The 109,985-nt window shown below is 72.9% G+C and carries 110 protein-coding genes (1 of these 110 running past the window's edge); 69 read left to right on the plus strand and 41 right to left on the minus strand.

What is annotated here, in order from left to right; all coding sequences use genetic code 11:
- The 8 genes from BMX97_RS25495 to BMX97_RS25530 form a co-directional block, all read left to right on the plus strand.
- On the plus strand, positions 1-328 hold a 328-nt coding region (locus BMX97_RS25495), incomplete at its 5' end, for an ISAs1 family transposase (protein WP_143074566.1).
- 169 nt (positions 329-497) lie between these two features.
- Positions 498-1,466, plus strand: a complete 969-nt coding sequence (locus BMX97_RS25500) for a DUF3108 domain-containing protein (protein ID WP_091754012.1) — start codon at positions 498-500, stop codon at positions 1,464-1,466.
- A 6-nt stretch (positions 1,467-1,472) separates the two neighbouring features.
- Positions 1,473-1,793: a hypothetical protein gene (locus BMX97_RS25505; RefSeq protein ID WP_091754013.1), complete on the plus strand. Its 321-nt coding sequence runs from the start codon at positions 1,473-1,475 to the stop codon at positions 1,791-1,793.
- A 150-nt stretch (positions 1,794-1,943) separates the two neighbouring features.
- Positions 1,944-5,456: a helicase-related protein gene (locus BMX97_RS25510; protein ID WP_091754014.1), complete on the plus strand. Its 3,513-nt coding sequence runs from the start codon at positions 1,944-1,946 to the stop codon at positions 5,454-5,456.
- 20 nt (positions 5,457-5,476) lie between these two features.
- Complete coding sequence (locus BMX97_RS25515; protein ID WP_091754015.1) at positions 5,477-5,779, plus strand: RNA-binding S4 domain-containing protein; 303 nt, start codon at positions 5,477-5,479, stop codon at positions 5,777-5,779.
- 158 nt (positions 5,780-5,937) lie between these two features.
- Positions 5,938-6,276, plus strand: coding sequence for a ferredoxin FdxA (gene fdxA / locus BMX97_RS25520; RefSeq protein WP_091754016.1), 339 nt, complete (start codon positions 5,938-5,940; stop codon positions 6,274-6,276).
- Between the two features lie 432 nt (positions 6,277-6,708).
- Complete coding sequence (locus BMX97_RS25525) at positions 6,709-7,296, plus strand: CarD family transcriptional regulator (protein ID WP_060848844.1); 588 nt, start codon at positions 6,709-6,711, stop codon at positions 7,294-7,296.
- A 338-nt stretch (positions 7,297-7,634) separates the two neighbouring features.
- Positions 7,635-8,513, plus strand: coding sequence for an RNA polymerase factor sigma-32 (locus BMX97_RS25530; protein ID WP_060848845.1), 879 nt, complete (start codon positions 7,635-7,637; stop codon positions 8,511-8,513).
- Between the two features lie 126 nt (positions 8,514-8,639).
- Here the strand turns inward: BMX97_RS25530 and BMX97_RS25535 are convergent, their stop codons facing one another.
- Both BMX97_RS25535 and BMX97_RS25540 read right to left on the minus strand, forming a co-directional pair.
- Positions 8,640-9,326: a 4'-phosphopantetheinyl transferase family protein gene (locus tag BMX97_RS25535; RefSeq protein ID WP_244538645.1), complete on the minus strand. Its 687-nt coding sequence runs from the start codon at positions 9,324-9,326 to the stop codon at positions 8,640-8,642.
- 61 nt (positions 9,327-9,387) lie between these two features.
- Positions 9,388-10,350, minus strand: coding sequence for a LysR family transcriptional regulator (locus BMX97_RS25540; RefSeq protein ID WP_091754018.1), 963 nt, complete (start codon positions 10,348-10,350; stop codon positions 9,388-9,390).
- Between the two features lie 324 nt (positions 10,351-10,674).
- On the opposite strand from BMX97_RS25540, the gene argJ reads away from it, so the two are divergent.
- Genes argJ through BMX97_RS25555 form a run of 3 tightly spaced genes read left to right on the plus strand, consistent with a single transcriptional unit; the run spans position 10,675 to position 13,084 of the window.
- Entirely contained in the window at positions 10,675-11,916 is a 1,242-nt protein-coding gene (argJ, locus tag BMX97_RS25545) for a bifunctional glutamate N-acetyltransferase/amino-acid acetyltransferase ArgJ (RefSeq protein WP_091754019.1), read from the plus strand.
- Entirely contained in the window at positions 11,913-12,623 is a 711-nt protein-coding gene (locus BMX97_RS25550) for an SIMPL domain-containing protein (protein WP_244538646.1), read from the plus strand. The genes argJ and BMX97_RS25550 overlap by 4 nt, the downstream gene beginning before the upstream one ends.
- 44 nt (positions 12,624-12,667) lie before the next feature.
- The gene (locus tag BMX97_RS25555; RefSeq protein WP_091754020.1) at positions 12,668-13,084 is read left to right on the plus strand and encodes a (deoxy)nucleoside triphosphate pyrophosphohydrolase; all 417 of its coding nucleotides are present in this window, start codon (positions 12,668-12,670) and stop codon (positions 13,082-13,084) included.
- A 33-nt stretch (positions 13,085-13,117) separates the two neighbouring features.
- Here the strand turns inward: BMX97_RS25555 and BMX97_RS25560 are convergent, their stop codons facing one another.
- Positions 13,118-13,798, minus strand: a complete 681-nt coding sequence (locus tag BMX97_RS25560) for a DUF2155 domain-containing protein (RefSeq protein ID WP_091754021.1) — start codon at positions 13,796-13,798, stop codon at positions 13,118-13,120.
- A 166-nt stretch (positions 13,799-13,964) separates the two neighbouring features.
- The gene (locus tag BMX97_RS25565) at positions 13,965-14,381 is read right to left on the minus strand and encodes an NADH:ubiquinone oxidoreductase subunit NDUFA12 (RefSeq protein ID WP_082742672.1); all 417 of its coding nucleotides are present in this window, start codon (positions 14,379-14,381) and stop codon (positions 13,965-13,967) included.
- Positions 14,382-14,901: 520 nt separating this feature from the next.
- On the opposite strand from BMX97_RS25565, the gene BMX97_RS25570 reads away from it, so the two are divergent.
- The 8 genes from BMX97_RS25570 to BMX97_RS25605 all read left to right on the plus strand — a co-directional run bounded on the left by BMX97_RS25570 (position 14,902) and on the right by BMX97_RS25605 (position 27,737).
- On the plus strand, positions 14,902-18,636 hold the full coding sequence (locus BMX97_RS25570; protein WP_091754022.1) for a vitamin B12-dependent ribonucleotide reductase: 3,735 nt from the start codon (positions 14,902-14,904) through the stop codon (positions 18,634-18,636).
- 123 nt (positions 18,637-18,759) lie between these two features.
- Positions 18,760-20,337: a sensor histidine kinase gene (locus tag BMX97_RS25575; RefSeq protein WP_244538651.1), complete on the plus strand. Its 1,578-nt coding sequence runs from the start codon at positions 18,760-18,762 to the stop codon at positions 20,335-20,337.
- Positions 20,334-21,731, plus strand: coding sequence for a sigma-54-dependent transcriptional regulator (locus BMX97_RS25580; RefSeq protein ID WP_091754023.1), 1,398 nt, complete (start codon positions 20,334-20,336; stop codon positions 21,729-21,731). Before BMX97_RS25575 ends, BMX97_RS25580 begins: the two co-directional genes overlap by 4 nt.
- 111 nt (positions 21,732-21,842) lie before the next feature.
- Positions 21,843-22,658, plus strand: a complete 816-nt coding sequence (locus BMX97_RS25585) for a hypothetical protein (RefSeq protein WP_177202354.1) — start codon at positions 21,843-21,845, stop codon at positions 22,656-22,658.
- Between the two features lie 151 nt (positions 22,659-22,809).
- Positions 22,810-24,138, plus strand: a complete 1,329-nt coding sequence (locus BMX97_RS25590) for an MFS transporter (RefSeq protein WP_091754024.1) — start codon at positions 22,810-22,812, stop codon at positions 24,136-24,138.
- A gap of 8 nt (positions 24,139-24,146) precedes the next feature.
- Entirely contained in the window at positions 24,147-25,238 is a 1,092-nt protein-coding gene (locus tag BMX97_RS25595) for a metallophosphoesterase family protein (protein WP_091754025.1), read from the plus strand.
- A 256-nt stretch (positions 25,239-25,494) separates the two neighbouring features.
- Entirely contained in the window at positions 25,495-26,766 is a 1,272-nt protein-coding gene (locus BMX97_RS25600) for an arsenic transporter (protein WP_091754026.1), read from the plus strand.
- Positions 26,767-26,810: 44 nt separating this feature from the next.
- Positions 26,811-27,737, plus strand: coding sequence for a DMT family transporter (locus BMX97_RS25605; protein WP_244538647.1), 927 nt, complete (start codon positions 26,811-26,813; stop codon positions 27,735-27,737).
- A gap of 44 nt (positions 27,738-27,781) precedes the next feature.
- On the opposite strand, the gene glcF is transcribed toward BMX97_RS25605, so the two are convergent.
- Together glcF and mbfA are read right to left on the minus strand one after the other, a co-directional pair.
- Positions 27,782-29,125 carry a glycolate oxidase subunit GlcF gene (gene glcF / locus BMX97_RS25610; protein ID WP_091754027.1) on the minus strand — a complete coding sequence of 448 codons (1,344 nt, stop codon included), beginning with the start codon at positions 29,123-29,125 and terminating at the stop codon, positions 27,782-27,784.
- A gap of 173 nt (positions 29,126-29,298) precedes the next feature.
- A complete protein-coding gene (mbfA, locus tag BMX97_RS25615) occupies positions 29,299-30,267 on the minus strand; it encodes an iron exporter MbfA (protein WP_058618699.1) in 969 nt (322 codons plus the stop codon).
- Positions 30,268-30,527: 260 nt separating this feature from the next.
- Between mbfA and BMX97_RS25620 the strand changes: the two genes are divergently transcribed.
- From BMX97_RS25620 to lpxK, 3 genes are read left to right on the plus strand one after another with little or no spacing between them, the layout of a single operon-like run.
- A complete protein-coding gene (locus tag BMX97_RS25620; protein WP_091754028.1) occupies positions 30,528-31,274 on the plus strand; it encodes a lysophospholipid acyltransferase family protein in 747 nt (248 codons plus the stop codon).
- On the plus strand, positions 31,271-32,605 hold the full coding sequence (locus BMX97_RS25625; RefSeq protein WP_091754029.1) for a 3-deoxy-D-manno-octulosonic acid transferase: 1,335 nt from the start codon (positions 31,271-31,273) through the stop codon (positions 32,603-32,605). Before BMX97_RS25620 ends, BMX97_RS25625 begins: the two co-directional genes overlap by 4 nt.
- Positions 32,602-33,594: a tetraacyldisaccharide 4'-kinase gene (gene lpxK / locus BMX97_RS25630; RefSeq protein ID WP_091754030.1), complete on the plus strand. Its 993-nt coding sequence runs from the start codon at positions 32,602-32,604 to the stop codon at positions 33,592-33,594. Before BMX97_RS25625 ends, lpxK begins: the two co-directional genes overlap by 4 nt.
- Here lpxK and BMX97_RS25635 read toward each other — a convergent pair.
- The gene (locus tag BMX97_RS25635) at positions 33,580-33,801 is read right to left on the minus strand and encodes a DUF2093 domain-containing protein (protein WP_060848861.1); all 222 of its coding nucleotides are present in this window, start codon (positions 33,799-33,801) and stop codon (positions 33,580-33,582) included. The genes lpxK and BMX97_RS25635 overlap by 15 nt on opposite strands.
- A 128-nt stretch (positions 33,802-33,929) precedes the next feature.
- On the opposite strand from BMX97_RS25635, the gene cdd reads away from it, so the two are divergent.
- The 3 genes from cdd to deoA are packed head-to-tail and all read left to right on the plus strand — an operon-like array spanning position 33,930 to position 36,491.
- Positions 33,930-34,328 carry a cytidine deaminase gene (cdd, locus tag BMX97_RS25640; RefSeq protein ID WP_091754031.1) on the plus strand — a complete coding sequence of 133 codons (399 nt, stop codon included), beginning with the start codon at positions 33,930-33,932 and terminating at the stop codon, positions 34,326-34,328.
- Positions 34,329-34,345: 17 nt separating this feature from the next.
- Complete coding sequence (locus BMX97_RS25645) at positions 34,346-35,155, plus strand: purine-nucleoside phosphorylase (RefSeq protein ID WP_244538652.1); 810 nt, start codon at positions 34,346-34,348, stop codon at positions 35,153-35,155.
- A 22-nt stretch (positions 35,156-35,177) separates the two neighbouring features.
- Positions 35,178-36,491 carry a thymidine phosphorylase gene (gene deoA, locus BMX97_RS25650; protein WP_091754105.1) on the plus strand — a complete coding sequence of 438 codons (1,314 nt, stop codon included), beginning with the start codon at positions 35,178-35,180 and terminating at the stop codon, positions 36,489-36,491.
- Between the two features lie 155 nt (positions 36,492-36,646).
- On the opposite strand, the gene fliJ is transcribed toward deoA, so the two are convergent.
- Together fliJ and fliI are read right to left on the minus strand one after the other, a co-directional pair.
- Positions 36,647-37,054: a flagellar export protein FliJ gene (gene fliJ, locus BMX97_RS25655; RefSeq protein WP_060848864.1), complete on the minus strand. Its 408-nt coding sequence runs from the start codon at positions 37,052-37,054 to the stop codon at positions 36,647-36,649.
- 89 nt (positions 37,055-37,143) lie between these two features.
- Entirely contained in the window at positions 37,144-38,484 is a 1,341-nt protein-coding gene (gene fliI, locus BMX97_RS25660; RefSeq protein ID WP_091754033.1) for a flagellar protein export ATPase FliI, read from the minus strand.
- 432 nt (positions 38,485-38,916) lie between these two features.
- On the opposite strand from fliI, the gene BMX97_RS25665 reads away from it, so the two are divergent.
- On the plus strand, positions 38,917-39,618 hold the full coding sequence (locus BMX97_RS25665) for a response regulator transcription factor CtrA (RefSeq protein ID WP_060848866.1): 702 nt from the start codon (positions 38,917-38,919) through the stop codon (positions 39,616-39,618).
- A gap of 512 nt (positions 39,619-40,130) precedes the next feature.
- Here the strand turns inward: BMX97_RS25665 and BMX97_RS25670 are convergent.
- From BMX97_RS25670 to BMX97_RS25695, 6 genes are all read right to left on the minus strand, one after another.
- Complete coding sequence (locus tag BMX97_RS25670; protein WP_091754034.1) at positions 40,131-41,138, minus strand: CheR family methyltransferase; 1,008 nt, start codon at positions 41,136-41,138, stop codon at positions 40,131-40,133.
- A gap of 40 nt (positions 41,139-41,178) precedes the next feature.
- On the minus strand, positions 41,179-42,375 hold the full coding sequence (locus BMX97_RS25675; protein ID WP_091754035.1) for a protein-glutamate methylesterase/protein-glutamine glutaminase: 1,197 nt from the start codon (positions 42,373-42,375) through the stop codon (positions 41,179-41,181).
- A 139-nt stretch (positions 42,376-42,514) separates the two neighbouring features.
- Complete coding sequence (locus tag BMX97_RS25680) at positions 42,515-42,880, minus strand: response regulator (protein WP_060848868.1); 366 nt, start codon at positions 42,878-42,880, stop codon at positions 42,515-42,517.
- A gap of 15 nt (positions 42,881-42,895) precedes the next feature.
- Positions 42,896-43,396 carry a chemotaxis protein CheW gene (locus BMX97_RS25685; protein ID WP_091754036.1) on the minus strand — a complete coding sequence of 167 codons (501 nt, stop codon included), beginning with the start codon at positions 43,394-43,396 and terminating at the stop codon, positions 42,896-42,898.
- 78 nt (positions 43,397-43,474) lie between these two features.
- Positions 43,475-46,222, minus strand: a complete 2,748-nt coding sequence (locus BMX97_RS25690) for a hybrid sensor histidine kinase/response regulator (RefSeq protein WP_091754106.1) — start codon at positions 46,220-46,222, stop codon at positions 43,475-43,477.
- A 191-nt stretch (positions 46,223-46,413) separates the two neighbouring features.
- A complete protein-coding gene (locus BMX97_RS25695) occupies positions 46,414-47,124 on the minus strand; it encodes a histidine phosphotransferase ChpT (RefSeq protein ID WP_091754037.1) in 711 nt (236 codons plus the stop codon).
- Between the two features lie 175 nt (positions 47,125-47,299).
- Between BMX97_RS25695 and BMX97_RS25700 the strand changes: the two genes are divergently transcribed.
- Positions 47,300-48,169 (plus strand): 3'(2'),5'-bisphosphate nucleotidase CysQ family protein, encoded by an 870-nt coding sequence (locus BMX97_RS25700; protein ID WP_244538648.1) that lies wholly within the window; start codon positions 47,300-47,302, stop codon positions 48,167-48,169.
- 17 nt (positions 48,170-48,186) lie between these two features.
- Here BMX97_RS25700 and BMX97_RS25705 read toward each other — a convergent pair whose 3' ends face one another.
- Positions 48,187-48,672 carry a YHS domain-containing (seleno)protein gene (locus tag BMX97_RS25705; protein WP_091754038.1) on the minus strand — a complete coding sequence of 162 codons (486 nt, stop codon included), beginning with the start codon at positions 48,670-48,672 and terminating at the stop codon, positions 48,187-48,189.
- A gap of 101 nt (positions 48,673-48,773) precedes the next feature.
- Between BMX97_RS25705 and BMX97_RS25710 the strand changes: the two genes are divergently transcribed.
- The 3 genes from BMX97_RS25710 (at position 48,774) to BMX97_RS25720 (ending at position 50,998) form a co-directional block, all read left to right on the plus strand.
- Positions 48,774-49,406 carry a DUF1134 domain-containing protein gene (locus BMX97_RS25710; protein ID WP_091754039.1) on the plus strand — a complete coding sequence of 211 codons (633 nt, stop codon included), beginning with the start codon at positions 48,774-48,776 and terminating at the stop codon, positions 49,404-49,406.
- Positions 49,407-49,581: 175 nt separating this feature from the next.
- Positions 49,582-50,493 (plus strand): coiled-coil domain-containing protein, encoded by a 912-nt coding sequence (locus tag BMX97_RS25715; RefSeq protein WP_091754040.1) that lies wholly within the window; start codon positions 49,582-49,584, stop codon positions 50,491-50,493.
- A gap of 271 nt (positions 50,494-50,764) precedes the next feature.
- On the plus strand, positions 50,765-50,998 hold the full coding sequence (locus tag BMX97_RS25720) for a 3',5'-cyclic-nucleotide phosphodiesterase (RefSeq protein WP_244533380.1): 234 nt from the start codon (positions 50,765-50,767) through the stop codon (positions 50,996-50,998).
- 148 nt (positions 50,999-51,146) lie between these two features.
- On the opposite strand, the gene BMX97_RS25725 is transcribed toward BMX97_RS25720, so the two are convergent.
- Positions 51,147-53,255 carry an ATP-binding protein gene (locus BMX97_RS25725; RefSeq protein WP_091754041.1) on the minus strand — a complete coding sequence of 703 codons (2,109 nt, stop codon included), beginning with the start codon at positions 53,253-53,255 and terminating at the stop codon, positions 51,147-51,149.
- Between the two features lie 347 nt (positions 53,256-53,602).
- On the opposite strand from BMX97_RS25725, the gene BMX97_RS25730 reads away from it, so the two are divergent.
- The 4 genes from BMX97_RS25730 (at position 53,603) to BMX97_RS25745 (ending at position 58,359) form a co-directional block, all read left to right on the plus strand.
- Positions 53,603-53,953, plus strand: a complete 351-nt coding sequence (locus tag BMX97_RS25730) for an LPS translocon maturation chaperone LptM (protein WP_091754042.1) — start codon at positions 53,603-53,605, stop codon at positions 53,951-53,953.
- A 112-nt stretch (positions 53,954-54,065) separates the two neighbouring features.
- The gene (gene lysA / locus BMX97_RS25735) at positions 54,066-55,337 is read left to right on the plus strand and encodes a diaminopimelate decarboxylase (protein WP_091754043.1); all 1,272 of its coding nucleotides are present in this window, start codon (positions 54,066-54,068) and stop codon (positions 55,335-55,337) included.
- 86 nt (positions 55,338-55,423) lie between these two features.
- Positions 55,424-55,639 carry a hypothetical protein gene (locus tag BMX97_RS25740; RefSeq protein WP_091754044.1) on the plus strand — a complete coding sequence of 72 codons (216 nt, stop codon included), beginning with the start codon at positions 55,424-55,426 and terminating at the stop codon, positions 55,637-55,639.
- A gap of 98 nt (positions 55,640-55,737) precedes the next feature.
- Positions 55,738-58,359 carry a TIGR02302 family protein gene (locus BMX97_RS25745; protein WP_091754045.1) on the plus strand — a complete coding sequence of 874 codons (2,622 nt, stop codon included), beginning with the start codon at positions 55,738-55,740 and terminating at the stop codon, positions 58,357-58,359.
- 107 nt (positions 58,360-58,466) lie between these two features.
- On the opposite strand, the gene BMX97_RS25750 is transcribed toward BMX97_RS25745, so the two are convergent.
- Positions 58,467-59,222: an outer membrane protein gene (locus BMX97_RS25750; RefSeq protein WP_177202356.1), complete on the minus strand. Its 756-nt coding sequence runs from the start codon at positions 59,220-59,222 to the stop codon at positions 58,467-58,469.
- A gap of 405 nt (positions 59,223-59,627) precedes the next feature.
- On the opposite strand from BMX97_RS25750, the gene BMX97_RS25755 reads away from it, so the two are divergent.
- The 6 genes from BMX97_RS25755 (at position 59,628) to BMX97_RS25780 (ending at position 64,278) form a co-directional block, all read left to right on the plus strand.
- Positions 59,628-59,813, plus strand: coding sequence for a twin transmembrane helix small protein (locus tag BMX97_RS25755; protein ID WP_091754047.1), 186 nt, complete (start codon positions 59,628-59,630; stop codon positions 59,811-59,813).
- Between the two features lie 135 nt (positions 59,814-59,948).
- Complete coding sequence (locus BMX97_RS25760; RefSeq protein WP_058620076.1) at positions 59,949-60,539, plus strand: acyloxyacyl hydrolase; 591 nt, start codon at positions 59,949-59,951, stop codon at positions 60,537-60,539.
- A 130-nt stretch (positions 60,540-60,669) separates the two neighbouring features.
- Positions 60,670-61,245 carry a cob(I)yrinic acid a,c-diamide adenosyltransferase gene (locus BMX97_RS25765; RefSeq protein ID WP_091754048.1) on the plus strand — a complete coding sequence of 192 codons (576 nt, stop codon included), beginning with the start codon at positions 60,670-60,672 and terminating at the stop codon, positions 61,243-61,245.
- A gap of 232 nt (positions 61,246-61,477) precedes the next feature.
- The gene (locus tag BMX97_RS25770; protein ID WP_091754049.1) at positions 61,478-62,227 is read left to right on the plus strand and encodes an electron transfer flavoprotein subunit beta/FixA family protein; all 750 of its coding nucleotides are present in this window, start codon (positions 61,478-61,480) and stop codon (positions 62,225-62,227) included.
- A gap of 40 nt (positions 62,228-62,267) precedes the next feature.
- Positions 62,268-63,218 carry an electron transfer flavoprotein subunit alpha/FixB family protein gene (locus BMX97_RS25775; protein ID WP_091754050.1) on the plus strand — a complete coding sequence of 317 codons (951 nt, stop codon included), beginning with the start codon at positions 62,268-62,270 and terminating at the stop codon, positions 63,216-63,218.
- 178 nt (positions 63,219-63,396) lie between these two features.
- Positions 63,397-64,278 carry a 3-hydroxybutyryl-CoA dehydrogenase gene (locus BMX97_RS25780; protein ID WP_091754051.1) on the plus strand — a complete coding sequence of 294 codons (882 nt, stop codon included), beginning with the start codon at positions 63,397-63,399 and terminating at the stop codon, positions 64,276-64,278.
- 34 nt (positions 64,279-64,312) lie between these two features.
- Here BMX97_RS25780 and BMX97_RS25785 read toward each other — a convergent pair whose 3' ends face one another.
- On the minus strand, positions 64,313-65,053 hold the full coding sequence (locus BMX97_RS25785; protein ID WP_091754052.1) for a trna delta -isopentenylpyrophosphate transferase: 741 nt from the start codon (positions 65,051-65,053) through the stop codon (positions 64,313-64,315).
- Positions 65,054-65,396: 343 nt separating this feature from the next.
- Here BMX97_RS25785 and BMX97_RS25790 point away from each other — a divergent pair, with 343 nt between their 5' ends.
- On the plus strand, positions 65,397-66,077 hold the full coding sequence (locus BMX97_RS25790) for a hypothetical protein (protein ID WP_091754053.1): 681 nt from the start codon (positions 65,397-65,399) through the stop codon (positions 66,075-66,077).
- 58 nt (positions 66,078-66,135) lie between these two features.
- On the opposite strand, the gene BMX97_RS25795 is transcribed toward BMX97_RS25790, so the two are convergent.
- The 3 genes from BMX97_RS25795 to BMX97_RS25805 are packed head-to-tail and all read right to left on the minus strand — an operon-like array spanning position 66,136 to position 69,430.
- Positions 66,136-67,137 (minus strand): hypothetical protein, encoded by a 1,002-nt coding sequence (locus BMX97_RS25795; RefSeq protein ID WP_091754054.1) that lies wholly within the window; start codon positions 67,135-67,137, stop codon positions 66,136-66,138.
- Complete coding sequence (locus BMX97_RS25800; RefSeq protein ID WP_091754055.1) at positions 67,134-69,089, minus strand: AAA family ATPase; 1,956 nt, start codon at positions 69,087-69,089, stop codon at positions 67,134-67,136. The genes BMX97_RS25795 and BMX97_RS25800 overlap by 4 nt, the downstream gene beginning before the upstream one ends.
- Positions 69,086-69,430 (minus strand): hypothetical protein, encoded by a 345-nt coding sequence (locus BMX97_RS25805; RefSeq protein WP_244538649.1) that lies wholly within the window; start codon positions 69,428-69,430, stop codon positions 69,086-69,088. Before BMX97_RS25805 ends, BMX97_RS25800 begins: the two co-directional genes overlap by 4 nt.
- A gap of 203 nt (positions 69,431-69,633) precedes the next feature.
- Between BMX97_RS25805 and BMX97_RS25810 the strand changes: the two genes are divergently transcribed.
- The 4 genes from BMX97_RS25810 to BMX97_RS25825 all read left to right on the plus strand — a co-directional run bounded on the left by BMX97_RS25810 (position 69,634) and on the right by BMX97_RS25825 (position 71,395).
- Positions 69,634-70,041, plus strand: coding sequence for a hypothetical protein (locus BMX97_RS25810; protein ID WP_091754057.1), 408 nt, complete (start codon positions 69,634-69,636; stop codon positions 70,039-70,041).
- Between the two features lie 94 nt (positions 70,042-70,135).
- A complete protein-coding gene (locus BMX97_RS25815; RefSeq protein WP_091754058.1) occupies positions 70,136-70,423 on the plus strand; it encodes an acylphosphatase in 288 nt (95 codons plus the stop codon).
- 11 nt (positions 70,424-70,434) lie between these two features.
- Positions 70,435-71,142 carry a DUF599 domain-containing protein gene (locus tag BMX97_RS25820; RefSeq protein WP_060848901.1) on the plus strand — a complete coding sequence of 236 codons (708 nt, stop codon included), beginning with the start codon at positions 70,435-70,437 and terminating at the stop codon, positions 71,140-71,142.
- A complete protein-coding gene (locus BMX97_RS25825; protein WP_091754059.1) occupies positions 71,132-71,395 on the plus strand; it encodes a DUF3253 domain-containing protein in 264 nt (87 codons plus the stop codon). Before BMX97_RS25820 ends, BMX97_RS25825 begins: the two co-directional genes overlap by 11 nt.
- A gap of 7 nt (positions 71,396-71,402) precedes the next feature.
- Here the strand turns inward: BMX97_RS25825 and BMX97_RS25830 are convergent, their stop codons facing one another.
- The 5 genes from BMX97_RS25830 to epmA form a co-directional block, all read right to left on the minus strand.
- Positions 71,403-72,191, minus strand: a complete 789-nt coding sequence (locus BMX97_RS25830) for a YdcF family protein (RefSeq protein ID WP_091754060.1) — start codon at positions 72,189-72,191, stop codon at positions 71,403-71,405.
- 42 nt (positions 72,192-72,233) lie between these two features.
- Complete coding sequence (locus BMX97_RS25835; protein ID WP_060849595.1) at positions 72,234-72,938, minus strand: ribonuclease activity regulator RraA; 705 nt, start codon at positions 72,936-72,938, stop codon at positions 72,234-72,236.
- A gap of 118 nt (positions 72,939-73,056) precedes the next feature.
- The gene (locus BMX97_RS25840; protein ID WP_091754061.1) at positions 73,057-73,674 is read right to left on the minus strand and encodes a glutathione S-transferase family protein; all 618 of its coding nucleotides are present in this window, start codon (positions 73,672-73,674) and stop codon (positions 73,057-73,059) included.
- A complete protein-coding gene (locus tag BMX97_RS25845) occupies positions 73,650-74,786 on the minus strand; it encodes a lysine-2,3-aminomutase-like protein (RefSeq protein ID WP_091754062.1) in 1,137 nt (378 codons plus the stop codon). Before BMX97_RS25845 ends, BMX97_RS25840 begins: the two co-directional genes overlap by 25 nt.
- Positions 74,783-75,850, minus strand: coding sequence for an EF-P lysine aminoacylase EpmA (epmA, locus tag BMX97_RS25850; RefSeq protein ID WP_091754063.1), 1,068 nt, complete (start codon positions 75,848-75,850; stop codon positions 74,783-74,785). Before epmA ends, BMX97_RS25845 begins: the two co-directional genes overlap by 4 nt.
- 167 nt (positions 75,851-76,017) lie before the next feature.
- On the opposite strand from epmA, the gene efp reads away from it, so the two are divergent.
- Entirely contained in the window at positions 76,018-76,587 is a 570-nt protein-coding gene (efp, locus tag BMX97_RS25855) for an elongation factor P (protein ID WP_091754064.1), read from the plus strand.
- A gap of 34 nt (positions 76,588-76,621) precedes the next feature.
- On the opposite strand, the gene BMX97_RS25860 is transcribed toward efp, so the two are convergent.
- The gene (locus BMX97_RS25860; RefSeq protein ID WP_280142816.1) at positions 76,622-77,605 is read right to left on the minus strand and encodes an acetyltransferase domain-containing protein; all 984 of its coding nucleotides are present in this window, start codon (positions 77,603-77,605) and stop codon (positions 76,622-76,624) included.
- Positions 77,606-77,910: 305 nt separating this feature from the next.
- Here BMX97_RS25860 and BMX97_RS25865 point away from each other — a divergent pair, with 305 nt between their 5' ends.
- Positions 77,911-78,540 carry a cold-shock protein gene (locus BMX97_RS25865; RefSeq protein ID WP_060848906.1) on the plus strand — a complete coding sequence of 210 codons (630 nt, stop codon included), beginning with the start codon at positions 77,911-77,913 and terminating at the stop codon, positions 78,538-78,540.
- 110 nt (positions 78,541-78,650) lie between these two features.
- Positions 78,651-79,136 (plus strand): DUF192 domain-containing protein, encoded by a 486-nt coding sequence (locus tag BMX97_RS25870; RefSeq protein WP_091754066.1) that lies wholly within the window; start codon positions 78,651-78,653, stop codon positions 79,134-79,136.
- A gap of 57 nt (positions 79,137-79,193) precedes the next feature.
- Here BMX97_RS25870 and BMX97_RS25875 read toward each other — a convergent pair whose 3' ends face one another.
- On the minus strand, positions 79,194-79,409 hold the full coding sequence (locus tag BMX97_RS25875; protein ID WP_091754067.1) for a hypothetical protein: 216 nt from the start codon (positions 79,407-79,409) through the stop codon (positions 79,194-79,196).
- 187 nt (positions 79,410-79,596) lie between these two features.
- Between BMX97_RS25875 and BMX97_RS25880 the strand changes: the two genes are divergently transcribed.
- Positions 79,597-79,845: a hypothetical protein gene (locus tag BMX97_RS25880; RefSeq protein WP_048427839.1), complete on the plus strand. Its 249-nt coding sequence runs from the start codon at positions 79,597-79,599 to the stop codon at positions 79,843-79,845.
- A 575-nt stretch (positions 79,846-80,420) separates the two neighbouring features.
- On the opposite strand, the gene BMX97_RS25885 is transcribed toward BMX97_RS25880, so the two are convergent.
- The 3 genes from BMX97_RS25885 to BMX97_RS25895 all read right to left on the minus strand — a co-directional run bounded on the left by BMX97_RS25885 (position 80,421) and on the right by BMX97_RS25895 (position 83,537).
- Entirely contained in the window at positions 80,421-81,041 is a 621-nt protein-coding gene (locus BMX97_RS25885; RefSeq protein WP_091754109.1) for a PAQR family membrane homeostasis protein TrhA, read from the minus strand.
- Positions 81,042-81,240: 199 nt separating this feature from the next.
- On the minus strand, positions 81,241-82,335 hold the full coding sequence (locus tag BMX97_RS25890) for a COX15/CtaA family protein (RefSeq protein ID WP_091754068.1): 1,095 nt from the start codon (positions 82,333-82,335) through the stop codon (positions 81,241-81,243).
- A gap of 62 nt (positions 82,336-82,397) precedes the next feature.
- A complete protein-coding gene (locus tag BMX97_RS25895; RefSeq protein ID WP_177202357.1) occupies positions 82,398-83,537 on the minus strand; it encodes an anhydro-N-acetylmuramic acid kinase in 1,140 nt (379 codons plus the stop codon).
- Positions 83,538-83,677: 140 nt separating this feature from the next.
- On the opposite strand from BMX97_RS25895, the gene tyrS reads away from it, so the two are divergent.
- Positions 83,678-84,952 carry a tyrosine--tRNA ligase gene (gene tyrS / locus BMX97_RS25900; RefSeq protein ID WP_091754069.1) on the plus strand — a complete coding sequence of 425 codons (1,275 nt, stop codon included), beginning with the start codon at positions 83,678-83,680 and terminating at the stop codon, positions 84,950-84,952.
- 125 nt (positions 84,953-85,077) lie between these two features.
- Here tyrS and BMX97_RS25905 read toward each other — a convergent pair whose 3' ends face one another.
- Entirely contained in the window at positions 85,078-85,374 is a 297-nt protein-coding gene (locus BMX97_RS25905) for a hypothetical protein (protein ID WP_091754070.1), read from the minus strand.
- 305 nt (positions 85,375-85,679) lie between these two features.
- On the opposite strand from BMX97_RS25905, the gene BMX97_RS25910 reads away from it, so the two are divergent.
- A complete protein-coding gene (locus BMX97_RS25910) occupies positions 85,680-86,261 on the plus strand; it encodes a YqaA family protein (protein WP_091754071.1) in 582 nt (193 codons plus the stop codon).
- A gap of 10 nt (positions 86,262-86,271) precedes the next feature.
- Positions 86,272-86,796 carry a disulfide bond formation protein B gene (locus BMX97_RS25915; protein WP_091754072.1) on the plus strand — a complete coding sequence of 175 codons (525 nt, stop codon included), beginning with the start codon at positions 86,272-86,274 and terminating at the stop codon, positions 86,794-86,796.
- Between the two features lie 9 nt (positions 86,797-86,805).
- Here the strand turns inward: BMX97_RS25915 and BMX97_RS25920 are convergent, their stop codons facing one another.
- On the minus strand, positions 86,806-87,156 hold the full coding sequence (locus tag BMX97_RS25920; protein ID WP_091754073.1) for a hypothetical protein: 351 nt from the start codon (positions 87,154-87,156) through the stop codon (positions 86,806-86,808).
- Between the two features lie 181 nt (positions 87,157-87,337).
- Between BMX97_RS25920 and BMX97_RS25925 the strand changes: the two genes are divergently transcribed.
- Both BMX97_RS25925 and BMX97_RS25930 read left to right on the plus strand, forming a co-directional pair.
- Entirely contained in the window at positions 87,338-87,634 is a 297-nt protein-coding gene (locus BMX97_RS25925; RefSeq protein ID WP_091754074.1) for a hypothetical protein, read from the plus strand.
- A gap of 110 nt (positions 87,635-87,744) precedes the next feature.
- Positions 87,745-89,928 (plus strand): cation:proton antiporter domain-containing protein, encoded by a 2,184-nt coding sequence (locus BMX97_RS25930; RefSeq protein WP_091754111.1) that lies wholly within the window; start codon positions 87,745-87,747, stop codon positions 89,926-89,928.
- A 4-nt stretch (positions 89,929-89,932) separates the two neighbouring features.
- On the opposite strand, the gene BMX97_RS25935 is transcribed toward BMX97_RS25930, so the two are convergent.
- The 4 genes from BMX97_RS25935 to BMX97_RS25950 all read right to left on the minus strand — a co-directional run bounded on the left by BMX97_RS25935 (position 89,933) and on the right by BMX97_RS25950 (position 92,198).
- Positions 89,933-90,418: a DUF1178 family protein gene (locus BMX97_RS25935; RefSeq protein ID WP_091754075.1), complete on the minus strand. Its 486-nt coding sequence runs from the start codon at positions 90,416-90,418 to the stop codon at positions 89,933-89,935.
- 154 nt (positions 90,419-90,572) lie between these two features.
- Complete coding sequence (locus tag BMX97_RS25940) at positions 90,573-91,415, minus strand: carbon-nitrogen hydrolase family protein (RefSeq protein ID WP_091754076.1); 843 nt, start codon at positions 91,413-91,415, stop codon at positions 90,573-90,575.
- Positions 91,416-91,489: 74 nt separating this feature from the next.
- Positions 91,490-91,747, minus strand: a complete 258-nt coding sequence (gene grxC, locus BMX97_RS25945; protein ID WP_091754077.1) for a glutaredoxin 3 — start codon at positions 91,745-91,747, stop codon at positions 91,490-91,492.
- 94 nt (positions 91,748-91,841) lie between these two features.
- The gene (locus BMX97_RS25950) at positions 91,842-92,198 is read right to left on the minus strand and encodes a cell cycle two-component system response regulator CpdR (protein WP_048427828.1); all 357 of its coding nucleotides are present in this window, start codon (positions 92,196-92,198) and stop codon (positions 91,842-91,844) included.
- A gap of 215 nt (positions 92,199-92,413) precedes the next feature.
- Between BMX97_RS25950 and BMX97_RS25955 the strand changes: the two genes are divergently transcribed.
- From BMX97_RS25955 to BMX97_RS25965, 3 genes are all read left to right on the plus strand, one after another.
- Positions 92,414-93,304 carry an N-formylglutamate amidohydrolase gene (locus tag BMX97_RS25955; protein WP_091754078.1) on the plus strand — a complete coding sequence of 297 codons (891 nt, stop codon included), beginning with the start codon at positions 92,414-92,416 and terminating at the stop codon, positions 93,302-93,304.
- Between the two features lie 153 nt (positions 93,305-93,457).
- The gene (locus BMX97_RS25960) at positions 93,458-94,342 is read left to right on the plus strand and encodes an HpcH/HpaI aldolase/citrate lyase family protein (protein ID WP_060848920.1); all 885 of its coding nucleotides are present in this window, start codon (positions 93,458-93,460) and stop codon (positions 94,340-94,342) included.
- A 245-nt stretch (positions 94,343-94,587) separates the two neighbouring features.
- The gene (locus tag BMX97_RS25965) at positions 94,588-94,938 is read left to right on the plus strand and encodes a hypothetical protein (RefSeq protein ID WP_091754079.1); all 351 of its coding nucleotides are present in this window, start codon (positions 94,588-94,590) and stop codon (positions 94,936-94,938) included.
- A 58-nt stretch (positions 94,939-94,996) separates the two neighbouring features.
- On the opposite strand, the gene BMX97_RS25970 is transcribed toward BMX97_RS25965, so the two are convergent.
- Positions 94,997-95,410: a hypothetical protein gene (locus BMX97_RS25970; protein WP_091754080.1), complete on the minus strand. Its 414-nt coding sequence runs from the start codon at positions 95,408-95,410 to the stop codon at positions 94,997-94,999.
- Between the two features lie 256 nt (positions 95,411-95,666).
- Between BMX97_RS25970 and BMX97_RS25975 the strand changes: the two genes are divergently transcribed.
- From BMX97_RS25975 to ppx, 8 genes are all read left to right on the plus strand, one after another.
- Positions 95,667-96,938, plus strand: a complete 1,272-nt coding sequence (locus BMX97_RS25975) for a TadE/TadG family type IV pilus assembly protein (RefSeq protein ID WP_177202358.1) — start codon at positions 95,667-95,669, stop codon at positions 96,936-96,938.
- A gap of 135 nt (positions 96,939-97,073) precedes the next feature.
- Positions 97,074-97,460: a phasin gene (locus BMX97_RS25980; RefSeq protein WP_244533385.1), complete on the plus strand. Its 387-nt coding sequence runs from the start codon at positions 97,074-97,076 to the stop codon at positions 97,458-97,460.
- Between the two features lie 303 nt (positions 97,461-97,763).
- Entirely contained in the window at positions 97,764-98,639 is an 876-nt protein-coding gene (locus BMX97_RS25985) for a hypothetical protein (RefSeq protein WP_091754082.1), read from the plus strand.
- A gap of 91 nt (positions 98,640-98,730) precedes the next feature.
- Positions 98,731-99,003, plus strand: coding sequence for a hypothetical protein (locus BMX97_RS25990; RefSeq protein WP_091754083.1), 273 nt, complete (start codon positions 98,731-98,733; stop codon positions 99,001-99,003).
- A gap of 185 nt (positions 99,004-99,188) precedes the next feature.
- Positions 99,189-100,322, plus strand: a complete 1,134-nt coding sequence (locus BMX97_RS25995; protein WP_091754112.1) for an AI-2E family transporter — start codon at positions 99,189-99,191, stop codon at positions 100,320-100,322.
- Between the two features lie 23 nt (positions 100,323-100,345).
- Positions 100,346-101,059 carry a P-loop NTPase family protein gene (locus BMX97_RS26000; protein ID WP_091754084.1) on the plus strand — a complete coding sequence of 238 codons (714 nt, stop codon included), beginning with the start codon at positions 100,346-100,348 and terminating at the stop codon, positions 101,057-101,059.
- A gap of 226 nt (positions 101,060-101,285) precedes the next feature.
- Positions 101,286-103,490, plus strand: a complete 2,205-nt coding sequence (locus BMX97_RS26005; RefSeq protein ID WP_244538653.1) for an RNA degradosome polyphosphate kinase — start codon at positions 101,286-101,288, stop codon at positions 103,488-103,490.
- 64 nt (positions 103,491-103,554) lie between these two features.
- Positions 103,555-105,090, plus strand: a complete 1,536-nt coding sequence (ppx, locus tag BMX97_RS26010; RefSeq protein ID WP_091754085.1) for an exopolyphosphatase — start codon at positions 103,555-103,557, stop codon at positions 105,088-105,090.
- Positions 105,091-105,126: 36 nt separating this feature from the next.
- On the opposite strand, the gene BMX97_RS26015 is transcribed toward ppx, so the two are convergent.
- Positions 105,127-105,744 (minus strand): GNAT family N-acetyltransferase, encoded by a 618-nt coding sequence (locus BMX97_RS26015; RefSeq protein ID WP_244538650.1) that lies wholly within the window; start codon positions 105,742-105,744, stop codon positions 105,127-105,129.
- Between the two features lie 202 nt (positions 105,745-105,946).
- Between BMX97_RS26015 and BMX97_RS26020 the strand changes: the two genes are divergently transcribed.
- From BMX97_RS26020 to BMX97_RS26035, 4 genes are all read left to right on the plus strand, one after another.
- On the plus strand, positions 105,947-106,834 hold the full coding sequence (locus tag BMX97_RS26020) for an alpha/beta hydrolase (RefSeq protein WP_091754086.1): 888 nt from the start codon (positions 105,947-105,949) through the stop codon (positions 106,832-106,834).
- A 197-nt stretch (positions 106,835-107,031) separates the two neighbouring features.
- Positions 107,032-108,096: a lysylphosphatidylglycerol synthase domain-containing protein gene (locus tag BMX97_RS26025; RefSeq protein ID WP_091754087.1), complete on the plus strand. Its 1,065-nt coding sequence runs from the start codon at positions 107,032-107,034 to the stop codon at positions 108,094-108,096.
- Positions 108,093-108,938 carry a class I SAM-dependent methyltransferase gene (locus BMX97_RS26030; protein WP_091754088.1) on the plus strand — a complete coding sequence of 282 codons (846 nt, stop codon included), beginning with the start codon at positions 108,093-108,095 and terminating at the stop codon, positions 108,936-108,938. Before BMX97_RS26025 ends, BMX97_RS26030 begins: the two co-directional genes overlap by 4 nt.
- A 151-nt stretch (positions 108,939-109,089) precedes the next feature.
- Complete coding sequence (locus BMX97_RS26035) at positions 109,090-109,416, plus strand: hypothetical protein (protein ID WP_091754089.1); 327 nt, start codon at positions 109,090-109,092, stop codon at positions 109,414-109,416.
- Here the strand turns inward: BMX97_RS26035 and BMX97_RS26040 are convergent.
- Positions 109,409-109,985 carry the 3' portion of a CDP-alcohol phosphatidyltransferase family protein gene (locus BMX97_RS26040; RefSeq protein WP_091754090.1) on the minus strand. 5 nt of this gene lie beyond the right edge of the window, so the window shows 577 of its 582 coding nt (coding positions 6-582); the start codon falls outside the window, past its right edge; the stop codon is at positions 109,409-109,411. The genes BMX97_RS26035 and BMX97_RS26040 overlap by 8 nt on opposite strands.

Consider the following 109,985-nt stretch of genomic DNA (forward strand, 5'->3'; position numbering starts at 1 on the left):
CGCCGGTCGGATCGAACACGAGCGCCGCTACTATCTCTCTTCAGCGAGGCTCGACGCCAAAACCTTCGCGGCCGCAGTGCGGGCGCACTGGCAGATCGAAAACCGCCTGCACTGGGTGCTCGACGTCGTCTTCCACGACGACCTCGTGCGGCTGCGGACTGGATCAGGCCCGCAGAACATGGCGATCGTGCGCCACATGGCCATCAACCTCGTGCACGCACCCCACGACCGCCACAGCCTCAAGGCCCGCAGAAAGCTCGCCAATCTCAATCCCGACTACCTCGAAGCCCTTCTCCGACACTCCCCCGCAGACCAGACAAAAAGCTGAAGCGATTCCCCTGGCGGCGCCGATCGCTGCCGCCCCGCCGGTCGGGCTCGGTCGACGGCGCGGGGCTTCCCCGGCGAGACGATCCGTTAACCCTAACCGCGCCACGATAGGGACAGATTCTCCCCGCCTCCTCGGCGGCCAGGCGACGGCGATCGAGATCGGTTCCCGCATGCGTTCCAAGCCCTTCCACCCGATAAGGGCCTTCCACCCGATAAGGGCCTTCCTCCCGACAAGGGCCTTCCCCTCGGCTCGGGCCCTCCTCCCGCTCGCGCTGGCGGCGGCACTCTCCCTTCCGGCCGGCGAGGCGACCCCGGCGAAAGCCGCGCGCAGCCGCGCGCCGAAGGCCGGCGAGACCGCCGTCACGGTCGATTACGGCATCATGCTGGCCGGCGTGCCGATCGGAACCGCGCAGGTGACGGGGGCGATCGAAGGCCCGCGCTACACGATGGACGTCAGCGCCCGTCTCACCGGGCTCGTCGGGGCGATCACCGGCGGCTACGGCTCGGGCCGGGCCAGCGGCACGGTCACGGCCAAGCCGGTGCCGGCGGCCTTCGCGCTCTCCTCCCACAGCGCCAGCGCCTCGATTACCGTGCGGATGGCGCTCGCCCGCGGCAACGTCGTGGCCTCCGACATCGCCCCCCCGCTGGTGCCGGACCCCGAGCGCGTGACCGTCAGCGAGGTGCACAAGCGCGGCGTCATCGACCCGGTGAGCGCCCTGATGATGCCGGCCCAGGGGCGCGGCGAACTCATCGACCCGCAGAACTGCAACCGCACCATCCCGGTCTTCGATGGCGCGAGCCGGTTCAACGTCGTGCTGAGCTACGGCGAGACCCGCAGCGTCCAGAAGCCCGGCTATGCCGGCCCGATCCTGGTCTGCAATGCCCGCTACCAGCCGATCGCCGGCCACCGGCCCGACCGGCCGGGGGTGAAGTTCATGGAGGACAACACCGAGATGTCGGTGTGGCTCGCCCCCGTCGAGGGGACGCGGGTGCTGCTGCCGCTCCGCATCGCGGTACGGACCCAGCTCGGCCTCAACATCATCGAGGCGACGCGCTGGTCGCGCAGCGGGCAAGGGCCGGCCGAGGCGGTCGCGCAGGCCGCCGCCCAGCCGGTCGAGACCCCGACGGACGGGCGCTGAGCACCGATGCGCGCGCTCGCCCTCCTGCTCCTCCTGGTGCCGGCCCCGGCGCTGGCGAACGGGCCCGATTGCGGCGGCGACGCCTATTCCTCGGCCGTGGTCGGCCCCAACCCGCCGGGGCCCCTCACCGCGGTACCGGACACGCTCTGCGCCGACCTCGAGCCCGGGCCGGCGGCCGGCACGCGGATCGAGGTCATCGCCCCGAGCCTCGCGCCGCCCTACGGCGATCGGCCGCCGCCATATGGCGATCGGTACGCCCCCGCCCCATATGGGGGGAGGCCGCCGCTGGGGCCGCGTCCGCCCTACGGTCGCGGTCCGGAGCGCTGACGGGGCCGCGGCGCGATCCTCGGCGCCGTGAAGCCCGACACGACGTGGCGGCCGCGCCGGAGCCCTTCGCCAGGGCCGCCGGAGGGCCTCTCGCCAGGTCCCCGGAGAACCCGGTTCCGCCCCCGGCCCCGAGGACTTCAGCCCCGCCCGATGACGCGCCGCTCCCTCTCTCCGCAGGCCCGCTTGCGCGGCGCCACGGCGGTGCTCGGTCCGACCAATACCGGCAAGACCCACCTCGCCATCGAGCGGATGCTCGGCCACCCGACCGGCATGATCGGCCTGCCGCTGCGGCTGCTCGCCCGCGAGGTCTATCACCGCGTCGTCGAGCGGGTCGGCCCCGAGCGGGTCGCCCTCGTCACCGGCGAGGAGAAGATCAAGCCGAACCGGCCGAGCTACTGGATCTGCACCGCCGAGGCGATGCCGCGGGACAACGAGGTCGACTTCGTCGGCATCGACGAGATCCAGCTCGGGGCCGACCGCGACCGCGGCCACACCTTCACCGACCGCCTGCTGCACCAGCGCGGCCGCGAGGAGACGCTGCTGATCGGCTCGGCCACGATGGAGCCGCTGGTCAAGTCGCTGATCCCGGGCATCCACGTCACGACGCGCCCGCGCCTGTCGCAGCTGAGCTTCGCCGGCAGCCGTAAGCTCTCGCGCCTGCCCCACCGCAGCGCCATCGTCGCCTTCTCGGCCGAGGAGGTCTACGCCATCGCCGAGTTGCTGCGGCGCCAGCGCGGCGGCGCCGCGGTGGTGCTCGGCGCGCTCTCGCCGCGCACCCGCAACGCCCAGGTCGAGCTCTACCAGTCCGGCGAGGTCGATTATCTCGTGGCGACCGACGCGGTCGGGATGGGGCTCAACCTCGACGTCGACCACGTCGCCTTCGCGTCGAACCGAAAATACGACGGCACGCGCTTTCGCGACCTTTCCCCGTCCGAGATGGCGCAGATCGCCGGCCGGGCCGGGCGCCACCTGCGCGACGGCACCTTCGGCACCACCGGACGCTGCCCGCCCCTCGACGCCGAGATGGTCGAGGCGCTCGAGAGCCACACCTTCGAGCCGTTGCGGATGCTGCAATGGCGCAACCCCGACCTCGATTTCCGCTCGGTCGACGCGCTGCGCCGCAGCCTCGGCGAGCATCCGAGCGAGCGCGGGCTCACCCGCGCGCCGACCGGCGACGACGAGGCCGCCCTCGACCTCCTCGCCAAGGAGGACGACATCCGCGACTACGCCACGTCGCGCAGCGCGGTCGAGCGGCTGTGGCAGGTCTGCGGGGTGCCGGACTACCGCAAGTCGGCGATCCAGACCCACGCCGACCTCATCGCCCAGCTCTTCCGGTTCCTGATGCGGGGCATGGCCGGACGCATCCCTGTCGACTGGTTTTCGCAGCACGTCGCCATGGTCGACCGCACCGACGGGGACATCGACGCCCTGTCGCAGCGCATCGCCCACGTGCGCACCTGGACCTTCGTGGCGAACCGACCCGACTGGCTCGCCGACCCGGAGCATTGGCAGGGCGAGACGCGTCGGGTAGAGGACAGGCTGTCCGACGCCCTGCACGAGCGGCTGGCGAGTCGATTCGTCGATCGGCGCACCAGCGTGCTGATGCGGCGCCTGAGAGAGAATACCATGTTGGAAGCTGAGATCACCGCGGGCGGCGACGTGACGGTCGAGGGACAGCACGTCGGCCACCTGCACGGATTCCAGTTCGTGCCGGATCCCGGTGCCGAAGGCCAGGAAGCCAAGACCCTGCGCAGCGCGGCCGAGAAGGCGCTGGCGAGCGAGATCGAGGCGCGGGCCGACCGGTTCGCCGCCGCGGCGGACGCGGCGCTGGTGCTCTCGAACGACGGCACGATCCGCTGGACCGGAAACCCGGTCGCCAAGCTGGTCCCGGGCGAGAAGCTCTACGCCCCCGGCCTGCGCCTGCTCGCCGACGAGCAGCTCACGGGCGCGGCCCGCGAGAAGGTCGAGGGCCGCCTCGATGCCTGGCTGAAGGCCCATATCGTGCGCCTGCTCGGCCCGGCCCTCGAGCTCGAGACCGCCGCCGACGTGACCGGGCTCGCCCGCGGCATCGGCTTCCAGGTCGCGGAGGCGCTCGGCGTGCTGGAGCGCGCCAAGGTTCTCAACGAGATGCGCAGCCTCGACCAGGACGGTCGCGGCGCCCTGCGCAAGCACGGCGTGCGCTTCGGCGCCTACCACATCACCATGCCGGCGCTGCTCAAGCCGGCGCCGCGCACCCTCGCGGCGCAGCTCTGGGCGCTGCAGAACGGCGGCCTCGACCAGCGCGGCCTCGACGAGATCGCGCATCTCGCCGGCTCCGGCCGCACCTCGATGCCGGTCGATCCCGAGATCGCCAAGGGCCTCTACCGCGCCGCCGGCTTCCGGGTCTGCGGCGGCCGGGCGGTGCGCGTCGACATCCTGGAGCGCCTGGCCGACCTGATCCGTCCGGCGATCGCCTACGTGCCCGGCACCACCCCGGGTGAACCGCCTCCGGGCGCGGCCGACAAGGACGGTTTCGTGCCGACCGTCGGCATGACCTCGCTGGTCGGCTGCTCGGGCGAGGACTTCGCCTCGATCCTGAAGTCGCTCGGCTACGTCGTCGACCGCCGGCCCGGCCCGGCCATCACGGTCGCCCTGCGCCCGTCCGCCCCGACGGTGCCGGTGCAGCCCAGGACCGCCGAGGAGACCGCCGCAACCGACGGCGAAGCCGGCGACACGGCCACGGACGCCGCCGCGCAGGAGGATGCCCCGCAGGAGACCGGGGCTCAGGAGACTTCCGCCCAGGAAGCCTCCGCCCAGGAAACCTCCGCTCAGGATGCCGCCCCCCAGGACGGTTCCGACCACGGCAACCCGGCCCCCGAGGCCGTGACCGCCGATGCGCCGGTCGACGAGGCACCGGCCGCCGACGCGCCTGTCGAGGCTTCCGCGCAGGACGCCCCGGTCGAGGCGGCCGCCGCCGAGGAGCCCGCTCCGACGGCGGAAGCGGTCAGCGAGGAGGCTGCGGTCGCGACGGGCGAGCCCGAGACGGCCGAGGCCACCGAGGGCGCCTCCGACGAGGGCCGGTCCGAGCCGGTCGCGGCTGCCGGGGCCGAGGCGGGTGCCGAGGGCGCCGCGGCTGCGGATGCCCCCGCCGAGCCGGCCGAGCCGATCGTCATCGAGGTGTGGCGGATGCACCGCCACCAGCGCAACCACGCGCCGCGTCACCAGGGCCGCGGCCGTCCCCAGGACGGCCAGGGCCCGCGCGAGGGCCAGCAGCGCGACCGCTCCCGCGGCTTCCCGCGCCCGGACCAGCGTCCGGAAGGCGGCGAGGGCGCGCCGGCCGAGCAGCGGGCCAACCGCTCCGGCCCGCGCGAGGGGCAGCGCTGGGGCGACCGGCGCCCAGCGGAGAACCGCCCCGCCGGTGAGGGTCGGCCCGAGGGCCGCTTCGAGGGCCGCGGCGGCGAGAACCGCGGTAATCGCGACGGGCGTCCCCCGCGCGGGCCGCATCCGGGCGGCCGCGAGGGCGGTCGTCCCCCGCAGGACCGCCGCGACGGCGCCCCCCGCGGCGGCGGCATGCACGAGGCCCGGCCGCCGCGGCGCGACCGCGCCCCGGACCCGGATTCGCCCTTCGCCAAGCTCCTGGCCCTAAAGGCCCAGATGGAGTCGCGGGACGGCGACAAGCGATGACCGGAGCGCGGTGACCGGCGATGCGTGAGGACCGTCAGCGGCTCGACAAGTGGCTGTGGTTCGCACGCTTCGCCAAGACCCGCTCCCTCGCCGCACGCCTGGTCGAGGACGGCTACGTGAGGGTGAACGGCCAACGGGCCGACGCCCCCGCGAAGGCGCTGGCGGTCGGCGACGTGGTCACCGTCGCGGCCCAGCACGTCACGGCGGCGGTGCGGGTGCGCGATCTCGGGATGCGCCGGGGTCCGGCTCCCGAGGCCCGGCTGCTCTACATCGATCTCGCCGCGGGTCCCTCGGCCGATCCGGCGGACGGTGCTCCCGGCTGAAGCCGCGAAAGCGTGACGCGAAGGCGACGCCGGGTGGCAACGCGACGTCCACCGCCACGGTTCGGCTTGCAAGCCCGCCCGCCCGGGTCTAAGGCCCGCCCCATACGTCCGGGCGCCGCGCGCGAGCGCCCTCACCTGCGCCGAGGTTTCAGCAGCCCATGACCTACGTCGTCACCGACAACTGCATCAAGTGCAAGTACATGGACTGCGTGGAGGTGTGTCCGGTCGACTGCTTCTACGAGGGCGAGAACATGCTCGTCATCCACCCGGACGAGTGCATCGATTGCGGCGTGTGCGAGCCCGAATGCCCGGCCGAGGCGATCAAGCCCGACACCGAGCCGGGCCTGGAGAGCTGGTTGAAGCTGAACGCCGACATGGCCAAGGGCTGGCCGAACATCACCCAGAAGAAGCCCGCCCCGGCCGACGCCAAGGAGTGGGACGGCAAGTCCGGCAAGCTCGAGGCGCATTTCTCGGCCAATCCGGGCTCGGGCGACTGAGGGCCCGAGGCGGGGCCGCCGGCTGGGGAAGACGACCTCTTCCCTGCTCGCATGGCGGCCCTGCGATCGCCCCGCCAAGCTGGTGAAAGATGGTGCAAGGTGCCCGCGTCTCCACGCCGGGCGCCTGAATTTTTTTGATTTTAGGGCCTCTTCGTGCTAGCTTCCTGCTTGCCGTCGCTTGCGTCCGACGTGCTGCCCTCGACCACCGAGCGGGATTTCATCGATGGGGCGACGGGGCATGCGACCAGCCGTGGTGGATCCTATCCTGCCTGCGGCGCGTTCGGACGTTCCTTAGCTATGGTTTGACAGGGACTGGCGGGCATCTCTTCGGGGACGTCCGGCAGGCGCGTATTTGTCGCCGGGCGCCCTGACCCGGATGAACGATCCGGTCGCGGACATTGCCGCGAACGGTGACCTGGAGGCCACCCCCGCATGACGACCGCCAAGAAGACGACAGCTGCCCGGCAGGGTTTCAAGACCGGCGAAGCGGTCGTGTATCCGGCTCACGGCGTCGGCCGCATCACGGCCATCGAGGAGCAGGAGATCGCCGGCTACAAGCTCGAGCTGTTCGTGGTGTCGTTCGAGAAGGACAAGATGGTCCTGCGGGTCCCGACCGCCAAGGCGAACTCGGTCGGCATGCGCAAGCTCGCCGAGCCCGAGCTGGTCAAGAAGGCGCTCGACGTCCTCACCGGCCGTGCCCGGGTGAAGCGCACCATGTGGTCGCGCCGGGCCCAGGAATACGAGGCGAAGATCAATTCCGGCGACCTGATCGCCGTCACCGAGGTGGTGCGCGACCTGTTCCGCTCCGACGCCCAGCCCGAGCAGTCCTACTCCGAGCGTCAGCTCTACGAGGCGGCCCTCGACCGGGTGGTGCGCGAGATCGCGGCGGTGAACCGCATCACCGACACCGAGTCGCTCAAGCTCATCGAGCAGAGCCTCGCCAAGTCCCCGCGCCGCGCCAAGGGCGCCGAGGCCGAGGCCGATGGTGAGGATGTGCAGGACGAGGCCGAGGCCGCCTGAGGCTTCTCCTCCATAACGGATGAACGAAAGCCCGGCCTAGTGCCGGGCTTTCGCGTTTTCGGGGATTCGGTACGCTTGCCGACCGTTCCCATGCGGACATCCGCACCTCGAAACCCGCAGACCGCCAGCTTCCACCCCCTCGACCGCTCCGTCCCCACAACCCTGCCCCATCCCCACGCCCACGACGGAATCGCGCCCTCGCGAGATTTTTTCGCAATGCGGGAACCGATGACCAGTTCGTGCCGTTGTCGCAGGCCTTGCGGTGCAACGGGCGCGCTCCATGCTGCGCCTCGACGTCATCGCGACACACAGCGCTCACCAACGTGGCGGAGGCGGGGATGGCGGAAATCGCAGGCATACGTCGGCAGTTCGTGCGGGTCGCGATGGACGCCCCCTTCCTGGAACGGGAAGAGGAGCGCGGCCTCGCCGTCCGGTGGAAGGACGATCGCGACGAGCAGGCGTTGCACCGGCTGATCTCCGCTCACATGCGTCTCGTCATCGCCCTGGCGGGCCGGTTCCGCCATTACGGCCTGCCGATGGCCGACCTCGTCCAGGAAGGCCATGTCGGCCTGATGGAGGCCGCCGCCCGGTTCGAGCCGGAGCGGGAGGTCCGCTTCTCGACCTACGCGACCTGGTGGATCCGCGCTTCGATCCAGGACTACATCCTGCGCAACTGGTCGATCGTCCGCGGCGGCACGTCCTCGGCCCAGAAGGCCCTGTTCTTCAACCTCCGGCGCCTGCGGGCCCGGCTGATGCAGTCGACCGACGAGCGCGTCGGCGACGAGATCCATCGCCGCATCGCCACCGCCATCGGCGTCTCCCGCGAGGACGTGGCGCTGATGGATGCTCGCCTGTCGGGCCCCGACATGTCCCTCAACGCCCCGATCGGCGACGATGGCGACGCCTCGGCCGAGCGGGTCGACTTCCTGGTCGACAACGCCCCCCTCCCCGACGAGACCGTCTCCGACGCCGTTGACGGCGAGCGCCGCCTGACCTGGCTGCGCCAGGCCCTGACCGTCCTGTCGGAGCGCGAGCTGCGCATCCTGCACGAGCGGCGCCTCGCCGAGGACCAGGCGACCCTGGAGGCCCTCGGGCACCGCCTCGGCATCTCCAAGGAGCGCGTCCGCCAGATCGAGAACCGCGCCCTGGAAAAGCTGCGCCGCGCCCTGGCCGAGCGGTTCCCGCAATCGAATGCCGGGATGAGCGCCTACGTCTGAGCGTCGATCGGTCCGACCGATCGCACCGACATCCTCCCTCGTCCTGTCGCGCCGCTGGCCCGGCAGGACGGGGGAGGATGTTTTCGTTATCCGTGCGCGCGATTGCGGGTTCGGTTGGCGGCCCCGCTAACCCGCCACGACGACCGCGACCTCCCGTTCCGCCTCCACCGCCCAGGCGAGCCGTGCCCCGTCGGGCAGGAGCCGCGAGCCGGCCCGTAGCGACAGGCCGGCCCGGGCGAGGCGCCAGACCGACCCGTCGGCGATAGGCCGGACCGAGCGCGGTTCTGCGATCAGGCCTTCGCCTGTCGCCTTCAGGAACGCCTCCTTCACCGACCAGAGCTCAAGCGCGTGGCGCGCCCGCGCGCCGGCCGGCAGGCCGCGATAGGCGTCGAGTTCCCCCGGGTGCAGGAAGACCGGTGCCACCCCGTCCCAGTCCACCGGCCTGGCCGATCCCTCGACGTCGACGCCGATCCGGCCCGCGGCGGACAGGCCGACCGCGACCCAGCCGCCGCCGTGGCTGAGATTCAGGTCGAGGGCGGGATGGTCGGGCAGGAAGGGCCGGCCGTTGCCGTCCCGCGCCAGGACGATCGTGTGGGGATCACGGCCGAGATGCCCGCCGAGCAGATGGCGCAGGAGCCCGTGGGCCGCCTCGCGCTCGTGCCGGTCCTGGGGGCGCAGGAAGCGGGCGATGCGGACGGCCTCGTCCGGCGGCAGGGCGCGGCGATCCGGCGGCAGGTCGGCCGCCACGCGTCCGGCGGGCGCCGCCGCCACCAGCGTGCCACCGACATACGCGAGGGTCGAAAGGTCCTGCACGCCTGCTACCCCGCCGCGGGACGTCCGCACGGCGTGCTAAAGCACGGACGGACGGCGTGCGTCACGCCTCCTGCAGGTCGTAGAGGGCGGCGAGCTCGGCCTCGTCCAGGATAATGCCGCGGGGCGCCAGCTGCTCGGCGAAGTGGCGCGACGCGAAGGCGATGAAGCTGCGTGTCTTGGCCGGCAGGAGCCGGGAGGTGGTGACGATGCAGACCGGGCTCGGCGTGCCGCGCCAGTCCGGCAGCACCCGCTCGAGGCGGTCCTCCGCCACGTCCTGCTCGACGTCGATCACCCGCAGGAGGGCGATGCCGCGTCCCGAGGCGGCGAAGCGCCGGGCCATCGCCTGGCTGTTGCTGGACACGGCGGCCCCGACGGAGACCGACGCCGTCCGGTCGCCGGACTGGAGCGGCCACGCGTTCGAGGCCGCCGGTGCCCCGACAACCACCGCCTGGTGGCGCGCGAGGTCGGAGGGATCGTCCGGCCGCCCGGCCCGGTCGAGGTAGGCCGGGGCGGCGAACAGGCCGTTCTCGAGTTCCGCCACCTTGCGGGTGATCAGCGAGGTCTCCCGCGGCACCCCGACGGCGAGCGCCAGGTCGTAGCCCTCCTGGGCGAGGTCGACGAGGTGGGGCCAGAGGTCGAGATGCACCCGCACCTGGGCGAAGCGCTGCGAGTACTCCGCCGCGACGGTCGAGAGGTGGTGCATCACCCAGGGATCGGGCGGCGCGGCGATCTTGAGCAGGCCGCTCGGGCCCTTGGCCTGCGCGATCAGCTCGTCGAAGGTGCGCTGCGCCTCCTCCACCAGGCGGATCGCCTGCTCGTAATAGGCCTCGCCGTGCGGCGTCAGGACGAGCTTGCGGGTGGTCCGGTCGAGCAGGCGAAGGCCGATCGCGGTTTCGAACTGGGTGATGCGCCGCGAGAGGGAGGAGATCGGCACGTCGAGCGCGACGGCGGCCTGGCTGAAGCTCTTCCGTTTCGCGACCTCGACGAAGAGCGCCATGTCGCGAAGGACTTGCGGGTGGGCCAAACGGAAACCTCCGGGCATCGGGTGGCGACGCGCCTCGGCGCATCCCGGACCCATCCTCTAGATGATATGCTGCAACTCTAGATAAGGAAACTCCGGGCGGACGTAAGGTTCGTTTTTCACCCGTCGGCGGCGTTTCGCCTTGACGCGCGAGGGGGAGCCGGCGGAACCGCGAGGATGAGCCGGCAACGCAACTCCGGCCTGCACAACCTTGCCTACAACCGTATTTCCGCATGAGGGCCGGGCCCGGTTGACGCAGGGCACCTCGGCGGGGCAACACCGCCGCGCCGACGCGGACGACGCGGCGTCGGCGGACCGGAGCCTCGCATGTCCCATCCCGTCTCGCCGCTCGCGCCCAAGCATCAGCCCGAGCTGCCGCCGATCGCCGGCGTGCGCCTGGCCACCGCGCAGGCCGGCATCCGCTATCGCGGCCGCACCGACGTGCTGCTGGTGCTGCTCGATCCGGGCACCCGTGCCGCCGGCGTCTTCACCCGCTCGAAATGCCCCTCGGCCGCGGTCGACTGGTGCCGCGAGACCCTGGGCGGCGGCCAGTCGGCCCGGGCGCTGGTGGTCAATTCCGGCAACGCCAACGCCTTCACGGGCCTCAAGGGCCGCGACTCGGTGCGGCTCACCGCCGAGATCGCCGGCAAGGCCGCGGGCTGCGCCCCCGGCGAGGTGTTCATCGCCTCGACCGGCGTGATCGGCGAACCCCTCGACGCCACCAAGTTCGACGGCGTACTGGCCGAGTGCGCCGGCCGCACCGGGCCGGGCGCCGAGCGCTGGACCGAGGCGGCCAGCGCGATCATGACCACCGACACCTTCCCGAAGCTCGCGACCCGCACGGTGTCGATCGGCGGGACCGCGGTCACGATCAACGGCATCGCCAAGGGCGCCGGCATGATCGCCCCCGACATGGCGACGATGCTGTCCTTCGTGTTCACCGACGCCGACCTGCCGGCCCCGGTGCTGCAGGCGCTCCTGGCGAAGGGCGTCGCCACGAGCTTCAACTGCTGCACGGTCGACGGCGATACCTCGACCTCCGACACCCTGATGCTGTTCGCGACCGCCAAGGCCGGCAACGCCCCGGTCGCCTCGGCCGAGGACCCGGCGCTGGGCGAGTTCGCCGCGGCGCTCGACGACCTCCTCGCCGAACTCGCCCAGCTGGTGGCCCGCGACGGCGAGGGCGCGCGCAAGTTCGTCACCGTCGAGGTGGGGGGCGCCACCGACGATGCCTCCGCCCACCGGATCGCGATGTCGATCGCCAACTCGCCGCTGGTGAAGACCGCGGTGGCGGGCGAGGACGCCAACTGGGGCCGGGTGGTGATGGCGGTCGGCAAGGCCGGCGAGCCCGCCGACCGCGACCGCCTGGCGATCTGGTTCGGCGACGTGCGCGTGGCCGTCGAGGGGGCCCGCGATCCCGGCTACGACGAGGAGGCGGCCTCCGCGGCGATGCAGGGCGACGCGGTGACGATCCGGGTCGATCTCGGCCTCGGTGCCGGCAAGGCCCGGGTCTGGACCTGCGATCTCACCAAGGCCTACGTCGAGATCAACGGGGATTACCGCTCGTGAGGGCGGCGGCCGCCGGGCTCCTCGCGCTCCTCCTCGCCGGGCCCGCCCTCGCCGACGAGCCGCCGGCCCGGATCGGCGTCATCGGGCGGGCGAGTCGCGAGGTGGCGCCGGACTTCGCCACCGTCGAGGTCGCGGTCGAGAGCCGGGGGGCGACGCCCGCCGCCGCCCTCGACCAGAACTCCGCGGCCGCCCGCAAGGTGGTGGAACTCGCCGGCGAGTTCGGCATCACCGGGCCGGACCTCGCCACCGCGGCGGTCTCCCTGCGCCCCGCCACCAAGACGGTGCGCGACCCCGGCGGCCAGATGCGGGACGCCCCCGACGGCTTCCAGGCCACCAACGCGGTCAGCGTCCGGGTGCGCGACCTCAAGCGCCTGGGCGCCCTGATGCGGCGCCTCATCGACGGCGGCGCCGACCGGATCGGCGGCGTGGCGTTCGGCCTGTCGGATCCCGGCCAGGCCGAGAATGCCGTCCGGGCCGACGCGGTGCGCGACGCCAGGCGCCAGGCCGAGACCCTGGCCGAGGCCGCGGGCCTGCGCCTCGGCCGCCTCGAGAGCCTGGTCTCGCCGCCCCGCCAGGGTGGGGCGATGCCGATGCAGGCCCGCGCCTTCGCGGCCAAGGGCATGCCGGGCGGCCTCGCGGTGCCGGTCGAGCCCGGAACCCTGACGGTCGAGGCGAGCGTCGAGGCCACCTACGCGGTCGCGCCCTGACGGGGCGCGATTTTTACCGACGTCCCTTCTCGCGCGAGCCCACCATGGCCGATCCGTTGAAGCTCCTCCTCGTCGTGGCGGTCGCCCTCGTCGATCCCGACGGGCGCGTGCTGCTGGCGCAGCGCCCGCCGGGCAAGACCCTGGCGGGCCTGTGGGAGTTTCCCGGCGGCAAGATCGAGCCCGGCGAGCGGCCGGAGGAGACGCTGATCCGGGAACTGGCGGAAGAGCTCGGCATCACCGTGAAGGAGGCGTGCCTTGCCCCCCTCACCTTCGCCAGCCACGCCTACGAGAGCTTCCACCTGCTGATGCCGCTCTACGTCTGCCGGCGCTGGGAGGGGTTTGCCCAGCCGCGGGAGGGGCAGGCGCTCAAATGGGTGCGGCCGCGCGACCTCGCGAGCTACCCGATGCCCCCGGCCGACCTGCCGCTGCTGCCGGCGATCGTGGATCTGCTCGGGCCGTAGGGTCCGTCTCCGGGGGCGTCGCCCCCGCAGCCCTCAGCGCGGATTCGGATCCATCGGGTCGCCGCCGCCCGGCCGTGGGCCGTCGTTGGTCGGGAAGAAGCGCCGCGACGGCGTCTGGCGCGGCTGGACCGGCGTGCCGCGCAGCGGCTCGACGTCGACCTGGCCCTGACGGTTGACCTGGCGGGCGCGGGGTACCTCGTCGCCGCCGCGGGCCTGCTCGCGGCGCTTGCGGCCCTCGGGCTTGGCGGCGGCCACCGGCGCGTCCTCCTGCTCCTTCGGCTCGGCGATGAGGTCGGTGCCGCCTTTGCAGTCGACCAGCCACACGTCGTAGATCGGGTGCTCGATCGCGTGCAGGCCCGGGCTCGAGGCGAACATCCAGCCGGTGAAGATGCGGCGGTACTTGTTCTCGAGCGTGACCTCGTCGACCTCCAGGAAGGCGGTGGTCTTGGCGCTCTCGGTTGGGGGCCGGGTGTAACAGACCCGCGGGGTAAGCTGCAGCGCACCGAACTGCACCGTCTCGTCCACCGCCACCTCGAAGGAGACGGTGCGGCCGGTGATCTTGTCGAGGCCGGCGAACACCGCGGTCGGGTTGCGGATCTTGTCGGCCCGGGCCGGCCCGGAGGACAGCGCGCCGCCCAGGACGGCAGCACCCAGAACGACACCGCGGAGGAGCGGGAAGGCGCCCGCGGCGCGGCGTGCGGTCATGCGGCTCAAAACCCAATCGCTCCCGGCTGGAAGTTCGGCGGCCCCGGAAGTTCGGCGGCCCTTGGCGCGGCCTCCGGCACCCGGCCGGCCGGCCGGGCACCCGGTATGACCGGGCGCGCGGGCTCGGTCGGCCCGCCCGCGATAGACACAAGGAGGATGGTGGAAAAAGGGCGGTCTACTCGCCCGGGACCCACGGCACGTAGTCGCCGGTCGCCGCCGGCCGCTGGCCGTAGGAGAGCTGCGAGCCCCGCGGGCGGTAGGCCGCGACCGTGCCGGTGAGGTTCTCCTCGTGCGGCTTCTGCCACTCGCGCGGGACGTAGGTCTCCTCGGAGGGCGGCACGTCGGTGGCGTGGCAGAGCCAGCCGCGCCAGCCGGGCGGCACCTTCGAGGCGTCGGCGTAGCCGTTGTAGATCACCCAGCGGCGCTCGGAGCCGACCGAGGCGTCGATCAGGGGCCCCTGCGCCCGGTAGTAGCGGTTGCCGAGCTCGTCCTCGCCCACGAAGCTGCCGCGGCGCTTGGTGTAGAACTCCAGGCTGACGGTCGAGCCGCTCCACCAGGTGAAGATCCGAAGCAGGGTGTCTTTCAGCGCCATCGCGACCGTCTCTCTCGCGGGGAGCCCCCGGGAATGGGAGGTCCGGCCCCCCGTCGTCGCGCGGGACTATGGTGAGATGCCCCCCGGATGTCCAGCGCGTCCCGCGCCGCAACACGATTCCCCGCGCAGCGTCGGCGGCGGACCCGGTGGTGTCGCCGAAAGTGACCGAAAATCCCCACCCGCCTGTGAACAAGTCGGGCTCCGGACGCGGCGCGGCCTGTGGGCGGCGGGGGATGGAGCGCGATTCTCCCAAGCCGGAAGCGCGCTTAGCCGGGGGCATGGCGCTATCCACAGGAATCCGCCCGTCGACACAACATATAGCGAGGAACGGAGTCGGCTGACACAAGTTATTGACGGGAAGCCACCGAGATCGGTAGTTTCCAGACGACAGGACGGGCGGCTCCCCGAAAGGCGCCGAGGCTCGTCCGCCGAATCTTTCGCGCCCCGCCCTTCCCTTGTAACCGGCGGACCCCGCACGCGTGCGGGCGGTCCCCGGCTGTTCGTGACCGGAGAGTATCCCATGCGGTTCGAGCGTCGCATCACCACCGCGGGGCAGTCGCCCTACGCCAGCATCCCGTTCCGCAAGGCGGTGAGCGAGATCCGCAACCCGGACGGCTCGGTGGTCTTCCGCCTCGACGGAATCGACGTGCCGGAGGCCTGGAGCCAGGTCGCCTGCGACGTGCTGGCCCAGAAGTATTTCCGCAAGGCCGGGGTGCCTGCGGCCCTGAAGAAGGTCGAGGAGAACGGCGTTCCCTCGTTCCTGTGGCGTTCGGTGCCCGACGAGGCGGCGCTCGCCGCCCTGCCCGAGGGCGAGCGGACCGGCTCCGAGACCTCCGCGACCCAGGTCTTCGATCGCCTCGCCGGCTGCTGGACCTACTGGGGCTGGAAGGGCGGCTACTTCACCAGCGAGGAGGACGCGGGCGCGTTCCACGACGAGCTGCGCGCGATGCTCGCCCGCCAGATGGTGGCGCCGAACTCGCCGCAATGGTTCAACACCGGCCTGCACTGGGCCTACGGCATCGACGGCCCGGCGCAGGGGCACTTCTACGTCGACTACAAGACCGGTGAGCTGACCCAGTCGGCCTCGGCCTACGAGCACCCGCAGCCCCACGCCTGCTTCATCCAGTCCGTCGCCGACGACCTCGTCAACGACGGCGGCATCATGGACCTGTGGGTGCGCGAGGCCCGCCTGTTCAAGTACGGCTCGGGCACCGGCTCGAACTTCTCGCGCCTGCGCGGCGAGAACGAGAAGCTCGGCGGCGGCGGCAAGTCGTCGGGCCTGATGAGCTTCCTCAAGATCGGCGACCGGGCGGCGGGCGCGATCAAGTCCGGCGGCACCACGCGGCGCGCCGCGAAGATGGTGATCGTCGACATCGACCACCCGGACGTCGAGGCCTTCATCGACTGGAAGGTCAAGGAGGAGCAGAAGGTCGCCGCGCTCGTCACCGGCTCCAAGGTGGTGTCCAAGCACCTCAAGGCGGTGATGAAGGCCTGCGTCAACTGCGAGGCCGCGGGCGACGCCTGCTTCGATCCCGACCGCAACCCGGCGCTCAAGCGCGAGGTCAAGGCCGCCCGCAAGGTGATGGTGCCGGATGCCGCGATCAAGCGGGTGATCCAGTACGCCCGCCAGGGCTACACCGACATCTCGTTCCCGATCTACGACACCGACTGGGATTCCGAGGCCTACCTGACGGTCGCCGGCCAGAACTCGAACAACTCGGTCTCGCTGACCGACGACTTCCTGCGCGCGGTCGACGCGGATGCGGAGTGGTCGCTGACCCACCGCACCACCGGCAAGGTGGCGAAGACCGTGAAGGCCGCCGAGCTGTGGGACAAGATCGCGGAGGCCGCCTGGGCTTCGGCCGATCCGGGCCTGCACTTCAACACCACGATGAACGACTGGCACACCTGCCCGTCGGGCGGGCGGATCCGGGCCTCGAACCCGTGCTCCGAGTACATGTTCCTCGACGACACCGCCTGCAACCTCGCCTCGGCGAACCTGCTGGCGCTCTACGACCGCGGCGCCAAGAGCTTCGACGTCGAGGGTTACGAGCACCTGTGCCGGCTCTGGACCGTGGTCCTCGAGATCTCGGTGCTGATGGCGCAGTTCCCGAGCCGCGAGATCGCCGACCTCTCCTACAAGTACCGGACGCTGGGCCTCGGCTACGCCAATATCGGCGGGCTCCTGATGACCATGGGCCTGTCCTACGATTCCCGTGAGGGCCGGGCGATCGCCGGCGCGCTCACCGCCATCATGACCGGCGTGTCCTACGCCACCTCGGCCGAGATGGCGCGCGAGCTCGGGCCGTTCCCGGCCTACGAGGAGAATGCCGACGCGATGCTGCGGGTGATCCGCAACCATCGCCGGGCCGCCCACGGCGAGACTGAGGGCTACGAGTTCCTCAACACCAACCCGGTCCCGCTCGATCACGCCGGCTGCCCGCAGGGCGAGCTGGTGGAGCGCGCGAAGGCGGCCTGGGACCGGGCGCTGCAGCTCGGCGAGGAGCACGGCTACCGCAACGCCCAGTCCACGGTGATCGCGCCGACCGGCACGATCGGCCTCGTGATGGATTGCGACACGACCGGCATCGAGCCCGACTTCGCGCTGGTGAAGTTCAAGAAGCTGGCCGGCGGCGGCTACTTCAAGATCATCAACCGGGCGGTGCCGGATGCGCTGCGCACGCTCGGCTACCGCGAGGCCGAGATCGCCGAGATCGAGGCCTATGCCGTCGGCCACGGCTCGCTCGGCCAGGCCCCGGCGATCAACCCGGGGAGCTTGCGCGCCAAGGGCTTCACCGACGAGAAGATCGCGGCGGTGGAATCGGGCCTGAAGTCGGCCTTCGACATCAAGTTCGTGTTCAACCGCTGGACCCTGGGCGAGGACTTCCTGACCCAGACCCTCGGCGTGCCGGCCGACAAGCTCGCCGACCCGTCCTTCGACCTGCTCGCGTTCCTCGGGTTCAGCCGCAAGGACATCGAGGCCGCCAACGTCCATGTCTGCGGGGCGATGACGCTCGAGGGCGCACCGCACCTCAAGGTGGAGCATTACGCGGTCTTCGATTGCGCCAATCCGTGCGGCCGGATCGGCAAGCGCTACCTCTCGGTCGAGAGCCACATCCGCATGATGGCGGCGGCGCAGCCCTTCATCTCGGGGGCGATCTCCAAGACCATCAACATGCCGAACGACGCCACGGTCGAGGATTGCAAGAACGCCTACCGGCTGTCCTGGACCCTGGCGCTGAAGGCCAACGCCCTCTACCGCGACGGCTCGAAGCTGTCGCAGCCCCTCAACTCCGCCCTCGTCAGCGACGAGTCGGACGACGAGGAGGATGCGGTCGAGGCCCTGCTGGCGCAGCCGGCGGTCGCCAAGACCGTGGCGGTGACCGAGAAGATCGTCGAGCGCATCGTCGAGCGCGTCGAGCGCCTGCGCTCCCAGGAGAAGCTGCCGAGCCGCCGCAAGGGCTACACCCAGAAGGCCAAGATCGGCGGCCACACCATCTTCCTGCGCACCGGCGAGTACGACGACGGGCGCCTGGGCGAGATCTTCCTCGACATGAACAAGGAGGGCTCGGCGCTCCGGGCCTTCATCAACAACTTCGCCATCTCGGTCTCGCTCGGCCTGCAATACGGCGTGCCGCTGGAGGAGTACGTCGACGCCTTCACCTTCACCCGCTTCGAGCCGGCCGGCTTCGTGCAGGGCAACGACGCGATCAAGAACGCCACCTCGGTGCTCGACTACGTCTTCCGCGAGCTGGCGATCTCGTATCTCGGTCGCAACGACCTCGCCCATGTCGACCTCTCGGAGCTCGGCAACACGGCGACGGGCGTCGCCCCGTCGAAGCCCAGCGCGTCCGACGCGCCGGTGGCCACCAACGTCTCCCGCGGCCTGCTGCGGGGGTCGGGCGACCGGCTGACCCTGATCCACGGCGGTCCCGCCGGTGCCACCCCGGGCGTCGCCGCGCCGGTCACCGGCCAGTCGGCCCCGGCCGGCGGCACCGTGCACGCGGTGCGGGGTGCGGTGGCGCTCAAGACCGAGCCGAGCCTCGCCGGCAAGGTCGAGGCGCTGGCGGAGGCCCTGCCCTTCGCCAAGCCCGAGGCGGCGCCGGCCGGCCGCAGCGTCTCCGACCGCCGCGCCGAGGCGAAGATGAAGGGCTATGTCGGCGAGGCCTGCCCGGAATGCGCCAACTTCACGCTGGTGCGGAACGGGACCTGCCTGAAGTGCGACACCTGCGGCTCGACGACCGGCTGCAGCTAAGACCGGCTCGCGCCGGAGGATCGGGTCCCGGCGCAGGCCGGGGCCCGTCCCCCGGTGGCGGACGACCCGATATGAGGGCATGAACGGGCCGCATCCTCCGGGATGCGGCCCGTCGTGCGTACGATGGGTCCGGATTCGATCCTCGCCATGCCCGCCCGCCTCCACTCCCTCCGCACCCACCTCCTCACCCTCTGGGCCCTGCTCCTCGCCTCGGCAGGCGCCACCGGCTACCTGCTGACCGAGTTCTACGCCCAGTCGGCCGCCGTGCAGGTGGCGCAGGCCGAGGTCGAGGTGGCGCGCTCCTGCCGCGAGATCGGCGACCGGTTCGCCTTCTTCACCGCCGGCTGGAGCGGCGGGGCCACCGAGATCGACGACACCCTGAAGGGACAGCTCACCGACGTGGTGGTGACGGCGCTCGCCGGCCATCCGGGGGTGGAGGGCGGGATCTGGACCGCCGGGGCCGGCTCGGCCGCCTACGCCTTCCCGACCTACGAGGGGACCGGGCCGAAGACCGACCTGCCCTCGGCCGAGATCGACACGATCCGGCGCATCAACGCCGAGACCCTGAGCGGCGAGCGACCGGTGGCGAAGCGGCGGATCTCCCGGACCCAGACCCTGGTGGTGCAGGGCTGCCCCCTGCGTGGCCCGATCCACGGGGCGACGGCCTGGACGATGACGCGAGTCCATACCGACGAGGGCCGGGCCTACGGCCAGCTCCTCGCCGGGTTCGGCTTCCTCGCCGCGACGGTGCTGGGCTCGGCGCTGATCCTCGGGCGGCTGCTCTGGGTGCTGGGGCGGCGGATCGCCCGGCTCGAGGGCCAGCTCGGCCGCGAGACCCCGGAGGGCGACCTGCCCCGCCTGGCGCCGACCGGCCTGCGCGAGCTCGACCGGCTGGTCGAGGCGCTGAACGCCGCCGGCCTGCGCCTCGGCACGGCCCGCCAGCGCGCCGCGGAGGCCGAGCGGCTCGCCGCGCTGGGCCAGCTCACCGCCGGCATCGCCCACGAGATCCGCAATCCCCTGGCGGCGATCCGGCTCAAGGCCGAGAACGCGCTGGCGAGCCCGGACCCGGCCCGGCCGCGGGCCGCCCTCGACCTCGTGCTGGCGCAGGTCGCCCGCCTCGACCGGCTGACCCGCGACCTCCTCAGCCTGACCCAGCCGCGCACCCCGGTCCTCGCGCCCGTCGACCTCGCGGCGGTGCTGGAGGAGAGCGCGCATCTCCACGACGACCTCGCCCGCGAGCGGGGCGTGCGGATCGTGGTCGCGGAGGTGCCGGGGCGACGCGTCCGCCTCGACGAGGCGCAAGTTCGGCGCGCCCTCGACAACCTCGTCCTCAACGCCCTCCAGCACAGCCCGGCGGACGGCACGGTGCGGCTGTCGGCCCATCTCGGGAACGGGCGGGTGCAGATCCGCGTCGCCGACCGGGGACCGGGCGTCGCGGCGGCCCTGCGCGAGCGGCTGTTCGATCCCTTCGTCACCGGCCGGCCGGACGGGACCGGCCTCGGCCTGGCGATCGTGCGCGAGATCGCCCGCGCCCATGGTGGACGGGTGCACCTCGCCGCCCCACCTCCGGGAAGCCCGTCCCCCGACGCACCGGGTCCCGGCGCGACCTTCGAGATCGACCTGCCCCTCGTCGATCAGCCCGCCATCGATCCGCCCGAGCCGGACATCTCCAAGTCCGATACGCCCGAGACCGCCCCGTGACGGACAGCCGCCCCGCCCGCATCCTGATCGTCGACGACGAGCCGGCCCTGCGCGAAGGGCTGGCCGAGACGGTGAGCGATCTCGGCCATGTCCCGATCCTCGCCGCCTCGGGGGCCGAGGCGCTGGCGTGCGTCGCGGCCGATCCGGCCATCGCCGCGGTGCTCCTCGACCTGCGGATGCCGGGCGCGCTCGACGGGATGACGGTGCTCCAGCGCCTGCGGGCGCAGGCCGCCGCGCCCCCGGTCGCGGTGCTGACCGCCTATGCCAGCGCCGAGAACACCATCGAGGCGATGCGGCTCGGCGCCTACGACCACCTGACGAAACCGGTCGGCCGGGCCGAGCTGGCCGACCTCCTCGGCGGCATGCTGGCCCGCCCGGCGCCCCCGATCGAACCGCCCGCCCCGGCCGCGGCGGCGGGCCTGATCGGCACCAGCGAGGCGATGCGGCGGGTGCAGAAGGCGGTGGGCCTCGCCGCCGACAGCGACACCACCGTGCTGCTGCAGGGCGAGACCGGCACCGGCAAGGAGGTCGCGGCGCGGGCGCTTCACGCCCATGGCCGCCGGAGCATCGGCCCGTTCGTGCCGGTCAACTGCGCGGCGATTCCCGCCGACCTTCTGGAGAGCGAGCTGTTCGGGCACCTGCGCGGCGCCTTCACGGGGGCGACCCAGGACCGGGCGGGCGCCTTCCGGGAGGCGTCGGGCGGCACGCTCTTTCTCGACGAGATCGGCGACATGCCGCCGCCGATGCAGGCCAAGATCCTGCGAGTGCTCCAGGAGCGGGTGGTGACGCCGGTCGGCGGCCGGCCCGTCCCGGTGGCCGTGCGGGTGGTGGCGGCGACCCACCGCGACCTGCCGCGCCTCGTCGCCGAGGGTGGCTTCCGCCAGGACCTGTTCTACCGCCTCAACGTCGTGCCGATCGTCCTGCCGCCCCTGCGCGAGCGCCTGGCCGACATCCTGCCGCTGGCCGAGCACTTCCTCGCCCTCGCCGGCGCCGGGACGACGCGCCTGTCGCCCGAGGCCGCCGCCCTGCTCATGCGCCACCCCTGGCCCGGCAACGTGCGCGAGCTGCGCAACGTGATCGAGCGCGCGGCCGTGCTGGCGCGGGGCCCGTCGATCGGCGCGGGCGATCTCGGCCTCTCGGGGCCGGGGCCGGGGGAGGCCGGGTCGGCCCTGCCGGCCTGGCTCGGCGACGATCTGCCGGGCGCCGTGGCGCGGCTGGAGGAGGCGATGATCCGCCGGGCCCTGCGGGCGAGCGGCGGCAACCGCGCGCAAGCCGCGAAGGCGCTCGGGATCCAGCGCCAGCTCCTCTACGCCAAGATCGAGCGCCATGGCCTCGGACGGGACGACGCGGCGTCGGGAAACACGACGCCGGGTGTCGGGAATCCCGACGCCTAGGCCGGCGCCGTCATCGCCCTTCCCGATATCTTTCAACGACTTGGCATCTGGCACGGAAGTTGGGATGTCGCGGTCGAGCCGGCCGTCCGCCGGTGTGAACGAGCGACAGCCATGACGACAGGCGCACCCGTGCTCCGCCTCCGGGCGGCCGGCCTCGCGGCCCTGCTCCTCGCCGCCGGTCCGGCCGCGGCGCAGGACGCGTCCGTCTGGGATCCCGGCACCCTGCCGGAGACGAAGGGGACGGTGAAGCAGTACACGCTCACCCCCCGCGGCGAGGTCGACGGGCTGATTCTCGCCGACGGCACCGAGGTGAAGCTGCCGCCGCGCCTGTCGGGCGCCGTGGTGTTCACGGTCCGGCCGGGCGACGCGGTGTCGGTGCGCGGCATGCGCGCCCGGGCGCTGCCCCTGGTCGACGGCGCCCAGATCCGCAACGAGGCGACCGGCGCGACCCTGGTCACCCTCGGGGGTCCGGAGCCGGCCGCCGCCGAGACGGTCGTGAGCGGGCGCATCGCGACCCTGCTGCACGGGCGCCGGGGCGAGGTGAACGGCGCGATCCTCGACGACGGCACCACCCTGCGGCTGCCGCCGCACGAGGCGGCGCGCCTCTCGAGCGTCCTGCAGGCCGGCCAGCCGGTCAGCCTGCGCGGCGCGGTGGCGAAGAGCCCGCTCGGAGCGGTGGTCGAGGTGCGCGCGCTCGGCGCGAGCCCGGACAGCCTCTCCGAGGTCGGCGGCCCCCCGCCCCGCCCGCCGGGCCCCCGCGGCGAGCCCCGCCCGCCCGGCGGCCCCGATGCGCCGCCCCCGCCTCCTCCGCCGCCCGGTGGGCCCGGCGCGGCCCCACCGCCGCCTCCCGGGGGTCCCGGTGCGGCTCCGCCTCCCCCGCCGCCCGGCGGCCCGGGCGCTCCGCCCCCGGCACCGCGCCGGTTCTGATCCCGCCCGGCCGGAGACGGTCCGCTTGAAGACGACCTGCGCGGCGCGAACGTCCCGCGCAGGTGCTTAATCCCGATGGCATCGCAACTTTTCGCGATCCCGCCGGTTCTCGGCTCCGGATAGGCGCGTCCTTCCTCAGGGAGACATCACGGTGAGCACGGCACAATCCCTCCCTGCCTCTGGGTCCGGCGCGCCCGACCGACAGCCGTCGCGGCGGGCGTTGCGGGGGCTCGACGCGCTCAACTTCACCCTGGCGGACGTGCGCGACGGCCTCGGTCCCTACCTCGCCATCTACCTCATCGCCGTGCGTGGCCCGGACCAGGGCTGGAACGAGGCGACCACCGGCATGATCATGACGATCGCCGGCATCGCCGGCCTCATCGCCCAGACGCCGGCCGGCGCGCTCATCGACCGTTCGCGGCACAAGCGCACCATCGTCATCGCGGCAGCGCTCGCCGTGACCCTGAGCTGCCTGGCGCTGCCCTTCATCTCCAACTTCTACGCGGTGGCCGCCACCCAGTCGCTCGCCGGCATCGCCGGGGCGATCTTCCCGCCGGCGCTCGCCGCCATCACCCTCGGGGTGGTGGGCCCGAAGCTCTTCGCCAAGCGCATCGGCCGCAACGAGGGATTCAACCACGCCGGCAACGCCGTCTCGGCGGCGCTCGCCGGGGGACTGGCCTACCTGTTCGGCCCCATCGTGGTGTTCTGGCTGATGGGCGTGCTCGCCGCGCTCTCGATCGGCGCGATGCTGATGGTGCCGGAGGACGCGATCGACAACGACCTCGCCCGCGGCCTCGACAGCGCCGAGGACCAGTCGGGCGGCGAGCAGCCCTCCGGCCTGACCGCGCTCCTCCAGAACAAGTACCTGATGCTGTTCGCGCTTCTGGCCGCGATCTTCCACCTCTCGAACGCCGCGATGCTGACCTCGGTCGGCCAGCTCCTCACCCACCTGTCGGGCAAGGACAACGCCACCTCGCTGATTGCGATCTGCATCGTGGCGGCGCAGTGCGTGATGGTGCCGGTGGCGATGTTCGTCGGGCACAAGGCCGACGCGATCGGCCGGAAGCCCATCTTCCTCGCCGCCTTCGGGGTGCTGGCGCTGCGCGGCGTGCTCTACACCTTCTCGAACAACCCGTTCTACCTCGTGGCGGTGCAGCTCCTCGACGGCATCGGCGCCGGCGTCTACGGCGCGCTCTTTCCGATCGTCGTGGCGGACCTGACCCGCGGCACCGGGCGGTTCAACGTCAGCCAGGGCGCAGTCGCGACGGCCCAGGGGCTCGGCGCGAGCCTGAGCGCCACGCTGGCCGGGCTCATCATCGTCTCGGCCGGCTACTCGACGGCCTTCCTGACGCTGGCCGGCATCGCGGGCCTGGGCTTCGCCCTCTACCTGCTGGTGATGCCCGAGACCCGGGGCTTCGAGCCGGCCCAGGCCGGCACGCCCTCCGACCCGACCGGTCGGCCCGCCCTTCTGGGGGTCTGAGTCCGGCCATGACCATCCCCCTCGCCTTCGCCCATATCGGCGACCTCCACCTCGCCGGGGCGGAGGCCGACAACGCCCGCGACTTCGCCGCCATCGTGGCGCAGCTGAACGAGGTGGAGGGGCTCGACTTCGTCTTCGTGCCCGGGGACAACGCCGATAACGGCCGCCCCGAGCAATACGCCCTGGTGCGGGCCGGCCTCGACCGGCTCCGCCTGCCGGCCCACGTCATCACCGGCGACCACGACATGGAGGGCGGCAGCCTCGACGCCTTCCATGACGGGCTCGGGGTGCCCCGCCTGCCCTACGCGGTCGACCTGCGCGGCGTGCGCTGCCTCTTCCTCGACATGTGCGGGCCGGGTTCCGGCGGGCCGGATTTCCGCCTCGGCCCCGACCAGGTCGCCTGGCTCGCCGGCGAGCTGGAGCGGGCCGGCGACACGCCCTGCGCCCTGTTCATGCACAGCTACCCGGCCGACTTGAAGGGCGAGGGCGAAGCCGAGCGCGTCGCCGACCTCGTCCATCGCGGGCCGGTGCGCCTCGTCGAGATGGGGCACACCCACTACAACGAGCTCGCCAACGACGGACGCACCGTCTACGCGGCGACCCGCTCGACCGGGCAGATCGAGGAGGGCCCGGTCGGCTACGCGATCGCGGCGATCGACGGCGGCGTGGTGAGCTGGCGCTTCAAGGAGCTGGCCCGGCCCTGGCCGGTCGTGCTGATCACCGCCCCCGCCGACCGGCGCCTCGCCTGCGACGCCGGCCACGTGGTCGGCGAGAGCGTGACCCTGCGCGCCCTGGTGCTGGGACCGGCCGAGACGGTGGAGTACCGCATCGACGACGGGCCGTGGCGGCCGATGGCGCGGGAGGACGGCGCGCGCTGCTACGCGGCCACGATCGCCTGGCCGGCGGACGCCCGGGCGATCGAGGTCCGGGCGACGGGCGCGGGCGCCACCGACACCGACGCGATCGAGCCGGCGAGCGATCCGACCGGCCTGCCCACCTCCCGCGGGATCGGCAGCGACGCCGATGCGCTCGGCGCCTGGGAGGCGCGGGGCCTCCTGGGGACGCAGCTCGGACCGAACAGGAACGGGCGGCAGTGGTGAGGGAGAACCGCCCGCGTCCCGAGGCGAACCGCAACGGCTGAAACCTTTCCCACCCGCGGCCTCGTCCCGAGGTGCGACCGACGGGAGCCTCGACGGAGGCTTCCAGAACCCACCGTGATCCCCGGGGCCCTCCATCGAGGCTCGTTTCACTCGCACCTCCGGACGAGGTCGCGGGTGGGAGCGCCGCGAACGCGGGTGGTCCCGAGCCGAACACCCTTCAGTTCCTCCCGACCGTGACGACAGGACTTCTTCCCCGATGGCCGCGCTGACGCTCAGCCCCAATCTCGCGACCTGGGCGATCGCCGCCCTCGCCACCCTCGGCGTGATCGTGCGCCCGTTCTCCTGGCCGGAGGCGATCTGGGCGGTGGCGGGCGCCCTCGCCCTGGTGCTCCTCGGCCTGATGCCGGCCGGCACCGCCTGGGAGGGCGTGCTCAAGGGCACCGACGTCTACCTCTTCCTCGTCGGCATGATGCTGATGTCCGAGGTCGCCCGGAAGGAAGGCCTGTTCGACTGGCTCGCCGGCATCGCGGTGCGCACCGCCAAGGGCTCGGCCACCCGGCTCTTCACCCTGGTCTACCTCGTCGGCACGGTCGTCACGGTCTTCCTGTCGAACGACGCCTGCGCGGTGGTGCTGACGCCGGCTGTCTACGCCGCGACCCGGGCCGCCAAGGTCGAGAACCCGCTGCCCTACCTGTTCATCTGCGCCTTCATCGCCAACGCGGCGTCGTTCGTGCTGCCGATCTCGAACCCGGCCAACCTCGTGGTCTTCGCCGAGCATATGCCGCCGCTGACCCGCTGGCTCGCCCTGTTCGGCCTGCCGTCGCTGCTGGCGATCGGGACGACCTACCTCGTCCTGCGGCTCACCCAGAACGGCGCCCTCAAGCGGCAATCGGTCGCCACCGACGTCGAGGCGACGGCGCTGTCGCGCACCGGGATCGTAGCGGGCCTCGGCATCGTGGCGACCGGCGCGGTGCTGATCGGCGCCTCGGCGCTCGGGCGCGATCTCGGCCTGCCGACCTTCGTGGCGGGGCTCGCCACCACCCTCATCGTGCTGGCGCTCCGCAAGGGGAGCGGCGCGGTCGAGGTGGTCAAGGACGTGTCCTGGAGCGTGCTGCCGCTCGTCGCCGGGCTGTTCGTGCTGGTCGAGGCGCTGGAGAAGACCGGCGTGCTGGCGATGATCGCCGACGCCCTGAAGCAGGCCGCCACCGCCGCGCCGACCGAGACCGCCTGGGGCGCCGGCGCGCTGATCGCCATCGCCTGCAACCTGGTCAACAACCTGCCGGCGGGCCTGATCGCCGGGGCCGCGGTCCAGGCCGCGCACGTCCCCGAGAAGGTCGCGGGCGCGGTGCTGATCGGCGTCGATCTGGGGCCGAACCTCTCGGTCACCGGCTCGCTCGCCACCATCCTGTGGCTCACCGCGATCCGCCGCGAGGGCCAGGACGTCAGCTTCTGGAGCTTCCTCAAGCTCGGCCTGGTGGTGATGCCGCCGGCCCTCGCGCTGGCGCTCGCAGGTCTTCTTCTCGTCTGACCGCTCCTCCTCGTCCGATCCCCTCCCACAGGAAGGTTTTCCCGGTGTCGATCGCCGCGCTCCTCTACCCCTTCATCCTGGTCGCCGGTGCGCTCCAAGCGCTCGGCAATGCGATGAACGCGCAGCTGCGCGGGCACATGGTCAATCCGTGGCTCGCCGCCACGGTGTCGTTCCTGCCGATCGTGTTCGTCTTCACCACCCTGTTCCTGGTGATGCCGACGCCGCTGCCGACCCTCGAGACCCTGGAGAAGATGCCCTGGTACGCCCCCCTCGGGGGGCTGGCCGGCGCGGTCGCGGTGTTCGGGGGGCTCGCCTTCATCGACAAGGTCGGCGCCGGGCCGTTCAACGGCCTGACCCTGACCGCCAACATCATCACCTCGCTCGCCCTCGACGCGTTCGGGCTGTTCGGCCTCCAGGCCGCCGGCTTCAAGCCGCTGCCCTGGCTCGGCGGACTCCTGATGGCGGCCGGCGTGGTGTTCATCGCGCGTACCGCCGGCAAGAAGGACGAGGGCGAGAGCCACGGCATGAGCGGCAAGCTGCTCTACCCGTTCATCCTGGTGGCGGGCGCCCTGATGGCGATCGGCGTGGTGTGGAATTCGCAGCTGCGCGGAGCACTGGTCAATCCGTGGCTCGCCGCCACCGTGTCGTTCGTGCCGGTGGTCTTCGCCTTCGCGCTGATGGTCCTGCTGAAACCCACGCCGCTGCCGAAGCGGGAGGACCTGGCAGGCGTGCGCTGGTGGATGCCGCTCGCCGGCATCACCGGCGCGGTCGCGGTGTTCGCGGGCCTCCTCTTCGTCGACAAGGTCGGGGCCGGCGCGCTGAATGGGCTCCTCATCACCGCGAACCTCCTGACCTCGGTGGCGCTCGACCATTTCGGCTGGCTCGGCATGCGGCAGGTCAAGGCCGGCCCGCCGCGCCTGCTCGGCGCCGCCCTGATGGTCGGCGGGATCGTGCTGATCTCGGTGTTCTGACGGGGGAATCGCCGGACGGGACGTACCCGTCCGGCGATTCCCGCCTACTCCGCCGCCGCCAGCGCCGGCCGCTTGTCCGCCACCCCGTCCAGGGCCGCCGGGCGCGGGCCGCCGGTCGCCCAGTCGAGCAGTTCCACCGTGTGGACGATCGGGATCGCGGTGCCCTTCCCGATCTGGGTGGCGCAGCCGATGTTGCCGGTGGCGATCACGTCGGGCCGCACGCGCTCGATATTGGCGACCTTGCGGGCGCGCAGGTGCGCGGCCAACTCCGGTTGCAGGATGTTGTAGGTCCCGGCCGAACCGCAGCAGATGTGGCCCTCCGGCACGTCCTTCACGGTGAAGCCGGCGCGCGCGAGCAGCGCCTTCGGCTCGGTGCGCAGGCCCTGCCCGTGCTGCATCGAGCAGGCGGAGTGGTAGGCGACGACGAGGTCGGTCTCGACCACCGGCTCGGACAGGCCGAGGCCTGTGACGTACTCGGTCACGTCGCGGGCGATCCCCGCGACCCGGGCCGCCTTCGCCGCATAGGCCGGGTCGTCCCGGAACATGAAGCCGTAATCCTTGATCGTGGTGCCGCAGCCCGAGGCCGTGACCACGATGGCATCGAGACCCTCGCCGTCCATCTCGGCGATCCAGGCGTCGATCGTGCGCTTGGCCAGCGCGTGCGAGGACTCCTCCTGGCCCATGTGGTGGGTGAGCGCGCCGCAGCAGCCCTCGCCCCTGGCCTGCACCACCTCGACGCCGTGGCGGTTCAGGAGCCGGATCGCCGCCTCGTTGAAATCCGGCCGCAGGACGCTCTGGGCGCAGCCGCGCAGGAGCGCCACCCGGCCCCGGCGCGGACCGGCGGCGGGGAAGCGGCCGGGCCTGTCATGCGCCGAGCGGGTCGGCAGCGCGTCCGGCGCGAGGTCGAGCATCGCGGCCAGCCGATTGCCGACCTTCGGCATCCTCGCGGCGAGGCCCCGGAACGGCCGGCCGAGGGTGGCGCCGAGGAGCGCCAAGCGGAAGCGGTTCGGGTAGGGCAGCACGCGCGCCAGCACCGCGCGCAGGAACCGGTCCTCGGCCGGACGGGCATAGGTCTTCTCGATATGGGCGCGGGCATGGTCGACGAGGTGCATGTAGTGCACCCCCGACGGGCAGGTGGTCATGCAGGACAGGCACGATAGGCAGCGGTCGACGTGCTTGACCACCTCGGGGCTCGCCGGCTTGCCGCCCTCCAGCATGTCCTTGATCAGGTAGATGCGCCCGCGCGGCGAATCGAGCTCGTCGCCGAGCAGCAGGTAGGTCGGGCAGGTGGCGGTGCAGAAGCCGCAATGCACGCAGGTGCGCAGGATCTTCTCCGAGGCCGCCATGGCCGGGTCGGCGAGCTGCGCGGGGGTGAAGCTGGTCTGCACGGCGTTTCCTCGGGCGGAGTCTCGGAGGACGTTTGGTGTCTCGGAGGACGTTTCTTGGTGGGCCGTTCCGTCGGGCCCTCGGCTCCCCCGTATCTAGACCATTTTCAAGGTGGCGGGAGCGGCTTTCGGGGCCGCCCCCCGCGCACGGTGCCGCACGAGGCGCCGATGCGACGTCAGGCGCTGCCGATGGCGACGCCGGCGAGCAGCACCAGTACCCCGCCGAGCACCACCTGGAGCGCGGCGCGCCAGAACGGCGTCTCCATGTAGCGGGTGCGGATCGCCGAGATCGCGCAGAGCTCGACCACCACCACCAGCGCCGCCAGCACGGTGGCGATCGCGAAGGCGTTCGACCAGGAATCCGGCACCAGGTAGGGCAGCGTGTGGCCCAGCCCCCCGACCGTCGTCATCACGCCGCAGACGAGGCCGCGCAGCCAGGGCGAGCCGCGCCCGGTGATGCTGCCGTCGTCCGACAGGGCCTCGGTGAAGCCCATGCTGATGCCCGCGCCGATCGAGGCGGCGAGGCCGACCAGGAAGGTCTGCCAGTTGTTGTGCGTGGCGAAGGCGGCGGCGAAGAGCGGCGCCAGCGTCGAGACCGACCCGTCGATCAGCCCGGCGAGGCCCGGCTGGACGTAGCGCAGCACGAACAGGCGGTGGGCGGCCCGCGCCTCCTCGGCGGCGGCATCCCCGCTCTCCTGCTCGGCCGACAGGGACGCGGCCCGGTCACCGTGGCCGCGCTCGATCTCGGCGAGCCGGGTGAAGAGCTGGCGCACCCCGAGATCGCGCGAGAGCTCCGCCGCCCGCTCGTAGAAGGCGGCGGCCTGCGCCTCCATCCCCTGCGCCTCCCGCCGCATCCGCGCCGCGTCGAGCCCCTGCCACCAGACCGGCCGGCGGCGGGGAAACCCCTTCACGTCCTCGCGCCGCAGGGGCGGCAGGTGCTCGCCGAAGCGCTGGCGATACGCCGCGTAGAGGTCGTCGCGGTGCCCCGCCTCCTCCTCCGCCATCGCCTCGAACACCCCGGCCGAGCCCGGCAGGTCGGCCCGCAGGCTCTCGGCGAAGCTGCGGTAGATGCGGGAATCCTCCTCCTCGCTGGCGATGGCGAGGGCCAGCACCTCGCGTTCGGTGAGATCGGTCAGGGCCTTCACGGGCATGCTCCAGTCTGGAATGGCTCCAATCTATAGATTGGAGCCATTCCAAACAAGTCGGCGCGCCCGCGAAAAGGCGTGCGATGCCGCACGCCCGGGGTCTCCGACGCGCCCGCGCGGCGGTTGCCTCGCGGGCCCGAACGGAGCATGACGGCGCCCGGATTCGCGCGGGCTCCCTTGTCGTCCCGCGGGTGCGGGGCCGCGCGGGGTCTCTTGTCCCGCGCGCCGAAGAGCCCGTCCTCCCGAACGAAGTGCTGCCGATGAGCGTCGTCACCCGCATCGCCCGCAGCCGGGCCGCCCAGGAAAGCCTCGGGTTCCTCGGCGCGAGCTACCTGAAGCTGGTGCGGCGCACGAACCGCTTCAGCCTCGATCCGCCCGACGCCTACGACTGGCTGACGCCGATGCGGCCGTTCATCGCCGCGATGTGGCACGGCCAGCACCTGATGGTGCCGTTCGTGCGCCGGCCGCAGGACCGGGTCGCCACCATGGTGTCGCGCTCGGTCGACGGCGGGGTGAACACCGCCGTGCTCGAGCGGTTCGGGGTCAGGGTGATGCGCGGCTCGGGCGCGCGGCGCGCGAGCGATGTCTGGGCCAAGGGCGGGGTCCAGGCCCTGCGCGGCTGCCTCAAGGCCCTGGAGGACGGCGAGTCGGTGGCGTTCAGCGCCGACGTGCCGAAGGTGTCGCGGCGCTGCGGCGAGGGCATCGTGATGCTGGCGCGGATGTCCGGCCGCCCGGTGGTGCCGACCGCCGTGGTGACGAGCCGCTACCTGCAATTCGACAGCTGGGACCGGGCGAGCCTCGGCCTGCCCTTCGGCCGCGGCGTGATGGCCTTCGGCGAGCCGATCAGCGTACCCCGCGACCTCGACGCGGCGGGGATCGAGGCGGCGCGCCTGCGCATCGAGACCGACCTCAACGCGGTCCATGCCCGGGCCTTCGCGCAGGTCGGCCGGATCGATCCGATCCATTCCCGCAAGGGCCATACCCGCGAGGGGACCTCCGCCCGATGAGGCGCGAGGAGACCCGGCCGGGCGAACCCCACCCTCGGGACCTGCCGGCCCTGCTGCGCGCCTACCATTACGGGCTGATCGCCGGCGAGCCGGCGCTCGCGGGGCTGCTCGCCTGGCGGCGCCGGCGCGGCAAGGAGGACCCGGTCCGCCTGCCCGAGCGCACCGGCCGCCCCGGCAGGCCGCGGCCGGCGGGCCCGCTGGTCTGGGCCCACGGCGCCAGCATCGGCGAGGCCCTGTCGCTCCTCGGCCTCGTCGAGCGGCTGACCCGGCGCGGCTTCACGGTGCTGGTCACCTCCGGCACCCGCACCTCGGCCGAGCTGCTGGCCCGGCGGCTTCCGGCGGGGGCTCTGCACCAGTTCGTGCCCCTCGACGCGCCGCGCTACGTTGCCCGCTTCCTCGACCATTGGCAGCCGGACCTCGCCCTCGTCGCCGAATCGGAATTGTGGCCCAACACCATCCTGGCGCTGCACGCCCGCGGGGTGCCGCTGATCCTGGTGAACGGGCGGATGTCCGAGCGCTCGGCCCGCGGATGGGGGCGCACCCCGGCGGTCGCGCGCGCGCTGCTGTCGCGGGTCGCGCTCTGCCTCGCCCAGAGCCGGGAGGAGGCGGAGCGCTTCGCCCGCCTCGGCGCCCCCCGGGTCGAGACCGGCGGCAACCTGAAATTCGATGCCGGCCCGCCGCCGGCCGATCCCGAGGCGCTGCGCCAGATCCAGGGCGTGATGCAGGACCGTCCGGTCTGGCTCGCCGCCTCGACCCACCCGGGCGAGGAGGCCGCCGCCGCCGCGGTCCACCGGGCGCTGGCGCGGACGCATCCGGGCCTCCTCACCATCGTGGTGCCGCGCCATCCCGACCGGGGGGCGGAGGTGGCGGCCCAGGCCGCCGCCGCGGGGCTGCGGGTCGGGCGCCGCGCCACCGGCGGGCAGCCGCACGACAAGGTCGATCTCTACGTCGCCGACACGGTGGGCGAGCTCGGCCTGTTCTACCGCCTGTGCCCGCTCGTCTTCGTCGGCGGCTCGCTCGCCCGGCACGGCGGCCAGAACCCGATCGAGCCGGCCCGCCTCGGCGCGGCGATCCTGACCGGGCCGCATGTGCGCAACTTCGCCCAGGTCTACGGCGCCCTCGAACGCGCCGGCGGCGCCCGGACGGTCCGGGACGGGCAGGAACTGACGGCGGCGGTCGACGGGCTGCTCGGCGATCCCGAAAGCCGCCGGGCGATGGCCCGGGCCGGCGCCGCGGCGATCGAGGCGGCCGGCGGCGCCACCGACCGGGCGATGGCGGCGCTCGAGCCCTTCATCTGCCAGCTGATCATCGCCGGGCGGTTCGCCTCGTGAAGCAGGCGCCGGGCTTCTGGTGGCACGAGACGCCGAGCCCGGCGGCCCGGCTGCTGGCGCCGATCGGTCGCGTCTACGGGGCGCTCTGCGCCCGCCGGATGGCGCGGGCCGGCACCCGGGTGCCCGCCCCCGTGGTCTGCATCGGCAACTTCTCCCTCGGCGGCGCCGGCAAGACGCCGACGGCGCTGGCGGTGGCGGGCCTGCTGCGCGACCTCGGCCGGCGCCCGGCCTTCCTGAGCCGGGGCTACGGCGGCAGCCTGACCGGTCCCGTGCGGGTCGATCCCGCCCGGCACGGCGCGGCGGAGGTCGGCGACGAGCCGCTGCTGCTGGCCCGCGCCGGCCCGGCTTTCGTCGCCCGCGACCGGGTGGCGGGCGCGCAGGCCTGCCTGGCGGACGGCGCCGACGTGGTGGTGATGGATGACGGGCTGCAGAACCCGGGCCTCGCCAAGGACCTGTCCGTCGCGGTGTTCGACGGGGCGGTCGGGCTCGGCAACGGCCAGGTGTTTCCGGCGGGTCCGCTGCGGGCGCCGGCCGCCGCGCAATGGCCCCGCATCCACGCCGCCCTGGTGATCGGCGAGGGAGCACCGGGCGAGCGGGTCCTGGCCGAGGCGCGGGCGCGCGGGCTGCCGGCGCTTCGCGGCCGGCTGCTTCCCGATCCAGCCGCCGCCGCGGCGCTGGCGGGACGCCCGGTCCTGGCCTTCGCGGGGATCGGCCGGCCGCAAAAGTTCTTCGCGAGCCTGCGCGAGGTCGGGGCGGAGATACGCGAGACCCGGGCCTTCCCGGACCACCACGCCTTCACGGCCGCGGAGGTCGCAAGCCTCGTCGCGGACGCGGCAGGGGCAAACCTCCTCCTGGTGACGACCGAGAAGGACCGGGTGCGCCTGCCGGCCGACCTGCCGGTGGCGACGCTGCCGGTGGTGCTGGCCCTCGACGAGCCGGAGGCGCTCGCCGCGCTGCTGCGGCGGCTCCGACCGCTACCCGGCCCGTGAGTCCTGGCGCAGGCGCACCATCACGGCGTCGGGATCGGCATAGGCCTCCTGGCGCGCCACGCTCCAGTAGCGAAGGGCATCGAGCGGGATCTCGACGCCGGTCACGCCGCAGCGCACGAAACGGCCGGGCTTCACCACCCGCAGGTTGCTGTCGCCGTACTCGACGACGGCCTCGCCGGACCCGTTGCGCTCGAACCGTCCCAGCATCGCCCCGGATCCCTCGCCTCTTGGAAAGACGACGGGTTTAAGACCACCGCACCGGCTTGTCGACGGGCTCGACGGCGGGCGCCGGTCCGGCCATGATCGGGTCTCGCCGCCACGCAGCCGGAGCCGCGATGGACCCGATCGACACCCTGTTTTCCGCCGCCCGCGCGGTCCAGGGCCGCGCCCACGCCCCCTATTCGCGCTTCCGCGTCGGCTCCGCCGTCCTGGACGAGGCCGGGGCGGTGCATGCCGGCTGCAACGTCGAGAATGCCGCCTACCCGGTCGGCACCTGCGCGGAGGCCGGGGCGATCGCCGCCATGGTGGCGGCCGGCGGCCGGCGCATCGCCGCGATCCTGGTGCTCGGCGACGGCGCGGCGCTGGTCACCCCCTGCGGCGCCTGCCGCCAGCGCATCCGCGAATTCGCCGCCCCCGACACGCCGATCCACGTCGCCGGGCCGGAGGGCCTGCGCCGGACCTTCACCCTCGACGACCTGCTGCCCGCCTCGTTCGGGCCGGACAACCTCGCGTGAGCGCGAGCGATTCCCGCATCGCCGCGGCCGCCGCACATGTGCGGGCCCGCCTCGGGGACGAGCCCTTCGCCCTCGCCCTCGTGGCCGGCACCGGGCTCGGGCCCCTGGCCGGGCGGCTGAGCGATGCGGTCGCCCTGCCCTACGGCGAGATCCCGCACTTTCCCGCCTCCGGCGTCTCGGGCCATGCCGGGCGGCTGGTGGCCGGGCGCCTCTCGGGGCGCCGGGTGCTGCTGTTCCAGGGCCGCGCCCACGCCTACGAGCACGGCGACGCCGCCGCCATGCGGGTCCCGGTCGGGGTGGTGGCGGCGCTCGGCGCCCCGCCGCTGCTCCTCACCAACGCCGCCGGCTCGCTCCTGCCCGAGGCCGGGCCCGGCCGCCTCGCCCTCGTCACCGACCACGTCAACCTGTCGGGCATGAACCCGCTCTACGGCGAGGCGTCCGACGCCCGCTTCGTGCCGATGGTAGACGCCTACGATCCGGCCCTGCGCGCGGCGCTGAAGCGGGCGGCGCGGGAATGCGGCGTGCCGCTGGCGGAGGGCGTCTACGCCTGGTTCTCGGGCCCGAGCTTCGAGACCCCGGCGGAGATCCGCATGGCTAAGGTGCTCGGCGCCGACCTCGTCGGCATGTCGACGGTGCCGGAGGTGATCCTCGCCCGGTTCTTCGGCCTCCGGGTCGCGGCCCTGTCGCTGGTGACGAACTACGCCGCCGGGTTCGAGGCCGGGACCGGAATCGGCGCCCCCCACCACGCCGAGACCAAGCGCGTCGCCGAACAGGCCGCCGACGATGTCGGGCGCCTCGTCGCGGCGCTCGTCTCCGGCGCCCTCTGACACCCTCTTCCGGGACGAACCCATGACGCTGCTGCCGCAGGAACTGATCCGCCTCAAGCGCGACGGGCAGGCGCTGCCGGACGACGCCCTCGAGGCCTTCATCGCCGGGCTGATCGACGGACGGGTGACCGAGGGCCAGGCGGCGGCCTTCGCCATGGCGGTCTTCTTCCGCGGCCTGTCGCTGCCCGAGCGCGTCGCGCTCACCCGGGCGATGACCCGCTCCGGCACCGTCCTCGACTGGGACCTGCCGGGCCCGGTCCTCGACAAGCACTCGACCGGCGGCGTCGGCGACACGGTGAGCCTGCCGCTCGCCGCGATGGTCGCGGCCTGCGGCGGCTACGTGCCGATGATCTCGGGCCGCGGCCTCGGCCATACCGGCGGCACCCTCGACAAGCTCGACAGCATCCCGGGCTACACCACGGCGCCCGACATCGACCTGTTCCGGTCCGTCACCCGGGAGGTCGGCTGCGCGGTGATCGGCCAGACCCCGGACCTCGCCCCCGCCGACCGGCGGCTCTACGCCATCCGGGACGTCACCGGCACGGTCGAATCCCTCGACCTGATCACCGCCTCGATCCTGTCGAAGAAGCTCGCGGCCGGGCTGCAGGGCCTCGTCATGGACGTGAAAGCGGGTTCCGGCGCCTTCATGGCCCGCACCGAGGAGGCACGGGGCCTCGCCGAGAGCCTAGTGACGGTAGCGAACGGCGCCGGCCTGCCGACCCGGGCGCTCCTCACCGACATGGACCAGCCCCTGGCCTCGGCCGCCGGGAACGCCGTCGAGGTCGCGTATGCCCTCGACTACCTGGCCGGCCGCCGGCGCGAGCCGCGCTTCCACGCCGTGACGGTGGCGCTCGGCGCCGAGATGCTGGTCCTCGGGGGCTTGAGCCCCGACCTCGCCGACGCGACCGCCCGGCTGGAGGACAGCCTGGCCTCGGGCCGCGCCGCGGAGGTGTTTTCCCGGATGGTGACGGCGCTCGGCGGACCCGCCGACCTGATCGCGGCGCCGGAGCGCCACCTGCCCCGCGCCGCTTTGGTGCGGGCGATCCCCGCGCCGCGGGCGGGCCGCGTCCAGGCCATCGCCACCCGGGACATCGGCGTCGCGGTGATCGGCCTCGGCGGCGGCCGGACCCGGCCGCAGGACCCGATCGACCACGCGGTCGGCCTCACCGATCTGGCGGCTCTGGGAGACGAGGTCGGGCCGGAGCGGCCGCTCGCGATCGTGCATGCGCGCAGCGAAGCGGACGCGGATCGCGCCGAGGCGGCGGTCGTCGCGACCTACCGGATCGGTGGGGATGCCCCGCCCGCGCGGGAGGTGATCCTCGAGCGGGTCGGCTGACGTATCCCGGCCCCCCGCTCCCGCGGCGCGGGCGGAACGCGAAGCGCGGCACACCCCACGCCGTCTCGGCGAACAGGTCCCGCGCTCCATCGTCGAACGTTTTTTGGCCGGATGCCCCCGTACGGGGGCGAACCGGCCGGCAGCCCGCCCCCTTGTCAGGCCCGGGCGCGGCCGAGCCCGATCGCGTCCATGCTGGCCTGGTCGCGGGCATTCTCGGCGACGCGCTCGCCCGAGCGCTCGCGGTCGTCGAGGATCTCGACCTTCTTGAGCTCCTCGAAGGCCTCGGCGAGGGCCGCCTTGGCCTCGGCCAGCTGGACGTCGAGGTCCTGGGCGGAGCGGCGGATGTTGTCGCGGCGCTGGGCGGCGGCGCGGGCGTAGGTCGGGTAGGCGAAATGGGCGGGGTCGGAGATCCCGGCCCGCTGCTCCTCCTGGCCGATCTCACGGTCGAGGTCGGCGGCCATGCGGGCGAAATCGGCGATCATCGCCTCGATTTGCGCGACCTTGCGGCGCTTCTCGTCTGCCTGGAAGCGGCGCAGCCGGATGAGCGTGTCCCGCGATTTCATTGTTACTCCACTCCCGCCAGCGGCATGCGGCCGAGCCTCGCCCGTCGCGCGCCTTCACGAGGCCGCAGGGCGGGCGGCCCGGCCCACCCTCACGGCCCGCCGACGATCGCGGCGAGGCGCTCATAACCCTCGCGGATGGAGGTTGCTTCTTCCTTACCCTGCCCCAGAAAAGCCTCCAGATCGGGCATCAGGGCGATGGCCTCGTCGACCTCCTGCGAGCTGCCGGGGCGGTAGGCGCCGAGCCGGATCAGCTCCTCCATGTCGGCATAGGTCGAGAGCACCCGGCGGGCGCGGCGGACCACCTCGAGGTAGTCCGGGTCGCAGGAGCGCGGCATGGTGCGGGAGACCGAGCGCAGCACGTTGATCGCCGGGTAGCGGCCGCGCTCGGCGATGGCGCGCTCCATCACGACGTGGCCGTCGAGGATGCCCCGCACGGCGTCGGCCACCGGCTCGTTGTGGTCGTCGCCCTCGACCAGCACGGTGAACAGGCCGGTGATCGCGCCGTCCCCGGTACCGGGCCCGGCCCGCTCGAGGAGGCGGGGCAGCTCGGAGAACACGGTCGGCGTGTAGCCCTTGGCGGTCGGCGGCTCGCCGGCGGCGAGCCCGATGTCGCGCTGGGCCATGGCGAAGCGGGTGATCGAATCGACCATGCACAGCACCTGCGCGCCCTGGTCGCGGAAGTGCTCGGCGAGGGCGAAGGTGACGTAGGCGGCGTTGCGGCGCATCAGCGCCGGCTCGTCGGAGGTCGCCACCACGACGACCGAGCGGGCGAGGCCCTCCTCCCCGAGGTCGTCCTGGAGGAATTCCTGCACCTCGCGGCCGCGCTCGCCGACGAGGCCGATCACCGCCACGTCGGCGGCGGTGTAGCGCGCCAGCATCGAGAGCAGCACCGACTTGCCGACGCCGGAGCCGGCGAAGATGCCCATGCGCTGGCCCGCGCACATCGTCAGGAAGGTGTTGAGGCAGCGCACCCCGAGATCGAGGGGCGGGCCGACGCGGCGGCGGGCATGGGCGGGCGGTGGGTCGGCCCTCAGCCCGTAGGGCAGCGGGCCGGGCGGCAGCGGGCCCTTGCCGTCGATCGGGCGGCCGAGCGCGTCGATCACGCGGCCGAGCCATGCCCGGCTCGGGCGGATCGCGCCCGCCCCCTCCCCCCGGACCCGGGCCGGACAGCCGCGGCGCACCCCCTGGAGCGAGCCGAACGGCATCGCGAGCGCGTGGGGGCCGGAGAAGCCGATGATCTCGCACGGGACGGCGGTGCCGGCGGCCTCGTCCACCACCACGTCGAGCCGGCCGCCGAGCCGCATCGCCGCGACCGGGCCGGCGACCTCGACGAGCAGGCCCCGCACCGCCACGACCCGGCCGAACGTCTCGACCTCGTCGATGCCGGCCAGCGCGGCGCGGGCGGCCTCGAGGCGCCCCGGGCCGGTCATGGCAGCATCCTGTTGATACGAAGCGGTTTCCCGATCCCTGCCGCTGCCATTGCCGGATTCCATCAACGATCCATTTACCCCTCTCCTTAACACTGAGGCAGATGGGATCCACGGCGGGCTCCCGGAGGTTCTCCGGGGGCGTGGCGCGGACGCAACATCACGGGCGGGCGTCAATGGCGGGAGCCATTTAGCCGGCCCGGCGAGGCGGGATGCGGGTATGGTGTCGCGATTCGGCCGGAACGGAACGCAAACCCGCAAGGGCCCTGCCCGTCACGCGGTTTCATAACCGCTTGCGGGACGTGAACAGGGTTTGTTAACCGTTAAGGCATAGCGTCGCGGTTCGGAAGACAACGGGCGTCCCCCACGGGCCGGTGGGAGACGGGCGGCGGGGGCTTGCCTTAACCCTTGAGGGCCAGGGCTTGGGGACCTGAGATGCGGGTACTTCTGATCGAGGACGACAGCGCGACAGCGCAGAGCATCGAGTTGATGCTCAAGTCCGAAAACTTCAACACGTACACGACCGACCTCGGCGAGGAAGGTGTCGATCTCGGCAAGCTGTACGACTACGACATCATCCTGCTCGACCTGAACCTGCCCGACATGTCGGGCTACGAGGTTCTGCGCTCCCTCCGGGTGGCGAAGGTCAAGACCCCGATCCTGATCCTCTCCGGCATGGCCGGGATCGAGGACAAGGTGAAGGGCCTCGGGTTCGGTGCCGATGATTACCTCACCAAACCTTTCCACAAAGATGAACTGGTCGCGAGAATCCACGCGATCGTGCGCCGGTCGAAGGGTCACGCGCAGTCGGTGATCACCACCGGCGACCTGATCGTGAACCTCGACCAGAAGACCGTCGAGGTGTCGGGCGCCCGGGTGCATCTCACCGGCAAGGAGTACCAGATGCTGGAGCTCCTCAGCCTGCGCAAGGGCACCACGCTGACCAAGGAGATGTTCCTCAACCATCTCTACGGCGGCATGGACGAGCCGGAGTTGAAGATCATCGACGTGTTCATCTGCAAGCTCCGCAAGAAGCTCGCGAATGCCAGCCAGGGCAAGAACTACATCGAGACGGTCTGGGGCCGCGGCTACGTGCTGCGCGAGCCGACCGAGGAAGAGAACCGCATCGCGGTCTGACCGTCCGATCCCCCCTGGGGGACGGAACGGACCAAAGAACCCCGCTCCGGCGGGGTTTTTTTGTGTCTGGAGACGATCGGGACATTGATGGGGGCTGGGAACGGCCGATCGCTCCCCGTCTCCGTCCGGTGCCCGCCGGGAGGGAGACGGGATCGCGGAATCGGCTGGGCCGAGCCTGCGGGGCCCGCGCGGCGGCCACTGTCAGCGGACCCCGCACCGCCGGTAGGATGGCGACGGCTCCGGGATCGCGTGCGGGGATCGCGGCGCGGCAGCGGCCGGCGCCGAGAGCCCGACCGATCGTCGGGAGCGGACGAGGAAGACGCGAGACCCTGGGCGGGAGGAATCGTGGGGCGGGACGATCTTCCCCGTCCCGCCTTGCGCCAAGCTGTGCCGGGCTCCGGCCGCGCCGTCCGGAGGGGATCGCCGGCCGGCTCGTCATGGCCGCGGCAAGCCGCGAGGACCGGTGGACCGATCCTCGCGGGCTCGCATCACCCGGCCGCGGGGACGATCCGTCAGCGCGACGCCCAGCGCAGGCCGGCGAGCGCGGCGGCCGCGCTCGGGGCGGCCGGCGTCGCCGCGGGGCCGGCGGCCGGCGCGGCGAATCCCGGATAGCTCGGGACCGGCGCCGCGTGGCTCGCGGCCAGCGCCGGGCTCGTGGACAGGCCGAGGCTCGACAGGCCTTGGCTCGACAGGCCCGGGCTCGCCGCGGCGCGCCCGTGGCGGTACAGGCCGCGATGCTCGGGATCGGGCATCAGCGTCTCGGTGATGCCGATCACCGTCTCGGCGGCGCCGAGGAGCACCGCCCCGTCGGGCGCGAGCTGGTCGGCGATCCGGCGCAGCACGTCGGCCTTGGTCGCCGTGTCGAAGTAGATCAGCACGTTGCGGCAGTAGACGATGTCGAAGGTGCCGAGCTGCTCGAACGGCTGCAGCAGGTTGAGCGGCCGGAAATCGACCATCTGGCGCAGGGACTCGGCGATGCGCCACTGCTCGCCCACCTGGGTGAAGTGCTTCAGCATCAGTTGCACCGGCAGGCCGCGCTGCACCTCGAACTGGTTGTAGAGGCCGAGCCTGGCCTTCTCCAGCACCTCGGTCGAGAGGTCGGTGGCGACGATCTCGACCCGCCAGCCGGCGAGGCGAGGCGCGGCTTCGGCCAGCATCATCGCCAGCGAGTACGGCTCCTGGCCGGTCGAGGCGGCGGCGCACCAGATCCGCAGCCGGCGCTGGTTGGCCCGGGCGGCGAGCGCGCCGGGCAGCAGCACGTCGCGGAAGAGGTCGAACGGCGTGCGGTCGCGGAAGAAGAAGGTCTCGTTGGTGGTCATCGCCTCGACCACGGCGCGCTCGATCGCGCCGTCCCGGGCGACCCGCAGGCAGCCGACGAGCTCGGTCAGCCCGGCGAGGTTGAAGCGCCGGCAGACCGGCGACAGGCGGCTCTCCACGAGGTAGCGCTTCTCCGCCGTCAGGGCGAGGCCGGAGCGCTGCTTGAGGTAGGCGCGGAGGAAATCGAACTCGGTCTCGGTCATCGGTGCGGCATCCTCCCCCGGATCCGTGGCAGGACGCGCATCAATGGCCCGGGCCGGCGATGGCGGAGCGGAGGGCCGGGCCGAGGCCCGACAGCGGCAGGATGTCGTGGGCGTAGCCGGCCCGCACCAGGCTGCCGGGCATGCCCCACACGGTCGAGGACGCCTCGTCCTGAGCCAGCATGATGCCGCCGGCATCGACCAGGGCCTTGGCGCCCTTGGTGCCGTCGGACCCCATGCCGGTGAGCACGACCGACAGGGTGGCGGCGCCGTAGACCTCGGCGGCGTCGCGGAACATCACGTCGACCGCGGGGCGGCAGAAGTTCACCGGCGGGCCGTCGTTGAGCTGGATCACCGCCTCGGCGGCGGAGCCCGACAGGCCCATGTGGCGCCCGCCGGGGGCGACGTAGACGACGCCGGGGCGCACCGGCTCGCCGTGCTTGGCCTCCGCCGCCGGCAGGCCGATCCGGGCGCCGAGATGCTCGGCGAACACCGCGGTGAAGACCGGCGGCATGTGCTGGACGATCAGGATCGGCACCCGCCGCAGGGTGGCGGCGCCGATGCTCTCCAGCACCTCCCCCACCGCCCGGGGACCGCCCGTCGAGGCGCCGACGAGCAGGCAGCGGGGTGCGGCGACCCGCAACGGGCGCGGGCGAGTCGCGATCGCGGCCGGCGCCGCGGCCGGGCGCGGCGCTGGGGCCGAGAGCGGCGAGGCGACCCGCTCGACCGGCGCGGCGGCGCCCAAGCCCGGCCGCTCGGACAATCCCGCCGGGCGGGCGCGGGGCCGGTTGCGCAGGTCGGCGCCGAGCATCCGGATCTTCTGGACCAGGTCCTCGCGGAAGCTCGCCTGGGTGGTGACGCCGCGGTTGCCCTCGGGCTTGGGCAGGTAGTCGATGGCGCCGAGCGCCAGGCAGCGCAGCGAGATCTCGGCGTTGCGCTGGGTCAGGGTCGACATCATGACGACCTGGAGCCCGGGGCGCTTGACCAGCATCCTGGGCAGCGCCTGGGTGCCGTCGAGCTCCGGCATCTCGATGTCGAGGAGCACGATGTCGGGCTGGACCCGGTCGAGGGAATCGAGCGCGATGCGGCCGTTCGCGGCGGTGCCGACGATCTCGCACCCGGCCTCCTCGAGCCACCGCGAGACCAGGCCGCGCACCACGACGGAATCGTCGGCCACCAGGACGCGGATGCGCGGTCCGGCGCTCGGGGACGGGTTGGAAGGCGCGGCGGAGGCGGCCATGGCGTTTCTCGGTCGGCGCCGCGCAGGCGCGGGCCAGGGGGATCGGTCCCGGGTCGAGCCGGGGCTTCTTATCGGGTCGGCCCCGGGAAAAGGCCGATGGCAGGGCCGGCCTCGGGCGAGGCCGGCGGTGCAGGCGGCCTTACGCCAAGCCGACCGCCTGGAGCTTGGCGGTCATGATGTCCTTGTCGAAGGGCTTCATGATGTACTCGTCGGCACCGGCCTGCAGGGCCCGGGCGATCGACGCGACGTCGTTCTCGATGGTGCAGAACAGCACCTTCGGGTGGTCGCCGTCCGGCAGCCGCCGCAGGGCGCGCAGGACGTCGTACCCGTCCATGTGCGGCATGTTCCAGTCGAGGAGCACCGCGTCGGGCATCGCCGACCGGCACTGCTCGACCGCCTCGCGGCCGTCCTCGGCTTCCGCCACCCGGAAGCCCAGGCCCTCGATGATCCGGCGCGCCACCTTGCGGATCACCGCCGAGTCGTCGACGATCAGGAACGTTCTCATCCGGCCGTCCCCGCGTCAGGCGGCGGTGGCGGCGGGCCGCTCGTCACCGAAGGCCAGGACCGCCTCGACGTCGAGGATGATCAGCAGGCGCCCGTCGAGGCGGTGCACGCCGCGCGAGACCGCGCGCCAGCGGGTGTCGAGGTGGACCGGGTTCGGCTCGTAGGTGTCGGTGGCGAGCTTCATCACCTCGCCGACCTGGTCGACGAGCAGGCCGTAGGCCTCGCCGCCGTGCTCCAGGCCCACCGCCATGTTGCGGCCGTCGCCGGTGCGGTCGGGCAGGCCGAGGCGCCGGCGCAGGCAGAGCGCCGTCACGACGCGGCCGCGCAGGTTGAGCAGGCCCTTGATCTCCGGCGGCGACAGCGGGACGTCGGTGAGGTTGGTGGCGATGAAGACGTCGTGCACCCGGTCGATCGGCAGGCCGAACAGCTCGTCGCCCAGAAGCACGGTGACGTAGTCGGTGGTCTCGCCGGTGGCTTGCGCGGGGGTGCCGGCGGTGTTCGTGTTGGCGGCCATCATGGGCGGGGCTCGGGCGTGTGAGGGGGATCGGGCGCCCGGACGCGGGGTGAGCGCGTCCGGGCGGTCGCGGTCAGTGGGTCACGCCGCGGCGTCGAGGGGGGTGCTGGCGATCTCGTTGACCGCCGCCACCAGGCCGGAGCGGTCGAACTTCGCCACGCAGTCGGCGACGCCGAGCGCCCGGGCACGGGCGATCGAGTCCGGCGCCATCGTGCCGGCGAGCGCCACGACCGGCATCTCGGCGAGACGGCCGCCGGCCTTGCGCATCGCCTCGATGAGGTCGAAGCCCGAGCGGCCCGGCATCTCGAGGTCGCAGACCACGAGGTCGGTCCGGGCCTCGCCGAGGAGATGGCGCATCGCCTCCTCGGCATCGGAGGCCTGGGCGACGCGGAAGCCCGCCGCCTTGAGCACCGGGGTCAGCATCTCGCGGAAGAACGCCGAGTCGTCGACGAGGAGCAGGCTCGGCGCCTTGGGCACCGCGCGGTGGGTCGGCTGGCCCCAATCGTCGTGGGCGAGCGGCAGGTAGTGGGCGATGTTGACGATCTCGGTCGCCCGGTTGCGCACCACCGCCGAGCCGATCAGGTCCGAGCGCTCGGTCACCAGCTCGACGTCCAGCACCTCGTCGACGATGTCGACGATCTCGTCGACCACGAGGCCCATCGAGCGCTCGCCGTCGGAGAACACCACCAGGGCCTGGGCGCCGTCGCGCTTCATCGCCTGGGCCGGGTCGGCCGGGACGAGGGGCATCAGGCGGCCGCGATACTGGATCAGCGGGCGCCCACCGACCCACTCGATCTTCGAGGCGTCGATCTCCTCGAGGCGTGTGACCAGCGAGAGCGGCACCGCCTTGAGCGCGTCGCCGCCGCCCTTGAACACCAGCAGCGTCACGGCCTGATCGCCCGCGTTCTCGTCGCCCTCGGCCTCGGCCTCGATCTCGCCGGGCTGGCCGCTGGCCGTGCCCGAACCGACCATCCGGGCGACGCCGTTGGGATCGATGATCAGCACCACCGCCCCGTCGCCGAGGATCGTGTTGCCGGAGAACAGCGGGATGTGCCGCAGCTTCGAGGACATCGGCTTCACGACGATTTCTTCCGTGTGGAAGACGCCGTCGACCAGGATGCCGAAGCGCTGGCGCCCGACCTGGCTCACCACCACGAAGCCCTCGTCGGTCGAGGCCGGGGCGTCGGGCGCGTCGAGGCCGAGCATCGCCGCCACCGGGACGATCGGCAGCAGGCGGTCGCGCAGGCGCAGGACCGGCGAGCCGTTGATGCGCTCGACCGCGTGGTCGGTGCCGGGCTGCACCCGCACCAGCTCCAGCACCGAGACCTGCGGGATCGCGAAGCGGTGCTCGCGGGCCGAGACGATCAGCGCCGCCACGATGGCGAGCGTCAGCGGGATCTTGATCGTGAAGGTGGTGCCGGCGCCGAGCTGGGTCTGGATGTCGATCGTGCCGCCGATCAGCTCGATGTTGGTCTTCACCACGTCCATGCCGACGCCGCGGCCGGAGACCGAGGTGACGGCCTTGGCGGTCGAGAAGCCGGCGTGGAAGATGAACTTCGCCACCTGGGCGTCGGTCATCCGCTCGACCTCGGCCTCGGTCGCGACGCCGCGCTCGACCGCCTTGCGGCGGATCGCCGACAGGTCGAGGCCCTTGCCGTCGTCGGCGATCTCGATCGTGATCGTGCCGCCCTCGTGGAAGGCGTTGAGGCGGATCGTTCCCTTCTCGGGCTTGCCGGCGGACTTGCGCTCCGCGCCCGACTCGATGCCGTGGTCGGCCGAGTTGCGCACCATGTGGGTGAGCGGGTCCTTGATGACCTCGAGGACCTGGCGGTCCAGCTCGGTCTCGGCGCCCTGCATCACCAGGTCGATCTTCTTGCCGAGTTCCGACGAGAGGTCGCGCACCACCCGCGGCAGCTTCTGCCAGGCCGAGCCGATCGGCTGCATGCGGGTCTTCATCACCCCTTCCTGCAGCTCGGCGGTGACGTGGGACAGGCGCTGCAGCGGCACCTTGTAGTTGCCGTCCTCGTGACGGCGGGCGATCTCGAGGAGCTGGTTGCGGGTCAGCACCAGCTCGGACACCATCGTCATCAGGTGCTCGAGGGTGTCGACGTTCACCCGGATCGTCTGCACCTTGCTGACCGGGCCGTTCTCGCTCTCGGCGGCGGGCTGCGGCTCGGACCGCGCCGGGTCGGCGCGGCGGGCCTCGGCCGGCGCGGCGGCAGCCTCCTGCCGGACGGGCTCCGGACGTGCCGCCGGCCGGGCCGGCTCGGGCGCCGGCATCGGGGCGAGGGCCTCGGGGGCGGGCGCCTCGATCTCGACGGCGGTGTCGCGGAAGGCGCGCTCGAGGTCGTCGAGGGAGACCTCGCCGGGCTTCAGGGCGCGCTCCAGCACCTGGGGCACCAGGGTGCCGGAGGCCGCCGGGGCGGCGACGGGTACCGGCTCGGGCGCCGGAACCGGCTCCTCCGACATGCGCTCGAGGGCGCCGATCAGGTCCTCGTCGACCCCCGCCGGCTCGCCGCCGGTGCGCTCGAGCTCGGCCAGGATCACCTTGATCCGGTCGAGGGTCTGCAGGATCAGGCTGACGGCCGGGCTCGTCACCGGCATCCCGTCGCGGAACTTGCCCATCAGGGTCTCGGCGGCATGCGCCAGCGCCTCGAGGCGCGGCAGGCCGAGGAACCCGCAGGTTCCTTTGATGGTGTGTACCAGACGGAAGATGTTCCGCAGGATCGTCTGGTTGTTCGGATCCTGCTCGAACCGGACGAGCTCGAGGTCGACAGTGTCCAGGTGCTCACCGGACTCCGTCAGGAACTCACGCAACAAATCGTCCATCGCGGCCACTCGTCGATCCACGCAGGATCTCTGCGCAGGCCTACGCTGCCACGGGAGCCTTTATGATCCGTTGCCGCCAATCCTCATACTGTACCCGCTCCGGGCATAACCGCCCGGAATCGGGGGAAATTCCGGCTCGCCGGAGAGAATCGCGAAGAGACCGGGGCTCGAACTGGCCGCCGGCCCTAGGGTTAGATGCCGTTACCGCCGTCCTGGTGGTCGTCGGAGTCCCGGACGTCCTCGACGTCCGCGGCCGGGGCGGCGGCCGGCTCGGCCCGGATCGTGACCGTGTCGCCCTCGATCGAGAACCGCACGTCCATCTCGGCGGCGCGGGCGACGAGGCCGGCGTAGAACGGCTGGATCGCGTGGGCGTCGACGGTGCCGCTCTCCGGCGTCCCGGCGATCAGCTTCTCGACGTGGGGCGGGATGCGCGCATAGGCGCCCTTGGCGGTCAGCACGAAGACCGGGGCCTCGCCCTCGCCGGTGATCGCGACGTCGATCACCCCGCCGCGGGGGATCGCCGTCACGGCGATGACCACGAGGTTGAGGACGAGCTTGACCTTGTTCTTCGGAAACAGCGCCCGCGGCGCGCTCCAGGTCAGCTTGGTCTTCTCGTCGCCGAACATGCCGCGGGCGACGTTCTCGGCATCGGCGAGGTCGATGCTGGCTCCCGCCGAGCCCGCGGCCCCGAAGGCGATGCGGGCGAATTGCAGCCGGGCCGAGGCCTGCTTGGCGCTCTTGCGGATCAGGTCGAGGGCGAAGTCGCGCATCTCGGCGCTGTCCTCGTCCTCCAGCACCTCGAGGCCGTTGACGATGGCGCCGACCGGGCTGATCACGTCGTGGCAGACCCGCGAGCAGAGCAGCGCCGAAAGATCGAGGGCGTCGAGGGTGACGGTGGTCATGGGGCGCTCCGCGGGGCCGGCAGATGGGGCAGTCGGATGAAGGCGTGGATCGCGGCGGCTCCCGCCACGGTTTGCCGGCACGGATAGCCGCCGCGCGCCGGTTTGAAAAGGCGATCACGCCGCGGCCGGCCGCGCGGTCATCGACAAAGCCGCCGGCTGCGGGCATGACAACCGCATGACGTCCGCCCTCATGACGCCCGCCCTCGCCCTCGACCGTCTGCCCACGCCTTCCGAGCGCGACGCCGTCGCGGCCCGGCTCGCCGGGATCGCCGCGGCGGCCGGCGCGATCCTGCGGGAGTTCGAGCGGGGCGGGTGCAGCCACCGCCTCAAGGCCGACGGCTCGCCGACGAGCCAGGCCGACCTCGCCGCCGAGGCGCTGATCGTCGCCGCGCTCGGCGAGACCTGGCCGGGCATCCCGGTGATCGCCGAGGAGACCGCCGCCGAGGCCGCGCCGGCGGCCCTGTTCTTCCTGGTCGATCCCCTGGACGGGACGAAGGATTTCCTGAAGGGCACCGGCGAGTACACGGTCAACATCGCCCTGGTGGCCGGCGAGCGGCCGGTCGCCGCCGCCCTCGCCGCACCCGCCCTCGGCCGGGTCTGGGCGGCGGGCGCCGGGGCCGTGGAGGCCGCGCTCGTCGAAGGCCGTCCCGGTCCGTTCCGCCCCGTTTCGGCCCGGCCGCTCCAGCCGGAGGGGATGACGGCGCTCGTCAGCCGCAGCCACGGCGAGGCGGCGGACGAGGCCTGCCTCGCGGGCCTGCCGGTCGGCCGGCGGCGCGGGGTCTCCTCGGCCATCAAGTTCGGCCTCCTCGCCTGCGGCGAGGGCGACGTCTACGTCCGCTGCGGCCCGACGATGGAATGGGACACCGCGGCCGGCGACCACATCCTGACCGAGGCCGGCGGCTGCCTCGTCGGCCCGGACGGGCGCCCCTTCGGCTACGGCCGCCGGCCCGGCCAGTACCGCAACGGCCCGTTCGCGGCCTTCGGCGACCCGTCGCAGGCCGCGCGCGCCGTGCTGCCGGAGCGCTGCCCCGAACGGGGCGCCTGACCGGGAACGCCGGCTTCTCAGCCGCCGATCGCGGCGGCGGGCCGCAGGTCGGGCCAGCGCGCCTCGGCGGCATCGAGCAGTTCGGGTACGGCCCGCGCCCGGCGCTGCGCGTCCCGGAAGAGGTAGAGGCGGCCGTCGTACAGGCTCGCCACCAGGGGATCGGCGTCGACGAGGCGCCCGGCGGCGACGCCCTCCGGGTCGCAGCCGCCGAGCCGCGGCGCGTAGACCTCCGGCGCGCGCGCGAAGGCGCCCCGGTTCGCCGCGCTGGAAAAGCGCCAGACGAGACCCGACCAGACGTAGTCGTGCCCATCGGCCCCGGAGACCGGCTCGCGCCCGAGCCGGTAGGAGACCGCGTCGTAGCCCCTGAGGGCGAGCCCGGTCAGGGGATCGGCCGCGTAGAGCGACGGCACGCCGAGCGGCGTCTCGGCCCGCGCCGGCCCGAGGACAGCCGCGGCGGGGAGAAGCGACAGCAGGCCGCGCCGCGTTAACCTGATCTTGCCCATATCCGCAGCATTCGTGGCATCCCGCCGCCGTCCGCGCCGGCCCTCCGACGAGAATCGGCCGGGCCGGTCACGACCTCCTTCTAAGCCGGGATGCCTAACGAATGCTCTCAGCCTCCTCCGCCTCCTCGGCCCGGCAGAGCGCCGGAGTGTCGCGCCGGCGCGCCCTCGCGGCCCTGCTGCTCGCCGCCGCCGCCCTGCCCGCGGGCCTGCCCGGGCCCGCCGCCGCGCAAGGCCGCCGCCCGGGCGACCCGGGGACGTTCCAGCCCCAGGAGATCGTCGATTCGGGCCACCAGTTCTTCGGCTCGGTCTCGCGCGGGCTCGCCCTGACGGTCCAGGAGGCGACGCGCCGCTGGGGCGAGCCGAACGGCTACATCCTGGGCCAGGAGGCTTCCGGGGCGATCATCGGCGGCGTGCGCTACGGCGAGGGCACGCTGTTCACCCGCAATGCCGGCCAGCGCAAGGTGTACTGGCAGGGCCCGTCCCTCGGCTTCGACGTCGGCGGCGACGGGGCCCGCAGCATGATGCTGGTCTACAACCTGCCGCGGGTGAACGCCCTCTACCGCCGCTTCGTCGGCATGGACGGCTCGGCCTACGTGGTGGGCGGCTTCGGCATGTCGGCGGTGACCGCCGACAACATCGTGGTGGTGCCGATCCGGGCCGGCGTCGGCGCCCGGTTCGGGATCAATATCGGCTATCTGAAGTTCACCGACTCGCCGACCTGGAACCCCTTCTGAGGATCCGGCGACGGATCCGGACGGCGCGTGCCGCGCCGGCCGGGCCGCGCTGGTCCTCGGGAGCGTCCCGTGGCAGGGTCCGGCCGCGACGCCGGTCCTGCTGCGCCGGGGCGCGTCGATCCGTTGCAACCGTCCGTGCGGGGCCCCGCCCGGACGCCGAGAAAGTATCGCCCGGGTGATCGAGTCCCTGATGTTCGTGGCGCTGGGGTTCCTCGGCGCCAGCCTGTGCGCCCTCCTGGTCCTGCCGGCGCTCAACGCCCGGGCCGAGCGCCTGACGCGCCGCCGGCTCGAGGCGCTCTACCCGATGTCGATCGTCGAGCTGACCGCCGAGAAGGACCACCTCAGGGCCGAGTTCGCGGTGCGCGAGCGCCAGCTCGAGCGCCGGGTCGAGGAGGCGCAGGCGACCCGGCAGGCCGAGATGGAGGAGACCGGCCGGCGCACCGTGCGCCTCGGCGAGCTCACAGCCGAGATCGAGCGCCGGGACGCCCGGCTCGCCGAGCTGGAGCGCGACCTCATCGAGGCCCGCGGCGGCCTCGCCCGCGGCGAGGGCGAGCTGGCCGAGGCCCGCACCGCCCGGGCCGCCGCCGAGGAGGCGATGCGGGCGCTGGAGGGCCCCTACCAGCGGGCGCTGTCCGACCTCGCGACCCTGCGCCAGGAACTCGAGACCGTGAGCCGCGGCCAGGCCGAGGCCGAGACCGCCCGGGGCATCGCGGAGGAGCAGGTGCGGGCCGCCCGCGGCCGCGTCGCGGAGGCGGGGGAGAGCGTCGCCACCGCCGCCCGCGGGCAGGTCCAGGCCCTGGAGGACGCGCTTGCCGACCTGACCGCCCACCACGCCGCCGAGATCGAGGCTGCGCGCGCCGAGATCGCGCGGCTGCAGGAGGCCGTGCGGACGGCCGGCACGCCGCCGGCCGAGATCGCGAACCAGAACGCGCTCCTCGAACGCCGGATCGCCGAGGTGGCCGACGCCCTGATGCAGGGGCGCGGGACCGGGCAGGAAACCGTGCAGGGCCGGCCCGAGCCGCGCATGCCGGCGGCGACGCCGCTCTCCCCGTCCGCGCCGCGCACCGCGCCCGCGACGGCCGGCTGACGGCCCGGCGCGGTGTGCCGTGCGGCACATCGCGGTCGCCCCGGCACGTCCCCCGATCGGCCGCGCGAGATCGGAAATGGCTCGGAAACATCGGGCAAGCCCTTGCCGGTGCTCGAACTTTCCGGCCGGCCCGGTCCGCTGCGGCGCGGCCTAGGCCCGTTGCGGCGCGGCCTGCGGCACCCCGCGACCCTTGTCAGGTCGCCGGTTTCGGGCCATCTCGCTGCGACTTCCCACGTTTTGCAAGGCTTCGACAGACATGATGCTCAGGCCGATGTCGCTCGCCCTCCTGACTGCCGGCAGCCTGATGCTGCTCGCCGGCCCGGCTTCGGCCCAGCGGGACGACCCCAACCTGAAGAAGTACTGCACCGGCGATTACATGACCTATTGCGGCAACCTGCCGCCGGAGAGCCCCGAGGTCGATCGCTGCTTCGAGAAGAACATGAAGAAGATTTCGGTCAACTGCAAGCGCGCGATCGATTTCTACGAGCAGACGCACAAGAAGTAAGGCACCCCCGGGCCCGCCGCGCTAAGGCATTTCCGACGAAGTGGATGCCGGTTCGTCGAAGAAAATGCGGTAAAAAACAAAAGCCTAGAGACCTTCGCGATTGCAACGCAATCGTGGAGCGCTCTAGAGCCGAGAACAGACCCCGGTCTCAGGCCGGGGCCTGTTCCCGACTCGCGGCCTCGAGGGCCTCGGCCAGGTCCTCGATGCTGAAGGGCTTGCGCAGGACGGTCTCGCCGGGGGCCGGGCGGGGCCCGTCCTGGTCGTTGTCCGCCGGGTGGCCGGTGGCGAAGACCACCCGCAGGGCGGGCCTCCGCCGCCGCGCCTCGGCGGCGAGCGTCGGCCCGTCGATGCCCGGCATCACCACGTCGGTGAACAGCACCGCCACCTCGCGCTCGCCGTCGAGCACCGCGAGCGCCGCCGCCCCGTCCGCCGCCGTGACGGTGCGGTAGCCGAGTTCGCCGATCGTCTCGGCGCTGGCGAGCCGCACCGCGGCATCGTCCTCGACCACCAGGATCGTGCGCCGGGCCCGGTCGGGCGAGGGGGCGGCGAGCCGCGCCCGCCCGGCATCCTCGGCCGGCAGCGCGTCCCGGCTCACCGGCAGGGTCAGCGTGATGGCGGTGCCCCTCCCCGGCTGGCTGTCGATCCGCACCCGCCCGCCCGACTGCGTGACGAATCCGTAGACCTGGCTCAGGCCGAGCCCGGTGCCGCGCCCCTGCGGCTTGGTGGTGAAGAACGGCTCGAAGGCCCGCGCCACCACCTCGGGCGGCATGCCGGTGCCGGTGTCCCGCACGGTGATCGACACCCCCTGCGCGCCGTCCTCCAGGCTGCCCTGCGCGATCTCCAGGGTGAGGCGCCCGCCCCCCGGCATCGCGTCGCGGGCGTTGACCGCGAGGTTGAGGATCGCGTTCTCGAGCTGGTTCTGGTCGACGAAGACCGGGGGCGGGTCGGCCATCAACCGGGTCTCGACCTGCACGGTCTCGCCCAGCGTGCGGCGAAGCAGGTCGACCATGCCGGCGACGAGGCGGTTCGGGTCGGTCGGGCGCGGCTCCAGCGGCTGCTGGCGGGCGAAGGCGAGGAGCCGGTGGGTCAGCTTCGCCGCCCGGTCGGCGCCGTCGAGGGCCCCGGCGATGAAGCGGGCGACATCGGTGTCGCCCCGGGCGATGCGGCGCTGCACCAGTTCGAGCGAGCCGGTGATGACCGCGAGCAGGTTGTTGAAGTCGTGGGCGATGCCGCCGGTGAGCTGGCCCACCGCCTCCATCTTCTGCGACTGGCGCAGCTGGCTCTCGGCCGAGAGTCGCTGGGCGTGCTCGCGCTTCAGGTCGGCGATCGCCTGCTCCTCGGCCCGGGCGCGGGCCAGCGCCAGCCAGGCCATCAGCACAAGGGTCAGGGCCGAGACCGTCGCGACGAGGCCGTAGATCCGCAGGTTGTCGTACCAGCGGTCGAGGGCGACGACGGTCTCGACCGAGAAGGCGACGTCGACCGGGTAATCGCCGATCCGGCGCCAGGCGTAGAGCCGCTCGACCTCGCCGGGCGGGGTGCCGGTGGTGGCGCCGCCCTGGGGCCGGGCACGGATCGCCCGCAGCAGCGGATCGGCCGGACCGAGCCGCTCGTCGGCCTCCGGGCCGGGCGGCTCGCGCACCAGCACGGCGCCGTCGGCGCGCAGCAGCGTCGCCCGGTGGGCGGTCGGGGCGGCGATCTCTGCGTAGAAGCGGGCGAAGTACTCGGTGCCCAGCGCGATGACGATCACGCCGTCGAAGCGCCCGTCCTCGGTCGAGCGCCGCCGGCTGACCATGAAGGCGGTGGAGCCGTCGGGCTCGCGCAGGGCCGGGCTGACATAGATGCCGATATCCTTCGGGCGGTGGACCGAGAAGATGTCGCGCTCGGCGAGCTCGCGGCCGAGGTCGCCCTCGCGGCTCGAGGCGCGGATCCGTCCCTGCGGATCCACCACCCAGACAGCCCGGGCCTGGGCCAGCGGCGCCTTCAGGCTGGCGAGGAAGCCGCCGGTCGCCGGGGCCGAGATCTGGGTCCAGCTGCGGTCGAAGACGTAGTCGTCGACCCGGTCCATCGCGAGCTCGGCGGTGTCGAACACCTTCGAGGCGTGCTCGTGCATCACCGCGGCGGTGCGCACGACGGCGCTGTCCTCTTCCCGCAGGACCTCGGCCCGGTTCCACCACGCCGCACCCACCAGGACGACGCACGGCACCAGGAAAGCCGCAGCGACGAGGAGCTGGTGCAGCCGCACCGTCGAAAGGCTCACGGGACACTCACAAACGCGACGGGGAGCCGACGCGGCGATCGGCGAGAAGCTTAACCGTTCGTTAACGGAAAGGCGAGCGAAACGATCGCCGCCCCGTCCTGCCGGCCCGCGGCTTCCCGGGCGGTGTGGCGCCCGGGCATCGGCCGCGCCCCCCGGGGATCCCTGCAGGACGTTCCCCGCGGCGGGAGCCCCCGCGGGCGGGCCCGGCCGCACTCTTCCGGCCCGGGCTCCAACGCTCCCTTAACGGCCACGCTCGAATGCGGTGCAACCACGGCGCCGGGCGGGCTCGCCTCGCGCGGCGCGGGCCGCTATGGTGCCGCCGCCACGCTTGTCCCCGGATCTCGCCCGTGTTCCGTCCCCGCCTCCTCGTCCTCCTCGGCCTGATCGCCCTCTCGGTCGCCGCCTGCGGCCGGCGCGGGCCGCTCGAGCCGCCGCCCGCCGCGGCGCCGGCGGCCCAGCCGAAGGCGAACCCGGGCGCCGGCACCGCGCGGCCGAAGACGGGCGCGGCGGCCGTCAACACGCTGCCGGGCGGCGTCGGGCTCTCCGCGGGAGCCTCCGCCCCCGACGAGGAAGACGAGCTGCCCGCCGCCGCGATCGCCCCGCCGACCGGGCTCCCGGCCCCGACCGAGTCGTCCTCGCGCCGGCGCAAGGGCTTCACGGTGCCCCAGGGGCCGTTCCCGCTCGACCCGCTGCTGTGACCGGGCCGGCGTGAGGGTGCAAAGGCGGTCCGGTTTCGTGTAGAGGGCGCGTCGCGCCGGATGCGGCGCGGCAGCGCCCCTTGGCGTCGGTCCCTCTCCCGGTCACTTCGCCATGCATCACTTCACCTACCGCAACGGCATGCTCCACGCCGAGGACGTCGACCTGTCGCGGCTCGCGGGCGCGGTCGGCACCCCGTTCTACTGCTACGCCTCCGCCACCCTGGAGCGGCACTACCGGGTCTTCGCCGAGGCGTTCTCGGGCGACGACGCGCTGGTCTGCTACGCCATGAAGGCGAACTCGAACCAGGCCGTGCTCGCCACCCTGGCGCGGCTGGGCGCCGGCATGGACATCGTCTCGGAGGGCGAGCTGCGCCGGGCGCTGGCCGCCGGGGTGCCGGGCGAGCGGATCGTGTTCTCGGGCGTCGGCAAGACCGAGGGCGAGATGGCGGCCGCCCTCGACGCCGGCATCCTGTGCTTCAACGTCGAGAGCGAGCCGGAGCTGGAGCAGCTGTCGCGGGTGGCCGCCGCCAAGGGCGCGACGGCGCCGGTCTCGATCCGGGTCAACCCGGACGTCGACGCCCGCACCCACGCCAAGATCTCGACCGGCAAGTCGGAGAACAAGTTCGGCATCCCGATCTCGCGCGCCCGCGAGGTCTACGACCGGGCGGCGCGCCTGCCGGGTCTGTCGCTCGTCGGCGTCGACATGCATATCGGCAGCCAGATCACCGATCTGGCGCCCTACGACAACGCGGCCGCCCTGCTCTGCGGGCTGGCCCGCGACCTGATGGCGGCGGGCCACCGGCTGCACCACGTCGATTTCGGCGGCGGCCTCGGCATCCCCTACCGGGACGACAACGCTCCCCCGCCGGACCCGGCCGCCTTCGCGGCGGTGCTGCGGCCGCACTTCAAGCCGCTCGGCCTGAAGCCCGTCTTCGAGATCGGCCGGATGATCGCCGGCAATGCCGGCGTGCTCGTCACCCGCGTGCTCTACGTGAAGCACGGCGAGGGCCGGACCTTCGTGATCGTCGACGCGGCGATGAACGACCTCATCCGCCCGACCCTCTACGAGGCCTACCATGCGCTCCGCCCGGTGGCCGAGCCGACGCCCGAGGCGGGCCGCGTCACCGCCGACGTGGTCGGCCCGGTCTGCGAGAGCGGCGATTACCTGGCGCTCGCCCGCGAGATGCCGGAGGTGAAGCCCGGCGACCTGATCGCCGTGATGTCGGCGGGCGCCTACGGCGCCGTGCAGGCCTGCACCTACAACACCCGGCCGCTGGTGCCCGAGGTGCTGGTACGGGGCGCCGACCACGCGGTGATCCGCCCGCGGCAGAGCTACGAGGAGCTGATCGGGCTCGACCGGGTGCCGGAGTGGCTCGCGGTCTGATCGCTAAAATGCGACCGGTTTTCCGAACCGGTCGGCCAGTCCCCGTACGCTAACGTCACCGCCAGTCACCGGGAGGACGTGAAGCGATGGCGCCCCAAGGCAACCTGCTCGCCCGTGCCGAAGCCGTGGTCGCGCGTGCGTTCCGCATCGCGGCCGAGCACGAGACCACCCTCGCCCATGCCCGCAGCGCCGTGCAGCCCCTGCGCGAGGCGGCGGCGCGGCAGGAAGGCGGCGTACCGGGCGGCCTGTCGGGCGCCGCGCCGCAGGACTCGGACCGGCAGCGCGCCGGCCGCCAGGCCTGAGCCGATTTGACCCGCTGGCCCGCCCGGGCCGGCATGGTAGCCTGCCCGCTTCGCTCCCGCGCGGCTGCCGCGCGACGGAGCGCGAGCGGGAGCAGGGCATGACGAAGGCCGAGCCGGATACCGCGCGCAGCGCCGGGGCCCCGGAGAACCGGGCCGATCCGGTGCGCGCCGGGCTCGACCGGCTCGTGGCCCGGGCCGGTCGTGTGACCCTGTGGGAGCAGGCCTGGCCGATCCTGTGGCGCGGCCTCGCGGTCGTGCTGGTCTTCCTCGCCGCCTCGTGGCTCGGCCTGTGGCTCGATGCCGGCCCGTTCCTGCGGATGGCCGGGGTCGCGGTCTTCGCTCTGGCGCTCCTGGGCGCCCTCCTGCCGCTCGTGCGCCTGCGCCGGATCGCCCGGCCGCAGGCGCTGGCGCGGATCGACCGCGACGCGGGGCTCGCCCACCGCCCCGCCCGCACGATCGAGGACAGCCTGGCGCTCGGGCGCGACGATCCCGGCACGCTGGCCCTGTGGGAGCTGCACCGGAGGCGCGCCGCCGCGGCGCTGACCCGTCTCAAGGTCTCGGGCCCGCGGCCCGGCATGGCCCGGCGCGACCCCTACGCCCTGCGCGCCGGGGCGATCCTCGCCGCCGTGGCCGGCGCCTTCGTGGCCGGGCCGGAGGCCGGCGAGCGCCTGCGCACCGCCTTCGACTGGCGTGGGCCCGTCGCGGCCGCGCCGTCCTTCCGGGTCGACGGCTGGATCGATCCGCCGCTCTACACCCGGATGCCGCCCCTGATCGTGTCCCTGGCGGAGGCGGGCCAGCACCTGCGGGCGCCGGTGAACTCGACGCTCGTGGTGCGCATCGCCGGCGCCGGCGCCGCCACGGTGACGCCCGGGGCCGGCCTGAAGCCCCTGCCCGCCACCGCCCCGGCCCGGGCCGACCTGCGCGAGGAGCGCTTCACGCTCACCGGCGGCACCGCCGAGGTGTCGGTGCAGACCGGCTTCGCCTCGAGCCATCGCCTCACCGTCGAGACCATTCCCGACCGGCCGCCGGAGATCGCGTTCTCGGGCAACCCCGAGACCAACGGGCGCGGCACCTTCACGCTCGCCTACCGGGCCAAGGACGATTACGGCCTTGCCTCGGCGGAGGGCGTCGTCGAGCCCCAGACGAAGGGGCGCAGCCTGGTGCCGCCGCCGCGCCTCACCCTGACCCTGCCCTCCGACCCGCAAGGGACCACCGACACCCGCACCCTGGTCGATCTCACCGACAACCCCTGGGCAGGCGCCAAGGTGCTGCTGACCCTGGTGGCGAAGGACGAGGCGGGCCAGGAGGGGCGCTCCGCCCCCCTCGCCTTCACGCTGCCGGGGCGGTTCTTCACCAAGCCCCTGGCACGGTCGCTGGCCGAGGAGCGCCGCCGCCTCGTCCTCGATCCCGACGGGGGCCGGGCGCGGGTCGAGACCTCGCTCGACGCGCTCCTGATCGCGCCCGAGCGCTTCACGCCGCAATGGGGCGTCTTCCTCGGCCTCAAGGAGGCGGCGCGGCGCCTGCGTGCGGCCCGCACCGACGAGGCGCTCACCGAGGTCGCCGACCTCCTGTGGACGATGGCGCTGCAGATCGAGGAGGGCGACCTCTCGGATGCCGAGAAGGCGCTGCGCGCCGCCCAGGACCGGCTGAAGGACGCCCTCGATCGCGGCGCCTCCGACCAGGAGATCGCCAAGCTCACCGACGAGCTGCGCCAGGCGATGGACCGGTTCCTGAAGGAGTTCGCGGAGCGCCAGCAGCAGAACCCGCAGAACCCCGGGCAGCAGAGCCAGCAGGCCGACCGCACGGTGACGCCCGACGACCTGGCCAAGATGCTCGACCAGATGCAGGAGGCGATGAAGCGCGGCGACACCGCCGAGGCCCAGCGCCTGCTCGACCAGCTCCGCGGCATCCTGGAGAACCTGCAGACGGCCCAGCCGAACTCGCGCATGTCGGACCCGACCGCCCGCGAGATGAACCGCCAGATGCAGGATCTCGAGGCGATGACCCGCGAGCAGCAGGGCCTGCGCGACGAGACCTTCCGCCAGGGCCAGGAGCGCCGCTTCGGCAATCGCGGCCAGCAGCAGCCGGGCCAGCAGGGACAGCGCCAGCCGGGTCAGCGCGGCCAGCAGGGCCAGCGCGGCGGGGAGCCGCAGCAGGGCGAGGGTCAGCAGCAGCAAGGCCAGCGCGGCCAGCAGGGCGGGCAGCAGCAGGGAGGATTGGGCGACCGCCAGCAGGGCCTGCGCCAGCGCCTGGAGGACATGCAGCGCAAGATGAAGGAGCTCGGCATGCAGGGCGAGCAGGGCCTCGCCGATGCCGAGCAGGCGATGAAGGACGCCGAGAACGCGATCGGCCAGGGCCAGGACGGCTCCGCCGTCGACGCCCAGGGCCGCGCCCTCGAAGGCTTGCAGCGCGGCGCGCAGGGCATGGCCCAGCAGATGCAGCAGATGGGCCAGGACGGTGAGGGCCAGCAGGCCGACGGGCAGCAGGGCCAGGGCAACCCCAACCAGCCCGGCCGCCAGGGCGCCCGCGACAGCGACCCGCTCGGGCGGCCGACCCGCAGCCGCGATTTCTCCGACGGCCGCGTGCGGGTGCCGACCGCCGAGGAATCCGGCGTCGAGCGGGCCCGGCGCATCCTGGAGGAGCTGCGGCGCAAGCTCGGCGACCCGAGCCGGCCGACGGAAGAACTCGATTATTTCGAGCGCCTGCTGCGCCGCAACTGAGCGGCGTCCCGGCAACGAGACACGGCGCAGCCCCGATGGGAGCCGCGCCGTGTCTCGTGATGGTCGTTCGGCGGGACGAAGGGGGCCGCCGTTGCGGCCCCGCACGCTCAGTTGAACAGGTTGAAGTGGTAGTTGATGCCGACCTTCAGCAGGTGGGCGTCGAGGCCGGTACGGATGCCGAACTGGGTGCCGAGGGCACGGAAGCGGACGTCGCGCTCGAGGTCGGCGTAGAGGTACTCGCCCTTCACCGACAGGGTCGGGGTGATCATGTATTCGAGGCCGGCGCCGACGGTGTAGCCGTCGACCGGGAGCGAAGCGTTGAAGGAGGCCGGCAGCGCGAGGCCCGGGCCCGTAGCGATGCCGCGGGCGCCGATCTCGGTGAAGGCCCAGCCGCCGGTGGCGTAGGCGAGCAGCGGACCCCAGGCATAGCCGACGCGGCCGCGGACGGTGACGAAGTAGGTGTCGGTCTTCAGGGCGCCGTTGGCGCTGGCGGTGCCGGCCGAGGCGCGGAACTCGTTGTGGATGTCGGCGTAGTTGGCATCGACCTCGACGCCGACCACAAATCCGTTGTTCGGCGTGAACTGGTAGTTGTAGCCGACGGTGCCGCCCGCCACGAAGCCGGCGGCCGAAGCCTCGCCGCGGGCGGCCGGCAGGGCGGCCGGGCGCGGGGAGGTCGTCGAGGCGCGGAAGTCGCCGCCGACGGCGCCGCCGGCGTTCACGCCGGCATAGAACCCGGTCCAGGTGAAGGCCGGCGGGGCCACCGGGTAGACCGGCGGCGGCGCGACGCGACGCGGGAGATCGGCGGCCTGAGCGACGCCCGCGAGCGCGAGGAGGCCGGCGGTGGCGAGCAGGTAGGACTTCACGTGAACAACCCCCATGGTCGTCGGGCCGGCCCGATCATGCGGTCGCCGCCCCGTTCGGATCTCGTGCCGGGCGGACGCATCGCCGCGCCGCAGCAACCCGGCGCCGGCACACAATCATGATGGGCTGTTCGAGGCTATCGCATTTGTGCAACACCGCAGGCGACCGTCAAAGGTGAAGCGACGGCGAATCCGCTGCCATGATTATGGCGATGACTTTGGGGCAGGCCGCCGTTGACGGATCATCTGGTCTGGCGCCATCCTTTCGCGGTTGACCGATCGCGGCCTGCCGAACCCGCTCCGGCGTCGCGTCCCGCTCCTGCGGCGCGGGGCCGCCTCCCCGGATGCGCCCGATACGCCCTATCAGGCCATGACCTCCCGCGAGCCCGGCCCCGAGCGATCATCCCGATGTCCAGCAACACCCTCGTCCTCGTCGCCTGCCTGGCGGTCGCCGCCGTGCTGCTCCTCGGCCTCGGCAACATGCTGCGCGGCGGCAGCGCCAACCTCTCGCAGCGCCTGATGCGGCTGCGGGTGGTGCTCCAGCTCGTCGCCATCGTGGTGATCATGGGGGTGCTGTGGTGGCGCGGCGGGTGACCCAGCGGGACTGTGGCGGGCCGGCCGCACGGGGTGGAAAACCATGCCCGCATGGATTGCGCGGCGAGACGGGATGCCGGCCCGGGGATTAAGGTGAATGCCGCTCCAGCCACGGGGCGGTGGACCGTTCGACAGATGCGCGTAACCCTTCCGAGCCTTGCCGCGGCCATCGTGCTGGCCGCCCCGGCCGCCCAGGCCGCCGACCCCTCGGCCCTGGTGCCGTCCTACCGGCCGCCGGTCCAGCCCCTCAGCATCGTGTCGGAGTTCCGCATCGGCGGGTCCGCGCAGGACCCGGGCAGCAACGAGAAGAACACCAGCAACATCAACGGCGAGATCCTGTTCGCCAAGCCGGTCACCGGGCTCGACCGGTTCTGGGCCGCCTTCGTGCCGCGCCCGACGGTCGGCGGCAGCTACAATTTCGACGGCCGCACCAGCTATGCCTATCTGGGCGCGACCTGGACCGCCGACATCACCGACCGGATCTTCGTCGAGGGCTTCTTCGGCGCCGGCTTCCACGACGGCTATACCGGCCCGAAGGCCGGCGTGCCCAAGACCTTCAACGCGCTCGGCTGCAACCCGCTGTTCCGCGAGGCGGCGGCCGTCGGCTTCCGGCTCACCGAGCACTGGAGCATCATGGCGACGATCGAGCACATGTCGAATGCCGGGCTCTGCGTCACCAATCGCGGCCTGACGAATTTCGGCGGCAAGATCGCTTACACCTTCTGACCGACGAAGGGGCCGCAGGGCGTCACGCCGCGCGGCCGGCCCGACGATGGTGGCCCTGGCGCCGCGGCGCCGGCCCGCTACAACGTCGCTCGTGACGGCGGGCCCGCGGCCCGCCGAAGGGAGCCTGACCGTGGTCGTCCTCAACCGCATCTATACCCGCACCGGCGATACCGGCACGACGGCTCTGGCCAACGGCGAACGCCGCTCGAAGGCCGACCTGCGGGTCGAGACCTACGGCACCGTCGACGAGACCAATGCCTGCCTGGGGCTGGCGCGCCTGCACACCACCGGCGAGCTCGACGCGATGCTCGGGCGGATGCAGAACGACCTGTTCGATCTCGGCGCCGACCTCGCCACCCCGGAGACCGGGGAGCCTCTCTCCTACGAGCCGCTGCGGATCGTCGCCGCCCAGGTCGAGCGGGTCGAGCGCGAGATCGACGCGCTCAACGCCGGGCTGTCGCCCTTGCGCTCCTTCGTGCTGCCGGGCGGGTCGGCCGCGGCCGCCGCCCTGCACCTCGCCCGCACGGTCTGCCGCCGGGCCGAGCGGCTGGCGGTGGCGCTCGCCGCCACGCCGGGCGAGACCGTCTCGCCGGTGGCGATCCAGTACCTCAACCGCCTGTCGGACTTCCTGTTCGTCGCCGCCCGGGTCGCCAACGACGGCGGCGCCGCCGACGTGCTCTGGGTGCCGGGCAAGACGCGCACCTGAGATGCCCCCTCCGGGCTCCGACAGGTACCGGCACCCGCGCGGGCAACACGGCTCCCGCGCAGGTGCCGCGGGCTGCACTTAACGGTGGGGCGGCCGCCCGCCGGCGCGCGTTGACAATTGCGAAAATCGGCCGCTACGGTCCGCGCCACCGTGCTCCATCGGGGATGATCGCTGGCCGGCCGAGGGAGGGCCCGGCCACCATCGTCCCTTCGTCCTGAAGGATGCGACGATCATGAAGGTTCTGGTGCCCGTCAAGCGGGTGGTCGACTACAACGTGAAGATCCGGGTGAAGCCGGACGGCTCCGGCGTCGAGCTCGCCAACGTCAAGATGTCGATGAACCCCTTCGACGAGATCGCCGTCGAGGAGGCGATCCGCCTCAAGGAGAAGGGCAAGGTCACCGAGATCGTCGCCGTCTCGATCGGCCCGCAGCAGGCGCAGGAGACGATCCGCACCGCGCTCGCCATGGGCGCCGATCGCGGCATCCTGGTCAAGACCGACGCCGCCGTCGAGCCGCTCGCCGTCGCCAAGCTCCTCAAGGCGCTGGTCGAGAAGGAGAGCCCGGATCTCGTCATCCTCGGCAAGCAGGCGATCGACGACGACTCGAACCAGACCGGCCAGATGCTCGCCGCGCTGCTCGGCTGGCCGCAGGGCACCTTCGCGTTCAAGCTCGAGGTCGCGGACGGCAACCTCGACGTGGTGCGCGAGATCGACGGCGGCCTGCAGACCCTGAACCTGACGCTGCCGGCGATCGTCACCACGGATCTCCGCCTCAACGAGCCGCGCTACGCCTCGCTGCCCAACATCATGAAGGCGAAGAAGAAGCCCCTCGACACCGTGGAGCCGGAGGCGCTCGGCGTCGACGTGAGCCCGCGCCTCAAGGTGCTCAAGACCGTCGAGCCGGGCGGCCGCAAGGCCGGCGTTAAGGTCGCCAGCGCCGCCGAGCTCGTCAACAAGCTGAAGGTCGAGGCGGGCGTCCTCTGAGGATCGCCGCGCTTCCCGCGAAAGGAAGGAACGACACGCCATGACCACTCTCCTGCTGGTCGAGCATGCCGGCGGCGCCGTGAAGGACGCCAGCACCAAGGCCCTGACGGCGGCCAAGCAGCTCGGCGCCCCGGTCCACGCCCTCGTGGTCGGCGCCGACGCGAAGGGAGCCGCCGAGGCCGTCGCCAAGCTCGACGGGATCGAGAAGGTGCTGGTGGCCGCCGACGCCGCCCTCGACCACCTCCTCGCCGAGCCGACCGCGTCGCTCGTCGCCGAGCTTGCCGCGAACTACGACACCGTGATCGCCGCCGCCTCGACCGAGGGCAAGAACGTGCTGCCGCGCGTCGCCGCCCTCCTCGACGTCGCGCAGGTCTCCGACATCATCAAGGTGGCGGGTCCCGACACGTTCGAGCGGCCGATCTACGCCGGCAACGCGATCCAGACCGTGCAGGCCACCGACGCCAAGCGGGTGATCACGGTGCGCACCGCCGCCTTCCAGGCGACCCCCGAGGGCGGCTCCGCCGCCCCGGTCGAGGCGGTGTCGGCCGCGGCGGCGCCCGCGGCGAAGTCGTCGTTCAAGGGCGAGGAGATCGCCAAGTCGGACCGTCCGGAGCTCGCCGGCGCGCGCATCATCGTGTCGGGCGGCCGCTCGCTCGGCTCGGCCGACAAGTTCAAGGAGCTGATCGAGCCGCTCGCCGACTCGCTCGGTGCCGCGGTCGGCGCCTCCCGCGCGGCGGTCGATGCGGGCTACGCCCCCAACGACTGGCAGGTCGGCCAGACCGGCAAGGTCGTGGCGCCGGACCTCTACGTCGCGGTCGGCATCTCGGGGGCGATCCAGCACCTCGCCGGCATGAAGGACTCGAAGGTCATCGTCGCGATCAACAAGGACGAGGAGGCGCCGATCTTCCAGGTCGCCGATTACGGCCTCGTCGGCGACCTGTTCCAGGTCGTGCCGGACCTGCAGCAGGAAATCGCCAAGGCCAAGGGCTGATCGGCCAAGGACTGATTGGGCCAAGGGCCGATCGCTCGAGGCTGACAATGCCCGCCCCCCGCGCGGATCGCGCGGGGGGCGGCATCGAGACCCTTCCGGGCTCCGCTGGAACCCTTCGCATCTGCGAAGGCGCGATGATATGAACGGTCTGGACCGCGTGGCGGGAAGGCAGGGTGTGATGGGCATCGAGATCAAGACGGTCGGGATCATCGGGGCCGGCCAGATGGGCAGCGGCATCGCCCATGTCTGCTCCCTGGCCGGTCTCGACGTGCGGATGAACGACCGCGATCCCGAGCGCCTGAAGAACGGCCTCGCCACCGTCAACGGCAACCTGCAGCGCCAGGTCTCGAAGGGCGCGATCACCGAGAGCCAGCGCCGCGACGCGATCGAGCACATCATCGCGGTCGATTCGTTCGACGATTTCGGTCCCTGCGACCTGGTGATCGAGGCGGCCACCGAGGACGAGGTGATCAAGCGCAGCATCTTCAGCGCGCTGTGTCCGTCCCTGCGCCCCGAGACGATGGTGGCGACCAACACCTCGTCGATCTCGATCACGCGCCTTGCCGCCTCGACCGACCGGCCGGAGCGGTTCATCGGCATCCACTTCATGAACCCGGTGCCGGTGATGCAGCTCGTCGAGCTGATCCGCGGCATCGCCACCGAGGACCCGACCTACGAATCGGCCAAGGCCTTCGTGCGCCGCCTCGGCAAGATCGTGACGGTGTCGGAGGATTTTCCGGCCTTCATCGTCAACCGCATCCTGCTGCCGATGATCAACGAGGCGATCTACACCCTCTACGAGGGCGTCGGCTCGGTCGATTCGATCGACACCGCGATGCGGCTCGGCGCCAACCACCCGATGGGCCCGCTCCAGCTCGCCGACTTCATCGGCCTCGATACCTGCCTGTCGATCATGCAGGTGCTCTACGAGGGCCTGGCCGATTCGAAGTACCGCCCCTGCCCGCTCCTGGTGAAGTACGTCGAGGCCGGCTGGCTCGGCCGCAAGACCAAGCGCGGCTTCTACGATTACCGCGGCGCGGAGCCGGTGCCGACCCGCTGAGGGCGGGGCTCACCGTCCGCGCGCTGAAAGCCGATCACGCCACCGCGGCCTTGCGGGACTTTCCCGTATTGCGGGCCGGCCAGCCGAGAGCGACGAGCCGCGCCTTGGCGTGCTCGCGCACCTCGTCGCGCAGGCCCGGCGCCATCGCCGCCAGGGCGGCCTGGGTCTCGGGCGCCAGCATCAGGTCGGTGACCGCGTTGATCGACTGCGCCTCGTCGATGCGCGCCGTCAGGTCGGCGTCGGTCGCGCTGCCGCCCGTCTCGGCCGGCGGCAGGTCGGCATCGTTCGCCGGCCCGGCGTTGCGGTCCTCCTCCGGCGCCGGCCCGGTCCGGCGCGCCGGGGCGTTGGCGGCCACGAGGTCGGGACGGCTCGCCTTGAACTCGTCGGCCTCGTCCTCGGAATAGAGCAGGCCGTGCAGGCCGGCGAGCTTGAGGATCACCCGGTCCTTGGCCCGCTTCTCCGCCATGGCGAAGACATAAGCCGCCTGGCGGCCCGAGACGCGGTAGTTCACGCCGATCAGCGCCTCGCCGATCGACCACTCGGTGCGGTCGCCGCTCGGGCCCGGCATGTGGCCGGTCACCAGGATCACCGCCTCGTCCCGCTCCGCCCGCACGATCACCGGCGCATCGAAGCGGATGCGGGCCTGCACGGCGATCCGCTCCAGGGCCTTGTGGTAGATCACGGCGGTGCCCTGCACGCGCCAGACGTTGCCGGCCAGCGGCTCGCCGTAGGTGGCGAGGATGTCGGCGATCTGCTTGTCGGTGGTTGCGCTCATCTCGATCGATCTCACCTGCTGACGGCGGGCGCCCGGCGGGCCGGGTCGCGCGTTCCGTATTTGTTCTCTAGCATGCCGCCATCCGGTTCGCGAGGGTTTTCGCGGGTTTGCCGCGAGACCAGATCGCTGCGGCGAGGGATTTTTCGTCGCAGCGCAGTCACTCGATCGTCCCAACGCCAAGCTGCCGCCGGATCGGCGATCCCATAGCGCCCCGCTTATCGGGGCACGAGGATTGGGTCACGTTGCCGAACCGGGGTATGTTCGCTAAATGTTCCTATGGAGAGACGCCACCTCGACTGTCACGGATCGCGTGGCGCGCGCCGCCATCTGCCCGGAGCCCCGCATGAGCACGCCCGCCCTCCTCGATTCCTCGGCCCTGCTCGAGCGGCCGGGCCAGCGCCGCAGCGCCGTGCGCAGCCCCTCGCCCCGACGTGGCGCCCCCCTCGTCGCGGCGGTGCCGCGTCAAGCGCTGATCGCGGATTTCCTGGCCATCGCGGCCCTCGATCCGGGGGTCGAGCGGCTGAAGGCGGCGCCGGCGCCGATCCGCCTGCCGCTGGGCGACGGGGTGGTCGCGCACGCCGCCGATTTCGAGCAGGTCCGCACCGACGAGCCGGGCCTCCTCGTCGACGTGGTGGCGGAGGCCGACCTTGGCCGCCATCCCTTCCGCACCGCCTACGTGGCGGGCGAGCCGGTGGTGGCCGAGGACGGGCGGCGCTTCGTCATCGAGAGCGCAGCCTCGCTGCGGGCCGAGCCCCGGATCTCGACGGTGCGGCTGATCATGGCGTGTCGCCGCACCTACGTCTCGGCCGGCGACCGGGTGCGCATCCTGCACCACCTCGACGAATGCGGCACCGGCCGGCTGGTCGACTGCGCCGGGATGGCGATCAACGCCCAGGACGGCGTCGCGGCGGTGCTGGCGCTCGCCGTCGAGGGTCTCGTGGCGGTCGATATCGGCCGGCCGATCCTACCCGAGACCGCGGTGCGCCGGCGGCCGTTGCCCTATCCCGATCCGTTCGGGTTCTGAGCCCGCCTTGGCGACGAGGACGACCCGCCGCGCGGTGGCCTCGTACCGTCGTATGCGCTCAGCCGCCGCGCCGGGCCACCGCCGCCTCGACCAGCGAGCGGATCGCCGCCTGGACCGGCTCCGGCGTCGCGTCGCGCACGAACTTCGCCTCGATCTCCTCGCGGATCAGGGCGCCGTCGTCGCTGCGGGCGAGGTCGGTGGCGGTCTCGGCCTGGAGCAGCGACACGAAGGCGCTCTCGATCCGGCCGATCGTCTCGGGCGACTCATCGGCGGCGACCTGGCGGCCGGTGAGGTCGAACACGTCGGCGACGTGCGGCAGGCGCTCCTCGATGAGCGAGAGATCGCCGGCGAGCACGAAGACCGCGGGGATGTGGGCGATCAGGTCGACCGAGCCGCGGGTGATGTTGCCCGGGTTGAACCAGCGCGTTTCCCCGACCTGCATCGGGGCGTGGCGCTTGTGGACGTGGCCGTTGATCGCGAGCGCGCAGCCATGGATCGCCTCGGGCGGCACCGCGCCCGGATAGCCCGCCCCGAAGGCGAGGTCGTGGTGGGTCAGCCAGAGGACGGCGTCGGCCTGCGGGATCAGCCCGCGGACATCCGTGGGGATCGCCTGCCCGAACGGCGTCGCGCCGAAGCCGAGGCGGCGGTCCTTCACCGCGTAGAGCGCCGCCGGGCCGGATTCCGGCACGACGTCGAGGACGTCGCTCACCGCCAGCATCGCCAGGCTGTCGCCGTCGGACAGGCGGGTATGGCGGATGTCGTGATTGCCGACATTGGCGAGCGGCCGGTGCCGGAAGCCCTTGAGGATGCGGATCAGCCGCGACTTCAGGCTCTCGTCGGGCTCCACCGGGCGCTCGAACAGGTCGCCGAGGAGTACTGGCGCGAGGTCGCGGGCATTCGCCAATGCCACGCAATGCTCGAGCTTGTTCAGGACCGGTGCCGGCCAGTCCGGGTCCTTGCGCCGCCCGGGCCGGCGCGACGAGACGTGGGGATCGCCGATCACGAGGAGACCCGCGCAGGCGACCGGCGCGGCGTCGAGCCGCTCGCGTCCGAGGATCATGCGGAGCCCCCCGTGCCGGCGTGGCGGTGGCCGACGAGAAGGGAGGCGGGTGCCACGGGGGTGCCGCAGGCCGGGCAGCGCCCGCCGGTGGCGGCGAGGACCACTTCCATCTCGGCCTCGGCGACGGCGAGCCCGTCCCGGGCCGCGGCCGCGCGTCCCCGCGCCGCGGCGAGGCGCCGGCCGGTCTCGGCGAGGCGTTGCGCCGTCGCGGCGGCGTCGGGGCGGAGCACCGGACGGGGCGCCTCGTCCGGCAGCCCGGCGAGCACCGCGGCACGGTCCCGCGCATCGGCGAGGCCGGCGCGCAGGCGCCGTAGCCGTGCGGCGTGGGTGCCGGCCCGGGCGGTGTCGCGCGCCACCGGTGCCTCTGGCGGCAGCCCGGCGAGCGCCGCGACCCGCTCGCGCGCCGCCGCGAGATCCGCCGCCGCCGCGAGCACACGGCGGCCGAGGGCGGCGCGGTGGCGCGCCTCGGCGAGCGCGCGGCCGATCTCGGCACCGGTCTCGGGCGCCGGCAGGTCGGCCAGCACCCGGGCGCGGGCGGCGGCCCCGGTGGCGAGGCGGCCGGACCGGGCGAGACGGTCGGCCAGGGCCTCGCGGTCGCGCAGGCGCGCCTCCTCGGCCGAGAGCGCATCGGCCTGCCCCCGCAGCCCGGCCAGGGCCCCTTCCAGGGCGTCGAGATCGCCGAGGGCGCTCAATGCCTCGCGCAGGCGGGCAATCTCGCGCTCGCCCTCGCGGATGGTGCGCTGGTCCTCCGTCACCCGCTCGCGCTGCAGCGCCTGCATGTCGCGCACCAGCCCGGCCTCGCGGCCGATCGACAGCACGGCCGAGCGCCGGGCCGGCTTCTCGCCGAGCAGGAAGACCGGAAACTTCTGGTGCGCCACGTGGACGTCGAGGTCCTCGACCCGGGTGATGCCGAACAGGCGCTCGACCCAGGCCGGCACGTCGCGGCCGCCGGTCTCCAGGGTGGTGCCGTTCTCCCGCACCAGCGACCCGTCGGCCTCGTGCAGCGACCACAGGTTGACCGGGGTGCGCTTCGGCTGGCGGGCATAGCGCAGCACCCGCCCGTCGGCGACGCCGATCTCGACCCGCGCGACGTTCGCGCCCGCCCGCACCAAGCTGTCGCGCACCTCGCCGTAGAAAACCGCCCGCAGGGCCCGGATCACCGTCGACTTGCCGTGGTTGTTGGGGCCGACGAGCGCATTGACGCCGGGGCCAAGCGGCAGGGTCGCGTCGGAAAAACCCTGGACGTCGACGAGGCGCAGGTAGCGAAAACCCGGCCTCTCCGGCGTCCAGGCCGCCGCGCAGGACGCGGCCGGCCCGGCGATGGCGACGCCGGTCTCGGGCCGTCCGGCGATCCGGCTGACCGTCAGGTCGGTCCCGAACCCCGCCACGTCGTGATGGGAGATCGCCAGGCACTGCACGCCGAGCTTGGCGGCGCTCTCCTCCAGCACCCGGTAGAAGGCCGGCACCCGGTCGGGGGCGATCCAGCAATCGGCCTCGTCGAGGGCGAGGAAGCGCCCGACCCCGGCCTTGACCACGGCGATCAGGCGCAACGCCATGCCGACCACGTTGGTCATGGCACCGCCGTTGTCCTCCAGAACGTCCTCGCGGCCGCCATCCGGGCGCTCGACCCCGATGTCGAGGGCCGGCAGGCCGCGCTCGGTGGTGAGATCCAGGCGCACCGGCTTCTCGCCGGGCAGCACCTCCTGGACGAGGGCGGTGAGCAGGGTCTCGAAGGTCGCGACGCTGCGCCGGTTGGCCTCCTGCTGCAGCTCGCGCAGGTAGGTATCGACCGCGTCGCGCTGGGCGAGGCGGCCCTTGGCGGCGGCGACCTCGCGGGTGCGGGCGGCCAGGGTCTCGCGGTCGCGGTCGCGGGCCGCCTCCAGGCGGGCGAGCAGGCGGCCGGCGCGGGCCAGCGCCTCCAGGCGGTCGGCGGGAGCCGGAGCGGGGGTCAACGGGCGGGATCGAGAGCGGAGAGGCGGTCCTGCACCGCCCGCAGGGCCTGGGCGAACTCCTCGACCCGCCGGGCATTCTCGGCCCGGGCCTCCTCGATCACCCGGCGGATTTCGGCCTCGTCGTCGGTGCCCAGCTCCTCGCGGGCCTGGGCGCGGGCGGCAGCGAGTTCCGCGGTCAGGCGCTCGACGTCGCTCTCGGCGCGGATCCGGTCGGCGCGCAGGCGCTCGTAGGCCGGCTGCAGCGCCTCGAGGCGGCGCAGGGCCTCGACGTCGGGGCCGGCATCGCGCGGGCCACTCTCCTGCCCCTTGCGGCTGCGCTCCATCTCGCTCCTCGTGGTCATGGCAGGATCGGTCGTCGTGGCAGGATCGATGGCCCCGAGGTGGCACCCGGACCGGACTTTGGCAACAGCCGCGGCGTTCGAGAAATGTTCGTCCGTCCCTGTTGACGACCTGTGCAAATCAGACCAGTGTTCCGTAAATGTTCCATGCGACGAGCCGGCCCGGGAGGCGGCGCGGCGTCGCGGGGGAACCGTGGGAGACCCGCATGGAAACCACCCGCCTGGAGGACGTCGCGGCCGAGGCTGCCCCGCTGTTCGAGAACCGGGACTGGCGCCTCCACGCGGACGGGCTCGAGCACCGCGACACCGGCTACTTCATCGACCGCGACGCCCTCGCGGCGCGGCGGCCGGACGGCCATTGGGAATGGCCGCTGCACCTCTCGGAGAAGAGCTGGTGCGGGGTGCGCAGCTTCCGCGAGGCGTTCTCGGCCGCGCTCGGCGCCTTCGGCATCGCCCCCGACCGCAAGCTCACCCTGTCCTTCGCCCTCGGCTTCGGCACGCGGGTCGGGGGTGCCGCGCCGGACGCCTTCGTGCCGCTCGCCGACCTCGTGCGCCCCCGCGCGCCGGAACTCCGCCCGGTCCTCACCCGCCCCCTCGTCGCCGCGAGCGCCTGACGGCGCGGCAGTCCCTCGCGTCCCCGCTCTCCCCTCGCGGCGCAATTTGCTCTAGAGCCCGCCCCGGGAGACGCCGTACGGGGAGTGGGCGAGCGTGAGCGGACAGCGCAGCGTGGAGATCGTCGTCCGGGGCCGGGTCCAGGGCGTGGGCTACCGGGCCTGGACCAAGGGCGTGGCCGAGGCCAAGGGCCTCGTCGGCACCGTGCGCAACCGGCTCGACGGCAGCGTCGAGGCCCGCCTCGCCGGGCCGGCCAAGGCGGTCGGCGCGATGATCGAGGCCTGCCGCGAGGGACCGCCGGGCGCGCGGGTCGCGGACCTCGCCGTGAGCGAGGCACCCGAGCCCGCCGGCGCGCGCGGCGTGCAGATCCTGCCGACGGCCTGACGGGACCCGGCATGCACCCGGATCTGGGCTTGAGCAGCTTCTCGTTCCTCGACCTCGCCGCGCTGGTCTGCTTCCTCTCGGCGTGGTGGGGCTATTCCTACGCGGTCGAGCACCTGTCGGGCGGCAAGCGCAGCCTCAACGGCATGATGAACCGCTACCGCCACGCCTGGGCCGACCAGCAGATCGTGCGCGAGAACCGGGTGGTCGACACCACCATCAACGCCTCGCTCCAGAACGGCACCGCCTTCTTCGCCTCGACGGCCCTGATCGCACTCGGCAGCGCACTCACCCTGTCGCGCTCGGCCGACGACGCCCTGACCCTGTTCTCGACCCTGCCGTTCGGCGCGCCGATGACCCGGGCGGTGTGGGAGATCAAGGTGGCGGGCCTCGCCCTGATCTTCGTCTACGCCTTCTTCAAGTTCGCCTGGGCCTACCGGCTGTTCAACTACGGCGCCATCCTGATCGGCGCCGTGCCGCCGCGCGAGGGCGACCCGGTCCGGATCGAGCGCGCGGCGCGGCGGGCCGCGGCGATGAACGTGGTGGCGGGCGGCCATTTCAACCGCGGGCAGCGTGCGTTCTTCTTCGCGCTCGCGTATCTCGGATGGTTCGTCAGCGCCTATGTGCTGTTCGCCACCACCGCGATGGTGCTCACCGTGATGTGGCAGCGCCAGTTCGCCTCCGACGCCCGCCGGGCCCTGCAGGACCACGATGATCCCTGACGATTACGAGATCGAGCTCACCCTGGTGCGCCTCGTCACCGAGCGCGGCGCGGACAAGACCGTCTGCCCCTCCGAGGTCGCCCGGGCGCTGGGCGGCCCCCACCCGGACGGCTGGGGACCGCTGATGCAGCCGGTCCGCCGCCAGGCGGTGCGGCTGATGAAGGCCGGCCGCATCGCCATCCTGCGCAAGGGCAAGGTGGTGGACGACCCGGACGATTTTCGCGGGATCTACCGGCTGTCCCTGCCGCGGTGAACCGGGATCACGGTCCCGGGAACACCGCTTCGGTGTAGCCCGAGGCCCGGTAGGCCGCGAGGCCGAGCCATTCGCGCACCGCGATGTCGAGCTCGAACAGGCCGTCGCCGGCGGTGGCGTGGATCGCCAGGGCGCCGGGGCCGGTGCGATAATCGACCGGGTAGGCCGTCACCGTGAAGCCGGCGCGGCGAAAGCAGCCGACCGCCCGCGGCATGTGCCAGGCCGAGGTGACGAGGAGCCAGCGCTCGCCGGGCTTCGGCTTGACCAGTTCGGCGCTGAAGGTCGCGTTCTCGTGGGTGTTGCGGGACCGGTCCTCGTAGGTGATCCGCTCGGGCGGGACGCCGAGGGACGCGGCGTGGCGCCGGGTGATCGCGGATTCCGACACCGCCCCGTCGCCGGTGAGCCGGCCGGAGCCGCCGGCGAAGACGACGACCGCCTGCGGATAGCGCCGGGCGAGGTCGCCGAGCGCGATCATCCGCTCCCCGGCATCGTTGACGACGAGCTGGCCGCGGGCGGCCGACAGCCCGGTCTCGACCGCGCCGCCCAGCACCACGATTCCGGCGACCGGGCCGCCGTCGTCGCGGAAGTCCGGGAAGCGGTTCTCGAGCGGGCCGAAGACCAGGGAGGCCAGCGGCGAGACGCCGCCGACGAGGAGCGCGAGGCCGCACAGGGCCGCGAGACCGGCGCCGAGGCGGCGCCAGCGCAGGGAGAGCCCCGCCCCGGCGACGACCAGGAGCAGGAGCAGGTTCGAAGGCGCCGCGAGGAACCACAGCACCTTCGAGAGCACGAAGAACACCGGGCGGTCCCGGCAGGGCGATCGGTCAGGCCTTGCCGGTCATCAAGCCTTGCCGGTCTCGGCCTCGTAGCGGGCGCGGGTCTCGGCGTTCGGCGGGTACAGGCCCGGCAGCGGCAGGCCCTTGTCGACCTCGCGCATGATCCAGAGTTCGAGGCGCTCCTGCTCGACGGCGGCGAGCGCGACCTCCTCGGCGAGGGCCGCCGGGATCAGCACCGCGCCGTCGCCGTCCGCCACCACGATGTCGTCCGGATAGACCGCGACGCCGCCGCAGCCGACGGGCTCGCCCCAGCCGACGAAGGTGAGGCCCGACACCGAGGCCGGGGCCGCGACGCCGGAGCACCAGACCGGCAGGCCGGTGCCCTCGACCCCCTCGCCGTCGCGCACGACGCCGTCGGTGATCAGCGCCGCGACGCCGCGCTTCTTCATCCGGGCGCACAGGATGTCGCCGAAGATGCCGGCATCCTGCACCCCCATGGCGTCGACCACCGCGATGCAGCCCTCGGGCATCGCCTCGATCGCCGCGCGGGTCGAGGTCGGGCTCGACCAGGATTCCGGGGTCGCCAGGTCCTCGCGGGCCGGCACGAAGCGCAGGGTGAAGGCCGGGCCGACGATCCGCTGCCCGGCAGCGAAGCGCGGCATCGGCCCGCGCATCCAGCAGCGGCGGATGCCCTTCTTCAGGAGCACCGTGGTCAGGGTGGCGGTGGTGACGGCCTGCAGGGCGTCGAGGAGCGTCTTGTCGAGCGGCATCGGGCCTTCGGGGGCGTGGGGAGAGGGACGGGTCGAGACGTAGCCGATCCGGCGGGAGGCGGCCACGCCGTCAGCGCATGGCCGCGCTCCGGCAAGGCTCGGCTTCGAGGGCCCGGCGTCAGCTCAGGGGCGGCAGCGCGACGGAGGCCGCCGGGCGCTCCCGGACGCGCGCGTACCAGGCCCGCAGGGCCGGCCGCTCGATGCGCGGCACGTCGAGGTGCAGCCAGCGATGGGTGGCGGCGGCGACCGCGATGTCGGCCACGGTGAAGCGCTCGCCGACCATGTAGGCGCGGCCCATCAGGTGTGCGTCGAGGATCGCCGCGCACTCCTCGGACGCCGCGACCGAACGGTCGATCGTCGCCTGGTCGCGCCGGTCGGCCGGGGTGCGCACGGTCTGCCAAAACGCGTCCCGGGTCGCGGGCGTGAAGCGGGTCGCCTGCCAGTCCAGCCACTGGTCGGTCAGAGCCGCCGCGCGGGGATCCCCGGGCCAGAGGCCGTGGGCTTCGTGCCCGCGGGCGAGGTGGCGCAGGATCGCGTTCGATTCCCAGAGGACGAAGCCGTCCTCCTCCAGCACCGGCACGAGGCCGTTGGGGTTCATCGCGACGTAGTCGGGATCGCGGACGCGGCCGAAGGCGCCGCCGGCCTCGACCCGCTCGTAGGGCAGGCCGAGCTCCTCGAGCCCCCACACCGCCTTCTGCACGTTGACGGAACTCAGCCGTCCCCAGAGCCTGCGCATGGCGTGTCCTCCTCGGTGTTCCGCGGTTCGATCTCGGATGGATCGATCTCGGTTGGAACAATCTTGGGCGGGTAGGCGTGGCGTCCGCCCGTCGGGTCGGTGACGGTCCAGCCCGCAAGACCGTCGCCGGCCCGACCGGCGGCCGCCAGGTAGCCCGGCCCGACCGGCACCTTGCCGTATCCGCCCGGGATGTCGAGGACGTAGGTCGGCTGCGCCAGCCCGGAGACCCGCCCGCGCAGGCAGCGCATCAGCTCCTGGCCGCGATCGAGGGTTGTGCGCAGGTGGCCGGTGCCGGGGGCGAGGTCGCCGTGATGCAGGTAGTACGGCTTGATCCGGTTCTCGACGAAGGCCCGCATCAGGGCGGCCAGCGTGTCGGGGTCGTCGTTGACGCCGGCGAGCAGCACCGACTGGCTCACCATCGGGATCCCGGCATCGACGAGGCGCGCGATCGCCGCGCGCGCCGCGTCCGAGAATTCCACCGGGTGGTTGGCGTGGAGCGCCACGAACACCGCGCCCTCGAAGCGCTTGAGCGCCCCGATCAGCGCCGCGTCGACCCGCGCCGGATCGACCACCGGCACGCGGGTGTGGAGCCGCAGCACCCGGACATGCGGGATCGCCCGCAGCGCCGCGGCGATGCGCCCGAGCCGCCGGGGCGAGAGCACGAGCGGGTCACCGCCGGTGACCACCACCTCCCAGACCTCGTCGCGGGAGGCGATGTAGGCGAGCGCGGCGTCGAGCTCGGCCTCGGTCAGGCTGCCCTGCCCCTCCGGGCCGACCACCTCGCGGCGGAAGCAGAAGCGGCAATAGACCGGGCAGACGTGGAGGGGCTTCAGCAGCACCCGGTCGGGATAGCGGTGGACGATGCCGGGAACGGGCGCATGGGCCTCGTCGCCGATCGGGTCGGCCCGCTCCTCGGGCGTGGTGACGAGTTCCTCGGCCCGGGGGACGAACTGGCGGCCGATCCCGTCCTCGGCGCCGGCGATCAGCTCGGCGATCGCCGGGGTGATCGACACGGCGTAGCGCGCCGCCACCCGCTCCAGCGCCGGCAGTTGCTCCACGGAGACGAGGCCGGCCGCGGCGAGGTCGCGGGCGCTGCGGATCGGTCCGCTCACCGGGCGGGTCCCGTGCCGGGATACTCGGCGACCGGCGTCCAGATCACGTCCTCGATCCGGCGCGCGCCGGTCGCCAGCATGACCAGCCGGTCGAAGCCGAGCGCGATGCCGCTCGCCTCCGGCATCTGGCCGAGGGCGCCCAGAAAGTCCTCATCGACGGGGTAGCGCTCGCCGTAGACGCGCTCCTTCTCGTCCATCTCGGCGCAGAAGCGCCGGCGCTGCTCGTCGGCGTCGGTCAATTCGCCGAAGGCGTTGGCGAGCTCGACGCCGCAGGCATAGAGCTCGAAGCGCTCCGCCACCCGCGGATCGGCCGGGCTCGGCCGGGCGAGCGCCGCCTCGGGGATCGGGTACTCGCACAGGATCGTCGCCCGGCCGCGGCCGAGCGCCGGCTCGACCCGCTCGACCATCACCCGGCTGAACAGGTCGGCCCAGGTGTCGTCGGGCGCGGTGCGGATGCCGGCATTCCCGAGCGCCGCGGCGAGCCCAGTCCGGTCGGTATCCCCGTTCGGCGCCACGCTCGCCAGGAGGTCGATGCCGGCATGGCGGTCGAACGCCTCCGCCACGCTCAGCCGCTCCGGCTCGGCGAACGGGTCGGCCTCGACCCCGCGCCAGGAGAAGGTCGTCGCGCCCGCCGTCTCGGCGGCGAGACGCAGGAGCACCGCGCAATCGTGCATCAGGCTGTCGTAGGTCTCTCCCGCCCGGTACCATTCGAGCATGGTGAATTCCGGGTGGTGCAGCGCCCCGCGCTCGCGGTTGCGGTAGACCGGGCCGAGGCTGAACAGCCGGGGCTCGCCCGCCGCCAGCAGCTTCTTGCAGGCGAATTCCGGCGAGGTGTGCAGGTAGAGCGGATGCGCCGTGCCGTCGGGGGCGATGGCCTGCGTGGCGAAGGCCGAGAGATGCGCCTCGTTGCCGGGCGAGACCTGGAGGATGGCGGCGTCGACCTCGACGAAGTCGCGGGCGGAGAACCACGCCCGGAGCGCGGCGGCGATGCGGTTGCGGGCCATCAGCCGCGGCCGGCGGTCGGCATGGACGTGGGGGGCCCACCAGGGCGAGGCGGAGGTCATGCGGCGAAGGTCATGCGGCGAGGTCATGGCGGGCGGGGCGACTGGCGGTCGCGCCTGAGATGCGATAGGGCGGGCCGAAGGCATCCTCTGCCGGCGCGGCGCGCGACGCCCGCGGCTTGGCGGACGCCGCCGCTTTCTGTCAACGCTTCAAGTCCAGGATTCGCCCCGTGCCGAAGGTCATCGCCAGCTCACTCCGCAAGGGCAACGTCGTCGACAAGGACGGCCGGCTCTACGTGATCCTCTCCGCCGAGAACATCCACCCCGGCAAGGGCACGCCGGTGACCCAGCTCGACATGCGCCGGATCACCGACGGCGTGAAGGTCTCGGAGCGCTACCGCACCACCGAGCAGGTCGAGCGCGCCTACGTCGAGGACCGGGAGCACACCTTCCTGTACAGCGACGCGGAGGGGTTCCACTTCATGAACCCGGAATCCTACGAGCAGCTCGCGGTGCCGAAGGACGTGATCGGCGACCAGGCCCCCTACCTGCAGGAGGGCATGGCGGTCATGCTCTCGACCCATAACGGCGTGCCGCTGGCGCTCGAGCTGCCCCAGCGCGTCACCCTCGAGGTGACCGACACCGAGCCGGTGACCAAGGGCCAGACCGCCTCCTCGTCCTACAAGCCCGCCACGCTCTCGAACGGCATCCGCACCCTGGTGCCGCCGCATATCGGCACCGGCACCCGCATCGTCGTGATGACGGCCGACGGCGCCTACGTCGAGCGCGCCAAGGACTGATCCGCGCCAAGGACTGGGCCGGGCGCGCGGGCAGCTACCCGCCGCCCGCCTCCCGAAAGCAGGTTCGGGACAGCGCGATCGCCCGGCCCTGCTCCTCCGCCGAGAAGCCGCCGCCGGCCCGCCACAGGCCCTCTGCCCGCAGGCGCTCGACGACGCAGCGCGCCGCCACTCGGCAGGCCGCCTCGCCGCCGCCGGCCTCGGCGCAGTTCGCCCGGTACTCGCGCCGGAACTGCGCCTCCCCCGCCCGCGGATGCGGCCCGGCGAGCGCCGCCACCCCGTAGAGCAGCCCGAGCAGCACCGGCTGGTGGATCAGGTAGACCGCGAGGCTGTGACGCCCCGCCGCCGTCGCGAGCCGCCCGGCCCGGCCCCGCGGCGCGATCGTGCCGATCGCCGAGGCCGCGAGCCGCGGCAGCGCCACCCGGCCGAGCCCGACCCCCGCCAGCACGAAGCCGAACCAGGGAAACAGCGGCACGTAGTCGTTGGTGGTCGGCACCGTCGCGCCGAGCCCCAGGAACAGCAGACCCGGTGCATCGAGGAGAGCCGGAGACCCTGCCAGGGCCGCGAGATGGGGCCCGGCGAGGACGAGAGCCGCCGCGAGCCCGACGAGCGGCAGCGGCGCGACGAGGGCCGGCAGCGCCAGCACGCTCGCCACGGCGATGCAGTGCAGGATGCCGAAGAAGATCCACGAATTGGGAAACAGGAAGACGGTCGCGAGCGAGATCGCGCCCGCCGCCGCGGCGATGCGGGCGAGCCGCAGCAGGTAGGGGCGCCACCGGCCGGACCGCCCCGGCCGGGCGAGGACGAGGCTGATCCCGACGAGGACCAGGAAGCTCCCGGCGATACCGTGCGCCGCCGCCCGGCCCACGGGCGTCAGGGCGAGGTTCTCGGGCGTCAGCCGCAGGAAGCCGAGGTCCCAGGTCAGGTGGTAGAGCGCCATCGCCAGGAGCGCGACGCCGCGGGCGAGGTCGACGACCGCGAGGCGCCGGATGGGCGTGGACGTGGAAGATGGGGTGTGAATCGCGGCTCTCCCGGACGGCGGATGGGCGCCGTCATAGCCGAGCCCGCACGGGGTCCGGGACCCCCGCCATGCCTGCGGCGAAAACGCGCAGTCTCGGGGTGGGATTGCCGGCGATGGGCGCAACCGCAGGGCATCGGCCTCGCACCCTGCCTCCCGGGATTGCAGATTGTGCGTCCGCGAAGCGACATCGACGCGGGACGTGGCCGCTTCGGTGTCTCAACTCGGCGGATTTGGGCTTCCCCGGAGTCATGACTTTGTTAATCTGCAGGTGAAGCGCGCGACGCGATTCGAGTGGGTTGCTTACGATGTCGGACGAGTTCGGTTCAGGTCTCGCCGGGGAACGGCGAGGGGGCGCGTTCGGGGACGACGCGCGCGACACCCGGTCCGGGCTCGACGCGGCGGCGATCGAGCGCCCGGTCGAACTGGTCGAGGTCAGCGGCCGCATCAAGTGGTTCGACGTCGCCAAGGGCTTCGGCTTCATCGTACCCGACGACGGCTCGCCGGACGTGCTGCTCCACGTCACCTGCCTGCGGCGCGACGGCCACCAGAGCGCCAGCGAGGGCGCCCGGATCGTGGTCGAGGCGGTGCAGCGCTCCCGCGGCTGGCAGGCGTTCCGGGTCGTCTCCCTCGACCAGACCACCGCGACCCACCCGGCCGAGCTGCCGATGCCGCGCACCCACGTCACCGTGGTGCCGACGAGCGGCCTCGAGACCGCGGTGGTGAAGTGGTTCAACCGCCTGCGCGGCTTCGGCTTCCTCAGCCGCGGCGACGGTACGCCGGACATCTTCGTCCACATGGAGACGCTGCGGCGCTACGGCATCGCCGAGCTCAAGCCCGGCGAATACGTCCAGGTGCGCTACGGCGACGGCTCGAAGGGGCTGATGGCCGCCGAGGTGCGCCTCCTGACCGAGGCCGGTCCCCCGTCGTCGCACTGATCCGCAGGCCCGGGCACGGCCACGGGACCTCTCCCCCCATTTTGGTTTCCCGCGCATGTCCGGCGGCGGGCGCCCATCCCCTTCGCCGGACGGCGCTCTAGCTCACCGTCATGTCGCTTCGCTTCGCACGGCCCCTCGCCGCCTCGCCGCGCCGGCTCCTCGCCGCGTTCCTCCTCTTCCTGGCGCTCGCGCCCTCGGCCGCCCTGGCCGACGGCCCGTTCGAGCCGCTGACGATCGCCTCCCGCTCCGGCCGCCACGCCTTCCAGGTCGAGGTGATGCGCGACGATGCGGGCCGGGCCCAGGGCCTGATGTTCCGCCGCACCATGGCGCCGGACCGCGGCATGCTGTTCGACTTCGAGCGCATGGAGCCGGTGACGATGTGGATGAAGAACACCTACCTGCCGCTCGACATGCTGTTCATCCGCGCCGACGGCACGGTGGCGCGGATCGCGGCCGACACCGAGCCGCTCTCGACCCGGACCATCTCCTCCGGCGAGCCGGTGCTCGGCGTGCTCGAGCTCAACGCCGGCACCGCCGCGCGCCTCGGGATCCATCCGGGCGACAAGGTCGAGCACCCGCTCTTCCGCAAGCGCTGAGCGCCCGTTCGCGGACGGGGAAGGCCCCGGCGGCGATGACCGCCGGGACGTCCGGGCTCAGAAGCCGCGGTTCGAGATGCTCGGAATCGACGGCTGGGTGAAGGCGCGGTTCACGTCGGGCCGGCGCTGCGTCCCGTTGGTGTCGTTCGAACGCACGTAGTTCTTGGTGTCGAAGGACTCGGCGAGGCCGCTGCCGCGGGAATCGCCGGAGCTGGTGCAGGCGGCGGCGAGGCCCGCGAGGGTGAGCGCCGCGGCGGCACGAAGGAGACGCATGAGGGGATCCTGGGCTCTGACAGTCGGGCCGGGGTGCCCGGCTCCCGCCCCCCCGTCAAGGCGCCGGCCCCGCGCGGGGCCGCGAAGCTCGGCCTCTGTGCCCCCCGGGCCGCGCTCCGCGGAATGTGTGGAGGGCCACGATTCTCCGGCTGGCGGAGTCCCGCGCTTTGCGCGAAAGTCCCGGCCGATGAGCAACGTCGTTCCCCTGCTGCGCCCGCGCCCGGCGCCCGATGCCGCCGCCCGCGCCACCGCGATGGTCGTGTCCGACCTCGTGACGATCGCCGAGCAGCTGCACGACATCGGCGCCCGCGCCGCCGCCCTGGGCCGGCCGCGCACGGAGGCGGAGCGCACGGTGCAGATGGTGCTGGACGCCGTGACCTCGATCGAGCGGGCGCTCGACACCATCACGGATGGCGGGGACTACACCCCGTTCTGAGGGCTCGCCCGACTCACCCGGAGATCGCGTCCCGCTCTCGACCTGATCCTGAAGCGTCAGAGCCTGTGCGACACACGCAATCGATCAACGAACGATCTTGCCTCCCACACGCGACCTCATCCTGAGGTGTTAGTCGATCGAAGATCGACTGACTTCGAAGGAGACCTCCAGCTGGCGCAACGATCCCTGGAGCCCTCCATCGAGATCAGTCCATCTCCGATGGAGCGCGATCTTCGATCGCCAACACATCAGGATGACGTCTAGAGTGGAATAAAACATCCTGCTCAAGTCAAGCATTCTCACAGTCGATCGAATATCAACTGACATTCAAGGATTATTCCAGCTGCTGCATCCTGCCGGAGACGAGGTGACACGCGTAATAGTATGCTTACCGCATCATTCCAGGGCCGCATAAGCGGAACCCGGGATCGAAAGCCTTGACCGCCGGATCGTCAATCCGAACGGTCGCGGGCCCTTCTCCGACCCGCCGCAGCCCCGGAACGATCCGCAAAACCGCCCGGGCCCTCAATCGGACCACCCTGGTCCGATCACCGGACCGCCCGACTTCCGCCGTCTCACGCCCCCACGTCGAGCATGCTGCGGAACACCGCGCCATAATGGCAGGCGGCGGCGGCCAGCACGAAGGCGTGCCAGATCGCGTTCTGGAACGGGAGCTGGCGCCACATGTGGAAGATGACGCCGAGCGAGTACAGCAGGCCGCCGGCGGCGAGCAGCCACAGGGCCGGTGGCGACAGGGCGGCGATCACCGAATCGTAGACCATCATCCCGCTCCAGCCGAGCGCCAGGTAGAGGGCGATCGCCAGGCGGTCGAAGCGGCCCGGCAGGGTCAGCTTCACGGCGGCGCCGACGACGGCGACGAGCCAGATCCCGGCGAGCAGCCCGAGGGCGATGCCGTCGGTGCCGACCAGGGCAACGAGGGGCGTGTAGGTGCCGGCGATCATCAGGAAGATGGTGGCGTGGTCGCACCGGCGCAGCCGCCATTTCGTCCGGCCGATCGGCCACATGTTGTAGGCCGCCGAGGTCCCCAGCATCGCCACGAGGCCGGCGGCGTAGACGCCGACCGCCACCGTCTCGGCGGGGCTGAGCTTCGAGAGGACGGCGCTGATCGTCAACGCCACGGCGCCGATCACGCCGAGGCAGACCCCGACCACGTGCACGATGCTGTCGGCGAGCATCTCGCGCGGCGTGTAGGTCCAGACGAGGCCGAGCGGCCGGCCGTCCGGCGCGAAGCGCGGGGCGGGGGCTGAGGACAGTTCCAGGGAGTGCTCCTGCGCGGACAATCGGACCTCCGCTCCTCGGGGCCGGGAGACGGCCTCCCGATCCGTCGAGGTTAAGACGCGAGCATGAACGTGGGACGAACGGTCCCTCCTCGCCTCAGATAGCCCGCAGCGCCGCCGGCGCGGGCGCCCGGCCGAGCCGGGCATGGGCGCTCGCCATGCCCAGCACCAGCATGGCGGCGACCTGGTGGGCGAGGCCGGCCCAGAGCGGCACCGCCAGCAGCAGCGTGACGATGCCGAGCGTCGCCTGGGCGACGACGAGGCCGGCGAGCGCGGTGGCGCGCCGCGCCGCACCGGTCCCGGGCATGGTGCGGCGGGCATCGAGGGCGTGGACGATCGCGAGGGCGAGCAGCGCGTAGGCGACGAGCCGGTGGTTGAACTGAACCAGGGCGACGTTGTCGACGAAGTTCTCGATCCAGGGCGTGCCGGCGAACAGGCCGCCGGGCACGAGGCCGCCATCCATCAGCGGCCAGGTGTTGTAGGTGAGCCCCGCCTTCGAGCCGGCGACGAGGCCGCCGAGCGCGATCTGCACCAGCACCAGGACCATCAGGGCGAGCGCCGTGCGGGAGAGCCGCGCCGGCAGCACCTCGTCGCGGCGGCGGTCGAGGCCGGCGGCGATCCAGACGAGGCCGGCATAGATCCCGCTCGCCAGCGTCAGGTGCAGGGCGAGCTTGATCGGCGCCACCGCGGTCATGCCGGGCTGGAGGCCCGACGCCACCATGATCCAGCCGACCGCGCCCTGGAGGCCGCCGAGCACGCCGAGGCCGAGGAGGCCGAGCCCGAGGCGCCGGTCGAGCTGGCCGCGCAGCCAGAACACCAGCAGCGGCAGGAAGAACGCGAGCCCGATGATCCGGCCGAGCAGCCGGTGGCCCCATTCCCAGCCGTAGATGAACTGGAACTCCGACAGGGTCATGCCCTGGTTCAGCAGCCGGTATTGCGGCGTCGCCTGGTACTTGGCGAATTCCTGGGCCCAGGCCTCGGACGAGAGCGGCGGGATCGCGCCGGTGACCGGCTTCCACTCGGTGATCGACAGGCCGGAGCCGGTCAGCCGCGTCGCGCCGCCCACCGCCACCATCGCCACCACCAGGGCGGCCATGACGAAGAGCCAGGTCCGCACGGCGCGGCGGGACCGGGGCGCCGCGGCGGCCGGTGCCGCGGGAGGAACGAGGCCGATCGAGGACGTGCTGCTCATGCGCGACGGCTTACCGGCGGGGACGGGCCTCGCGCAACGTCCTGCGGTGCCGCACTGCCCGCTTAATCCTCCGGCCGCGCCAGCACGCCGCCGCTGATCGCCTCGCGCACGCCCGTGGTCGACGGGAAGGTGATCGGCAGGCCCTCCACCGAGCGCACCGCCAGGTAGGCGAAGGCCTGGGCCTCCAGGAAGGCCGAGGACCAGCCGATGGCGTCCGCCGTCGTGATCTCGGCGCGCAGGTGGTAGTTGAGCTGGCGCAGCAATTCGCCGTTGCGGGCCCCGCCGCCCGCGACGATCCAGCGGACCGGCGGGTCGGAGGCATGGTCGAGGGCGCGGGCGACCGCCCTCGCCGTGAAGGCGGTCAGCGTCGCGGCGCCGTCCTCGGTCGAGAGCTGGCCGGCGAGCTTGTGCGAGAACCAGTTGCGGTCGAGCGACTTCGGCGGCCGGCGGGCGAAGAACGGGTGGACGAGGAGCCAGGCGAGCAGCTGCTCGTCGGGCCGGCCGCGGGCGGCGGTGCGGCCGTTGTCGTCGAGCGCGTGGCCGGTGCGCTCGCGCATCCAGTCGTCGATCAGCGCGTTGCCGGGCCCGGTGTCGAAGGCGAGGATGCGCCCGTCCCGGGCGATCAGCGTCGCGTTGGCCACGCCCCCGATATTGAGGATGCCGAGGCTCTCGGTGAAGCCCGAGGCCTGGGCCAGCGCCCGGTGGAAGACCGGCACCAGCGGCGCCCCCTGCCCGCCCGCCTCGATGTCGGCGTGGCGCAGGTCCGACACCACCTTGATGCCGAGGCGGCGGCTGAGAACTCGGCCGTCGCCGATCTGCACGCTCATCTTCTGGTCGGGCCGGTGCACCACGGTCTGGCCGTGGAAGCCGATCACGTCGATGTCCGCCGCGGTGAGCCCGTTCTCGGAGAGGAAGTTCTCGACCGCCTCGGCGTGCAGGCGCGTCACCAGCTCCTCGGCGGCGGCAAGGCAGCCCGGGCGCTCGCTGCGCTCGGTCACGGCCTCGGCGTCGATCAGGGCCTGGCGCAGGAGCGCCCGGTCGTCGTCGGAATAGGCGCGGTAGCCCGTCGGGCCCAGCGGCTCGAGGTAGCCGTTGGGGCTGCGCTCGACCCGGACCGTCTCGCCATCCGTCTCGATCAGGGCGACGTCGACGCCGTCGAGGGAGGTCCCGCTCATCAGCCCGATCGCGCGCCGCATCGTCATCCCGAATCGCCCCCGTGCCTTTCGGGGCCGGCACTGCTATGGACCGACCCGTTCCGAATCCGACGGAGCTAGCATGGCGGCACCGCGCTGTCGCCAAGCCCACGGCAGATTGCCCACCCGCGAGACTGATCGAGAGTTCCATGGCCGCGCCCACCGACTTCGCGCCGCGTTCCGACTTCCTCCGCGTCCTCCTGGAGCGCGGCTACGTCCACCAATGCTCCGACTTCGCGGGCGTGGACGAGGCCGCCCGCGAGGGCCGGCTGACGGCCTATGTCGGCTACGATTGCACGGCGCCGTCGCTGCATATCGGCCACCTGCTCTCGATCATGATGCTGCACTGGCTCCAGGCGACCGGCGGCAAGCCGGTGGCGCTGATGGGCGGCGGCACCACCCGGGTCGGCGATCCGTCCGGCCGCGACGAGACCCGCAAGATCCTGACGCTCGACCAGATCGAGGCCAACAAGGCCGAGATCGGCAAGACCTTCGCGCGCTTCCTCGACTTCGGAACGGCTCCCAACGCCGCCGTGATGGCCGACAATGCCGAGTGGCTGACCACCCTCAACTACATCGAGATGCTGCGCGACATCGGCCGGCACTTCTCGGTCAACCGGATGCTGTCGATGGACAGCGTGCGGCTGCGGCTGGAGCGCGACCAGGAGCTGTCGTTCCTGGAATTCAACTACATGATCCTGCAGGCCTATGACTTCGCCGAGCTGAACCGCCGCTACGGCGTGACGCTGCAGATGGGCGGCTCGGACCAGTGGGGCAACATCGTCACCGGAATCGATCTCGGCCGGCGCCTCGGCACGCCGCAGCTCCACGCCCTGACCTGCCCGCTGATGACCACGGCGTCGGGCGCCAAGATGGGCAAGACGGCGTCGGGCGCGGTCTGGCTCAACCCGGACATGCTGAGCCCCTACGAGTACTGGCAGTTCTGGCGCAACACCGAGGACGCCGATGTCGGCCGCTTCCTGCGCCTGTTCACCCTGATGCCGCTCGACGAGGTCGCCCGGCTCGCGGGCTTGGGCGGCCAGGAGATCAACGAGGCCAAGAAGGTGCTGGCCACCGAGGCCACCGCCCTGCTGCACGGCCGCGAGGCGGCGGAGGCCGCCGCCGAGACGGCGCGGCGCACCTTCGAGGAGGGGGCGTTGGCCCAGAGCCTGCCCACCGTCGAGGTGCCGCGCACGGCGATCGAGGCGGGGCTGGGCGTGCTCTCGGCCTTCGGCCCGGATCATGCCGGCTTGGTGCCCTCGACCAGCGAGGCGCGGCGCCAGGTGAAGAGCGGCGGCCTCAAGGTCAACGACGCCCCCGTCACCGACGAGCGCGCGGTGATCGGCACCGGCGACGTGACGCCGGAGGGCGTGGTGAAGCTGTCCTTCGGCCGCAAGAAGCACGTGCTGCTGCGGGTGGTGTAGGGCCGTCGCGCGGGACCCCGCGCCTGCCGATGCCGGCGCGTGTCCCGGTCCGACGCGGATAACCCTCCCCCGCTTTGCGGGGGAGGGTTCGTACCCGAGCCTTCGGGGACGCTGCGCGGGCCGAATCAGGCGTGCGGCCGGGCCCGGCGGCGGGTCACGGCCCGCGCGGTCGCGACCGGCGCGCAACGCTGCCAGCCCCAATGGTCGTAGGCGGTCGAGGCGCGGGCCTCGCACCAGCCCTGGTGGCGGAGCGCCGTGGCGAGGCGGTCGCGGTCCTCGCAGGCCTGGTCGGCCAGCGGCGAGGCCGGCAGGGCGCAGGCCGCGTCGGCCCGCTGCCAGCGCGCGACGAGGTCCTGCGCGGCGGCCGGGACGGTGCCGGCGAGGAGCGGGGCGAGGACGAGGAACGGACGCAGGAACGACATCGCGCGGGGCCTTCGGTAGATCCGGGCCGATCGATGAGAGACGATCGTGGCGCGGATCGGGCGGAACGGTGCAGTCCCGTCAAGCAGAAACCGGATACCGTGAAGATGAACCGCCAGGAGAACTAGGCCGACTGGACGAGGCCGGTCGGGATCTCGGCCCGCCGGGCGGCGGTGGATCGACAGGGCGCCGATGCCCCGCCGGAGCGGACGCTTCCCGCCCGGCTGTGGCGGCCGGAACCCTCGCCAGCGCCGCGAACCTGTGCTCAAAGGGCGCCACCTGACGACTGACGGGCTTGATCCCCACGATGCTGCGCCGCCTCTACGAGTGGATCCTCGCGCTCGCCGCGCGCCCCTCGGCCCCCTACGCGCTCGGCGCGGTCTCCTTCGCCGAGAGCTCGTTCTTCCCGGTGCCGCCCGACGTGATGCTGGTGCCGATGGTGGTGACCCGGCCCGAGAAGGCCTGGACCTACGCGCTCGTCGCGACGCTGACCTCGGTGGCGGGCGGCATCGCCGGCTACGCGATCGGCGCGCTGCTCTACGATTCCCTCGGCGCCTGGCTCTTCCACCTCTACGGCCTCGACAAGGGCGCCGACCAGTTCCGCGAGGCCTACGCCCATTACGGCCACTGGGTGATCCTGCTGAAGGGGCTCACGCCGATCCCCTACAAGCTCGTCACCATCACGTCGGGCTTCGCCGGCTACGACCTGTTCTGGTTCGTCGTCCTGTCGCTGATCACCCGGGGCGCGCGGTTCTTCATCCTGGCGGGACTCGTGCGCCGCTACGGCGTCGGCATCCGCACCGTCCTCGACCGGCACCTGAACGCCGTGGCGGCGATCTGCGTCGCGGTCGCCGTGCTCGGCTTCGTCGGCTTCCGCTACCTGATCTGAGGATTGGCCCATGGCCGGCACTCCCATGGCTCCCTCCCTCGCCGCGCGGCTCACGGCGCCCCGGCCGACCGCCCTGCTGGTGCTCGTCGGCGCCGCCGCCACCGTCGGCGGGGCGCTGATCTTCCAGCACGGCTTCGGCTACGTGCCTTGCAAGCTGTGCCTGACTGAGCGCCAGCCCTACTACCTCGCCCTGCCGCTGCTCGCCGCCGCGCTGCTGCTGCCGCGCCGGCTCGCGGGCGGGCTCCTCGCCCTGGTGGCGGTGATCTTCCTCGTCGGGGCGGCCCTGGGCGCCTACCATGCCGGGGCCGAGTGGGGCTTCTGGCCCGGACCCAGCGATTGCGGCGGCGGCGCCGGCCCGGCGCCGGCCGGCGTCGACGACTTCCTCAAGTCCCTGCAGGCCACCCGCCCGGTGGATTGCACCGCGGCCGCCTGGCGCTTCCTGGGGATCTCGCTCGCCGGCTACAACGCCCTCATCGCGCTCGCCCTCGCGGCGCTCGCCGGGACCGGGGCCCTGCGGGCGCTGCGCCGGGGCTGACGGGCCGCCTCAGCGCTTCGGCTTCATCACCGTCGGCTCGGCCAGGAGCGCGGCCAGCCGCTCGGAATCGAGGGCCGGCTCGGGCTTCGGCTTCGCCTCCCTGCGGGCCTCCTTCGCCGCCTCGGCCTTCTTGGCCTCGATCTTCTCGGGCCGCGCCATCCGGGCGGCCTTCGCGATCGGCGGCGTCGGCACGATCGAGCCGGTGGTGACCGGCTCGTCGAGCGGCATCACGGGCTTTAAGGCGGCGACGAGCTGCGGGCGGGGCGTCTCGCGGTCGAGCTGCGCCGAGCAGACGGCGCAGACCGTGGCGAAGCCGAGGCTCGCGACGGTCGCGAGGAAGAGATTGGTACGCAGGGACACGGGCCGGGTACTCAAACGGTTGACCATCCGGGAGCCTAGGCGGCGACCCTTAATGATCCCCTTGCCGATCGCGGCCGGTGGCGCCGACCTCGACGGGATTCAGGACTTGTGAACCCTGTCCGCAGGAGCGCGCGAACCCGCCGGCCCCCGAGAACGTCTTCGCCCAAAGGGGATGCGATAGATGTTCTTCACCATGACGGCGGCGATCGGCGGCGGGATGGCGGCCGCGACCTGGCTGATCCAGGACGGTCCGGCCGTGGCGGCCTCGGCGGGCGCCATCGCCGGCGCCGTCAGCGCGGCGGTGGCCGCGGCCCTTCTCTCGTGGCTCGACCGCCGGTCCGGGACGGTCGAGCCGGCCGCCGCCGCGACCCGGCAGCCCGACGACCTCCCGCGCCTGCCCCACCGCCGCCGCTCCGTCCTGCGCCGCTTCGCGCGCCGCTGCCACCCGGAGGACGGGATTCTCGCTCCCGCCCGCTGATCGCCCCGGAACCGGGGCAGTGCGGCCCGGTTGACGGCCGCACCCCGGCGAGGACCCGAGCGATCCGCGTGGCACTGCCCTTCTTCCCGGCCCGCTCCGGGACCTGCCGCGTGAGGCGTGCCCTCCCCGCCCTGACCTTGGCCACGGCCGCGTTCATCGTCGCCGGCAGCGCCCAGGCCGCCGGGATCGGCTCGGCCGGCGGCCCGTCCGAGGTGGTGCTGCTGATCCAGATCGTACTGCTCTTGAGCCTCGGGCGCCTGCTCGGCGAGGCGATGCTGCGGGTCGGCCAGCCGGCGGTGATGGGCCAGCTGCTCGCCGGCCTGCTGCTCGGACCGTCGTTCCTCGGGGCGGTCTGGCCGGAGGCGCAGCACTGGCTGTTTCCGCCCGGACGCGACCAGCGCGCGCTCCTCGACGGCATCGCCCAGCTCGGCATCCTGCTGCTGCTGATGATGACCGGGACGGAGACCGACCTCGCCCTGGTGCGCAAGGTCCGGCGCGCGGCGGTCAGCGTCTCGGTCGCCGGCGTCGCGGTGCCGTTCGCCTGCGGCTTCCTCCTCGGCTGGTTCCTGCCCGCGGCGATGCTGCCGCACCCGGAGCTGCGCCTCGTCACCTCGCTCTTCCTCGGCACCGCGCTCGCGATCTCGTCGGTCAAGATCGTCGCCATGGTGGTGCGCGAGATGAATTTCCTGCGCCGCAACGTCGGCCAGGTGATCGTCGCCTCGGCGATCATCGACGACACGATCGGCTGGGTGATCATCGCGGTGATCTTCAGCCTGGCGCGGGCCGGCACCATCGATCCGTGGGAGGTCGGCCGCAGCCTCGCCGGCACCCTGGTCTTCCTCGGGATCAGCCTGACGGTCGGGCGCCGCCTGGTCTTCTGGCTGATCCGCTGGGCCAACGACTCGCTGAGGAGCGAGGCGGCGGTGATCACCGCGATCCTAGTGCTGATGGGGGTGCTGGCGCTCGTCACGCAGGCCATCGGCGTCCACACGGTGCTCGGCGCCTTCGTGGCCGGGCTGCTGGTCGGCCAGTCGCCGATCCTGACGCGCCGGATCGACGAGCAGCTGCGCGGCGTCGTGACCGCCCTGTTCGCGCCGATCTTCTTCGGGCTCGCGGGCCTCAGCGCCGACCTGACCATCCTGCGCGACCCGCGCCTGCTGCTCCTCACCCTCGGGCTCATCGCGGTGGCGAGCCTCGGCAAGTTCGCCGGCGCCTTCGCGGGCGGGCTGATCGGGGGCCTGCGGCGGCCGGAATCCCTGGCGCTCGCCTGCGGGATGAACGCCCGCGGCTCGACCGAGGTGATCGTCGCATCGATCGGGCTCGGCATGGGGGCGCTGAGCCAGGACCTGTTCACGATGATCGTCGCGATGGCGCTGATCACCACCCTGGCGATGCCGCCGATGCTGCGCTGGGCCCTCCACCGCCTGCCGCTCGAAGGCGAGGAGAAGGCGCGGCTCGCGCGCGAGGCGGCGGAGGAGACCGGCTTCGTCGCGCGGCTCGAACGCCTGCTCGTCGCCGCCGACGACGGGGCGAAGGGCCGCTTCGCCGCGCGGATCGCCGGCCTCGTCGCCGGCTCGCGCGGCATGCCGGTGACCGTGGTGCGGCTCGGCGAGCCCGCCGAGGAGACCCGTCTCGCGGGCGCGGTGACGGCGGCCGCGGAGGCCGCACGGGGCGAGGAGGCCGCGCCGGTCGAGGTGACCGAGCACGCGAGCCCCACGCCCGCCGCCGAGGCCGTGGGCGAGGAGGCCGCCAAGGGCTACGACCTCCTGATCGTCGGCATCGACCCCACGGTCGCACCGGAAGGCGGCCTTGCCGACGCGGTGGCCGGCGCGGCGGAGCGGTTCGACGGGCCGCTCGCCATCGCGGCCGCCCGCGGCGCGCATCGCGACGACCCGGACGCGCCGCTTGCGATCCTGGCGGTGATCGACGGCACCGAGGCGGCCCGCCGCGGCGCCGAGATCGCCGTTACCCTGGCCCGCGGCGCGAATGCGCCGCTCTGCGTGCTCTTCCTTGCCGACGGCGCCGGCCGGCGCCTGGCCGGGATGCGCCAGGGCGACGCCGCGGCCCTGCGCGAGGTGCTCGATCTCGCCGAGCGGGCCGGGCTGCGGGTACACGCCCATGTCCGGGCGACCCGCTCGCCCGAGCGCGAGATCCTGCGCCAGGCGCGGGCCGGCGACCACGACCTGATCGTGATGGGTGTCACGCGCCGCGCCGGCGAGGCCGCATCGTTCGGCCCCCTCGCCGAGACGGTGCTGGAGGCCTCCGACCGCTCGGTCCTTTTTCTGGCGAGCTGACGATTCAGTTCCGGTCGTCGGGCAGGGGCGGCAGCGGCTGCACGGCGATGCCCTCGTCGACGAGGGCGCGGGCCTCTGTGAGGCTCGCCTCGCCGTAGATCGCCCGCTGCTCGGTCTCGCCGTAATGCATCCGCCGGGCTTCCGTCGCGAAGTTCGACCCGACATGGTCGGCGGAGCGGGCGACCTGCTCGTGCAGGGCGCGGATCATCGCGCGCAGCTGGCGCTCGGGCTCGGAGACCAGACTGACCGGCGTCTCGGCGGGCGCCGGGACGGCGGGGGCGGCCTCCGCCCGGGCCGGCGCGCCGGCCGGGGCCGGCAGCGCCGCGGCGCGGCCGAGGGACGGCGCCATGATCTGCTTGGTGACCTTCGCGCTGTCGCAGAACGGGCAGGTGACGAAGCCGGCCTGCGCCTGGGCGTCGTAGGAATCGCTCGACGGGAACCAGCTCTCGAAGCTGTGGCCGGAATCGCAGGACAGGGCGTAGCGGATCATGGGACCGGATATCGGGGGGCGGGGGCGCCGTTGCGAGGGCGATGCGACGCTTGAGACGCGCCGTGGGGCGAAAATGCGGCCCGGGACGCCTCGTTCGCGACGACACCAAGGACCGGTCCGTCGCCGACGAGGCGGCGGGAACGACGGTCCGGCGTCAGGCGCCGGCCGCCTCCACCACCACCACCGGCCGGGCGTGGCGCAGGGCCGGGATGCGGGCGCGGGCATCCGCGACGAGGGCCATGTCGATCTCGGCCAGGATCACCCCCGGCTCGTTGCCGTCGGCCTCCGCCAGCACCCGGCCCCAGGGATCGACGATGAGGGAGTGGCCGTAGGTCTCGCGCCCGTCCTCGTGCCGGCCGCCTTGCGCGGCCGAGATCATGAACGAGCCGGTCTCGATCGCCCGGGCGCGCTGCAGCACGTGCCAATGCGCCTCGCCGGTCTGGCGGATGAAGGCGGCCGGCGCCGACAGGATCTCGGCCCCGGCCTCGGCCAGCGCCCGGTAGAGGGCGGGAAAGCGCACGTCGTAGCAGATCGCGACGCCGAGCCGGCCCCAGGGCAGGTCGGCGACGACCGCCCGGGCGCCGCCGGTATAGGTGGCGGATTCGCGGTAGCTCTCGCCGTTCGGCAGATCGACGTCGTAGAGGTGGAGCTTGTCGTAGGACGCGGTGATCGCGCCCTCGCGGTCGATCACGAAGGCGCGGTTGGCGACCTTGTCGCCGTTCTTCACCGCGAGCGAACCGACATGCACCACCACCCCGCGCTCGCGGGCGACGTCGCGCAGCGCGCCCAGCGTCGGATCGTCCTCCGGCGCGCGGATCTTCTGGAAGAGGCTCGGCCGGTCGCGCTCGAGCAGCGAGGTCATCTCGGGCGTCTGGACGTAGTGCGCGCCGCGTTCGGCCGCCTCGCGGATCCCCGCCACCGCGGCGTCGCGGTTCAGCGCGGGGTCGCGGCCGGAGCGCATCTGCACGCAGGCGGCGACGAAGCGGGGAGCGGTCATGGGCGGCGGACTCCGGGACGGTCCGGGAAGCTTACGCCGCAAGGCCCCCACACCGCCAGGGGGTCAGCCGGCCGTCAGCCGGCCAGGAGCGGATCGAGGCGGCCGGCGCGGTCGAGGGCGTAGAGGTCGTCACAACCGCCGACATGGGTCTCGCCGACGAAGATCTGCGGCACGCTGGTGCGCCCGCCGGCCTTCCCGACCATCTCGGTGCGGGCGCCGGCCTTGGCCTCGACGTCGATCTCGGTGAACGCCGCGCCCTTCTCCTGGAGCAGCGACTTGGCCGCCGAGCAATAGGGGCACCAGCTGGTGGTGTAGATCGTGACCGGCTGCATCCGACGGCTCGCGCTGCTGGGGGAGGGCCCGATATAGGCGCGGGCGGACCCGCGCGCCAGCGGCGCGTGGACGGCCTGCCTCCGGACGGCCCTGTCAGGCCGCCATCAGCTTCTCGACCTCGGTCACCAGCTCGCGCAGGTGGAAGGGCTTCGACAGGACCTTGGCGTCCTTCGGGGCCTTCGAATCGGGGTTGAGCGCCACCGCGGCGAAGCCGGTGATGAACATCACCTTGATGTCGGGGTCGAGCTCGGTGGCGCGGCGCGCCAGCTCGATGCCGTCCATCTCGGGCATCACGATGTCGGTGAGCAGGAGCTCGAACGGCTCCTCGCGCAGGCGGTTGTAGGCCGAGAGCCCGTTGTCGAACGAGGCCACGTCGTAGCCTGCGTTCTGGAGCGCCTTGGCGAGGAAGCGACGCATGTCGTTGTCGTCTTCCGCGAGGAGGATCTTCATGAACGAAAGTCCCGGATACCGATTCGGAGCGTTCATTCCATAAAGCGGCGTCGTGGTAAACAGAGTGTTGACGCCGCGCCGCCGGGCCGCTCCATCCACGGCGGAATCGTGCCCCGGCGGGGCCGCCCGGCAGTGGACAGGCCCGGGCCGGGGCGCCAGATTAGCCGGATGATGATGGTGCGACCGCGTCCCGCCCCCCGCCCCGGCGCGTCCGGATGAGCCGAGCTTCCCCCGCGAGCCTGTTCGCCCCGCCCTTCCAGGTGGACGAGCCGGAGCGGCAGACCCTGCCGTTCGTCTACAACACGGGCCATTCGGGCGCGGTCTACCCGGCTTCCTTCGTGGCGGCCTCGCGGCTCGACGCGGTGGCCCTGCGCCGCTCGGAGGACGCCTTCGTCGACCGGCTCTACGCGCCCGTCGTGGGCCTCGGCGCCCCGCTGATGCGGGCCGCGTTCCCGCGGGCCTATCTCGACGTCAACCGCGAGCCCTACGAGCTCGATCCGCGGATGTTCGAGGGCCGCCTCCCGCCCTTCGTCAACGTGCGCTCGATGCGGGTGGCCGGGGGCCTCGGCACGGTGCCGCGGGTGGTGGCGGACGGCCAGGAGATCTATCGCGGCCGGCTTCCCGTCGAGGAGGCGCTGGCGCGCATCGAGGAGCTGTACAAGCCCTATCACCGGACCCTGAAGGAGCTGGTGGCCCGCACCGCCCGGACCTTCGGCCACGCGGTCCTGATCGACTGCCACTCGATGCCCTCGACGAGCCTGTCGCGCGACGAGGGCCAGGCGGTCGACGTGGTGCTGGGCGACCGGTTCGGCACCGCCTGCGCGCCCGACCTGATCGATTGCGCGGAAGCCGCGTTCCGCGCCCACGGCCTGCGGGTGGTGCGCAACAAGCCCTATGCGGGCGGCTTCGTCACCGAGCATTACGGCGAGCCGGCGCAAGGCCGCCACGCCCTGCAGATCGAGATCAACCGCGCCCTCTACATGGACGAGCGCAAGCTCCTGCCCCGTCCCGGCTTCGAGGCGCTGTCGCGGGTCCTGACCGCGGTGGCGGAGACCCTGGGCCACGCCGCCCTCGACCTCGGCCCCCGGCGCATCGCCGCCGAGTAGGATCGCCCCCTTCTCCGTCCGACGATCGCCGGGCTGGCGCGGCCGGTCCGATCGGCTAAGCAGGGCGGCGACGCGGCCCCGCGGCTTCCCTCGCGGATCCGGGGCGCGACATTCCTGCGCGACGGCCTTGTGCGAACCCTGGGGAAGCCCGCGATGATCGATCTCCGCCTCCGCCGCAGCGTGCTCTACATGCCGGGCTCGAACCTGCGCGCCCTCGAGAAGGCGCGCAGCCTGCCGGCCGACGCATTGATCCTCGACCTCGAGGACGCGGTCGCCCCGGACGCCAAGGACGTGGCACGCGAGCAGGTCTGCGCCGCGGTGCGCCAGGGCGGCTACGGCGACCGCGAGCTGATCATCCGGGTCAACGCCCCCCAGACCCCGTGGGGCGAGGCGGACCTGCGGGCGGCGATCGAGGCCGGGCCCGACGCGATCTTGATGCCGAAGGTCTCCTCCCCGGCGGTGCTGGAGAACATCGCAGACCGGCTGGAAGCGCTCGACGCGCCGGCCGGCATCAAGATCTGGGCGATGATCGAGACCCCGGCGGCGATCCTCAACATCCAGGCGATCGCGGCGGCGCGGCGCAACCCCGGCACCCGTCTGACCTGCTTCGTGCTGGGCACCAACGACCTCGCCAAGGACACCTGGACGCAGATCGTGCCGGGCCGGGCCCCGATGATGCCCTGGCTCATGACCGCGCTCGCCGGCGCCCGGGCCGAGGGCCTGACGATCCTCGACGGCGTCTACAACAACTTCTCCGACCTCGACGGCTGCCGCGAGGAATGCGAGCAAGCCCGCATCCTCGGCTTCGACGGCAAGACCCTGATCCATCCGAGCCAGGTGGCGCTCGCCAACACCGCCTTCGCCCCGACCGAGGCCGAGGTCGCGGTGGCCCGCACGGTGATCGAGGCGTTCGAGCGGCCCGAGAACGCCAGGCGCGGCGCGATCCAGATCAACGGCCGCATGTTCGAGCGCCAGCACATCCCGATGGCCCGGCGCTCCGTCGCCTGGTCGGAGGCCATCGCCGCCAAGGGACAGTAAGCGACGGCCCTGAGACCGATACCGGCGCGCCCGCCCGGGAACGAGGCAGCGCGCCGGGCTTGACCCACCGGCTTTTGCGGCGCACAAATTCTTAATAGAAGTTAAACGCGCGAGCGTCCGGACCGTCTCGGGACGGCACAGGCTCGGCGCGGCTCCTCCGGCCCGGCCGTCGGCCCGGGCCCGACTCGGCGCCCACGGCCCTCATGGCGCCGCTCCCTCGTCACCCCCGCGATGGAGTTCCCCCCATGCGTTGCGATCCCCCGCCCTTCGAGACCATCTTCCGCATCCCGGGCGAGCACCGCCTCGAGAGCGACGGCATGCTCGGCCGCGGCGGCCGGGTGTTCGGGCTGTCCTGGTTCCATCGGGAATACGACCCGGGCGACCGCCTCGTGGCGCGCTACGAGACCTACGACGAGGTCGGCGCCGACGGCGCGTCGCGCTGCGGCTGGCGCCGCTACGACGAGGCGGGCCGCCTCACCCTGCGGCACGAGGTCGGGATGCGATGGGCCGCCCTGGTCGAGAGCCTGTCGCGCCGCGAGGCCGAGACGGCGCTGCAGCACCCGCAGGGCATCGTGCTCGACGGCGTCCCGGCCTGAGCCGCCGGACCGTCGATACGTCGGAAGCTCCGGCCGTCCCCCGACCGGCGGCTTTCCCTCACCGCGCCGGCTTCTTCGCCGGTTCGGCCGCCGGCGCCGCCGGGGTGATGCTGCCGGTCTGGTTCACCTTGTCGCGCGCCGTGTCGAGGCGCTTGGTCAGGGCGGCGAGGTCGCGCTGCGTGGCGGCGAGCTGTGCCTTGGCCTTCTCGCGGGTCGCTCCCATCTGGGTGATCTCGTCGCGGGCGGCGGCGATCTTGGCCTGGCGGTCGCGCAGCTCGGCCTCGACGTCCTGGAACTGCTTGAAGCGGGCGGCGAGCGCGTCGCGCTGGCCCTCGGTCTCGGCCAGCTGGGCCCGCAGCGCGCTCTTGCCCGACGAGGAGACGCCGTACGCCCCCCAGCCCGACAGGGTGCCGAGACCGAGGATGCCGGCCGCGAGAAGGGCGGGCGTGGGGCGGAACCGCAGGGCGCGCATCGGCAGTCCTCGTCAGATACTCGTAGGGCCGCCGGCGGCGACCGAGGATGTCCCGAACCCGGGAACACGACTGTCCGCAACGATGACGGATCTTCGTTAACGCCGCCTTGCGCGACGGCCGGCCCGGAAACCTTGACAGACGGTTACCCCCACCCCCGCCACGGCCGGGAAACCACCGGCCGAAGCCTTAACCTCCCAGTCGTTAGGCCTTGTCATGTTAGACCAAGGCCGAGGGCGCCGGGAGGGCGAACCTGCGATGATGGGGCTGCTCGCCCGCTTCCGATCCGACCGCCGCGGCGCCATCGCGGTGATCATGGCGCTGACGATGATCCCGGTGCTCTTCCTGGTCGGGGCGGGGATCGACTACGCCCGTGCCGCCGCGGTCCGGGCGAAGCTCCAGACCGCCACCGACGCGGCGGTGCTGGCGGTGATCCGCGAGGCGCCGACCCTGGCGTCCGAGGCCGCGTTCCAGGCCCGCGCCCGGGCCTTCTTCGACGCGAGCTTCCCGCCCCAGACCGGCGTGACGGTGACCGGCTTCACCCCGGCCCGGGCGGGCACGCAGGTGACGGTCAGCGCCACCGCCCAGGTGGAGATGACCCTCGGGCGCCTGATGCACCCGGGCCCGCTCGTGGTCGGCGGCACGTCGCAGGCGATGTCGGGCGGCCGGTCGCTCGAGGTGGCGCTGGTGCTCGACAACACCGGCTCGATGAACGACGCCGGCAAGCTGCCGGCCCTGAAGCAGGCGGCCAAGGATTTCCTCGCCTACCTCGACAAGGTCGTGGCCACCCGTGCGGATGCCAAGGTCGCCCTGGTCCCGTTCTCGACGCAGGTGAACCTCGGCACCGCCGTCACGAGCGCCGGCTGGCTCAGCTACGCCAAGCTCGGCACCGTCGGCCCGGCGAGCTGGCAGGGCTGCATCGCCGACCGCGACCAGCCCTACGACGTCCAGGCCCCGAGCACCGAGCCGTCCGGCGCCGCCGCCTACCCGGCCGACCGCTGCGCCTCGCTCCAGAACGGCAAGCCGACCCTGGCGGCGATCCGCCCCCTCGGCACCGATTACGGGACGCTCAACGCCGCCATCGACGCGATGAGCGCGGGCGGCGCCACCAACGTCACCATCGGGGTCGCGTGGGGCCTCGAGGCGCTCACGCCCTACGGGCCGCTCGCCAGCGCGGCGAGCCTCGCCGACGGCCGGGTCACGAAGGTCATGATCGTGCTCACCGACGGGCTGAACACGCAGAACCGCTGGAAGATCGCCTGCACGGGCAACTTCCTGTACGATCTCCTCGCCCTCCCCGGCTGCGTCGACGACAGCGTCATCGACGCCCGCACGCTCAGCGCCTGCACGGCCGCCAAGACCGCCGGCATCGTCATCTACACGGTGCGGGTGATCGACGGGAATGCCGACATGCTACGGTCCTGCGCGAGCAAGGACGGGTTCTTCTACAACGTGATCACCGCCGACGACCTGAAGCCGGCCTTCCAGAGCATCGGCCGCTCAATCGCGCAGTTCCGACTGACGCAGTAAGGCCGGCCCCTTCCCGCGCAAGCCCCGCGGGACGCCCGACCCGTTGACTCTTGCGTTGCGTTGCAGCATCGTGATTGCTGCGTCGCACAAATTCGATCGGGCGGCGCGCATAGCGACAAGCCGGAGCCCACGCCCGTGAGCAGCACCCAGAAGCCCTTCGAGATCCCGTCCGAGATGCGCGACTTCGCCGAGAAGGGCGTGCAGAACGCCCGCACCGCGTTCGGCACCTTCCTGGGCTCCGCCCGCAAGCTCGCCGAGACCGTGCAGACCTCGACCCAGACCTCGCAGACCGGCATGGGCACCGCCGTCGCCCGCGGCTTCGACTACACCGAGCAGCACGCCACCGCGACCTTCGACCTCGCCGAGAAGCTCGTGCGCACCCGCGACGTCAAGGAGGCCCTGGAGCTGCAGGGCGAGTACATGCGCAACCAGATGAGCGCGCTGCAGACCCAGGCGAAGGAGTTCGCCACCCTGTCCGAGTCGATCAAGGCCGACATGACCAAGGCCCAGGCCAAGGCCTGAGACCGAGGGCTCGGACCGATGTCCGAGGCCGGGGCCTGACGCCCCGCGGGTGAGGCCCCGGCCTCACCCCGCACCCCCGGCGAATCGGGCCCCGCGCCGCCGCCCGCCCGGGAAGCCCGCGGCCGGGCGCGCTCGCCCCGATCGCCGCGGCGATCCGCCAAAGCCGATCCGACAGGTCCCTCCGACACGTCGATCCGGATCCGCCGGTGCCCCGGACGAGCCTGCCGGCGCGCCGGTTGCCGCGCGTTCGCCCCCCGCATCGGGTCGAGGGCGGCGCGTCCGCTACCCCGAGGAGGCCGAGCCATGACCACGCGCCGCAGCGACAAGACCCGCAAGCCGCCCCGCCGCCCGCCCGTCCGGACGGCCGCGCGGACGAATGGTGCATCCCAGTCCGTCCAGGGCGAGACCGCCCCGGTCGACGCCGTCGCGGCGGCTTCCGCCCCCGAGGCGATCGAGACGGCTTCCGAGACCGTGGCCGAGACGGCCGCCACCGCCGAGACCGTGCTTGCCGATCAGGCCGAGCCGGCCCGCGCCCAAGAGGTTTCGGCCCAAGAGGAGTTGGTCCAAGAGGAGCCGGTCCAGGAGGCCGCGCCCGAGCCTGTCGCCGAGCCGGAACCGGCCGGGGCCGACGACGTGATCCCCGCCGAACCCGTCGCCGAGACGGCCGAGGCTCCGACGACCGCGTCCGACGAGGTGCCGGCCGACGTCGAGGCGGCCCGGGAAGACGCCGTCGCGCAAGGCGAGGCCATCGCCCGGGATACGGTGACCCAGGATGTCGGGGCCCAGGATGTCGAGGCCAAGAACCTCGCGACCGACGCAGCGGCCGGGCCCGAGCCGGTCGCTGCGTCGCAGGACGCGCCGGTGATCCCGGCCGCCGCGCCGGCCTCGGCCGCCGAGGCCCCCGGGCGGACCGGCGCGGCGCAGGAGCCGCCGCTGGCCGCCATGCAGGGCTTCATCGAGATCAACGGCCGGCTGATGGCGTTCTTCCAGGGCGAGGGCCAGGCCGCCGTGGCGTTCTGGAAGGCGGCCCTGACCGTCCGCTCGCCGGGCGACCTGGCGCAGCTCCAGGCCGCCGAGATGAGCCGGGCGCTCGACGCCGCCCTCGCCTGCTGGACCGACCTCGCCCGCCGCATGGGCCGCCTGGCGAGCGCGGTGCCGCCGCGGTCCCGCGCCGCCTGAGCGCGCTTCCGGCCGGCATCCCCGATGCCGGCCGCCCCGTCCGGGCCGCGACGGCCCGGACCGCGAACCGCAACCGCAGAAGGAGACCGGGATGTTCGACGCTTGGTACGCGACCGCGATGCTCGCGATGGAATCCCAGAAGGTCATCGAGCTGCGCATGATGAAGCTCGCCTGGGGCGGCGTCGCCGGCCAGGTCGAGGCGCAGCGGATGGTGAGCGAGAAGATCGGGGCCGCCCTCGAGGCGACCGGTACGCTCTTGGGCGGCGGCACGCCGGAGGCGGTGATCGACCGCTACCGCGAGCATGTCCGCAACAACGTCGCGCGCCTCTCGGCGCCGGCCGGCGACCAGCCAGCCGGCCACTGACGGCCGCGCGGGCAGGCCCCGCGCCCCGTTCCCGGGCCCGACGGCCCCCCGGACGCCCCAACGGACGACCGCGCGCGGGCGCCCTCGCCTCACGCCACGCTTGACCCTGCGGCGCGCCGCTTCCATCTCGGGCCGGCCGGGGCGCGACGGATTCGCGTGAGGGACGGGTTGCCGCACAGATGCCGATCCAACGCCGGGCCGCCATCACCCTGGCCGTGCTCGCCCTGCTGGTCTTCCTGCTCTACCAGCTGCGCGACGTGCTGCTGCCCTTCGTGGCGGGCGCGGCCCTGGCCTACGCCCTCGATCCCGTTGCCGACCGGCTGGAGCGCCTCGGTCTCGGGCGGCTCGCCGCGACGCTGCTCATCCTCGCGGGCTTCGTCTGCGGGCTGATCCTGACGCTGATTCTGGTGGTGCCGCTCGCCGCCAACCAGATCGCCGCCCTCGTCGCCTCGCTGCCGGCGATGATCGCGAAGCTCCAGGCGATCATCGCCGAGCGGGCCGGCCCGCTGATCGAACGGGCCGGCGGCGCCGGCGCGTTCCAGGAGCTGCAATCCTCCGTCGGCAACCTGACCGGGCAGGCGGTGGCCTGGCTCCTCGGCTTCCTGCGCTCGCTGTGGTCGGGCAGCCAGGCGGTGGTCGGCATCGTCTCGCTGCTCGTGGTGACGCCCGTGGTGGCGTTCTATCTCCTGGTCGACTGGGACCGGATGATCGCCACCCTCGACCGCTGGGTGCCGCCGCGACACCGCGACACCGCCCGCACCCTCGGCCGCGAGATCGACGGGGCGATCACCGCCTTCATCCGCGGCCAGACCCTGGTCTGCCTCCTGCTCGGCACCTTCTACGCCGTCGGCCTGTGGTGCGTCGGACTCAATTTCGGCGTGCTGATCGGCCTGATCTCGGGTCTCCTGACCTTCATCCCGTATGTCGGCTCGCTCACCGGCTTCCTGCTCTCCACCGGCGTCGCCCTGGTGCAGTTCTCCCCCGACTGGGTCTCGGTGGTGCTGACGGTCGGGGTCTTCCTGGTCGGGCAGTTCCTCGAGGGCAACGTGCTCCAGCCCAAGCTCGTCGGCGACGCGGTGCGGCTGCACCCGGTCTGGCTGATGTTCGCGCTCCTCGCCTTCGGCTCGCTGTTCGGCTTCCTCGGGCTGCTGCTCGCGGTGCCGGTGGCGGCGGCGATCGGCGTGGTCGCGCGCTTCGGGGTGAAGCGCTATCTGGAAAGCCGCCTCTACCACGACGGCACGCCGATCCTGGCCGCCGACGCGACGGTGGCGAGGGTCGCGGCCGCCGAGGCCGCCCCGCCCGCCCTCTCCAAGCCGTGAACCCGCGAGATCTCCCGCCCCGCATGCCAGACCAGCCGCGCCAGCTCGCCCTCGACCTGCCGGTCGACGCCCGCTTCGGCTCCGAGGACTTCCTGGTCAGCCCGTCGAACGAGACGGCCTACGCCCGGATCGAGGCCTGGCCCGACTGGCCGGACCGGGTGCTCGTGCTCACCGGCCCGCCGGGCAGCGGCAAGAGCCACCTGGCGGCGATCTTCGCCGAGCGCGCCGGCGCCCTCGTCCTGCCGGTCGCCGCCGTGACCGCGGCGGCGGTGCCGGAGATCGCCGGGGCCGACGCCCTGGTGATCGAGGATGCCGACCGCGAGGCGGGCCGCGACGAGGCCGCCCTGTTCCACCTCCTCAACCTCGTGCGCGAGCGGGGCCTCAGCGTCGTGGTGACGGGCTCGGGCCCGGTCGAGGCCTGGGGCCTCGCCACCCCGGACCTGCGCTCGCGCCTGCGGCTCGCCCCCGGCGTCGCCCTCGACCCGCCGGACGAGGCGCTGCTCAAGGTCGTACTGGTCAAGCTGTTCCTCGACCGCCAGCTCGTCGTCGACACCAGCGTGGTCGACGCCCTGGCTCTACGCCTCGACCGCTCGCTCGCCCGCGCCCGGGACGTGGTGGCGGTCCTCGACCGCGAGGGCCTGAGCCGGCGCCGGCGCATCACCCGACCGCTCGCCCTCGCAACGCTGGCAGCCCTGGAGGGCGAGGTGCCGGAGGACGGCGAGGAGGACGAGGAATAGGGCAGACCGCCGCACCGTTCACGCAATTGTCAAAGTGTCCTGTCACCGGGAAGGGCTCGAAGCCCTGACCCGGCATCCATCCCGTCAAGGAGGTACCATCGTGTCGGACACCGCAGCCGGAGCCAGTGCCATCCCGGTCCTCGACGAGACCGAGGCGACGCCTGCGACGAACGGAGATGTCCGCCACGAGGCGAGGGAAGGGCTGACCGCCCCCGACGCCGTGCGGGTGGCCGACGAGGCGCAGGCGGCGCAGGAGGCGGCCCGCCTGGCCAAGGCCGAGGCGGTCGAGGCCGGCCTGGCGCTGCGCCACGAGCCCGGGCGCTTCGTCAACCGCGAATTGTCCTGGCTGCAGTTCAACCGTCGGGTTCTGGAGGAGGCCTCGAATACCGGCCACCCGCTGCTGGAGCAGCTGCGCTTCCTGTCGATCTCGGCCAACAACCTCGACGAGTTCTTCATGGTGCGGGTCGCCGGCCTGCACGACCAGGTCCGCGCCGGCCTCACCGCGCCGTCCGCCGACGGCCTCTCCCCGGCCGAGCAGCTCGCCCGCATCGACGCCGAGGTCACCGGCCTCGCCCGCGACCAGCAGGGCCGCTGGCGCGAGCTGCGCGAGGCGCTCCACCACGAGGGCATCGACCTCGTCGAGGCGATGGACCTGTCGGCGGAAGAGGCGGCCTGGCTGGAAGACTACTTCCTCCAGCACATCTTCCCGGTGCTGACGCCGCTCGCCATCGATCCGGCCCATCCCTTTCCGTTCATCCCGAATCTCGGCTCGACCATCGCGCTCACCCTGGTGCGGCCGCGGGACGCCCGGGCGCTGCGGGCGCTGATCCGCCTGCCCTCGATCATCGACCGCTTCGTGCGCCTGCCCGATCTCGGCCAGACCGGCACCGCCCGGTTCATCGCCATCGAGCAGGTGATCGTGCTGTTCACGAGCCGCCTCTTCCCGGGCTACCTGGTCAAGGGCCAGGGCGGCTTCCGGGTGGTTCGCGATTCCGACCTCGAGATCGAGGAGGAGGCCGAGGACCTGGTGCGGCACTTCGAGACGGCGCTGAAGCAGCGCCGCCGCGGCGTGGTGATCCGGCTCGAGGTCGTCGCGACCATGCCGGAGGATCTGCGCACCTTCGTGGCCGACGAACTCGAGATCGCCGCCGACGCCGTGTTCGTGGTCGAGGGGATGCTCGCCCTCAACGAGTTGTCGCAGATCGTCGGGATCGACCGGCCGGACCTGAAGTTCAAGCCCTACAACCCGCGCTTCCCCGAGCGCATCCGCGAGAGCGGCGGCGATTGCTTCGCGGCGATCCGCCAGAAGGACTTCATCGTCCACCATCCCTACGAGTCGTTCGACTCGGTGGTGCAGTTCCTGTCGCAGGCCGCCCGCGACCCGAACGTGGTGGCGATCAAGCAGACGCTCTACCGCACCTCGTCGAACTCCCCGATCGTCGCGGCGCTCGCCGAGGCGGCGGAAGCCGGCAAGTCGGTGACGGCCCTCGTCGAGCTGAAGGCGCGCTTCGACGAGGAGGCCAACATCCGCTGGGCGCGCAACCTCGAGAAGGCCGGCGCCCAGGTGGTGTTCGGCTTCATCGAGCTGAAGACCCACGCCAAGCTCTCGATGGTGGTGCGCCGCGAGGGCGACCGCCTGGTGAGCTACTGCCACGTCGGCACCGGCAACTACCACCCGATCACGGCGCGCATCTACACCGACCTGTCGTTCTTCACCGCCGACCCGGTGATCGGCCGCGACGTCTCGCGGATCTTCAACTTCATCACCGGCTACGCCGAGCCGGCGGAGCTGGAGCGGATGGCGGTCTCGCCGCTGACCCTGAAGGCGCGCCTCCTCGAGCACATCGCCGAGGAGATCGCGCACGCCAAGGCCGGCCGCCCGGCGGCGATCTGGATCAAGTGCAACTCGCTCGTCGACACCCAGATCATCGACGCGCTCTACGACGCCAGCGCCGCCGGCGTGCCGATCGACTGCGTGGTGCGGGGCATCTGCTGCCTGCGTCCCGGCGTGCCGGGCCTGTCGGAGAACATCCGGGTCAAGTCGATCGTCGGGCGCTTCCTGGAGCACGGCCGGGTCTACGCCTTCGGCAACGGCGCCGGGCTGCCCCACCCCAAGGCCCGGGTCTACATCTCGTCGGCGGACCTGATGAGCCGCAACCTCGATCGTCGGGTGGAGGCAATGCTGCCGATCCTCAACCCGACCGTGCACCAGCAGGTGCTCGACCAGATCATGATGGCGAATCTCCTCGACAACCAGCAGAGCTGGCGTGTACTGGCGTCGGGCGCGAGCGAGCGGATCGAGCCCGCAGAGGGCGAGGAGCCCTTCAACGCGCATAAATATTTCATGACCAACCCGAGCCTGTCGGGGCGCGGGAAGGCATCGAAGAAATCGAGTCCGCGCGCGCTCAGCCGGCGCGCCCAGCGCGCCTGACGCGGCCGCCGGGGCCGGTCCCCGGGGCCGTCCGTCCGGCGGCGCTCCCGTCATGAGGACCTGGATGGGCCTGGATCAGACCGCCCTCAACGAAGCCGCGCTCGCCCGGATCGAGCCCGGCGCCCCCGTCGCGATCATTGACATCGGCTCGAACTCCGTCCGGCTGGTCGCCTATTCGGGCATCAGCCGGGCGCCGACGCCGCTCTACAACGAGAAGGTCCTGTGCGGCCTCGGCCGCAACGTGCTGACCACCGGCCGCCTCAACGAGGAGGCGGTGCGCCGCGCCCTCCAGGCGCTCGCCCGCTTCCGGGTGCTGTGCGAGGCGATGCATGTCGGCCAGGTCTTCGTGCTCGCCACCGCCGCCGCCCGCGACGCCGAGAACGGCCCGGCCTTCCTGGAGGCAGCCGCGGCCGCCTGCGGCCACCCGATCGAGCTGCTGTCGGGCCGGCGCGAGGCGGAGCTCTCGGCCTACGGCATCATCTCGGGCTTCCACGCGCCGGACGGCGTCGTCGGCGATCTCGGCGGCGGCAGCCTGGAGCTCGTCGACCTGCGCGGCTCGGCGGTCGGCAGCGGCGTGACCATGCCGCTCGGCGGCCTGGCGCTGCAGGACCTCAGCGGCGGCTCGCTGAAGAAGGCCCGCAAGATCGCCGCCGAAGCCCTCAAGAAGGCGGGCCCGCAGCTCGACACCCTGAAGGGCCGCACCTTCTACGCCGTCGGCGGCACCTGGCGGGCGCTCGCCCGCCTTCACCAGGCGGCGCGGGACTACCGCCTGCACGTCATGCACGGCTACGCCATCGAGCCGAACGACGAGCTGTCGTTCCTGCAGGTCGTCGAGCAGTCCGAGGCCGCGACGCTCGCCGCCGTCGAGAGCGTGTCGGAAGCCCGCCGGCCGCTTCTCGCCTACGGGGCGGTGGTGCTGGAAGAGGTGATCCGCTCGGGGAAGCCGCGCGAGATCGCGATCTCGGCCACCGGCGTGCGCGAGGGCCTGCTCTACGAAAAGCTCGACGACGCGGCGCGTGCCCGCGACCCGCTGCTGCTCGCCGCCGCCGAGCTCAACCGCCTGCGCTGCCGCAGCCCCGGCCACGGCCCCGAACTCCAGGCCTGGACCGACGCCTTCATGGCGAGCCTGTCGACGCCGGAGACCGCCGACGAGCGCCGGTTGCGCCACGCCGCCTGTCTGCTGGCCGATGTCGGCTGGCGTACCCATCCCGACTATCGCGGCGAGCAGAGCCTCAACGTCATCGCCCACGCCTCCTTCGTGGGCATCGACCATCCGGGCCGGGCCTATCTCGCCGTGGCGGTGTTCTTCCGCCACGAGGGCGTCGCCCCCGAGAAGGCGAGCCCGCTGCTGCGCCAGCTCGCCGGCCCGCGGCTGTTCGAGCAGGCACGGCTGCTGGGTGCGGTCCTGCGCGTCGCCTTCCCGGTCTCGGTGGCGATGGAGGGCATCCTGCCGCGCACGCCGCTCGCCATGCGCGACGGCGTGATCGTCCTCACCCTGCCGCAGGACCTGAAGGACCTCGCCAGCGACCGCCTGTCGAACCGCCTGCGCGGCCTCGGGCGGCTGCTCGGGGTCGAGGCGCGGATCGAGATCGCGGCGTGAGCGGGTGCCCGGGCGCGAGACCGCCCGGGCCTCGCCTTACCCGACGAGGAGCGGCACCTGCCCGGCCTCGCGGGGGAGCGCGCCGGTGAGGCGCGGATCGGGCGCCACCTCGATCGCCCGCGCGTAGGGGCGAAAGCCCGAGCGCTGGTAGAACGCCACCGCACCCGGATGGTCGAGGGTGCAGGTATGGACCCAGAACCGGCGGATCGGCTCCGCGAAGGCCCGGCGCACCGCCTCGTCCATCAGCCGCCGGCCGCGCCCGCTGCCGACCGCGTCCGGGACGAGGCCGAAATAGGCGAGGTTCACTTCGCCGGGCGTCCTCCGGTCGAGTTCGAGGAGGCCGACGTCGCGCCCGTCCTCGGTCAGCGCCAGGGCCTCCACCTCCGGGTCGCCGAGGATCGCCGTCAGGGCCTCGTCCGTCATGCCGGCGCGGCCGAACCACAGCCAGGGCGTACCGATCGCCGCGTAGAGGGCCCGGTAGCGGGCGAGGTCGGCACCGATCGGCGAGAGCGGCAGTGGCTCTCGCTCCGCCCCGGGGCGCGATGGCGGCGCCGTCATCTCCAGGTAGGTCACCACCGCGGCGACGTGGGTCGGCGGGATCGGGGTGTGGCCGTCGAGGCGCAGGCGGGGATCGTCGGTCGGGGCGTCGCTCACGGCGGGGGCGTCTCCTGTCGCGGATACAGGGAGGGGGCGGACCCGTTTCCCTTGTGTCAAGCTTTCTCGTGCGAGGCTGGCGCAGGGCAGCGATTCGCTCCGGCGAGGCTGGGCGAACCGGGCTCGGCCGTTAGGTGACCCGGGACTCGATCGCGGCCCCGGGTGGCGGACCGCCCATCGCATCGTCGAAGAAGGCACGGGCATGCACGAGGCACAGGCGCGGGATCGACGCCGCTTCACCGTCGTCACCGAGCCCCGGGCCCGGATCTCGCACCGCCTGATCGAGCGCCGCGACGGTCCGGCCCTCGAATGGATCGAGGCCGAGCCGGCGGGCGAGCCCCGCGGCGCCCCCCTGCTCTTCGTCCACGGCGCCTTCGGCGGCGCCTGGATGTTCGAGGAGATCTTTCTGCCCCACCTCGCCCGGCGCGGCCGCCGCGCCGCCGCGGTGAGCCTGCGCGGCCACGGCCGCAGCCAGGGCGGGCGGCAACTGCGCGATGCCACCCTGTCCGACTACCTCGCCGACGTGAGCCTGGCTCTGGCGCAATGGGGCGAGCCGCCGGTGCTCGTCGGGCATTCCCTCGGCGGGCTGCTGGCCCAGCGGCTGCTGGGCCGGGTGCCGCTGCGCGGCCTCGTGCTGATGGCGTCCCTGCCGCCGGAGGGTCTCGGCGTGGTCGGCCCGCGCATCGCCATGACGGATGCGGGCTTCTGGGTCGAGGCGCTTGCGGGCTCGCTGCTGCCGGGCCGCGAGCCCGCGGTGGCGCTCGCCCGGCACTGGCTGTTCTCAGAAGGATTGCCGCTGGAGCGCGCCCAGAACTACGCCGCCCGGATGTCGGCCGAGAGCCCGACGGCGCTGGCCGAGGCGCATTGGCCGATGCTGCCGCTCTCGGCGGCCTTCGCGGGCGTGCCGTCGCTGGTCCTCGGCGGCGCCGACGACCGGATGATCTGGCCGGCGACGACCTGGCGCACGGCGCTCTACCACGGGGCCGAGCACCGCTCGGTGCCGGGCATCGCCCACTTCCTGCAGCTCGATCTCGGCTCGGAGGGCGTCGCCCGCCTGCTGCTCGACTGGCTCGACGCACGCGGCATCTGAGCGAAGCCGCTTTCCTCATCGCGAAGCGATCAATCGGAAAGCGTATGACGCCGGCGGCGGACCGATGCCGCCGCGGGACCGGCACGAAACCGTCACGATCCCATGAAAGGAGGGGCCGTCGGCGCGGCGCCGTTCTTGCGGTCCTCCGCAGGGTCGGGCAGAAGCGCGCGCGAGAATGGGGACGCGACGGGACCGCGATGAAGAAGATCAAGGATTTCATCTGGCCGGTCATCGGCCTCGGGGCCGTCGTGGTCTCCGTCTATCTGCTGTGGCACCTGCTGAAGGGCCTGTCCTTCGCCGACGTGAAGGCGAGCCTCGCGGCGATCCCGCCGCACCGCTACGCGCTCGCCGTCCTCTCGACCCTGGTCGCCTACGCGGCTTTGGCCTGGTACGACCGGATCGCGCTCCTGCATCTCGGCGTGAAGGGCATCTCCTGGCTCTTCGTCTCGGTCTGCTCCTTCACCACCTACGCGCTGTCGCACAACATCGGCGCCTCGGTGTTCTCCGGCGCGGTGGTGCGCTACCGCGCCTACACGTCGAAGGGCCTCTCCACCGCCCAGGTGGCGGTGCTGGTGGCGCTCTGCTCCTTCACCTTCGGCCTCGGCACGGCATTCCTCGGCGGCCTGGTGCTGGTGCTCGAGCCCGAGCTCCTGCAGCGCGTGGCGAGCCTGCTGCCGCCGGTGCTGGCGAGCCCGACCACCGCCCGCCTCGTCGGCTTCGGGCTCCTCGGCTTCGTGGCGCTCTACGTCATCGGCTCGATCCTGCACTTCCGGCCGCTGCACATCCGCTCGTTCAAGATCGAGTATCCGCGCCCCAACATCATGGGCCGCCAGCTGATCGCCGCCCCGCTCGAGCTCTTGGGCGCCGCCGGCATCATCTACTTCGCCCTGCCGGAGGCCGGGAACCCGGGCTTCCTCGTGGTGCTGGCGGTGTTCCTCGCCTCGTTCTCGGTCGCGCTGGTCTCCAACGCCCCGGGCGGCATCGGGGTGTTCGAACTCGTCTTCATCACGGCGATGCCGGACCTGCCGAAGACCGACGTGCTCGCCGCCGTCCTGATCTTCCGCCTGTTCTACCTGCTGGTGCCCTTCGCCCTGGCGATCGGCGTGGTGCTGCTGTTCGAGCGCGGCCGCCTCGCCGACGCCCTGAGCAGCAAGGCGAAATCGCCCCCGAACGTGCCGCCGCCGCCGGTCGACGGCCCCGGCATCACCCCGGACCTGCGCGACGTCCAGGGCCGCGACCTGAAGGTGCGCAAGGCGGTATGACCCGCACCCGCCTGCGCCGCGCCGGGCTCGGTCTCCGCGCCCTGCTCGGCCTGCCGGCGGGCGGCTTCCTGATCCCGTACCGGCATGCCGGTGCGGCACGGGCGGAGGGCTACCCGGCCCTCCGCCCGCTCTTTTGCGAGGCCGAGCCGGCCTTCCGGTCCGTGCTGGCCGAGATCGAGGCGCTTGCCCCGGACCTCGCCCGCATCGCGCAAGGCGGCCCCGGCCTCGTCGGCGAGCGGCCGGCGCGCTTCGCCCAGGACTGGTTCCCCCGCCTCGACGCCGCCGCCGCCTACGCCCTGGTGCGGCGCGAGCGGCCGGCACGCATCGTCGAGATCGGCTCGGGCCATTCGACCCGCTTCCTCGCGCAGGCCGTCCGCGACGGCAGCCTTACGACCGCGATCACCTGCATCGATCCCGCGCCCCGGGCGCCGCTCTCGGGCCTCGGCCTGCGCCACGAGGCGCGGCTGTTCGGACCGGCGGACGCGGAAGAAGCGGCCGGGCTCGACCCCGGCGACATGCTGTTCATCGATTCGAGCCACGTCGCGATGCCGGGCACCGACGTCGACCGGCTGATCCTCGACGTGCTGCCGCGCCTGCGCTCCGGCGTGATCGTGCACCTGCACGACATCTTCCTGCCGGACGCCTACCCGGCCTCCTGGGCCTGGCGCGGCTACAACGAGCAATTGCTGGTCGGCGCGCTGCTCCAGGGCGGCGCCTACGCGCCGCTTTTCGCCAGCCGCTACGTCGCGACCCGGGGCGGCTGGCCCCTCGACGGCGTCCTGGCGCGCCTGCCGCTGCCGGAGGGCGCCTTCGAGACCAGCCTGTGGCTGCGCAAGCGCTGAACCCGGCCGCCGGATCCCTCCGCGAATCCACCTGAAGGACGGGTGTGGATTGCCGGGATGCGTCGAATGCCGCCGATCGAAGAGGGCGGCCGCTTAACGCTTGCCTGAGACGATGACGCCCGTCTGGAACGAGCGGTTTGGGGGCGGAACGATGCGTGCAGGTCTGATGGTCGGGCTGGCCGCCCTCGGGGTCCTCGCCGCCGCGGCCCCCGCGGAGGCCAAGGGCCGGCGCGGCGGCTTCTCCTTCATCACCCGCAGCCATGCCGCTCCCGCGGCCGCCCCCGTCGTAGCCTCCGAGATGCCGCGCCTGCGCACGGCCGCCGCCGACGGGCCGGAGCCGATCACGACCGGCACCACCGCCCCCGTCATCCGGCGCGACGCCGCCCCGGCGCCCGCCCCGAGCCCGGCGCCGGCCAAGCCCTGGTGCACCACCGGCCGGGTGTTCGGCTCGGGCGCCGGGTTCTGCGCCATCAACTGACGGGCTCGCTCGAAGCCCGACCGGCGTCCCCTCCCCGCAGGGCGCGAACGCCCTGGACCAGGGCCGAGACGACCGACAGCCCGGCCAGCGCCGGCATCGCGACCGCCTCCGCCCCCGTCGCGGCGATGCCGAGCGCCCGGCTGCCGAGGAGCCAGGCCAGGAAGGCGATCTGGCAGGCGGTGTTGAGCTTGCCGACGAGGAGCGGCGGGCTCGCCAGCGACCGGCCGGCGAGCCGGGCGAGACCGGCCCCCGCCACCATCACGGCGTCGCGGGCGACGAGCACCGCCGGGAACCAGGCCGGCACGAGCCCGGCGAGCGTCAGGCTCACCAGCACGGCGAGCATCAGGGCCTTGTCGGCGAGCGGATCGAGGATCGCGCCGAGGCGGCTCGCGAGGGCGTAGCGGCGGGCGAGGAACCCGTCGATCCCGTCCGAGATCCCCGCGAGGGCGAAGACCAGGAACGCCGCGCCCCAGGCCTCGCGGGCGATCGCCCAGACGACGACCGGCACCAGGGCGAGGCGGGCGGCGGTGATCAGGTTCGGCAGCGATCGAAACAGGCTCTTCGTCAGC

Origin of the sequence: Methylobacterium sp. ap11, assembly GCF_900110515.1 — a bacterium.
Lineage (GTDB): Bacteria > Pseudomonadota > Alphaproteobacteria > Rhizobiales > Beijerinckiaceae > Methylobacterium > Methylobacterium ajmalii.

What these genes read in the sequence shown, in the direction of transcription:
- BMX97_RS25500 (WP_091754012.1), top strand. Translation starts at nt 498, where the DNA reads ATGCGTTCCAAGCCCTTCCACCCGATAAGGGCCTTCCACCCGATAAGG.
- BMX97_RS25505 (WP_091754013.1), top strand. Translation starts at nt 1,473, where the DNA reads ATGCGCGCGCTCGCCCTCCTGCTCCTCCTGGTGCCGGCCCCGGCGCTG.
- BMX97_RS25510 (WP_091754014.1), top strand. Translation starts at nt 1,944, where the DNA reads ATGACGCGCCGCTCCCTCTCTCCGCAGGCCCGCTTGCGCGGCGCCACG.
- BMX97_RS25515 (WP_091754015.1), top strand. Translation starts at nt 5,477, where the DNA reads ATGCGTGAGGACCGTCAGCGGCTCGACAAGTGGCTGTGGTTCGCACGC.
- fdxA (WP_091754016.1), top strand. Translation starts at nt 5,938, where the DNA reads ATGACCTACGTCGTCACCGACAACTGCATCAAGTGCAAGTACATGGAC.
- BMX97_RS25525 (WP_060848844.1), top strand. Translation starts at nt 6,709, where the DNA reads ATGACGACCGCCAAGAAGACGACAGCTGCCCGGCAGGGTTTCAAGACC.
- BMX97_RS25530 (WP_060848845.1), top strand. Translation starts at nt 7,635, where the DNA reads ATGGCGGAAATCGCAGGCATACGTCGGCAGTTCGTGCGGGTCGCGATG.
- argJ (WP_091754019.1), top strand. Translation starts at nt 10,675, where the DNA reads ATGTCCCATCCCGTCTCGCCGCTCGCGCCCAAGCATCAGCCCGAGCTG.
- BMX97_RS25555 (WP_091754020.1), top strand. Translation starts at nt 12,668, where the DNA reads ATGGCCGATCCGTTGAAGCTCCTCCTCGTCGTGGCGGTCGCCCTCGTC.
- BMX97_RS25565 (WP_082742672.1), bottom strand. Translation starts at nt 14,381, where the DNA reads ATGGCGCTGAAAGACACCCTGCTTCGGATCTTCACCTGGTGGAGCGGC.
- BMX97_RS25570 (WP_091754022.1), top strand. Translation starts at nt 14,902, where the DNA reads ATGCGGTTCGAGCGTCGCATCACCACCGCGGGGCAGTCGCCCTACGCC.
- BMX97_RS25575 (WP_244538651.1), top strand. Translation starts at nt 18,760, where the DNA reads ATGGGTCCGGATTCGATCCTCGCCATGCCCGCCCGCCTCCACTCCCTC.
- BMX97_RS25585 (WP_177202354.1), top strand. Translation starts at nt 21,843, where the DNA reads ATGACGACAGGCGCACCCGTGCTCCGCCTCCGGGCGGCCGGCCTCGCG.
- BMX97_RS25595 (WP_091754025.1), top strand. Translation starts at nt 24,147, where the DNA reads ATGACCATCCCCCTCGCCTTCGCCCATATCGGCGACCTCCACCTCGCC.
- BMX97_RS25600 (WP_091754026.1), top strand. Translation starts at nt 25,495, where the DNA reads ATGGCCGCGCTGACGCTCAGCCCCAATCTCGCGACCTGGGCGATCGCC.
- BMX97_RS25620 (WP_091754028.1), top strand. Translation starts at nt 30,528, where the DNA reads ATGAGCGTCGTCACCCGCATCGCCCGCAGCCGGGCCGCCCAGGAAAGC.
- BMX97_RS25625 (WP_091754029.1), top strand. Translation starts at nt 31,271, where the DNA reads ATGAGGCGCGAGGAGACCCGGCCGGGCGAACCCCACCCTCGGGACCTG.
- BMX97_RS25635 (WP_060848861.1), bottom strand. Translation starts at nt 33,801, where the DNA reads ATGCTGGGACGGTTCGAGCGCAACGGGTCCGGCGAGGCCGTCGTCGAG.
- cdd (WP_091754031.1), top strand. Translation starts at nt 33,930, where the DNA reads ATGGACCCGATCGACACCCTGTTTTCCGCCGCCCGCGCGGTCCAGGGC.
- deoA (WP_091754105.1), top strand. Translation starts at nt 35,178, where the DNA reads ATGACGCTGCTGCCGCAGGAACTGATCCGCCTCAAGCGCGACGGGCAG.
- fliJ (WP_060848864.1), bottom strand. Translation starts at nt 37,054, where the DNA reads ATGAAATCGCGGGACACGCTCATCCGGCTGCGCCGCTTCCAGGCAGAC.
- fliI (WP_091754033.1), bottom strand. Translation starts at nt 38,484, where the DNA reads ATGACCGGCCCGGGGCGCCTCGAGGCCGCCCGCGCCGCGCTGGCCGGC.
- BMX97_RS25665 (WP_060848866.1), top strand. Translation starts at nt 38,917, where the DNA reads ATGCGGGTACTTCTGATCGAGGACGACAGCGCGACAGCGCAGAGCATC.
- BMX97_RS25670 (WP_091754034.1), bottom strand. Translation starts at nt 41,138, where the DNA reads ATGACCGAGACCGAGTTCGATTTCCTCCGCGCCTACCTCAAGCAGCGC.
- BMX97_RS25675 (WP_091754035.1), bottom strand. Translation starts at nt 42,375, where the DNA reads ATGGCCGCCTCCGCCGCGCCTTCCAACCCGTCCCCGAGCGCCGGACCG.
- BMX97_RS25680 (WP_060848868.1), bottom strand. Translation starts at nt 42,880, where the DNA reads ATGAGAACGTTCCTGATCGTCGACGACTCGGCGGTGATCCGCAAGGTG.
- BMX97_RS25685 (WP_091754036.1), bottom strand. Translation starts at nt 43,396, where the DNA reads ATGATGGCCGCCAACACGAACACCGCCGGCACCCCCGCGCAAGCCACC.
- BMX97_RS25690 (WP_091754106.1), bottom strand. Translation starts at nt 46,222, where the DNA reads ATGGACGATTTGTTGCGTGAGTTCCTGACGGAGTCCGGTGAGCACCTG.
- BMX97_RS25695 (WP_091754037.1), bottom strand. Translation starts at nt 47,124, where the DNA reads ATGACCACCGTCACCCTCGACGCCCTCGATCTTTCGGCGCTGCTCTGC.
- BMX97_RS25700 (WP_244538648.1), top strand. Translation starts at nt 47,300, where the DNA reads ATGACGTCCGCCCTCATGACGCCCGCCCTCGCCCTCGACCGTCTGCCC.
- BMX97_RS25705 (WP_091754038.1), bottom strand. Translation starts at nt 48,672, where the DNA reads ATGGGCAAGATCAGGTTAACGCGGCGCGGCCTGCTGTCGCTTCTCCCC.
- BMX97_RS25710 (WP_091754039.1), top strand. Translation starts at nt 48,774, where the DNA reads ATGCTCTCAGCCTCCTCCGCCTCCTCGGCCCGGCAGAGCGCCGGAGTG.
- BMX97_RS25720 (WP_244533380.1), top strand. Translation starts at nt 50,765, where the DNA reads ATGTCGCTCGCCCTCCTGACTGCCGGCAGCCTGATGCTGCTCGCCGGC.
- lysA (WP_091754043.1), top strand. Translation starts at nt 54,066, where the DNA reads ATGCATCACTTCACCTACCGCAACGGCATGCTCCACGCCGAGGACGTC.
- BMX97_RS25740 (WP_091754044.1), top strand. Translation starts at nt 55,424, where the DNA reads ATGGCGCCCCAAGGCAACCTGCTCGCCCGTGCCGAAGCCGTGGTCGCG.
- BMX97_RS25745 (WP_091754045.1), top strand. Translation starts at nt 55,738, where the DNA reads ATGACGAAGGCCGAGCCGGATACCGCGCGCAGCGCCGGGGCCCCGGAG.
- BMX97_RS25755 (WP_091754047.1), top strand. Translation starts at nt 59,628, where the DNA reads ATGTCCAGCAACACCCTCGTCCTCGTCGCCTGCCTGGCGGTCGCCGCC.
- BMX97_RS25760 (WP_058620076.1), top strand. Translation starts at nt 59,949, where the DNA reads ATGCGCGTAACCCTTCCGAGCCTTGCCGCGGCCATCGTGCTGGCCGCC.
- BMX97_RS25770 (WP_091754049.1), top strand. Translation starts at nt 61,478, where the DNA reads ATGAAGGTTCTGGTGCCCGTCAAGCGGGTGGTCGACTACAACGTGAAG.
- BMX97_RS25775 (WP_091754050.1), top strand. Translation starts at nt 62,268, where the DNA reads ATGACCACTCTCCTGCTGGTCGAGCATGCCGGCGGCGCCGTGAAGGAC.
- BMX97_RS25780 (WP_091754051.1), top strand. Translation starts at nt 63,397, where the DNA reads ATGGGCATCGAGATCAAGACGGTCGGGATCATCGGGGCCGGCCAGATG.
- BMX97_RS25785 (WP_091754052.1), bottom strand. Translation starts at nt 65,053, where the DNA reads ATGAGCGCAACCACCGACAAGCAGATCGCCGACATCCTCGCCACCTAC.
- BMX97_RS25790 (WP_091754053.1), top strand. Translation starts at nt 65,397, where the DNA reads ATGAGCACGCCCGCCCTCCTCGATTCCTCGGCCCTGCTCGAGCGGCCG.
- BMX97_RS25795 (WP_091754054.1), bottom strand. Translation starts at nt 67,137, where the DNA reads ATGATCCTCGGACGCGAGCGGCTCGACGCCGCGCCGGTCGCCTGCGCG.
- BMX97_RS25805 (WP_244538649.1), bottom strand. Translation starts at nt 69,430, where the DNA reads ATGACCACGAGGAGCGAGATGGAGCGCAGCCGCAAGGGGCAGGAGAGT.
- BMX97_RS25810 (WP_091754057.1), top strand. Translation starts at nt 69,634, where the DNA reads ATGGAAACCACCCGCCTGGAGGACGTCGCGGCCGAGGCTGCCCCGCTG.
- BMX97_RS25820 (WP_060848901.1), top strand. Translation starts at nt 70,435, where the DNA reads ATGCACCCGGATCTGGGCTTGAGCAGCTTCTCGTTCCTCGACCTCGCC.
- BMX97_RS25825 (WP_091754059.1), top strand. Translation starts at nt 71,132, where the DNA reads ATGATCCCTGACGATTACGAGATCGAGCTCACCCTGGTGCGCCTCGTC.
- BMX97_RS25835 (WP_060849595.1), bottom strand. Translation starts at nt 72,938, where the DNA reads ATGCCGCTCGACAAGACGCTCCTCGACGCCCTGCAGGCCGTCACCACC.
- BMX97_RS25840 (WP_091754061.1), bottom strand. Translation starts at nt 73,674, where the DNA reads ATGCGCAGGCTCTGGGGACGGCTGAGTTCCGTCAACGTGCAGAAGGCG.
- epmA (WP_091754063.1), bottom strand. Translation starts at nt 75,850, where the DNA reads ATGACCTCCGCCTCGCCCTGGTGGGCCCCCCACGTCCATGCCGACCGC.
- BMX97_RS25865 (WP_060848906.1), top strand. Translation starts at nt 77,911, where the DNA reads ATGTCGGACGAGTTCGGTTCAGGTCTCGCCGGGGAACGGCGAGGGGGC.
- BMX97_RS25870 (WP_091754066.1), top strand. Translation starts at nt 78,651, where the DNA reads ATGTCGCTTCGCTTCGCACGGCCCCTCGCCGCCTCGCCGCGCCGGCTC.
- BMX97_RS25875 (WP_091754067.1), bottom strand. Translation starts at nt 79,409, where the DNA reads ATGCGTCTCCTTCGTGCCGCCGCGGCGCTCACCCTCGCGGGCCTCGCC.
- BMX97_RS25880 (WP_048427839.1), top strand. Translation starts at nt 79,597, where the DNA reads ATGAGCAACGTCGTTCCCCTGCTGCGCCCGCGCCCGGCGCCCGATGCC.
- BMX97_RS25885 (WP_091754109.1), bottom strand. Translation starts at nt 81,041, where the DNA reads ATGCTCGCCGACAGCATCGTGCACGTGGTCGGGGTCTGCCTCGGCGTG.
- BMX97_RS25890 (WP_091754068.1), bottom strand. Translation starts at nt 82,335, where the DNA reads ATGAGCAGCACGTCCTCGATCGGCCTCGTTCCTCCCGCGGCACCGGCC.
- BMX97_RS25895 (WP_177202357.1), bottom strand. Translation starts at nt 83,537, where the DNA reads ATGACGATGCGGCGCGCGATCGGGCTGATGAGCGGGACCTCCCTCGAC.
- tyrS (WP_091754069.1), top strand. Translation starts at nt 83,678, where the DNA reads ATGGCCGCGCCCACCGACTTCGCGCCGCGTTCCGACTTCCTCCGCGTC.
- BMX97_RS25905 (WP_091754070.1), bottom strand. Translation starts at nt 85,374, where the DNA reads ATGTCGTTCCTGCGTCCGTTCCTCGTCCTCGCCCCGCTCCTCGCCGGC.
- BMX97_RS25910 (WP_091754071.1), top strand. Translation starts at nt 85,680, where the DNA reads ATGCTGCGCCGCCTCTACGAGTGGATCCTCGCGCTCGCCGCGCGCCCC.
- BMX97_RS25915 (WP_091754072.1), top strand. Translation starts at nt 86,272, where the DNA reads ATGGCCGGCACTCCCATGGCTCCCTCCCTCGCCGCGCGGCTCACGGCG.
- BMX97_RS25925 (WP_091754074.1), top strand. Translation starts at nt 87,338, where the DNA reads ATGTTCTTCACCATGACGGCGGCGATCGGCGGCGGGATGGCGGCCGCG.
- BMX97_RS25935 (WP_091754075.1), bottom strand. Translation starts at nt 90,418, where the DNA reads ATGATCCGCTACGCCCTGTCCTGCGATTCCGGCCACAGCTTCGAGAGC.
- BMX97_RS25940 (WP_091754076.1), bottom strand. Translation starts at nt 91,415, where the DNA reads ATGACCGCTCCCCGCTTCGTCGCCGCCTGCGTGCAGATGCGCTCCGGC.
- grxC (WP_091754077.1), bottom strand. Translation starts at nt 91,747, where the DNA reads ATGCAGCCGGTCACGATCTACACCACCAGCTGGTGCCCCTATTGCTCG.
- BMX97_RS25950 (WP_048427828.1), bottom strand. Translation starts at nt 92,198, where the DNA reads ATGAAGATCCTCCTCGCGGAAGACGACAACGACATGCGTCGCTTCCTC.
- BMX97_RS25955 (WP_091754078.1), top strand. Translation starts at nt 92,414, where the DNA reads ATGAGCCGAGCTTCCCCCGCGAGCCTGTTCGCCCCGCCCTTCCAGGTG.
- BMX97_RS25960 (WP_060848920.1), top strand. Translation starts at nt 93,458, where the DNA reads ATGATCGATCTCCGCCTCCGCCGCAGCGTGCTCTACATGCCGGGCTCG.
- BMX97_RS25965 (WP_091754079.1), top strand. Translation starts at nt 94,588, where the DNA reads ATGCGTTGCGATCCCCCGCCCTTCGAGACCATCTTCCGCATCCCGGGC.
- BMX97_RS25970 (WP_091754080.1), bottom strand. Translation starts at nt 95,410, where the DNA reads ATGCGCGCCCTGCGGTTCCGCCCCACGCCCGCCCTTCTCGCGGCCGGC.
- BMX97_RS25975 (WP_177202358.1), top strand. Translation starts at nt 95,667, where the DNA reads ATGATGGGGCTGCTCGCCCGCTTCCGATCCGACCGCCGCGGCGCCATC.
- BMX97_RS25985 (WP_091754082.1), top strand. Translation starts at nt 97,764, where the DNA reads ATGACCACGCGCCGCAGCGACAAGACCCGCAAGCCGCCCCGCCGCCCG.
- BMX97_RS25990 (WP_091754083.1), top strand. Translation starts at nt 98,731, where the DNA reads ATGTTCGACGCTTGGTACGCGACCGCGATGCTCGCGATGGAATCCCAG.
- BMX97_RS26000 (WP_091754084.1), top strand. Translation starts at nt 100,346, where the DNA reads ATGCCAGACCAGCCGCGCCAGCTCGCCCTCGACCTGCCGGTCGACGCC.
- ppx (WP_091754085.1), top strand. Translation starts at nt 103,555, where the DNA reads ATGGGCCTGGATCAGACCGCCCTCAACGAAGCCGCGCTCGCCCGGATC.
- BMX97_RS26020 (WP_091754086.1), top strand. Translation starts at nt 105,947, where the DNA reads ATGCACGAGGCACAGGCGCGGGATCGACGCCGCTTCACCGTCGTCACC.
- BMX97_RS26025 (WP_091754087.1), top strand. Translation starts at nt 107,032, where the DNA reads ATGAAGAAGATCAAGGATTTCATCTGGCCGGTCATCGGCCTCGGGGCC.
- BMX97_RS26030 (WP_091754088.1), top strand. Translation starts at nt 108,093, where the DNA reads ATGACCCGCACCCGCCTGCGCCGCGCCGGGCTCGGTCTCCGCGCCCTG.
- BMX97_RS26035 (WP_091754089.1), top strand. Translation starts at nt 109,090, where the DNA reads ATGCGTGCAGGTCTGATGGTCGGGCTGGCCGCCCTCGGGGTCCTCGCC.